The sequence below is a fragment of the Enterobacter sp. ECC-219 genome, from assembly GCF_043966805.1.
GTDB classification, from domain to species: Bacteria; Pseudomonadota; Gammaproteobacteria; order Enterobacterales; family Enterobacteriaceae; genus Enterobacter; species Enterobacter cloacae_N.
This window is the reverse complement of the sequence record NZ_CP143680.1, coordinates 3,428,733-3,544,075: the sequence shown is the minus strand read 5'-3', so window position 1 is coordinate 3,544,075 and position 115,343 is coordinate 3,428,733. Positions and strand designations below refer to the sequence as shown.

At 55.1% G+C, this 115,343-nt stretch carries 100 protein-coding genes, 2 tRNA genes, 1 other RNA gene, 6 pseudogenes and 1 other annotated feature (2 of these 110 cut by a window edge); of the genes and pseudogenes, 67 read left to right on the top strand and 42 right to left on the bottom strand.

Annotation, left to right across the window (positions count from 1 at the left end; genetic code table 11):
- From V1603_RS16825 to V1603_RS16760, 14 genes and pseudogenes are all read left to right on the top strand, one after another.
- Positions 1–440 carry the 3' portion of a type VI secretion system accessory protein TagJ gene (locus tag V1603_RS16825; RefSeq protein ID WP_395312991.1) on the top strand. It extends 373 nt beyond the left edge of the window, so only the last 440 of its 813 coding nucleotides appear in the window; its start codon lies beyond the left edge, outside the window; it ends in the stop codon at positions 438–440.
- Positions 433–996: a type VI secretion system baseplate subunit TssE gene (gene tssE, locus V1603_RS16820; protein ID WP_116339346.1), complete on the top strand. Its 564-nt coding sequence runs from the start codon at positions 433–435 to the stop codon at positions 994–996. Before V1603_RS16825 ends, tssE begins: the two co-directional genes overlap by 8 nt.
- A gap of 2 nt (positions 997–998) precedes the next feature.
- Positions 999–2,870 (top strand): type VI secretion system baseplate subunit TssF, encoded by a 1,872-nt coding sequence (gene tssF, locus V1603_RS16815; RefSeq protein ID WP_395312990.1) that lies wholly within the window; start codon positions 999–1,001, stop codon positions 2,868–2,870.
- A complete protein-coding gene (tssG, locus tag V1603_RS16810; RefSeq protein WP_116339350.1) occupies positions 2,867–3,910 on the top strand; it encodes a type VI secretion system baseplate subunit TssG in 1,044 nt (347 codons plus the stop codon). Before tssF ends, tssG begins: the two co-directional genes overlap by 4 nt.
- Positions 3,911–3,948: 38 nt before the next feature.
- A complete protein-coding gene (tssH, locus tag V1603_RS16805; protein WP_395312989.1) occupies positions 3,949–6,564 on the top strand; it encodes a type VI secretion system ATPase TssH in 2,616 nt (871 codons plus the stop codon).
- 24 nt (positions 6,565–6,588) lie between these two features.
- Positions 6,589–8,019, top strand: a complete 1,431-nt coding sequence (locus V1603_RS16800) for a serine/threonine protein kinase (RefSeq protein WP_395312988.1) — start codon at positions 6,589–6,591, stop codon at positions 8,017–8,019.
- 65 nt (positions 8,020–8,084) lie between these two features.
- Positions 8,085–10,670, top strand: coding sequence for a type VI secretion system Vgr family protein (locus V1603_RS16795; protein ID WP_395312987.1), 2,586 nt, complete (start codon positions 8,085–8,087; stop codon positions 10,668–10,670).
- Between the two features lies 1 nt (position 10,671).
- Positions 10,672–11,178, top strand: coding sequence for a hypothetical protein (locus V1603_RS16790; RefSeq protein WP_395312986.1), 507 nt, complete (start codon positions 10,672–10,674; stop codon positions 11,176–11,178).
- A gap of 94 nt (positions 11,179–11,272) precedes the next feature.
- Entirely contained in the window at positions 11,273–11,827 is a 555-nt protein-coding gene (locus tag V1603_RS16785; RefSeq protein WP_395312985.1) for a hypothetical protein, read from the top strand.
- Positions 11,828–11,830: 3 nt separating this feature from the next.
- Positions 11,831–12,907 (top strand): hypothetical protein, encoded by a 1,077-nt coding sequence (locus tag V1603_RS16780; RefSeq protein ID WP_395312984.1) that lies wholly within the window; start codon positions 11,831–11,833, stop codon positions 12,905–12,907.
- Positions 12,908–12,983: 76 nt separating this feature from the next.
- Positions 12,984–13,424, top strand: a complete 441-nt coding sequence (locus V1603_RS16775) for a DcrB-related protein (RefSeq protein ID WP_116339361.1) — start codon at positions 12,984–12,986, stop codon at positions 13,422–13,424.
- Positions 13,425–13,427: 3 nt separating this feature from the next.
- Positions 13,428–17,819, top strand: a complete 4,392-nt coding sequence (locus V1603_RS16770) for an RHS repeat-associated core domain-containing protein (RefSeq protein ID WP_395312983.1) — start codon at positions 13,428–13,430, stop codon at positions 17,817–17,819.
- Between the two features lie 8 nt (positions 17,820–17,827).
- Entirely contained in the window at positions 17,828–18,346 is a 519-nt protein-coding gene (locus V1603_RS16765) for a hypothetical protein (protein ID WP_395312982.1), read from the top strand.
- 391 nt (positions 18,347–18,737) lie between these two features.
- Positions 18,738–19,030, top strand: a pseudogene (locus V1603_RS16760) (YciI family protein).
- 53 nt (positions 19,031–19,083) lie between these two features.
- Here V1603_RS16760 and ychF read toward each other — a convergent pair.
- Together ychF and pth are read right to left on the bottom strand one after the other, a co-directional pair.
- On the bottom strand, positions 19,084–20,178 hold the full coding sequence (ychF, locus tag V1603_RS16755; RefSeq protein WP_010432886.1) for a redox-regulated ATPase YchF: 1,095 nt from the start codon (positions 20,176–20,178) through the stop codon (positions 19,084–19,086).
- 126 nt (positions 20,179–20,304) lie between these two features.
- Positions 20,305–20,889 (bottom strand): aminoacyl-tRNA hydrolase, encoded by a 585-nt coding sequence (pth, locus tag V1603_RS16750; RefSeq protein ID WP_047652242.1) that lies wholly within the window; start codon positions 20,887–20,889, stop codon positions 20,305–20,307.
- Between the two features lie 274 nt (positions 20,890–21,163).
- Here pth and ychH point away from each other — a divergent pair, with 274 nt between their 5' ends.
- Both ychH and V1603_RS16740 read left to right on the top strand, forming a co-directional pair.
- Positions 21,164–21,439 (top strand): stress-induced protein YchH, encoded by a 276-nt coding sequence (gene ychH / locus V1603_RS16745; protein WP_008499505.1) that lies wholly within the window; start codon positions 21,164–21,166, stop codon positions 21,437–21,439.
- Positions 21,440–21,559: 120 nt separating this feature from the next.
- Positions 21,560–22,618: a MerR family transcriptional regulator gene (locus tag V1603_RS16740; RefSeq protein ID WP_320721230.1), complete on the top strand. Its 1,059-nt coding sequence runs from the start codon at positions 21,560–21,562 to the stop codon at positions 22,616–22,618.
- Here the strand turns inward: V1603_RS16740 and dauA are convergent.
- The 4 genes from dauA to lolB form a co-directional block, all read right to left on the bottom strand.
- Positions 22,604–24,283: a C4-dicarboxylic acid transporter DauA gene (gene dauA / locus V1603_RS16735; RefSeq protein WP_116339368.1), complete on the bottom strand. Its 1,680-nt coding sequence runs from the start codon at positions 24,281–24,283 to the stop codon at positions 22,604–22,606. The genes V1603_RS16740 and dauA overlap by 15 nt on opposite strands.
- Positions 24,284–24,407: 124 nt before the next feature.
- Complete coding sequence (prs, locus tag V1603_RS16730; protein ID WP_003856663.1) at positions 24,408–25,355, bottom strand: ribose-phosphate diphosphokinase; 948 nt, start codon at positions 25,353–25,355, stop codon at positions 24,408–24,410.
- Positions 25,356–25,480: 125 nt separating this feature from the next.
- Entirely contained in the window at positions 25,481–26,350 is an 870-nt protein-coding gene (ispE, locus tag V1603_RS16725) for a 4-(cytidine 5'-diphospho)-2-C-methyl-D-erythritol kinase (protein WP_395312981.1), read from the bottom strand.
- On the bottom strand, positions 26,347–26,958 hold the full coding sequence (gene lolB, locus V1603_RS16720) for a lipoprotein insertase outer membrane protein LolB (RefSeq protein WP_028013462.1): 612 nt from the start codon (positions 26,956–26,958) through the stop codon (positions 26,347–26,349). The genes ispE and lolB overlap by 4 nt, the downstream gene beginning before the upstream one ends.
- A 201-nt stretch (positions 26,959–27,159) precedes the next feature.
- Here lolB and hemA point away from each other — a divergent pair, with 201 nt between their 5' ends.
- From hemA to kdsA, 6 genes and pseudogenes are all read left to right on the top strand, one after another.
- Positions 27,160–28,416, top strand: a complete 1,257-nt coding sequence (gene hemA / locus V1603_RS16715) for a glutamyl-tRNA reductase (protein ID WP_021240361.1) — start codon at positions 27,160–27,162, stop codon at positions 28,414–28,416.
- A gap of 41 nt (positions 28,417–28,457) precedes the next feature.
- Positions 28,458–29,540, top strand: coding sequence for a peptide chain release factor 1 (prfA, locus tag V1603_RS16710; RefSeq protein ID WP_021240360.1), 1,083 nt, complete (start codon positions 28,458–28,460; stop codon positions 29,538–29,540).
- Entirely contained in the window at positions 29,540–30,370 is an 831-nt protein-coding gene (gene prmC / locus V1603_RS16705; RefSeq protein WP_395312980.1) for a peptide chain release factor N(5)-glutamine methyltransferase, read from the top strand. The genes prfA and prmC overlap by 1 nt, the downstream gene beginning before the upstream one ends.
- Before the next feature lie 8 nt (positions 30,371–30,378).
- Positions 30,379–30,462: pseudogene (locus tag V1603_RS16700) on the top strand (siroheme synthase); the annotation flags it as partial.
- A 41-nt stretch (positions 30,463–30,503) separates the two neighbouring features.
- A complete protein-coding gene (gene sirB1, locus V1603_RS16695) occupies positions 30,504–31,313 on the top strand; it encodes an invasion regulator SirB1 (RefSeq protein WP_008499515.1) in 810 nt (269 codons plus the stop codon).
- A 36-nt stretch (positions 31,314–31,349) separates the two neighbouring features.
- Positions 31,350–32,204, top strand: a complete 855-nt coding sequence (kdsA, locus tag V1603_RS16690; RefSeq protein ID WP_116339376.1) for a 3-deoxy-8-phosphooctulonate synthase — start codon at positions 31,350–31,352, stop codon at positions 32,202–32,204.
- 114 nt (positions 32,205–32,318) lie between these two features.
- Here kdsA and chaA read toward each other — a convergent pair whose 3' ends face one another.
- Positions 32,319–33,419: a sodium-potassium/proton antiporter ChaA gene (chaA, locus tag V1603_RS16685; protein ID WP_039024239.1), complete on the bottom strand. Its 1,101-nt coding sequence runs from the start codon at positions 33,417–33,419 to the stop codon at positions 32,319–32,321.
- 268 nt (positions 33,420–33,687) lie between these two features.
- Between chaA and chaB the strand changes: the two genes are divergently transcribed.
- Positions 33,688–33,918: a putative cation transport regulator ChaB gene (chaB, locus tag V1603_RS16680; protein ID WP_014884191.1), complete on the top strand. Its 231-nt coding sequence runs from the start codon at positions 33,688–33,690 to the stop codon at positions 33,916–33,918.
- A 177-nt stretch (positions 33,919–34,095) separates the two neighbouring features.
- Entirely contained in the window at positions 34,096–34,791 is a 696-nt protein-coding gene (locus V1603_RS16675) for a gamma-glutamylcyclotransferase (RefSeq protein WP_028013457.1), read from the top strand.
- A gap of 29 nt (positions 34,792–34,820) precedes the next feature.
- Here V1603_RS16675 and V1603_RS16670 read toward each other — a convergent pair whose 3' ends face one another.
- The 3 genes from V1603_RS16670 to V1603_RS16660 all read right to left on the bottom strand — a co-directional run bounded on the left by V1603_RS16670 (position 34,821) and on the right by V1603_RS16660 (position 37,500).
- Entirely contained in the window at positions 34,821–35,060 is a 240-nt protein-coding gene (locus tag V1603_RS16670) for a DUF1883 domain-containing protein (protein WP_013096243.1), read from the bottom strand.
- Between the two features lie 195 nt (positions 35,061–35,255).
- Positions 35,256–37,040, bottom strand: coding sequence for a methyl-accepting chemotaxis protein (locus V1603_RS16665; protein WP_395312979.1), 1,785 nt, complete (start codon positions 37,038–37,040; stop codon positions 35,256–35,258).
- Positions 37,041–37,146: 106 nt separating this feature from the next.
- The gene (locus V1603_RS16660; protein WP_116339382.1) at positions 37,147–37,500 is read right to left on the bottom strand and encodes a DsrE/DsrF/TusD sulfur relay family protein; all 354 of its coding nucleotides are present in this window, start codon (positions 37,498–37,500) and stop codon (positions 37,147–37,149) included.
- A gap of 72 nt (positions 37,501–37,572) precedes the next feature.
- On the opposite strand from V1603_RS16660, the gene nasR reads away from it, so the two are divergent.
- From nasR to V1603_RS16625, 7 genes are all read left to right on the top strand, one after another.
- On the top strand, positions 37,573–38,757 hold the full coding sequence (nasR, locus tag V1603_RS16655) for a nitrate regulatory protein NasR (RefSeq protein ID WP_395312978.1): 1,185 nt from the start codon (positions 37,573–37,575) through the stop codon (positions 38,755–38,757).
- A gap of 227 nt (positions 38,758–38,984) precedes the next feature.
- The gene (locus V1603_RS16650) at positions 38,985–40,232 is read left to right on the top strand and encodes a CmpA/NrtA family ABC transporter substrate-binding protein (RefSeq protein WP_166711449.1); all 1,248 of its coding nucleotides are present in this window, start codon (positions 38,985–38,987) and stop codon (positions 40,230–40,232) included.
- Positions 40,233–40,234: 2 nt separating this feature from the next.
- Positions 40,235–41,113 (top strand): nitrate ABC transporter permease, encoded by an 879-nt coding sequence (ntrB, locus tag V1603_RS16645; protein ID WP_233003030.1) that lies wholly within the window; start codon positions 40,235–40,237, stop codon positions 41,111–41,113.
- A 9-nt stretch (positions 41,114–41,122) separates the two neighbouring features.
- Entirely contained in the window at positions 41,123–41,911 is a 789-nt protein-coding gene (locus V1603_RS16640) for an ABC transporter ATP-binding protein (RefSeq protein WP_015570359.1), read from the top strand.
- 13 nt (positions 41,912–41,924) lie between these two features.
- Positions 41,925–45,911 (top strand): nitrite reductase large subunit NirB, encoded by a 3,987-nt coding sequence (gene nirB, locus V1603_RS16635; RefSeq protein ID WP_395312977.1) that lies wholly within the window; start codon positions 41,925–41,927, stop codon positions 45,909–45,911.
- A complete protein-coding gene (locus tag V1603_RS16630) occupies positions 45,908–48,406 on the top strand; it encodes a molybdopterin-dependent oxidoreductase (protein ID WP_395312976.1) in 2,499 nt (832 codons plus the stop codon). The genes nirB and V1603_RS16630 overlap by 4 nt, the downstream gene beginning before the upstream one ends.
- 75 nt (positions 48,407–48,481) lie before the next feature.
- Complete coding sequence (locus V1603_RS16625; protein ID WP_395312975.1) at positions 48,482–49,888, top strand: YchO/YchP family invasin; 1,407 nt, start codon at positions 48,482–48,484, stop codon at positions 49,886–49,888.
- Positions 49,889–49,891: 3 nt separating this feature from the next.
- Here V1603_RS16625 and narL read toward each other — a convergent pair whose 3' ends face one another.
- Together narL and narX are read right to left on the bottom strand one after the other, a co-directional pair.
- On the bottom strand, positions 49,892–50,542 hold the full coding sequence (gene narL / locus V1603_RS16620; RefSeq protein ID WP_003856701.1) for a two-component system response regulator NarL: 651 nt from the start codon (positions 50,540–50,542) through the stop codon (positions 49,892–49,894).
- Positions 50,535–52,331, bottom strand: coding sequence for a nitrate/nitrite two-component system sensor histidine kinase NarX (gene narX / locus V1603_RS16615; protein ID WP_395312974.1), 1,797 nt, complete (start codon positions 52,329–52,331; stop codon positions 50,535–50,537). Before narX ends, narL begins: the two co-directional genes overlap by 8 nt.
- A gap of 309 nt (positions 52,332–52,640) precedes the next feature.
- Here narX and V1603_RS16610 point away from each other — a divergent pair, with 309 nt between their 5' ends.
- From V1603_RS16610 to narI, 5 genes are all read left to right on the top strand, one after another.
- Positions 52,641–54,038, top strand: a complete 1,398-nt coding sequence (locus V1603_RS16610) for a NarK family nitrate/nitrite MFS transporter (protein ID WP_395312973.1) — start codon at positions 52,641–52,643, stop codon at positions 54,036–54,038.
- A gap of 380 nt (positions 54,039–54,418) precedes the next feature.
- Positions 54,419–58,162 (top strand): nitrate reductase subunit alpha, encoded by a 3,744-nt coding sequence (locus V1603_RS16605; RefSeq protein ID WP_395312972.1) that lies wholly within the window; start codon positions 54,419–54,421, stop codon positions 58,160–58,162.
- Positions 58,159–59,694: a nitrate reductase subunit beta gene (narH, locus tag V1603_RS16600; RefSeq protein ID WP_151412510.1), complete on the top strand. Its 1,536-nt coding sequence runs from the start codon at positions 58,159–58,161 to the stop codon at positions 59,692–59,694. The genes V1603_RS16605 and narH overlap by 4 nt, the downstream gene beginning before the upstream one ends.
- Positions 59,691–60,401: a nitrate reductase molybdenum cofactor assembly chaperone gene (gene narJ / locus V1603_RS16595; RefSeq protein ID WP_395312971.1), complete on the top strand. Its 711-nt coding sequence runs from the start codon at positions 59,691–59,693 to the stop codon at positions 60,399–60,401. The genes narH and narJ overlap by 4 nt, the downstream gene beginning before the upstream one ends.
- Positions 60,401–61,078 (top strand): respiratory nitrate reductase subunit gamma, encoded by a 678-nt coding sequence (gene narI, locus V1603_RS16590; RefSeq protein ID WP_021240339.1) that lies wholly within the window; start codon positions 60,401–60,403, stop codon positions 61,076–61,078. Before narJ ends, narI begins: the two co-directional genes overlap by 1 nt.
- On the opposite strand, the gene V1603_RS16585 is transcribed toward narI, so the two are convergent.
- Entirely contained in the window at positions 61,075–61,971 is an 897-nt protein-coding gene (locus V1603_RS16585; protein ID WP_395313995.1) for a DMT family transporter, read from the bottom strand. The two genes, narI and V1603_RS16585, sit on opposite strands and share 4 nt — an antisense overlap.
- Before the next feature lie 108 nt (positions 61,972–62,079).
- Between V1603_RS16585 and V1603_RS16580 the strand changes: the two genes are divergently transcribed.
- Positions 62,080–62,523: an Lrp/AsnC family transcriptional regulator gene (locus tag V1603_RS16580; protein WP_028013440.1), complete on the top strand. Its 444-nt coding sequence runs from the start codon at positions 62,080–62,082 to the stop codon at positions 62,521–62,523.
- 94 nt (positions 62,524–62,617) lie between these two features.
- Here V1603_RS16580 and V1603_RS16575 read toward each other — a convergent pair.
- From V1603_RS16575 to V1603_RS16555, 5 genes are all read right to left on the bottom strand, one after another.
- Positions 62,618–62,737, bottom strand: a non-coding RNA gene (locus V1603_RS16575) — RtT sRNA.
- 45 nt (positions 62,738–62,782) lie between these two features.
- Positions 62,783–62,867, bottom strand: a tRNA-Tyr gene (locus V1603_RS16570).
- A 35-nt stretch (positions 62,868–62,902) separates the two neighbouring features.
- Positions 62,903–62,987: transfer RNA gene (locus V1603_RS16565), tRNA-Tyr, on the bottom strand.
- Positions 62,988–63,144: 157 nt separating this feature from the next.
- The gene (gene purU / locus V1603_RS16560; protein WP_003856715.1) at positions 63,145–63,987 is read right to left on the bottom strand and encodes a formyltetrahydrofolate deformylase; all 843 of its coding nucleotides are present in this window, start codon (positions 63,985–63,987) and stop codon (positions 63,145–63,147) included.
- A gap of 46 nt (positions 63,988–64,033) precedes the next feature.
- Entirely contained in the window at positions 64,034–64,492 is a 459-nt protein-coding gene (locus V1603_RS16555) for a YchJ family protein (RefSeq protein WP_395312970.1), read from the bottom strand.
- Between the two features lie 112 nt (positions 64,493–64,604).
- On the opposite strand from V1603_RS16555, the gene rssA reads away from it, so the two are divergent.
- From rssA to galU, 3 genes are all read left to right on the top strand, one after another.
- The gene (rssA, locus tag V1603_RS16550) at positions 64,605–65,507 is read left to right on the top strand and encodes a patatin-like phospholipase RssA (protein WP_233003023.1); all 903 of its coding nucleotides are present in this window, start codon (positions 64,605–64,607) and stop codon (positions 65,505–65,507) included.
- Between the two features lie 91 nt (positions 65,508–65,598).
- Positions 65,599–66,612, top strand: a complete 1,014-nt coding sequence (gene rssB / locus V1603_RS16545) for a two-component system response regulator RssB (protein ID WP_116339408.1) — start codon at positions 65,599–65,601, stop codon at positions 66,610–66,612.
- Between the two features lie 200 nt (positions 66,613–66,812).
- Positions 66,813–67,721, top strand: a complete 909-nt coding sequence (galU, locus tag V1603_RS16540) for a UTP--glucose-1-phosphate uridylyltransferase GalU (protein ID WP_028013435.1) — start codon at positions 66,813–66,815, stop codon at positions 67,719–67,721.
- 198 nt (positions 67,722–67,919) lie between these two features.
- On the opposite strand, the gene hns is transcribed toward galU, so the two are convergent.
- Positions 67,920–68,333, bottom strand: coding sequence for a histone-like nucleoid-structuring protein H-NS (hns, locus tag V1603_RS16535; RefSeq protein ID WP_008502781.1), 414 nt, complete (start codon positions 68,331–68,333; stop codon positions 67,920–67,922).
- Between the two features lie 548 nt (positions 68,334–68,881).
- On the opposite strand from hns, the gene tdk reads away from it, so the two are divergent.
- On the top strand, positions 68,882–69,496 hold the full coding sequence (gene tdk / locus V1603_RS16530) for a thymidine kinase (protein ID WP_028013433.1): 615 nt from the start codon (positions 68,882–68,884) through the stop codon (positions 69,494–69,496).
- 65 nt (positions 69,497–69,561) lie between these two features.
- Here tdk and adhE read toward each other — a convergent pair whose 3' ends face one another.
- The gene (gene adhE / locus V1603_RS16525) at positions 69,562–72,240 is read right to left on the bottom strand and encodes a bifunctional acetaldehyde-CoA/alcohol dehydrogenase (RefSeq protein ID WP_028013432.1); all 2,679 of its coding nucleotides are present in this window, start codon (positions 72,238–72,240) and stop codon (positions 69,562–69,564) included.
- Positions 72,241–72,718: 478 nt separating this feature from the next.
- Here adhE and V1603_RS16520 point away from each other — a divergent pair, with 478 nt between their 5' ends.
- From V1603_RS16520 to V1603_RS16490, 7 genes are all read left to right on the top strand, one after another.
- Entirely contained in the window at positions 72,719–73,366 is a 648-nt protein-coding gene (locus V1603_RS16520) for a YchE family NAAT transporter (RefSeq protein ID WP_116339409.1), read from the top strand.
- Positions 73,367–74,137: 771 nt separating this feature from the next.
- Positions 74,138–75,769, top strand: coding sequence for an oligopeptide ABC transporter substrate-binding protein OppA (oppA, locus tag V1603_RS16515; RefSeq protein ID WP_028013430.1), 1,632 nt, complete (start codon positions 74,138–74,140; stop codon positions 75,767–75,769).
- 83 nt (positions 75,770–75,852) lie between these two features.
- Positions 75,853–76,773, top strand: coding sequence for an oligopeptide ABC transporter permease OppB (oppB, locus tag V1603_RS16510; protein WP_028013429.1), 921 nt, complete (start codon positions 75,853–75,855; stop codon positions 76,771–76,773).
- A 14-nt stretch (positions 76,774–76,787) separates the two neighbouring features.
- The gene (oppC, locus tag V1603_RS16505) at positions 76,788–77,696 is read left to right on the top strand and encodes an oligopeptide ABC transporter permease OppC (protein WP_116339411.1); all 909 of its coding nucleotides are present in this window, start codon (positions 76,788–76,790) and stop codon (positions 77,694–77,696) included.
- A gap of 11 nt (positions 77,697–77,707) precedes the next feature.
- A complete protein-coding gene (locus V1603_RS16500) occupies positions 77,708–78,721 on the top strand; it encodes an ABC transporter ATP-binding protein (RefSeq protein WP_116339413.1) in 1,014 nt (337 codons plus the stop codon).
- A complete protein-coding gene (oppF, locus tag V1603_RS16495) occupies positions 78,718–79,722 on the top strand; it encodes a murein tripeptide/oligopeptide ABC transporter ATP-binding protein OppF (protein ID WP_395312969.1) in 1,005 nt (334 codons plus the stop codon). The genes V1603_RS16500 and oppF overlap by 4 nt, the downstream gene beginning before the upstream one ends.
- 14 nt (positions 79,723–79,736) lie before the next feature.
- The gene (locus V1603_RS16490; RefSeq protein ID WP_395312968.1) at positions 79,737–80,606 is read left to right on the top strand and encodes an ion transporter; all 870 of its coding nucleotides are present in this window, start codon (positions 79,737–79,739) and stop codon (positions 80,604–80,606) included.
- 31 nt (positions 80,607–80,637) lie between these two features.
- On the opposite strand, the gene V1603_RS16485 is transcribed toward V1603_RS16490, so the two are convergent.
- Together V1603_RS16485 and cls are read right to left on the bottom strand one after the other, a co-directional pair.
- Complete coding sequence (locus V1603_RS16485; RefSeq protein ID WP_006810881.1) at positions 80,638–80,967, bottom strand: HI1450 family dsDNA-mimic protein; 330 nt, start codon at positions 80,965–80,967, stop codon at positions 80,638–80,640.
- Positions 80,968–81,000: 33 nt separating this feature from the next.
- Positions 81,001–82,461: a cardiolipin synthase gene (cls, locus tag V1603_RS16480; protein ID WP_028013424.1), complete on the bottom strand. Its 1,461-nt coding sequence runs from the start codon at positions 82,459–82,461 to the stop codon at positions 81,001–81,003.
- A 144-nt stretch (positions 82,462–82,605) separates the two neighbouring features.
- Here cls and V1603_RS16475 point away from each other — a divergent pair, with 144 nt between their 5' ends.
- Together V1603_RS16475 and leuE are read left to right on the top strand one after the other, a co-directional pair.
- Positions 82,606–82,779 (top strand): YciY family protein, encoded by a 174-nt coding sequence (locus V1603_RS16475; RefSeq protein ID WP_086379783.1) that lies wholly within the window; start codon positions 82,606–82,608, stop codon positions 82,777–82,779.
- A 106-nt stretch (positions 82,780–82,885) separates the two neighbouring features.
- Positions 82,886–83,521, top strand: coding sequence for a leucine efflux protein LeuE (gene leuE / locus V1603_RS16470; protein WP_116339417.1), 636 nt, complete (start codon positions 82,886–82,888; stop codon positions 83,519–83,521).
- A 110-nt stretch (positions 83,522–83,631) separates the two neighbouring features.
- Here the strand turns inward: leuE and V1603_RS16465 are convergent.
- A pseudogene (locus V1603_RS16465) lies at positions 83,632–84,021 on the bottom strand (tyrosine-type recombinase/integrase); the annotation flags it as partial.
- Between V1603_RS16465 and V1603_RS16460 the strand changes: the two are divergent.
- The 3 genes and pseudogenes from V1603_RS16460 to V1603_RS16450 form a co-directional block, all read left to right on the top strand.
- A pseudogene (locus V1603_RS16460) lies at positions 84,014–85,769 on the top strand (replication endonuclease); the annotation flags it as partial. The pseudogenes V1603_RS16465 and V1603_RS16460 sit on opposite strands and share 8 nt — an antisense overlap.
- A gap of 60 nt (positions 85,770–85,829) precedes the next feature.
- Positions 85,830–87,671 carry a hypothetical protein gene (locus V1603_RS16455; RefSeq protein ID WP_395312967.1) on the top strand — a complete coding sequence of 614 codons (1,842 nt, stop codon included), beginning with the start codon at positions 85,830–85,832 and terminating at the stop codon, positions 87,669–87,671.
- Between the two features lie 6 nt (positions 87,672–87,677).
- A complete protein-coding gene (locus V1603_RS16450; protein WP_395312966.1) occupies positions 87,678–88,589 on the top strand; it encodes a DUF2971 domain-containing protein in 912 nt (303 codons plus the stop codon).
- 326 nt (positions 88,590–88,915) lie between these two features.
- Here the strand turns inward: V1603_RS16450 and V1603_RS16445 are convergent, their stop codons facing one another.
- Both V1603_RS16445 and V1603_RS16440 read right to left on the bottom strand, forming a co-directional pair.
- Positions 88,916–89,941, bottom strand: a complete 1,026-nt coding sequence (locus V1603_RS16445) for a phage portal protein (protein WP_395312965.1) — start codon at positions 89,939–89,941, stop codon at positions 88,916–88,918.
- Position 89,942: 1 nt separating this feature from the next.
- Positions 89,943–90,587, bottom strand: a pseudogene (locus V1603_RS16440) (oxidoreductase); the annotation flags it as partial.
- Here V1603_RS16440 and lysC point away from each other — a divergent pair.
- The 9 genes and pseudogenes from lysC to V1603_RS16395 all read left to right on the top strand — a co-directional run bounded on the left by lysC (position 90,550) and on the right by V1603_RS16395 (position 95,788).
- Complete coding sequence (gene lysC, locus V1603_RS16435) at positions 90,550–90,843, top strand: Rz1-like lysis system protein LysC (protein WP_395312964.1); 294 nt, start codon at positions 90,550–90,552, stop codon at positions 90,841–90,843. The pseudogene V1603_RS16440 and the gene lysC sit on opposite strands and share 38 nt — an antisense overlap.
- Positions 90,806–91,273 (top strand): phage tail protein, encoded by a 468-nt coding sequence (locus tag V1603_RS16430; RefSeq protein WP_395312963.1) that lies wholly within the window; start codon positions 90,806–90,808, stop codon positions 91,271–91,273. The genes lysC and V1603_RS16430 overlap by 38 nt, the downstream gene beginning before the upstream one ends.
- Positions 91,266–91,721: a phage virion morphogenesis protein gene (locus V1603_RS16425; protein WP_395312962.1), complete on the top strand. Its 456-nt coding sequence runs from the start codon at positions 91,266–91,268 to the stop codon at positions 91,719–91,721. Before V1603_RS16430 ends, V1603_RS16425 begins: the two co-directional genes overlap by 8 nt.
- 99 nt (positions 91,722–91,820) lie before the next feature.
- Complete coding sequence (locus V1603_RS16420; protein ID WP_346805857.1) at positions 91,821–92,396, top strand: hypothetical protein; 576 nt, start codon at positions 91,821–91,823, stop codon at positions 92,394–92,396.
- An 11-nt stretch (positions 92,397–92,407) separates the two neighbouring features.
- A complete protein-coding gene (locus V1603_RS16415; RefSeq protein ID WP_395312961.1) occupies positions 92,408–93,457 on the top strand; it encodes a DUF262 domain-containing protein in 1,050 nt (349 codons plus the stop codon).
- A gap of 429 nt (positions 93,458–93,886) precedes the next feature.
- Positions 93,887–94,528 (top strand): phage baseplate assembly protein V, encoded by a 642-nt coding sequence (locus V1603_RS16410; protein ID WP_395312960.1) that lies wholly within the window; start codon positions 93,887–93,889, stop codon positions 94,526–94,528.
- On the top strand, positions 94,525–94,875 hold the full coding sequence (locus V1603_RS16405; RefSeq protein WP_348582182.1) for a GPW/gp25 family protein: 351 nt from the start codon (positions 94,525–94,527) through the stop codon (positions 94,873–94,875). Before V1603_RS16410 ends, V1603_RS16405 begins: the two co-directional genes overlap by 4 nt.
- Positions 94,876–94,880: 5 nt before the next feature.
- Positions 94,881–95,420, top strand: a pseudogene (locus tag V1603_RS16400) (baseplate J/gp47 family protein); the annotation flags it as partial.
- A 146-nt stretch (positions 95,421–95,566) separates the two neighbouring features.
- Positions 95,567–95,788, top strand: a complete 222-nt coding sequence (locus V1603_RS16395; protein WP_395312959.1) for a DNA-binding transcriptional regulator — start codon at positions 95,567–95,569, stop codon at positions 95,786–95,788.
- Between the two features lie 78 nt (positions 95,789–95,866).
- On the opposite strand, the gene V1603_RS16390 is transcribed toward V1603_RS16395, so the two are convergent.
- Together V1603_RS16390 and V1603_RS16385 are read right to left on the bottom strand one after the other, a co-directional pair.
- Positions 95,867–96,817, bottom strand: a complete 951-nt coding sequence (locus V1603_RS16390; protein ID WP_395312958.1) for a hypothetical protein — start codon at positions 96,815–96,817, stop codon at positions 95,867–95,869.
- A 327-nt stretch (positions 96,818–97,144) separates the two neighbouring features.
- Positions 97,145–97,441: a YciI family protein gene (locus V1603_RS16385; protein ID WP_049006872.1), complete on the bottom strand. Its 297-nt coding sequence runs from the start codon at positions 97,439–97,441 to the stop codon at positions 97,145–97,147.
- 222 nt (positions 97,442–97,663) lie between these two features.
- Between V1603_RS16385 and tonB the strand changes: the two genes are divergently transcribed.
- Positions 97,664–98,386, top strand: a complete 723-nt coding sequence (tonB, locus tag V1603_RS16380; RefSeq protein ID WP_395313994.1) for a TonB system transport protein TonB — start codon at positions 97,664–97,666, stop codon at positions 98,384–98,386.
- Between the two features lie 38 nt (positions 98,387–98,424).
- Here tonB and yciA read toward each other — a convergent pair whose 3' ends face one another.
- From yciA to V1603_RS16360, 4 genes are all read right to left on the bottom strand, one after another.
- On the bottom strand, positions 98,425–98,820 hold the full coding sequence (yciA, locus tag V1603_RS16375) for an acyl-CoA thioester hydrolase YciA (RefSeq protein WP_028013420.1): 396 nt from the start codon (positions 98,818–98,820) through the stop codon (positions 98,425–98,427).
- Positions 98,821–98,924: 104 nt separating this feature from the next.
- Positions 98,925–99,464, bottom strand: coding sequence for a septation protein A (locus V1603_RS16370; RefSeq protein WP_061097985.1), 540 nt, complete (start codon positions 99,462–99,464; stop codon positions 98,925–98,927).
- Between the two features lie 56 nt (positions 99,465–99,520).
- A complete protein-coding gene (locus tag V1603_RS16365) occupies positions 99,521–100,264 on the bottom strand; it encodes a YciC family protein (RefSeq protein WP_023292236.1) in 744 nt (247 codons plus the stop codon).
- A gap of 25 nt (positions 100,265–100,289) precedes the next feature.
- Positions 100,290–100,694 carry a YkgJ family cysteine cluster protein gene (locus V1603_RS16360; RefSeq protein ID WP_061097987.1) on the bottom strand — a complete coding sequence of 135 codons (405 nt, stop codon included), beginning with the start codon at positions 100,692–100,694 and terminating at the stop codon, positions 100,290–100,292.
- Positions 100,695–100,976: 282 nt separating this feature from the next.
- Between V1603_RS16360 and ompW the strand changes: the two genes are divergently transcribed.
- Positions 100,977–101,609, top strand: coding sequence for an outer membrane protein OmpW (gene ompW, locus V1603_RS16355; protein WP_302218126.1), 633 nt, complete (start codon positions 100,977–100,979; stop codon positions 101,607–101,609).
- A 43-nt stretch (positions 101,610–101,652) separates the two neighbouring features.
- Here ompW and yedF read toward each other — a convergent pair whose 3' ends face one another.
- From yedF to trpL, 9 genes are all read right to left on the bottom strand, one after another.
- Positions 101,653–101,886 carry a sulfurtransferase-like selenium metabolism protein YedF gene (gene yedF, locus V1603_RS16350; RefSeq protein WP_003856774.1) on the bottom strand — a complete coding sequence of 78 codons (234 nt, stop codon included), beginning with the start codon at positions 101,884–101,886 and terminating at the stop codon, positions 101,653–101,655.
- Positions 101,883–103,094, bottom strand: coding sequence for a selenium metabolism membrane protein YedE/FdhT (yedE, locus tag V1603_RS16345; protein WP_116339474.1), 1,212 nt, complete (start codon positions 103,092–103,094; stop codon positions 101,883–101,885). Before yedE ends, yedF begins: the two co-directional genes overlap by 4 nt.
- A gap of 353 nt (positions 103,095–103,447) precedes the next feature.
- On the bottom strand, positions 103,448–104,581 hold the full coding sequence (locus V1603_RS16340) for an acyltransferase family protein (protein ID WP_395312957.1): 1,134 nt from the start codon (positions 104,579–104,581) through the stop codon (positions 103,448–103,450).
- Positions 104,582–104,889: 308 nt separating this feature from the next.
- Entirely contained in the window at positions 104,890–105,699 is an 810-nt protein-coding gene (trpA, locus tag V1603_RS16335; RefSeq protein ID WP_116339476.1) for a tryptophan synthase subunit alpha, read from the bottom strand.
- On the bottom strand, positions 105,699–106,892 hold the full coding sequence (trpB, locus tag V1603_RS16330) for a tryptophan synthase subunit beta (RefSeq protein WP_395312956.1): 1,194 nt from the start codon (positions 106,890–106,892) through the stop codon (positions 105,699–105,701). The genes trpA and trpB overlap by 1 nt, the downstream gene beginning before the upstream one ends.
- Before the next feature lie 10 nt (positions 106,893–106,902).
- Positions 106,903–108,261 (bottom strand): bifunctional indole-3-glycerol-phosphate synthase TrpC/phosphoribosylanthranilate isomerase TrpF, encoded by a 1,359-nt coding sequence (trpCF, locus tag V1603_RS16325; protein ID WP_166711426.1) that lies wholly within the window; start codon positions 108,259–108,261, stop codon positions 106,903–106,905.
- A gap of 3 nt (positions 108,262–108,264) precedes the next feature.
- Positions 108,265–109,860 carry a bifunctional anthranilate synthase glutamate amidotransferase component TrpG/anthranilate phosphoribosyltransferase TrpD gene (gene trpD, locus V1603_RS16320; protein ID WP_028013411.1) on the bottom strand — a complete coding sequence of 532 codons (1,596 nt, stop codon included), beginning with the start codon at positions 109,858–109,860 and terminating at the stop codon, positions 108,265–108,267.
- Positions 109,860–111,422 (bottom strand): anthranilate synthase component 1, encoded by a 1,563-nt coding sequence (locus V1603_RS16315; RefSeq protein ID WP_395312955.1) that lies wholly within the window; start codon positions 111,420–111,422, stop codon positions 109,860–109,862. The genes trpD and V1603_RS16315 overlap by 1 nt, the downstream gene beginning before the upstream one ends.
- Positions 111,423–111,447: 25 nt before the next feature.
- Positions 111,448–111,541, bottom strand: a sequence feature (Trp leader region).
- A complete protein-coding gene (gene trpL, locus V1603_RS16310; protein ID WP_116341108.1) occupies positions 111,518–111,562 on the bottom strand; it encodes a trp operon leader peptide in 45 nt (14 codons plus the stop codon). (Overlaps the previous feature by 24 nt.)
- Positions 111,563–111,689: 127 nt before the next feature.
- Between trpL and rnm the strand changes: the two genes are divergently transcribed.
- The 3 genes from rnm to rluB all read left to right on the top strand — a co-directional run bounded on the left by rnm (position 111,690) and on the right by rluB (position 114,172).
- The gene (gene rnm, locus V1603_RS16305) at positions 111,690–112,583 is read left to right on the top strand and encodes an RNase AM (RefSeq protein WP_205418011.1); all 894 of its coding nucleotides are present in this window, start codon (positions 111,690–111,692) and stop codon (positions 112,581–112,583) included.
- A complete protein-coding gene (locus tag V1603_RS16300) occupies positions 112,580–113,200 on the top strand; it encodes an L-threonylcarbamoyladenylate synthase (RefSeq protein WP_003856793.1) in 621 nt (206 codons plus the stop codon). The genes rnm and V1603_RS16300 overlap by 4 nt, the downstream gene beginning before the upstream one ends.
- 96 nt (positions 113,201–113,296) lie before the next feature.
- Positions 113,297–114,172, top strand: a complete 876-nt coding sequence (gene rluB / locus V1603_RS16295; RefSeq protein WP_028013408.1) for a 23S rRNA pseudouridine(2605) synthase RluB — start codon at positions 113,297–113,299, stop codon at positions 114,170–114,172.
- A gap of 38 nt (positions 114,173–114,210) precedes the next feature.
- On the opposite strand, the gene cobO is transcribed toward rluB, so the two are convergent.
- Entirely contained in the window at positions 114,211–114,801 is a 591-nt protein-coding gene (cobO, locus tag V1603_RS16290; protein WP_116339485.1) for a cob(I)yrinic acid a,c-diamide adenosyltransferase, read from the bottom strand.
- Positions 114,798–115,343, bottom strand: partial view of a YciK family oxidoreductase gene (locus tag V1603_RS16285; protein ID WP_395312954.1) — the 3' portion only. It continues 216 nt past the right edge of the window; the window shows 546 of its 762 coding nt (coding positions 217–762); the start codon falls outside the window, past its right edge; it ends in the stop codon at positions 114,798–114,800. Before V1603_RS16285 ends, cobO begins: the two co-directional genes overlap by 4 nt.

The window sequence follows — 115,343 nt, the reverse complement described above, 5'->3', positions numbered from 1 at the left end:
AGGCGCAGGCCACTGCCGGTCTCATCACCCTCGAAAATGAGGAGACGCAGGCGTTCGACTGGCTGATGGACGGCGATGCCCGGCTTGGCCCGGTGTGCGAAACCCTCGTGAACGGCCGTTATTTCTGGCTGCCGTTTAACGCTATCGCGGAGATCCGTTTCCAGGCCCCCGCCAGCGTGACCGACCTGGTCTGGCGTCATGCGCTGGTGCGCCTGACCGACGGTACGGAGCAGGTGTGCCAGATCCCGGCGCGTTACCCGTTTGCTGCCGAGGCTTCGGATGCGATCAAACTGGGACGCACTACTGAATGGCGGCCTCTCGACGAAGACGGCACCCTCTACGAAGGGATGGGCCAGAAAGCCTGGCTCAGCGAGCAAAGCGAAAGCCCGCTGCTGTCGTTAAACCTCGTGACGTTTGCGACGGATGGAGCCGATGAGTAATCCCGCTGGCGAAGGCGATCTGCTGCGCAGCGGCTGGCAGGCCCGCAGCAGGCAGGAGAAGGTGGGGGCGCGCGACAAAATGCAGCCCTCGCTGCTGGATCGTCTCACCGATAACGACCCGGAAAAAAAACGCGAACCGGCCAACAGCAATCTGATCACCCACGCCGCCCTGCGCCGCAACGTGCTGCGGGATCTGCAGTGGCTGTTTAACACCATCAACCACGATGCCTCCGGCGATTTGAGCGCCTTGCCGCACGTGAGCCGCTCGGTGATTAACTTTGGCGTCGCGCCGCTCGCCGGGAAAAGAATGTCGGATATCGAATGGCACGATATTCAGCGCAAGCTTACCGAGGCGATCATCAATTTTGAACCGCGCATTTTGCCGCAGGGGCTGCAGGTCCGCTGCGTGTCGGATACCTCCTCGCTGGATCTGCACAACGTGCTCTCCATCGAGATCAAAGGGCGTTTATGGTGCGTGCCGTACCCGCTGGAGTTTCTGTTTCGCACCGATGTCGATCTGGAAAACGGCCATTTTGAACTGAAAGACGCGGGGTAATCATGGAAAGTAAACTGCTCGAATACTACAACCGCGAACTGGCCTACATGCGCGAAATGGGGGCCGAGTTTGCCGAACGTTACCCAAAAGTCGCCGGACGGCTGGGCATGCGCGGCATCGACGTGGCGGATCCGTATACCGAGCGTCTGATGGAGGGCTTCGCCTTCCTGACCTCCCGCGTGCAGATGAAAATGGACGCGGAGTTTCCGCGCTTCTCCCAGCGTCTGCTGGAGATGATCGCGCCGAACTACCTCGCACCCACGCCGTCGATGGCGATCGCGGAGATTGAGCCCGACAGCAGCCGGGGCGACCTGAGCAAGGGCTTCATTGTGCCGCGCGGTACCATGATGGACAGCCTGGCGCTGAAAAAAACCGGCGTGACCTGCAGCTATACCACGGCGCACGAGGTCAACCTGCTGCCGCTGAAAATCGACAAGGTCGAGTTGGGCGGCGTGCCCGCCGATCTGCCGCTCGCGCAGCTGGGGTTGAGCCAGCGGGGGATCAACAGCGCCCTGCGGATCCGCATCGCCTGCGATGGCCCGCAAAACCTCGGGCACCTGGATTTCGACCGGCTGGAGTTTTTCCTGAGCGGCCCGGACATTGAGGCGCTGAAGCTGCTGGAGCTGGTCATGGAGCATCACGCCGGGATCGTCTGCCAGACGGTCAGCCCGCAGCCGCAGCGACAGCTGCTGGCGTCGGACGCGCTTCGCCAGGAGGGCTTTGAGTCTGACCAGGCGCTCCTTCCGGACGATCTGCGCAACTTTGACGGCTACCGTCTGCTGCAGGAGTATTTTGCGTTTCCGGCCCGCTTCCGCTTCATCAGCCTGAGCGGTCTGAGCACGCTGATCCAGCGCTGCGAGGGCGAAAAAGCCTTCGACATTTTTATTCTGCTGGATAAGTCGGATGAGCAGCTGGAGCGCGTGGTAGACGCCAGCCATCTGGCGCTGCACTGTACGCCGGTCATCAACCTGTTCCCGAAAGTGGCGGCCCGGCAGAAGCTGAATGAAGGGCAGCATGAATACCATCTGGTGGTCGATAACATCCGGCCGCTGGATTATGAAATTTACGCCGTAAATAAAATTTTTGGCAGCGCCGATGGTCAGCGCGACGACCAGACGTTTCGTCCATTCTGGAGCACCTGGAGCGGCGACGCGGGCAACTACGGGGCCTATTTTTCCCTGCGCCGGGAACAGCGCGTGCTCTCTGAACATGCCCTGCGCTACGGCACCCGTACCGGCTATATCGGTTCAGAGGTGTTTGTTTCGCTGGTGGACGAGCAGCATGCGCCGTGGCAGGAAAACCTGCGCTATATCTCTGCCGAGGTGCTCTGCACCAGCCGCGACCTGCCGCTGATGCTGCAGCAGGAGCTCGGGCAGTTCATTATGGCCGACTCCATGCCGGTGAAATCACTCACTCTGCGTAAAGGGCCGACGCCACCGCGTCCGGCGCTGGCTGAAGGGTTCAGCACCTGGCGGCTCATCAGCCAGCTGCAGATGAACTACCTCAGCCTGATGGACAGCGAGAATGAAGAGGGAGCAGCCGCACTGCGCCAGCTGTTAGGGCTGTACGCCAACCTGGCCGAGACGCCGGTGGCGCGTCAGGTAGAGGGCGTTCGCCACTGCGTGCTGGAGCCGGTTCACCGCCGCGTGCCTGAACCCGGCCCGGTCGTTTTCGCCCGTGGAATTGGCATCAGCCTGACCGTAGACGAGCGGGCGTTTTCCGGCGCCAGCCCGTGGCTTTTCGGCAGCGTGATGGAGCGCCTCTTTGCCCGTCTGGTCTCTATCAACAGCTTCACCGAGTTCACCCTGAAGAGCCAGCAGCGCGGCGAGATTGGCTACTGGGCGCCTCGCATGGGTAAAAGGGCGCTGGTATGAGTGACGCCGCTACTGCACCGCTGCGCGTACATCGCCTGACGAAGCTGCCGGATGCGTTCTGGCACGGGGTCCGTGAGGCGCCCTGGCGCTACGATCTGTTTCAGCTGTTAAGGCGCATTGATGCCCAGGGCGGCGAGCGCTACCCGCTGGGACGCGCGCCGCTGCCGAAGTTTGAGCCGCTGCGCATTGGCCAGCAACCGTCGATGAGCTTTGCGCCGTCGACGCTGGCTCAGGTCGGCCTGCGTGAGGAAAGCGGGATTCATGAAGTATCAATTTTAAGCTTCGGCCTGTTTGGCCCGAACGGTCCGCTGCCGGTCCATATGACCGAATACGCCCGCGAGCGTATTCATCATCATCAGGACACCAGCCTCAGCGCGTTTGCCGATCTGTTTCATCATCGTCTGGCGCTGCTGTTTTACCGCGCGTGGGCGGATGCGCAACCGGCTGTCTCTCTGGATCGCGCCGATAACAGGCGCTTTGAGGGCTACCTGGCGTCGCTGATTGGCATGGGGCAGCCGGGGCAGATGAACAAAGGCAGCCTGAGCTCTCATGCCCGCTTTACCCACGCCGGACACCTGACCCGTCACGGGCGGGATCCGGAGGGGCTGGAGAAGATCCTGCGCAGCTACTTTAAAGCGCCAGTCAAACTGGTCAGCAACGTGCCGCAGTGGATGCCGCTTTCCACGCGCGAGCAGGCGCAGCTGGGGGAAGGTCGCCGCATGCCGCGTATGGGTGAATCCGCCTTTCTTGGCGTGGCCGTCCGCGACGTGCAGCATAAGTTTCGCATTGAGATTGGCCCGCTGAGCGCGGAGGAGTACAACCGCTTTCTGCCGGGTGAAGCGTGGGTCACCGAGCTGCGCGACTGGGTGCGCCAGTACGCCGGGATTGAATTTGAATGGGAAACGCGGGTGATCCTGCGTGAAGACGCGGTGCAGGGCACCACGCTCGGCAGCAATGGGCGATTAGGCTATAACACCTGGCTGGGCCTGCAGCCGCAGCCTGTCCCGCGTGGCGATCTGGTGTATCGCGCAGAGCGGTAATCCTTCCGTATACCGAATCATTGTTAATGGAAACTAACATGTCAGAAATTAGCCGTGCCGTGCTTTTCGGCAAACTGGATACGCTGTTATTTACCTCTCTGGAAAGCGCGACTGCCTTCTGCAAGCTGCGCGGCAACCCCTACGTTGAGCTGGTGCACTGGCTGCATCAGCTGATGCAGCAGCAGGATGGCGATCTGCAGCAGGTCATCCGCCATTTTGCCCTTGATGAACAGCAGCTGGCGCGCGATATCGTGGCGGCGCTGGACGCTCTGCCGCGCGGCGCAAGTTCCGTTTCCGATCTCTCTGAACATATTGACAGCGCCGTGGAGCGCGCCTGGGTCTTCGGCTCGCTGAAGTTTGGCGTCAGCCGCATTCGCGGCGGCCATTTGCTGATCGGTATCCTCAAAACCTGGAATCTGGCCAACGTGCTGAAAAGCATCTCGGCGCAGTTCACCCGCCTTAACGTTGAGGTGCTGATTGAGCAGTTCGACGCCATCTGCGCCAACAGCAAAGAGACGCAGCAGGCCGCTGCCGCCGTCGACGCGCCCGCGGGTGCGGTCCCGGCGGCTCAGGGTACGCTGGCCCAGTACGGCCAGGACCTGACCGCCCGCGCACGCGACGGGAAGATTGACCCGGTTGTCGGGCGCGACGAGGAGATCCGCCAGATGGTCGATATCCTGATGCGTCGCCGCCAGAACAACCCGCTGCTGACCGGGGAAGCCGGGGTTGGGAAAACGGCGGTGGTGGAAGGGCTGGCGTTGCGTATCGCCGACGGCGACGTCCCGGAGCCGCTGCAAAATATTCAGCTGTGGCTGCTGGATATCGGCATGTTGCAGGCCGGCGCGGGCATGAAAGGCGAGTTTGAAGCCCGTCTGCAGGCGCTCATTAACGAAGTCCAGTCCAGCGCCACGCCGATCATTCTGTTTATCGATGAGATCCACACCCTGATTGGCGCAGGCGGCCAGCAGGGTACCGGCGATGCGGCGAACCTGCTGAAGCCAGCCCTGGCGCGCGGTCAGCTGCGCACCATCGGCGCCACCACCTGGGCGGAATACAAAAAGTACATCGAGAAAGACCCGGCGCTGACCCGTCGTTTCCAGACGGTTCAGGTTCACGAGCCGGACGAAGCGAAAGCCATTCTGATGCTGCGCAGCACCGTGTCGCCGCTGGAGACGCACCACCAGGTCCTGCTGCTCGACGAGGCGGTCAGCGCGGCGGTGAAGCTGTCCCACCGCTACATCCCGGCGCGTCAGTTACCGGATAAAGCCGTTGCGCTGCTCGACACCGCCTGCGCCCGCGTCGCGGTGAGCCAGAGCGCGCCGCCTGCGCAGCTGGAAGACTGCCTGCGCCACCTTGCTGCGCTTGACGTGGAAATTGAGATCGCAGAACGCGAAGCGCGCGTGGGGGCCGGTGATGCCGAGCGCGTCACGGCGTTACGCGCAGAACGCGACGCGTACGAAACAAAACGCGAAGCCCTGGCCCAGCGCTGGGAAGAAGAGCGCAGCCTGGTGCAGGAGATTATTCGCCTGCGCGCCGCGCTGTTCGCAGCGGGTGAGGAAGACACCGCTGAGCTGCACAGCCAGCTGGCGGAGCAGCAGCAGGCGCTGAACACCTTACAGGGAGACGAGCCACTGCTGTTTGCGGCGGTAGATGAAAACGTGGTCGCCGCGGTGGTCTCTGACTGGACCGGGATCCCGCTGGGTCGGATGGTGAAAAACGAGATCGACGCGGTACTCAACCTTGCCGACACGCTGAACCAGCGCGTTATCGGCCAGCGTCACGGGCTGGATCTCATTGCCCGCCGCGTGAAAACCTCGCGGGCGAAACTGGACGATCCGAACAAACCGGTGGGCGTATTTATGCTGTGCGGCCCGTCCGGCGTCGGGAAAACCGAAACCGCGCTGGCGCTGGCGGAGTCCCTGTACGGCGGCGAGCAGAACGTTATCACCATCAACATGAGCGAGTTCCAGGAAGCGCACACCGTTTCCACCTTAAAAGGTGCGCCTCCGGGGTACGTAGGGTATGGTGAAGGCGGCGTGTTAACCGAGGCCGTGCGCCGCCGCCCTTACAGCGTGGTGCTGCTGGATGAAATTGAAAAAGCGCACCCGGACGTCCATGAGATTTTCTTCCAGGTCTTCGACAAAGGCTGGATGGAAGACGGCGAGGGGCGCCACATTGATTTCCGCAACACCATCATTATTCTGACGTCCAACGTGGGCACCGAGCTGATTAGCGCCATGTGCGCCGATCCAGAGCTGATGCCTGAGCCGGACGCCTTGAGCGGCGCGCTGCGCCAGCCGCTGCTGGAGGTATTTCCGCCGGCGCTGCTGGGCCGTCTGCTGGTGGTGCCGTACTACCCGCTCAGCGACGAGATGCTCGGACAGATAGTTCGCCTGCAGCTCAAGCGCATTCAGCGTCGTCTGGAAGAGAATCACAGCATTATTTCTGAGTTTGACGACAGCGTGGTGGAACAGATTGTTCAGCGCTGCACCGAGGTGGAGTCCGGCGGTCGCATGGTGGATGCTATCCTGACTAACACCTTGCTGCCTCAGATGAGCCAGATCTTACTTACCGCCAGCCGCAGCGACGAGCAGTACCGACGTCTGCACGTCACCTGCGAGCAGGGCGAGTTTCACTGTCAGTTTGCCGCGTAATAATCATCAAGAGAACTGTAAAAGATGACGGATAATGATAACAATCGGACTGTCCCAAACGCGCTCCCGGTCGGGTACCGCTTCAACGAGTTTGAAATCAAAGAGGTGATCGGCGGCGGCGGTTTTGGCATTGTCTATCGCGCGTGGGATCACCAGCTCGAACGCACTATCGCTATCAAAGAATTTATGCCTGCCTCGCTCGCCGTGCGCGGCGACGACATGACCCTGGTGCTGCGCAGCGAGCGCTTTGGCAAAGCATTTTCCGCGGGCCTGAACAGCTTTATTCAGGAAGCGCGTCTGCTGGCGCGTTTTAACCACCCGAACCTGCTGCACGTCCTGCGTTTCTGGGTGCAAAACGACACGGCCTACATGGGGACGCTGTTTTACAGCGGCACCACGCTTTCACGCCTGCGCGAAGAAAAACCGGAGCTGATCAACGAGGCCTGGATCCGTCGCACGCTGCCGATGCTGTTCGGGGCGATCAAGACCATCCACGACGAAGGCTATCTGCACCGCGACATCTCGCTGGATAACATTCAGATCCAGGATAACGGCCTGCCGGTGCTGCTTGATTTCGGCTCCGCGCGCCGCACCATCGGTAACCTTTCCGACGAAACGGAAACCATGCTGCGCCCCGGCTTTGCGCCGATTGAGCAGTACACCGACGACAACGAAAGCGAGCAGGGCCCGTGGACGGATATTTACGCCCTCGGCGCGGTGCTGCGTACCCTGATTGCGGGTTCTCCGCCTCCGGTCAGCGTGGTGCGTTCCATTCAGGACACCTGCAAACCGCTGGTGGAAATCATGCCGCAGGGCTACTCCATCCCGCTGCTGCAGGCCATCGACCGCGCGCTGGCGCTGCACATGGAGGATCGTCCGCAGTCTATCGACGAATTTGCCGCGCTGATTGAGATGCCGGTCGCCGGAATTAACGATGTGCTGACCGCCAAAAAGACCGGCACCATGCTGGTTCCGGTTGAGGAAGAGAAGCCGGCATCGGCGCTTGACTGGCGGCGCTACAAGATCCCGGGCATGGTTGCCGCGGGCGTGCTGGTGGGCGTTGTCGCCGGAGCGATGTTGTTCAGCGGCGGTAATGATGCACCTGAGCAGGCTGCACAGGCACCGGCAGAGACGCGTCCGACTGAGACCGCCGCGAACACGCCTGACGTGAAGCCAGAAGCCGCGAAGGCTGGCGAGCAGACGACTGCGCCGGAGACAGCGCAACAAACGCCACCGCCTGTCGCGAGCCCTGTTGCGCTGGTCTATATCCGCATTCTCGACGGCGAAACCCTGAAAGTGAACGGCGAGCCAAAAGCGCTGCGTCCGGCGGCGAACGGCTATGCCTCGCTCAAGCTGCCAGCCGGTGAGGCGAAGATTGAACTGCAGGGCAACGGGAGAACGCGCAGCCAGACGCTGGATATCGGCAAGCCGGGCACCTGGCTGGTGAATCCGTAGTATTACGCTCAGTCAAAGATGCGAACCTCTTTTCTGAATCGCATAAGCTATATGGAATAAAGATTATGCTCAACCGAATTACCGTTCAGCTCCCGGTGGAGGGGCTTCTGTTCTGGAAACTGACGGGCCGCGAGGCGATGTCCGAGTCGTTCGCGCTGACGCTGACCGTGCTCGGCACGGACGCGCGCATCGACCGCAGCAAGCTGCTCGGCCAGCCGGTCACGGTGACCATCCCGACGCAGAGCCTGCTGACGTCCCGCTACGTTAACGGCAAGATTACCCGGGTGGCGGTCAGCGCCGTTGAACTGACGGGCACGCGCTATGCGGTGTACCAGCTGACGGTGGAGTCGGACCTGTGGCCGATGAAGCGCGACCGCAACCTGCGTATCTTCCAGGGGCAGACGGTGCCGCAGATTGTAAAAACCTTGCTGGGCGAGCATCAGGTTAACGTTGAGGATAAACTCACCGGCAGCTACCGGGTGTGGGACTACTGCGTGCAGTATCAGGAGTCGAGCCTGGACTTCATCAGCCGCCTGATGGAGCTGGAGGGGATTGCCTATCACTTCCGCCATGAGGCGGATAAACATACCCTGGTGCTCACCGACGCCGCCACGCAGCATCAGCCGTTCAGCGGCTATGAGGTCATTCCTTACCATCAGACGCCGTCCGGCGGCAGTACGGACGAAGAGGGCATCAGCCAGTGGGCGCTGGAGGACAGCGTGACGCCGGGGATTTACAGCCTCGACGACTATGACTTCCGCAAGCCGAACGCGTGGCTGTTCCAGGCCCAGCAGAACCCGGCGTCGCCGAAGCCGGGCAGCATCGACGTGTACGACTGGCCGGGTCGCTTTGTCGACAAAGGGCACGGGGAGTTCTATGCCCGTATCCGTCAGGAGCGCTGGCAGGTTGAGCACCAGCAGATTCAGGCCACCGCCACGGCGGCGGGGATAGCGCCGGGGCACACCTTCACGTTAACCAACGCGCCGTTTTTCAGCGACAACGGGGAGTATCTGGTGACGGCGGCGGGCTACCACTTCGAAGAGAACCGCTACGCCAGCGGCGAGGGGGAGACCATTCACCGCACCGATTTCACGGTCATCCCGTCGGCGGTGGTGTACCGTCCGGCGCAGTCCACGGCGTGGCCGCGCACCTACGGCCCGCAGACGGCGAAAGTGGTCGGTCCGAAGGGCGAGAGTATCTGGACGGACAAATACGGTCGCGTGAAGGTGAAGTTCCACTGGGACCGTCTGGCGAAAGGCGATGACACCAGCTCCTGCTGGGTGCGCGTGTCGAGCGCGTGGGCAGGCCAGGGCTACGGCGGGGTGCAGATCCCGCGCGTCGGCGACGAGGTGGTGGTGGACTTTATCAACGGCGACCCGGACCGTCCGATTATTACCGGGCGCGTGTATAACGACGCGAGCATGCCGCCGTGGGCGCTGCCGGCTGCGGCGACGCAGATGGGCTTTATGAGCCGCTCTAAGGGGGGCTCCGTGGACAACGCCAACGCCCTGCGCTTTGAGGATAAAGCGGGCGCAGAGCAGGTGTGGATCCAGGCCGAGCGCAACATGGACACAAGCGTTAAAAATGATGAAACGCACAGCGTCGGCGGGGCGCGCAGCCATTATGTGAAGAAAAATGAGCTGCATCGTGTGGAAGCGAACCAGACTCAGGCGGTGAAAGGCGGAACCGAGATCCTGACGGGGAAAGGCAAGCTGGATGCGGCGGTCGAGCAGTATGTTATTGCATCCGGGACGAAGCTGCGGCTGGTCTCAGGTGAGAGCGCTATTGAGCTGAACGCTAACGGCAAGATTAACCTGATTGGCAAAGAGTTTAACTTCTTCGTGGAAGGGGATGGTTATATCACCACGGGCGGTAAGCTGCATCTGAATACCTCTGGCACCAAACCGGGCACAACGGCGCCGGGGTCAGGGCATAAAGGGGATATTGATGCGGCGGTGCAGGCGAAGTTTGCGCCGCAAGAGAGCGCCAGTCGTCCTGCCCCCGCTGCGGCTCCAGCAGCAGGCCAATCGAAACCTGCTCCAGCTTCGGCGTCAACAACAGCCCCGCCTTTGAAAGGGAATTATGTTTATAAAAATAATCCGAATAGCTCAGACGTTATGCCTTTCAATGATGATGTTGTTAAACAAATCAACAAGTCACCGACCCTTCAAACTCAGCTAAAAGATTTGAAAGACAAGGGATGGGCGATTCAACCAGGAGCGGCTGGTGGGGGAAGTTATGCTGAGGCGGATAATAAATTGATCGTTATGGATCCTGAACACATGGAAGACACGGCCACGACGGTACAAACTTTAGCTCATGAAGCAGGACATGCCACATATCCTGTTGCTGCAGATTATTCGAGTAAAGAAAACTTCATTAACAGCCAGCTAATGGATGAAGGTGGTGCAACCTTGAATAATATCAAAATACAGCGTGAAATTCTGGGGAATGGCGGTATTGATATTGATATAGCAGGAAGCCCGGAAAATCTCAAAGCTTACAATGCAGCCTATGATAAAATGGTAAGTGGAGAGCTGTCGCGGGTTGACGCTGCAAAAGCTATAGGTAAAGTCTACGGTAAAGGCGAAATAGCTTCGGGTACGGATCTCAATTACAGCGATTATTACGGGGGGTTCTATGGTAAGTAGAATGACAAAAAATACCATCCTCTTTTTGCTCCCACTATTTTCAACTTTTTCTTACGCAGGACAAACAAACATGAACCAAGATTCTTTATGGCATATTGTTAAAGAACTCAAAACAGTCTGGGGAAAACAGACCGAGGATGTCAGTAAACTTTTCCATCAATCACTGGTCCAAAAAAATCCAGAAGTGAAAGACCGTTATACGTCAGCTCCATTCACATTATCTGATGGAACGCGTATCAGCGATTTAGATGTTCGTTTATGGGGAAACGGAGATAATAGCGTTTCACTTGTCTCGTTTGTAATCGAACAGCCTTGCATTACGCTCGAACAAGTCAAAACGCATTTCCCTGATGTTAAAATTTCTAACATTCCTCGTGGGAATACCGCAGGACAATCTGTTGGATACCGAACCGCTACTGATGAGAGAGGACTTGCATGGGCATTTAGTTTTCCGGTGATGAACCAGGAATGCCTAAATAGAGTGGTTATGTCGCGTTACGATCGTTAATAAGTGTTGTGTTTTCATGCCGGCACGGGTATTTCGCTGCCGGTTTGCTGCATCCGTGAAAAGCGTAATTTACATCAAGTCAGTGACGTTTAACGTGAAAAAACACACGCCCATATTTCTTAGTTTTTCCCTGATGTTAAGTTGTCTGAGTAGCAATGTGGTTTTGGCAGAGGCTATGCCGCCCGTTCTGACAAAACAGGATTTTTCCGTGGAGGTCAAAGACCAGTCCATCGCCCTGGGCGACAGATGGACTCCTGATATTGCCTGTAAAATTGAAATGCCAGTGGAAGGCAGTTTTACCGGTGAGGTTCCTTTTGACGGAATGAACTATAAATTCTTCCAGCATCAAAGGGCTGGGTTAGAAATATTCAGCTCCAATCTCTGGTGGGAAAAAGCGGAAAGAAGCGTTGATGATTATATCGTGTCTCAAATTACGCTGACTGACGAAGGCTTCGCAACGCCGCGTGGTATCCATGTGGGTTCAACGAGAGAGGAACTGAACAGCGCATACGGTACCGGTCAGGTCGACAATGATTCGGGGGAACAGTGGATTACCTACGAGTTGGGTAAAAAAGCGCTCTCGTTTGAGATGAAAGACGGCAACGTTTTGAAAATAAGCATGAATTACAACAATGGCTCTTCAGAGTAATTTATGACCAAGAAATATTTGGCAGTCGTCTTGTTCACCGCTTTATTGGCAGGCGTCGTTGAAACGTCATCGGCGCTTGAATTATCGCAATACAATAAGCTCAATACGGTTAGTCGCATCGTTAATGATAGCGAAGTGACAGACAATCTCAGGAAGACGCTGGGAAATCATTACCAGACCTATATTGATAACTTTGATGTCTTCGGGGAACCGCATACCACCCCAGGTGGCGGATTGTTTGTTGAAGGCTGGCTAAAGGATCTCTATCAGGAGAACGCGTCCGCGCTGGTCATTAATCCTGACGGCAAAATCTTTGCGGCCTGGGTGATTCCGGAGTCGGACGTTATTCATTACCAGTCTTCTGATAATAGCCCGGTTATTCATGCCGATATTCTGCAGTGGGCCGCCAGATTCAATGCGAAGCATTTTGCAACGAACAGCCAATCAGGCCTCGCGTTTGACGGAACTTGGGCCGGCGAATTCGAGAACGACTCAACGTTAACCCTGCGTTTAGCTGAATCAGGTAACCGTATCACAGGCTCCTATTGCTATATCTCCCAGAGAGGAAACCGCATAGATTGCCCGGAAGATGATGAGCAAAATCTTAGCGGTACGATCGTTGGCAATCGTGCCAGCGTTGAGTTCAACTCATCGTTTGGCGGCGTAGGCGGACGAGCTGTTCTGGAAATAAAAGGGAGTGCAATGGAATGGCGTTTAGTCACTCCTCCTCAAAAAGGAAATTATTATGCACCGCTGCGTTATACGTTACGTAAAGCCGCATCGTTTTATAGCGCTGAAACCAGAAAACTGGACACCGAAAAATTCGCTATTTCTCTTATAAACACGTGCGGTCATTTTGATAGCGAATGTGACGAGATGGTTTATCTCGGCGTGCGCAAAAGCGATAACAGTACCATCTCATTAAAGGGAAAAACGCTGCACGATCCAGCAGGTAAAATAATCGGTTCAACATACAAAAATGGCGAAGTCGCTTACACCGTGACGTACGCACCCGTGAAATTGGTTGTCAGCAAAGGCAACCATGTTTTAGTTGAACAGTCAGGCCAGTGGCTTAAATAACTATACAGCCAGCCAAAGGGCCAGCATGGATTGGCCTCTTTTGTTTCTCATCATATTAATCATCCCGAGTTCACTTATGAAATACACCCTTCAGGAAGGTTCGTTTTCCCTTTTTCCTGCTGCCTGGCAGGATAACAGCATGAACATTATTCGCGATGACGAAAGCGGGCTGTCCGTGGTGGTCAGCCGCGGCGTTATCCCGGACGGCAGCGACTACGAACAAGAGTTTCATCGCCAGTGGGACGTGCTGCGTCCTCAGATGGGTGAGATAGCCCAGAGCGAATTCCGGAACGTAAAAGCCGGTCCTGATGGAAAAATCAGCGGACTGGAAGTCGAGACCACCTTTGACCGTAACGGACAGCGCCTGTGGCAAAAACAGCTTGCCGTTCAGACGCCGGGCAAACCGGTATTGATGATTTTTACCCTCTCGGCATTAAGAACATTCACCGAAGAGGACGAGGTGCGCTGGAGCGCGCTTAAGCAGAGTCTGACGCTAAACGACAACCGGAATGTGTAAGGCATGAGCGATAACAACGCGGCTCGTAAGGGCGACGAGATTATTCACTCCAGCATTTTTGCTGACATCACCAGCATTGTGGCGGAAGGTGCCGCCTATGCGGTGATTGGCGCGGCGGTAGGGCTGGCGGCTACGGCTGCCGCGCCTCTACTCGGTGCGGGTGCTGCTGCCGCAGGCGTGGCGGCAATTGGATCCAGCTGTCTGTTAAGCGGGATTATCGGTGGCGTGCTGGCGAACGTGGCGGGTATTACCGACGATATCAGCAACGCCGCGGAAGGATTAGGCAATGCGCTTTTCCCTCCGTCACCTGCGGGTAAAATCACCACCGGTTCAAATAACGTTCTCACCAATGCTATCCCCGCCGCGCGCGCGGCAGGCACGCTGACGCCCGCCGATACCCCTTCCCCTGAGCCGCAGTCGCCGGGCAGCTTTGCCGATTACGCGGGCATGCTGCTTTCCGCCGCCGGACAGTTTGGCAGCGAAATGTGGCAGCCGAGCGTGGCTTCTGCCGCCGCGGGAACCTCGCCGCTGGAAGAAGATAAGGTGGCGTGTGAAAAGCACTCCGGGCCGCAGTACCTGGCGGAAGGCTCTAAAAGCGTCTTTATCAACGGGCAGCCCGCGGTGCGTGCGAAAGATCGCACCACCTGCGAAGGCACCGTTTCCGACGATGTCTCCCCGAACGTGATCATCGGCGGGGACACGCTCACGGTCCGCGATATCAAAAGCGGTAAAACGCCGGGCCTGGCGCTGGGGATGATTGCGCTCTCCCTGCTGCGCGGGCGCCCGGGCAAGATCCTCAAAAACATGCCCTGCGCGCTGGCAGCGGCCGGCGGTGGGATGCTGGCCGATATGGCGGTGAATGCCGTGTTCGGATCCTCGCACCCGGTTCACGCCGCCACCGGCGTGAAGGTGCTGAATGACGACGACGAACTCGATTTTTCCTTGCCGGGACGCTTCCCGCTGCGCTGGCAGCGCAGCTACAACAGCCTGACCACCCGAGAAGGGCTGTTCGGTCTGGGCTGGGCAACCACCTTTGACAGCTATCTGGCGCTGGAAGAAGACAACGCTACCTGGTTCGACGAAACCGGGCGCGAGTTGAGCTTCGGGCTGCCACCTGTCGACCGCGCGTTTTACAGCATCAGCGAAGGCATTATTATCCGCCGCAATGAGAGCGGCGACGTGGCGATTGCCGACGATGACGGCGCGGTGTGGCGTCTGTATAAACCAACCCGGGTGAATCCCTCCATACTGCGCCTGGCCTCCCTCAGCGATGAATACGGCAACGCGCTGCTGACGGAGTGGGACGAGCACGGCAGGCTGGTCGGCCTGCACGACGAGCCGCGGGCAATCGACGTCACCCTGCGCTATGAAGATGAACGATTCCCGCAGCGCGTTACCGCTGCCAGCCATTTCGACGGCAACCAGACCTGGCCGCTGATGCACTGGGGCTACGACGCGCGCGGCCAGCTGGCGAGCGCGACGGATGCCTCCGGCGTGGTGACGCGTGAATACCGCTATAACGACCACGGCCTGATGGTCTGGCACCGGATGCCGGGCGGTCTGGAGAGCGAATACCGCTGGAAAAAATTCGATCACTGGCGCGTGGTGGAAAACCGCACCAGCACCGGTGACGGCTGCCGCTTTAGCTATGATTTAGCAGCCGGGCTGACGACCGTCGAACACTACGACGGTCAGACGCGCCGCCACTACTGGAACGCGCAAAATCTGATTGTCCGCTACGTTGACGAGCGTGGTGAAAACTGGCGCTACGAGTGGGATGAGAACGAACTTCTGACGCGTCGCATCGATCCGCTCGGAAATGCCGTCACCTTCGTCTACGACGAAATGGGCAACCGGGTTCAGGAGATCGACGCCGACGGCAACACCCGCACCACCACCTGGCTGGAACACCGCGCGCTTCCTGCGGCCATTATTGAAGCCGACGGCAGCGCCACCCGGTTCTGGTACGACGAACACCACGGGCTGAAGCGCGTGGTGGATCCGATGGGGCAGACGACGCTGCTGCGACGGGATGAGTTTGGCCTGGTTGTAGAAGAGGTCGATGCCGCAGGCAACAGCCGCGATCAGGAGTACAACGAGGCCGGGCAGATCGTACGTTCGACGGACTGTTCCGGGCGTATTACCCGCTATCGCTATCACCCGCTGGGCTGGCTGGTGGCTGAGATTAGCGCCGATGGTGAAGAGACGCGTTACCGCTACGACGCCGCAGGGCGTCCGGTGCAGCTCGACCGACCGGAAGGCTGGACGGAGTCGCTCAAATGGAACGAACGTGGCCTGCCGGTGAAGCATGCTGGCGCCGACGGGAAAGAAAGTGAGTTCAGATACGATGAGGCCGGGCGCTTAACCGCCACCCGTAATACCCAGGGTGAAGAGGTCCGTCGCCGCTGGGACAGCCGCGGACGTCTGATTGCTCTTGAAAATGAAAACGGCGAAGCGTACCAGTTCCGCTGGGGCGCGGACTCTCTGCTGCTGGAAGAGGTGGGGCTTGATGGCGTGGCCTCGCAGTATCGCTATGACGCCTGCGGGCGCACGATAGCGCGCACGTTTGCCGCCGGCCATCCGGAGGCCATCACCCACGCCTTCGTCTGGAGCGCGAGCGGCCAGCTGGTCGCCCGCACCACGCCGGAAGGGAAGACCCGCTATCACTACACTCCGTCCGGGCTGTTAAGCCGGATTGGGCTGCACCCTGCGCTTTCAGCCGACGCGTGGACCACCGAGGCAGAGCAGGAGCTTGCCTTTGAGTATGACGCACTCGGTCGCGTCACCCGCGAAGCGGGCGAGCAAGGTGAGCTGGCGTGGGAGTATGATGCGCTGGGCAACCGCACCTCCGTCACGCTGCCCGATGGTCGCGAGCTGAAGCAGTTCTACTACGGCAGCGGGCATCTGCTCAGCATTGCTCTGGATAAGCTCTCGGTTTCCGATTTTACCCGCGACGAGCTTCACCGCGAGACCAGCCGCACCCAGGGGCTGCTGACCACCCGCAGCGAATACGACCGCCTGGGCCGACTGCATCGGCGGGACGTCTTTACCGGCAACGCCCAGCGCCCGTCGCCGCGCCGCTGGTCCCGCCGCTGGGATTATGACTACCGCAATAACCTGGTGCGGGAAGAGCGGGACGATAACCCGTTCAGCTGGTACCGCTGGCAGTACGACAGCGCCGGGCGTCTGCTTGTTCAGGACGGCACGCTGCCAGGCCAGGAACAATGGCGCTGGGATGCTGCCGGTAACCCGCTTGAAGGCTCTGCTGAGAAGGTCACGCACAACCGCCTGACGCAACTGAACGGCATTCGCTGGCGCTATGACATCCACGGCCGTACCGTGGAGAAGGATAACGGCCAGACCCGCTGGCACTACCGCTATGACGGCGAGCATCGCCTGACGGAGGTCATCAGCCAGCCAAGGGACCGCAACAGGCCGCAGACGCAGGTCAGCTTCCGCTACGATCCGCTCGGGCGACGCATCAGCAAAACGCGACGCCAGATGCTGGGCGGACAGCCAACCGGCAAGCCAGTCACCACCCGGTTTGTCTGGGAAGGATTTCGCCTGCTGCAGGAGGTGCACGGAGATGTGCCGCTCACCTACGTCTACAGCGATCAGGACAGCTATGACCCGCTGGCGCGTATTGACGGCGTTGATGCCCCGGAGATTTTCTGGTTCCACTGCCAGCCGAACGGCACGCCGGAGCGGATGACGGATATCGAAGGGCAGGTGCGCTGGGAAGGGGTGAACAGCGCCTGGGGCAAGCTGCTGCGGGAAAGCGAGACGCAGGTATCAGGATATTCTCAGAACCTGCGCATGCAGGGGCAATACCTGGACCGTGAGACAGGGCTGCACTACAATCTGTTCCGGTATTATGACCCGGACTGCGGAAGGTTTACGCAGCAGGACCCGATAGGGCTATATGGTGGGTTAAATCTTTACAGCTATGCTCCTAACCCATTAGGTTGGATAGATCCGCTGGGTCTATGTAAGAGAGGGGATCCCAATGCAACTGAGTCTATATTTAGGGTTCAAGGGGGAACGCCACCAAATGCAAGTCGGGTCAGAATCAAATTAGATTCTGCTAATAACCCAAAAATTCAGCGTGGAACCTTAAATATCAGTATTGGAGATAGCTCGCATGCTCAGCATTTCCTTGATATTAGAGGTGGTAATGCAGAAATTGTCTCCTTTAAAGTTCCTAAGTGGATGGCGGATTTCATAGAAGAAAGTGCAATACCTCAGGCCGGTTATCGTACTAATCCGTTAAATCAAGGTGGGTTAGCTCCTAAGCGTGTCGATCCGACAACGCCAGGTAGATCGTATGAATTACCATCAATATGGGCAGAATGGCTTGAAGAAGTAGCGATTCCAGGCTCGGGGAATGTAAAATAGGTTACTATATGAATGTTAATAAAGATGATGAACTCCTTGTAATAGTAAAGAACGAAGGAAGATTTTATTGGTTCGTTGCCTTTAAAGAAATGTGGGTTTTGGACAGAGTTAAATGGGTAGACGATTTTGTGAAAAACGGGGTAGAAATAAACCTACAGGATATCCATAAGGAAAGATATGACATACCAGTAGTAAATGAAAAAAACGCGCAGACATTCATTGATAACTTAATTAAAGATGGTTATTTACACGATAAGGATGATATAGCTGAGGCGTTTTACAATAGGCTTTCAGAAAAAACAACCTGGTGGGATATATATGATCTAATGCCGGATTTATTTATAGACTTTGAAAGTAAGCGACTATATTCTGAATATGTTGAGAGTATGCATTATCACAAATATGTTCCTGATGGTTGGTTCGGCGAACTTGTTGATTTCTGCAGTGATGGATCGTTACCTCAAGATGAAATGTTCTGGATAAAAAATGAAACAGATTATAGGAGCGTCGTGATCGCCAAAGGGTAAAAATATACTTTCGGCATGTCAATTTTAGACTATGTAATGTTAGATTCAACACGTTAATTAGTCCTTGTATTAAATGAACAAAAGCCGTTACCAGCCGTTTTGACAAACTTCAATGAACTCTGTGAAAAAGTATATTTGTCTGCACCTCCCCAAGGGACTTTTTTATTGCTTAAAACTCACTCTTCCAAGGGAAGTCGTCATTGTTTGTAGCTATGCGGTAAAAAACGGCTGGCATGATTGGTTTTTTCCTACGATGCATAACGTGTTGTCCCAATCCTGACCCGCGTATTAAGATTAAAATACACATAAACGTTATAACAATACCGGGGGGAAAAAGAGGAGCTGCATAAGCGGTTCCAACAAACGACTAAAAAAAACTGATAGGCAAAAGATGAGCACGGTTTACATTGTCATTATGACCTATATAAAACCATTCGAAGAAATCGATGCAGCGATACCTGCTCATGTTGAGTGGCTAAAAAAGTGTATGCAGAGGGGATTTTCCTGGCGTCCGGTAGACGGATCCCAAGAAACGGCGGTGTCATTCTCGCTAAGTGTGAGAGTCTTGCCTCTCTTGAGGAGCGCTTACGCGAGGATCCTTTTCAGAGGTTAAAGCTTGCGACTGTTGAGATCATTTCTTTTGAACCCAGCATGAAAACAGAACTATTGGAAAATGTGTTTTAACCCCGCAATAAAAAATCCACGCCAAAGCGTGGATTTTTTTCATTCAAAACCAATCAAACGTTAAACAGGAAGTTCATCACATCGCCATCTTTAACGATGTAATCTTTCCCTTCCGCACGCATCTTGCCTGCTTCTTTCGCGCCTTGCTCACCCTTGTAGGTGATAAAGTCTTCAAACGCGATAGTCTGCGCGCGAATAAAGCCTTTCTCAAAGTCGGTGTGGATCTTACCAGCCGCCTGAGGCGCAGTCGCACCTACAGGAATCGTCCACGCACGCACTTCTTTCACGCCAGCGGTGAAGTAGGTCTGCAGGTTCAGCAGCTCGTAGCCCGCGCGAATCACGCGGTTCAGGCCCGGCTCTTCGAGACCCAGCTCGGCCATGAACTCTTCACGGTCGGCGTCGTCCAGCTCGGCGATGTCGGATTCAACGGCAGCGCAAACCGCCACAACCACAGAACCTTCCGCCGCTGCGATTTCACGCACTTTGTCCAGGTACGGGTTGTTCTCAAAACCGTCTTCGTTAACGTTGGCAATGTACATGGTTGGCTTCAGGGTCAGGAAGCTCAGGTATTTGATCGCCGCCTTGTCTTCTTCAGTCAGGTTTTTCAGCGCGCGCAGCATGCCCGCGTTTTCCAGCTGTGGCAGACATTTTTCCAGCGCAGCCAGTTCCGCTTTCGCGTCCTTGTCGCCGCCTTTGGCTTTCTTCTGCACGCGGTGAATCGCGCGTTCGCAGGTGTCGAGGTCAGAGAGCGCCAGCTCGGTGTTGATAACGTCGATGTCGTCCGCCGGATCCACTTTGTTGTTAACGTGGATGATGTTGTCGTTCTCGAAGCAGCGCACTACGTGGCCGATCGCTTCGGTTTCACGAATGTTGGTCAGGAACTGGTTACCCAGACCTTCGCCTTTGGAGGCACCTTTTACCAGGCCCGCGATGTCCACGAACTCCATGGTGGTTGGCAGAATGCGCTGCGGCTTCACGATTTCCGCAAGCTGGTCCAGACGCGGGTCCGGCATTGGCACCACGCCGGTGTTCGGTTCGATGGTACAGAACGGGAAGTTCGCCGCTTCGATACCCGCTTTGGTAAGCGCGTTAAACAGGGTGGATTTGCCCACGTTTGGCAGACCGACGATACCGCATTTGAATCCCATTTCTAAATCACCTTAATATCTTGATAATCAATCCGTTAACGATAACCGATTGATGAAAAGTAAATAACTACGCCTATTATACACGTAACCCGCATGACGCGCGGTAAAAAAGCCGTATCGGGCGGATTATTGCGCTTTGAAAGCGTGTAAGCGGTTTGTCGCTTTCGTTAAGCCGTCTTTCAGCCAGATTTCGGTGCAGCGCGCCGCTTCGTCTACCGCTTCGTCAATCAGTTTCTGCTCAGAAACCGGGGGCTTACCGAGTACGAAACCGACAACTTTGTTTTTATCGCCCGGATGGCCGATTCCCACGCGCAAACGGTGGAAATTCGGGTTATTGCCCAGCTTGCTGATGATGTCTTTAAGACCGTTGTGGCCGCCGTGCCCGCCGCCCAGCTTGAATTTCGCCACGCCTGGGGGGAGATCCAGCTCATCGTGGGCGACCAGAATTTCATCCGGACTGATGCGATAAAACGTTGCCATGGCCGCCACGGCTTTGCCGCTCAGGTTCATAAAGGTGGTGGGCACCAGCAGGCGAACATCTGCGCCAGCAAGGTTGATACGTGAGGTATAGCCGAAGAATTTTGGTTCTTCACGCAGGGGAGCACGTAACCGTTCGGCCAGCAGATCGACGTACCATGCCCCGGCATTGTGGCGGGTGGCTGCATACTCTGCGCCCGGGTTGGCGAGGCCGACAATCAGTTTAATCGTCACGATTCAATTCCTAATGGGTTCCAGATCTGGCGCGTAGTTTACTGTCTGGCGCGCCGGTTGACAAAATTCTGCGATCGTAACAGCGAAATACAAATAATTACTTATCTGAACAATTAGAATTTCAAGCTGTTCAACATGTTATTTGTAAATTTTTGTCTGGGAGTTATCTGTAATTGTGATCATTCACGCAACTCATAAAAGGGGCGTTGTCTATACTTTACACACAAGGATTAGGGGCTTTTCCCCTGACAACCCAAAGTTCCGGAGGTGACACATGAAACGCAAAAACGCTTCGTTACTCGGTAACGTGCTGATGGGGTTGGGGCTCTTCGTGATGGTAGTCGGCGTGGGTTATTCCATTTTAAACCAGCTGCCGCAGCTTGATCTCCCGCAATACTTCGCGCATGGCGCGGTACTGAGTATCTTCCTCGGTGCGGTGTTGTGGCTTGCCGGGGCGCGCGTAAGCGGACATGAGGAAGTCTGCGATAAATACTGGTGGGTGCGCCATTACGATAAACGCTGCCGCCGTGACCAGCATAAGCACAGCTAGTGCCCGATACAGAATACCGAAACGACTCCATCTGGAGTCGTTTTTTTTGCATAGCATATTGACCCTCACGTAACGTAAGGCTCCAGAGTGGCGGCACTGGCAAAGAAAAAAGGAGCAGTTATGTTGATTCAGGTGGGCGAACTTGCGAAACGAGCCGGTATCACCGTGCGGACATTGCATCACTACGAGCAAACAGGGCTGCTGCTGCCTTCTGCCAGAAGCGCGGCAGGTTACCGGCTTTACAACCTGGCGGATGTGCAGCGACTGCACATGATCCAGGCGCTGGCAAAAGCGGGGCTGGAACTTGCTGAAATCAGGGACTTTCTGGAAAAGGAGTCGCTGTCGTTAACCGAGCTACTCGATGCGCAAATTACGCTGCTGGATGAACAGCTGCGCAGCATACACACGCTGCGCGACCGGCTGGTGGAGCTGCGTACCGGGCTTACCGATGATGCGACGCCGGATCTGGAATCCTGGCTACAGACTCTGGAGTTGATGAATATGTACGATCGCTGGTTTAGCAAAGAAGAGTTACAGCAGCTGCCGTTTGCGGTGCAGAAGGACGCGCTGTCGGCTATCTGGTCAGGGCTGGTGGCAGAGGCCAACGCGTTGCTGGAACAGGATATACCCGTTGCTGACACGCGGGCGATGGATCTGGCGACGCGCTGGATGGAACGCCTGGAGCAGGACACGGCGGGCAGGCCGGAGTTTCTCACCCGCCTGAACGAGATGCACAGCGTGGAGCCTCAAATGCGCGAGCAGACCGGCATCACGCCGGAGATGACCGATTACATCACGCGCGCGTTTGCGGAATCTAAGCTCAGCATATGGGAGAAATACCTCACTGCCGAAGAGATGGCCTTTACCCGGGCGCACTACTTTGACCGCATGATGGAGTGGCCACCGCTGGTGGCGAAGCTGCATCAGGCACAGCGGGAAAATCTCGATCCTGCTGCGGAGGAGGCGCAAAAGCTGGCGGAAAACTGGCTGATGTTATTCCAGTCGTACGCAGGGACGAACCCGGAGACCCAGCAAAAGTTTCGCGTTGCCATGCAGCAGGAACCGCATCTGATGAAAGGGACGTGGATGACGCCTGCCGTGCTTGCATGGCTCCAGCAGGCGATCGGGGTGATGATGCAGAGACGTTTCTCTGCATCGGGTAACTCACAGATCCGCTAAGGCGGCTTCCCGGTTAGGGTAGAAGGATAAGCGGCCAGGGATTGGCTGCACGCCCGCGCGCGCCATGGTGCGCAGGGGCTGGAATTCGAGGTTACTCACCCGCAGCTCGCAGCCTTCCGGCAGACGTTTCACAAAGCGCTGGAAGGCATCCAGGCCGCCGGCATCCAGCACCGGTACGGCATCCCATTTCAGCACCACAACCCGTTTGCCCATGATGCGGGACTCCAGATCGCTGAACAGACCTTCCGCCGCGGCGAAGAACAGCGGGCCAATCACGCGCAGCACCAGCACATCGTCAGGCACCTCTACGTTAACCGGGGAAAGGCGCGTCATCTGCGCGATGCGGCGCATAAACAGCAGGGAAGCGAGTACGATCCCGACGCTGATGGCGATAACCATATCAAACAGCACGGTCAGCGACATGCAGATCAGCATCACGATGATGTCGTCTTTCGGCGCGCGACGCAGCAGGTTAACCACCTTATGCGCCTCACTCATATTCCAGGCCACCATCAGCAGCAGGGCGGCCATGGCGGAAAGCGGCAGCCAGGAGAGCAGCGGGGCGAGGATCAGCAGGGCGAGGATCACCAGCACGGAGTGGATAACCGCCGAAACGGGGGAGGTCGCCCCCGCGCGCACGTTTGCCGCAGAACGGGCGATGGCTGCCGTTGCGGTAATACCGCCAAAGAACGGTGCGATGAGGTTGCCTAACCCCTGACCGACCAGTTCGCTGTTGGCTTTGTGTTTGGTACCGGTCATACCGTCGAGGACGACGGCGCAGAGCAGAGATTCAATCGCCCCCAGCATCGCCATGGAGAACGCGGCGGGTAGCAATGCGCGCAGAGAATCCCAGCTCAGTGTGAAAGTGGAGCCCGGCATGTCCCACGGCAACACCAGCTGAGGTAACAGTTGCGGAATGCCGCTACCCTGCGAGCCGTCCGCCAGGACATAGTGAAACTGCGAGCCGATAGTCGCGACATGGCCACCGAACATATTGACGATGGCCATCACCGCGCAGCCCAGCAGCAGCGCGGGCAGATGGCCCGGCAGGCGAATACCGAGGCGAGGCCAGACGATCAGCGTCCCGAGCGTCACAATCCCGATGGCGGCGTCGCCCAGGTTGGCGGTCGGCAGCGCCATAAACAGCGCCCCCACTTTTTGCAGGTAGTGCTCCGGTACGTGGGGCATCTGCAGGCCGAGGAAATCTTTGATCTGCATGGTTCCGATGGTGATCCCAATCCCCGAGGTGAACCCGAGCGTGACGGAAAGGGGGATGTACTCAATCAACCGACCAAAGCGGGCCAGGCCAAACAGAATTAAAAAAAGGCCGGACATCAGGGTGGCAACCAGCAGGCCCGCCAGACCAAACTGTTGCGAAACCGGGTAGAGGATCACAACGAAGGCGGCGGTCGGGCCGGAGACGCTGAAGCGCGAGCCGCCCGTCAGAGCAATAACGATCCCGGCAACGGCCGAGGTGTACAGACCATACTGCGGCGCAACGCCGCTGCCAATCGCCAGCGCCATCGCCAGCGGGATGGCAATAATGCCGACGGTGATCCCGGCAATCAGGTCACGGACAAAACGTGACGAGGTGTACTTTTCTTTCCAGCAGGCGTCGATGAGGGCGCGAAAGGGCAGAACATGTGAGGAGGCTACGTTTTTCACAATTATCTATCATCCGTATGCGCATCATCTGTCATGTGAATGGCAGGTGAAGGAGGCATTAATCATACAAATAAAACCCAGAGACAAAAAAACCCGCCGCAGCGGGTTTTTGGGCCGTGTTCGATTAGTGTTCGAACATTGCAGAGATGGATTCTTCGTTGCTGATACGACGAATCGCTTCGGCCAGCATCCCGGACAGGGTCAGGGTACGCACGTTTGGCAGTGCCTTGATCTCGTCGCTCAGTGGGATGGTATCGCATACCACAACTTCGTCAATGACGGAGTTGCGCAGGTTGTTCACCGCGTTACCGGAGAAGATCGGGTGAGTCGCGTAAGCAAATACGCGCTTGGCACCACGCTCTTTCAGCGCTTCGGCGGCTTTACAGAGCGTGCCGCCGGTATCGATCATGTCGTCAACCAGCACGCAGTCGCGGCCAGCAACGTCACCGATGATGTGCATCACCTGAGAAACGTTAGCGCGCGGACGGCGTTTGTCGATGATCGCCATGTCGGTATCGTTCAGCAGTTTAGCGATAGCACGGGCACGTACCACGCCGCCGATGTCCGGAGAAACCACGATTGGGTTGTCCAGGTTCAGCTGCAGCATGTCTTCCAGCAGGATTGGGCTGCCGAATACGTTATCAACCGGGACGTCGAAGAAGCCCTGGATCTGCTCTGCGTGCAGGTCAACGGTCAGTACGCGGTCAACGCCGACGCTGGACAGGAAGTCAGCGACAACTTTAGCGGTAATTGGCACACGCGCGGAACGGACGCGACGGTCCTGACGAGCATAGCCGAAGTAAGGGATTACAGCAGTGATACGGCCTGCTGAAGCGCGACGCAGGGCGTCGACCATAACAACCAGTTCCATCAGGTTGTCGTTCGTTGGAGCACAGGTGGACTGGATGATGAAAATATCACCACCGCGTACATTTTCGTTAATTTGTACGCTGACTTCGCCGTCGCTAAAGCGACCTACAGCGGCGTCGCCGAGGGAAGTGTACAGGCGGTTGGCAATACGTTGTGCTAGTTCCGGGGTGGCGTTACCAGCAAAAAGCTTCATATCAGGCACGAGAAGAACCTCAGGCATGCGTCCAGTGGTGGATAGCGTTCGCCGTAAACTGTGCGGGCCAGGCAAAGGCTATCCAGGCGGTGTATTAAAGAGCGCGATGCAACGTCTGGAACAGGGTGACGTTGTCACCGAAACTCAGTCTGCGCCAGAATTGCCTGCTGTAGCGGGGAAGTGTTCATCCCGCGCGCTACGAAACCATGCAGCCAATCCGGCGCTTGCTCAAGCACCTGACGAGCGGCGGATTCGGTGTCAAATTCAGCAAAGACACAGGCCCCTGTACCAGTCAGGCGCGACGGCGCGTATTCTAACAGCCAGGAAAGCACCGCATCAACCTCGCGAAAACGTTTTCTTGCGATATCCTCGCAATCGTTGCTGAATTCACAATTTAATAACGTTTCTATTGACCGTACCGGGGTATTTCTTTTCAGGTCAGGATCTTTAAAGATGACCGGGGTCGGAATGCTCACGCCGGGGTGGGCAACCAGATACCATTTTTCCGGAGGGTTGACCGGGGAGAGGATCTCGCCCACGCCCTCGGCAAAGGCCGCGTGACCGCGAACAAACACCGGGACATCTGCGCCCAGCGTTAAGCCCAAAGCAGCCAGTTCGTCCTTCGCCAGCCCGCAGCCCCAGAGGTGGTTCAGCGCAACCAGCACGGTGGCGGCGTTGGATGAGCCCCCGCCGAGACCGCCACCCATCGGCAGACGCTTATCGATGCGGATATCCGCACCGCTTCCCGCCGGCAGCCACCCCGACTCCGCGGCGGCGTTCATCAGCAAACGCGCGGCGCGCACGATCAGGTTGTCCTCATGCGCCACGCCGTCGACCGGCGTCAGCAGGCAAATCTGCCCATCCTGACGTGGTTCAATCGCAATCGTGTCGCCATAGTCAATAAACTGAAACAGCGTCTGCAGGGTGTGATACCCGTCAGCACGCTGGCCGGTGATGTATAAAAACAGGTTCAGCTTCGCCGGAGAAGGCCAGTGGGTCATCATTTAACGATCCAGTTGTCCATCTTCAGCTTGATGCGCTGGCTGCCCTGGGTCAGCTCCATGTTCGATGGCAGCGACGGTTTACTCTTGCTGTCATAGGCGCTGTACACCACTTTCCAGGTTTTGCCGTTCTGGGTGTAGTTGACCTGGCTCAGACGATACTGGTCGTCAAGCGTATAGTCGGTTGCTTCTCCCGGCAGGCCGAGGATCCACTGGCGCAGGCTGTTCAGCGGAATAGGCATCCCGGTCAGCTTGCCAATCATCTCTTCGGCATCGGTCGCGGTGTAGTGCTGGCCTTTGTTATCGGTGATCTGCGCTTCGCCCGGTTTGGCGATAAGCTCCAGCTCGGTGCTGCCCAGCGGGTTCAGCAGCAACAGGCGATAGTTGTCCTGCCCCGTTTGCTGCCAGAAGAAGCGGGCATAAACCTTTTGTTCGTCAGAGAGATAGGCGAAGGCGCCCCGCGTCTGGTACTGCTTCAAATTAAGGACGTCCTGCTGGTGCTGACGCCACTGCGGTGAATCAGGGCTTTTGCCCGGGCCTTTTGGTTGGGTGACAGTACAGGCGGTCAGAACCAGTGCCGCCAGCGGCAGCAGGCGAATCAGTCGGGTCATAATGAGGACAAATCCTTGAGATACGTTGCAGTTATAACTGTTAATGCTAGCGCCCCGCAGTGCTACCGTCTACGTTCAAATTATCTCAAAGCGTTGAGTAACCTATTACTCCGAAAGGAGGCGGTCTCTTTTATTGATCTCGCGCATCCTGTATGATGCGTCCTGCTAACCTTATTAACGCTGGTACTACTCCCGCTCAACATGACCCTATTAGCACTCGGCATCAACCACAAAACGGCCCCGGTTTCGCTGCGAGAACGCGTTACGTTTTCGCCGGATACGCTTGACCTGGCGCTGGACAGCCTGCTTGCACAGCCGATGGTGCAGGGTGGCGTGGTGCTCTCGACGTGCAACCGTACCGAGCTGTATTTAAGCGTGGAAGAGCAGGATAACCTGCACGACGCGCTGATCCGCTGGCTATGCGACTACCACAATCTTAACGAAGACGAACTGCGTAACAGCCTGTACTGGCATCAGGATAATGATGCGGTCAGCCATCTGATGCGCGTCGCCAGCGGGCTGGATTCGCTGGTGCTCGGTGAGCCGCAGATTCTGGGGCAGGTGAAAAAAGCGTTTGCGGATTCGCAAAAAGGGCATCTGAAGGCTAGCGAGCTGGAGCGCATGTTCCAGAAGTCCTTCTCCGTGGCGAAGCGTGTGCGAACCGAAACCGACATTGGTGCCAGTGCGGTTTCTGTTGCTTTCGCGGCCTGTACCCTTGCACGCCAAATCTTCGAATCCCTTTCCACCGTCACCGTGATGCTGGTAGGCGCGGGCGAAACCATCGAGCTTGTGGCGCGCCATCTGCGCGAGCATAAGGTGAAAAAGATGATTATCGCGAACCGAACCCGCGAACGTGCGCAGGTGCTGGCGGATGAAGTGGGTGCAGAGGTGGTTGCGCTGAGCGACATCGATGAACGCCTGAAGGAGGCGGACATTATTATCAGCTCTACCGCCAGCCCGCTGCCAATCATCGGTAAAGGGATGGTGGAGCGCGCGCTGAAGTCGCGTCGTAATCAGCCTATGCTGCTGGTGGATATCGCCGTTCCGCGCGATGTTGAGCCAGAAGTCGGCAAGCTGGCGAACGCCTACCTCTACAGCGTGGATGACCTGCAAAGCATCATTTCGCACAACCTCGCCCAGCGTAAAGCGGCGGCGGTGCAGGCGGAAACTATCGTTGAGCAGGAAACCAGCGAGTTTATGGCCTGGCTGCGCGCGCAAAGCGTCAGCGAGACCATCCGCGAGTACCGCGGGCAGGCGGAGCAGGTGCGTGATGACCTGACTGCCAAAGCGTTAGCGGCCCTGGAACAGGGCGGCGACGCGCAGGCGATTATGCAGGATCTGGCGTGGAAGCTGACCAACCGCCTGATCCATGCCCCAACCAAATCTCTTCAACAGGCTGCCCGTGACGGGGATGATGAACGCCTGACTATTCTGCGCAACAGCCTCGGGCTGGAATAGCGCCCTATACCCATTTTCTAAGACAAGGTGCACTTACGCCTATGAAGCCTTCTATCGTCGCTAAACTGGAAGCTCTGCACGAGCGCCATGAAGAAGTACAGGCGCTGCTCGGCGATGCCGGGACCATCGCGGACCAGGAACGTTTTCGCGCGCTTTCGCGTGAATATGCGCAGTTGAGTGATGTGTCTAAATGCTTTACCGACTGGCGACAGGTTCAGGAAGATATTGAAACCGCGCAGATGATGCTCGACGATCCTGAGATGCGCGAGATGGCGCAGGAAGAGCTGCAGGATGCAAAAGCGCGTTCTGAAGAGATGGAGCAGCAGCTTCAGGTGCTGCTGCTGCCGAAAGATCCGGACGACGAGCGTAACGCGTTTGTGGAAGTGCGCGCCGGTACCGGCGGTGACGAAGCGGCGCTGTTTGCCGGGGATCTGTTCCGCATGTACAGCCGCTACGCCGAATCGCGCCGCTGGCGCGTCGAGATCATGAGCGCCAACGAAGGCGAACACGGTGGCTACAAAGAGGTTATCGCCAAGATCAGCGGCGACGGCGTGTACGGCCGTCTGAAGTTTGAATCCGGCGGTCACCGCGTGCAGCGCGTGCCGGCCACGGAATCTCAGGGCCGCATTCACACCTCCGCCTGTACGGTGGCGGTGATGCCGGAGCTGCCGGAAGCGGAACTGCCGGACATCAACCCGGCGGATCTGCGCATCGACACCTTCCGTTCCTCCGGCGCGGGTGGACAACACGTTAACACCACCGATTCCGCCATCCGTATTACCCACCTGCCGACCGGCATCGTGGTGGAGTGCCAGGACGAACGTTCGCAGCACAAAAACAAAGCCAAAGCGTTGTCCGTGCTGGGTGCGCGCATCCACGCGGCTGAAATGGCGAAGCGTCAGCAGGCGGAAGCCTCTACGCGTCGTAACCTGCTGGGCAGCGGCGATCGCAGCGACCGTAACCGCACCTACAACTTCCCGCAGGGCCGCGTGACCGACCACCGCATCAACCTGACCCTGTACCGTCTGGACGAGGTGATGGAAGGGAAGCTGGATATGCTGATTGAGCCTATCGTGCAGGAATACCAGGCCGACCAGCTGGCGGCGCTGTCCGAGCAGGAATAATGGATTTTCAGCGCTGGTTACGCGAGGCGGCCGGTGAGCTTTCAGAAAGCGAAAGCCCGAAGCGTGATGCCGAAATTTTGCTTGAGCATGTGACGGGTAAAGCCCGCACGTACCTGCTGGCATTCGGTGAGACGCTGCTGACCGCTGAGCAGAAAGTACGGCTCGCCGCGCTGCTTGCCCGCCGTAAAACGGGCGAGCCGGTGGCGCACCTGGTCGGTGAGCGCGAGTTCTGGTCGCTACCGCTGTACGTCTCGGCGGCAACGCTGATCCCGCGTCCGGACACTGAATGTCTGGTGGAGCAGGCGCTGGCGCGTTTACCAACAGCTCCCTGCAGCATTCTCGATCTCGGGACGGGAACAGGTGCTATCGCGCTGGCGCTCGCCAGCGAGCGCCCCGATTGCGATGTGACGGCGGTAGATGTGATGCCCGACGCGGTGGCGCTGGCGCAGCGTAACGTGGAACGTCTCGCTCTCCGCAACGTGACGGTGCTGCAAAGCAGCTGGTTTGCCGCGCTGGAGAATCGCTCATTTGCGATGATTGTCAGCAATCCTCCTTACATCGACGAACATGACCCACACCTTGCGCAGGGCGATGTTCGCTTCGAACCGCTGACGGCGCTCGTTGCCGCCAACGCGGGATTAGCCGATCTTGATCACATTGTGACAATGTCACGGAAACATTTACTTCCTGGCGGCTGGCTGCTCGTGGAGCATGGCTGGACGCAGGGAGAAGCCGTGCGGTCACTGTTTACGCAAGCAGGCTACGTCGCAGTCGAAACCTGTCGCGACTACGGCGGCAACGAACGCCTGACGCTGGGGCAGTGGGCTTGAGTGCCGGGTATCTGCCATTTACTGATAAAGGCGTAAGGCTGACTGAAAGGCAGTTTGGCGTTATCATCTACATCGTTTTGAGTTTTATCGCGCCTGAGCGTCCTTGTTCGCTCAGTCGTTACTGGGGTAAGTCATGAAGTCCTTAGCCGATTTCGAATTTAATAAAGTGCCGCTTTGCGATGGCATGATCCTGATTTCGGAGATGATACGCGACGATTTTACGTCGCAGTACGTCTACGATGAGCTGGAGAATCTGGTCAGCCTGGCGCGTGAAGAGATCAATCAGGCGCGCCCGCAGGACTGGCAATTAGAGAAGCTTCTGGAACTTTTCTACGGCGAATGGGGTTTCTGCGACACGCGTGGCGTGTATCGCCTGTCTGACGCATTATGGCTGGACCAGGTCTTAAAAAATCGTCAGGGCAGCGCTGTTGCGCTGGGCTCTATTTTGCTGTGGGTTGCGCACCGGCTGGATATTCCGCTGGTGCCGGTCATTTTTCCGACGCAGATGATCCTGCGTGCGGAGTGGCTGGACGGTGAGATGTGGCTCATTAATCCGTTTAATGGCGACACGCTGGATGAGCATACGCTGGACGTCTGGCTGAAGGGCAACATCAGCCCGGTGGCCGAGCTCTTTAACGAAGATCTCGACGAAGCCGACAACGCCGAAGTCATCCGCAAGCTGCTGGATACGCTGAAGTCAGCGCTGATGGAAGAGCGTCAGATGGAGCTGGCCTTGCGTGCCAGCGAAGTGCTGCTGCAGTTTAATCCGGAAGATCCGTACGAGATACGCGACCGCGGGCTTATCTATGCCCAGCTCGACTGCGAGCACGTGGCGCTGAACGATCTGAGCTATTTCGTCGAGCAGTGCCCGGAAGATCCGATTAGCGAAATGATTCGCGCGCAGATCAACGCGATCTCGCACAAACAAATTACACTGCATTAATCTTAATTCCGATTCACACCTGAATAAGGCGATCCTATGAAACAAAAAGTGGTTAGCATTGGTGATATCAACGTGGCAAACGACCTGCCGTTCGTGCTGTTTGGCGGTATGAACGTGCTGGAATCCCGCGATCTCGCCATGCGTATCTGCGAGCACTACGTGACCGTGACCCAGAAGCTGGGCATTCCGTACGTGTTTAAAGCCTCTTTTGACAAAGCCAACCGCTCCTCCATCAACTCTTACCGCGGCCCGGGCCTGGAAGAGGGGATGAAAATTTTCCAGGAGCTGAAGCAGACGTTTGGCGTGAAAGTGATCACCGACGTGCATGAGTCCTGGCAGGCGCAGCCTGTGGCAGACGTGGTAGACGTGATTCAGCTTCCGGCGTTCCTGGCTCGCCAGACCGACCTGGTTGCCGCAATGGCGAAAACCGGTGCCGTGATCAACGTGAAAAAACCGCAGTTTGTGAGCCCAGGCCAGATGGGCAATATCGTTGATAAGTTTATCGAAGGCGGTAACGACAAAATTATTCTGTGCGATCGTGGCGCTAACTTCGGTTACGACAACCTGGTTGTGGACATGCTGGGCTTCAGCGTGATGAAAAACGTCTCTAACCAGTCCCCGGTGATCTTCGACGTGACCCACGCGCTGCAGTGCCGCGACCCGTTTGGCGCCGCGTCAGGCGGTCGTCGTGCCCAGGTGACCGAGCTGGCGCGTGCCGGTATGGCGACCGGCCTGGCGGGTCTGTTCATTGAAGCGCACCCGGATCCGGCAAATGCGAAATGCGATGGTCCTTCCGCGCTGCCGCTGGATAAGCTGGAGCCGTTCCTGAAGCAGATCAAAGCGATTGACGATCTGGTGAAGAGCTTCGACGAGCTGGATACCAGCAACTAATAAAAAACCCGCTTCGGCGGGTTTTTTTATGGGGCATATTGCCGGGTGGCGCTGCGCTTACCCGGCCTACAAAACCCGTAGGCCTTGCAAGCGAAGCGCCGCTGGGCAAAAAGGCTACGCAAAAATCGTCATCAAATACGCTACAAACAGCGCCATATGCGCTGCGCCGTTCAGCACATTGGTGCGGCCAGTGGAGAATGAAATCTGGCACAGCAGCAGCGAGGCCACCATCACAATCATCTCCGGCGCGCCCAGCGCAAACTGCAGCTCGTTACCCGTCATAAAGGCAATCAGCGTCACCACCGGTACGGTGAGGGAAATGGTCGCCAGCACGGAGCCGAAGAACAGGTTCATTGCGCGCTGCACCTGATTGTTCAGCACCGCCTTGAGCGCGCCCAGGCCCTCAGGGGACAGGATCAGCAGCGCCACCAGGAAACCGGTAAAGGCCACCGGGGCGTTAAGCTCGGTTAACAGCGTCTCCAGCGGGTTGGCGTTCATCTTGGTGACCGCGATAACCGCGATCAGATGCACGATCAGCCAAACCGTATGCCACGCGCTGCTGTGGGCCGACGGCTTACCGTGGTGCGGGTCATCATCGTCGCCGTCATCTTCATGCTCGTACACAAACAGGCTCTGGTGCGTTTTGGTTTGAATCAACAGGAACACGCCGTACATGGCGGCGGAAATCAGCGCGACCAGCAGTGCCTGACCGGTAGAAAAATTCGCGCCCGGCAGCGCCATCGGGAAGACCAGCACGATAATGGCCAGCGGGAAGAGGGCAATCAGATACTGTTTAATACCGAACAGGTTCATATACTGGGTCGCAAATTTGCGTCCGCCCAGCAGAAGAGAGAAGCCCACCAGGCCGCCCGTCACGATCATAATGATGGAGTAGAGCGTGTCGCGCATCAGCGTTGGGGCGGCATCGCCGGTCGCCATGAGCGCGGAAATCAGGCTGACTTCGAGAATAACGACAGAAAGGCTGAGAATTAACGAGCCGTACGGCTCGCCCAGACGGTGGGCCAGGACGTCCGCATGGCGAACGACGCTAAATGCGCTGGTTAAGATGCCGACCAGAGCAAGAATATTGATACCAACCACCACTGGCAGTGACTGACTGCTTCCCCAGAAGAGCAGCACAGCCAGTGCCAGAACCGGGAAAATGAGTGACGTCTCCTTGTGGCGGGTCTTTACCGCCTCGTGTGTTGCTGTCATGTGCTTCTCCATCAATGCAGGTGCTTGTAATTATAGATAGATTTTGAGGGCATTAAACTAACAGAAATCTGTTAAATACCCTTTATTTTTTACTTAATTTTACCCTTTGTCATGGTTTTCATGTTTGATGCCTGTAATAAGATATTTAATTTAAATAGTAATTAAATAACAATAGATTATGAATTTAGTTTAATCAGTATCTATTGCCGGGTGGCACCATGGCGTATCGTCGTCCACACTTACTCTTTAGCCAAAAGAGAGGTTAGTGATGCCATATAAAACGAAACGCGAATTACCCGATAACGTGAAAAACGTCCTGCCCGAACACGCCCAGGATATCTATAAAGAAGCATTTAACAGCGCATGGGATCAGTACAAAGATAAGGACGATCGGCGGGATGATGCCAGCCGGGAAGAGACGGCACACAAAGTCGCCTGGGCCGCAGTAAAACATGACTATGAGAAAGGAGACGATGATAAATGGCATAAAAAGAAATAGCCGTGAAATTATTCGCTGCCTTCATTTTGACTTTTCAGGCGGTTGAACTTCCGTTGTATTGCAACTGGTCCGCTAATTGCTTATCGTTATTTGACTGCTGGCAAAATGACCAGCACAGAATGTCGGGAAGGCGAATTACAGATGTCGCAAGGAAGCATGCAGTGGCGGAGGTGTAAAGTGTTAACGCGTGATTTCTTAATGAAGGCAGATTGTAAGACGGCATTTGGTGCTATTGAGGAATCGCTTCTCTGGTCAGCTGAACAACGTGCGGCGTCGCTCGCTGCCACGCTTGCCTGCCGCCCGGATGATGGCCCGGTATGGATTTTTGGCTACGGTTCACTGATGTGGAACCCGGCTCTCGAATTTGTTGAATCGGCAACGGGTACGTTGCCCGGCTGGCACCGCGCATTTTGCCTGCGCCTGACGGCCGGACGCGGCAGCGCCTGTCAGCCAGGGCGCATGCTTGCACTGAAAGAGGGCGGACGCACCACGGGCGTGGCGTATCGCCTGCCGGATGCCACGCTCGAAGAGGAGCTGACGCTGCTCTGGAAGCGCGAGATGATCACCGGCTGCTATATGCCGAGCTGGTGCAAGCTGGAGCTTGACGACGGACGCACCGTAAACGCGCTGGTGTTTATTATGGATCCGCGCCATCCGCTGTATGAGGCGGACACCCGCACGCAGGTGATTGCCCCGTTAATTGCCGCCGCCAGCGGGCCGCTCGGCACCAACGCGCAGTATCTCTTCTCCCTCGATCAGGAGCTGACCCGCCTCGGCATGCAGGACGATTGTCTGAATGAGCTGGTGGTAAAGGTGAAGGCGTTGCTGGAAGGGAACCCGCTCAACAGCACGCTGCGACCGGGTTTTGCCTGAGAATACGCCCGGCTCGCCGGGCGTTTAAATTACGCTGCCACGTAACTGACCGAATGTTCCAGCGACTGGCTGTGGCTGTCGATCAGAACATCCCACGTGCCGGTATACGGCACGGTTAGCCAGGCCTTATCATCCTGAACGGTCAGAATATCCGCCTGGGACTGCTTCTGTGCTTTCGCACTCATCAGATGAATACGACAGCGCTCTGAGCAACGCACCACCACCGTATCCCCGCCAAACAGTTTCAAACTTGTTTTCACCAGTGCCATTTATTTACCCCGTCGATTTTGCCCATCCCGAGCGTGATATTGTTCACAAAATACTCATTGCATAACACCAAAGAGGGAGGCGAGGGATGCTGATTTTGATCAAAAAATGGCATAACGTTTAAACAAAAATGACAAAATGCCTGAAAGCATTCAGCTGGCGCGGGTTTTACCCGGTAAACCCGCGCGGAAATAAAATTAAATGCGGAAATGACCGGCGGTTTCAGCAAGGTCGCCCGCCTGGCTTTGCAATGCGCTGGCGGCCGCGGCGGACTGCACCACCAGCTCGGCGTTCTGCTGCACCATCCGGTCGAGATGGGTTACCGCGTGGTTGATCTCGTGAATGCCTTTCATCTGTTCGCTGGTCGCAATAGATATTTCGCGCATGATGCCGGAGACGCTGCCGATGCTGGATCGGATCTCATCCATGCTTTCCCCGGCCAGATGCACGTAGCGCGAGCCGGTGGCCACGCTGTCTGTGGTAGAGTCGATAAGCGATTTGATCTCTTTCGCCGCCTGGGCGCTGCGGCTGGCGAGGTTCCGCACTTCGCCGGCCACCACAGCGAACCCGCGCCCCTGCTCACCGGCACGCGCCGCCTCGACGGAGGCGTTCAGTGCCAGAATGTTGGTCTGGAAGGCGATGCCGTCGATCACGCTGGTGATATCGCCAATTTTTGCAGAAGCCACTTCGATGGACTGCATGGTGCTGATGGCCTGCGAGACCACTTCACCGCCGAGCGCTGCGGCCGCAGAGGCCCGGCTTGCCTGGTCGTTGGCTTCTGCTGCCGATTCATTCGACTGGGTGACGGAGGCGGTTATCTCTTCCACGGCGCTGGCGGTTTCGCGAAGGCTGGACGCGGCCTGCTCGGTACGTCCGGAGAGATCCTGGTTGCCTGCCGCAATCTCCTGCGCGGCGTTTTTCACCGAGGCGCTGGCGTCGCGAAGCTGGACCATCACCACCGAGAGCTTATCGCTGAAGGCGTTAAACGCCTGTGCAATTTGCGCCACTTCGTCATCGCCGCTGTCCGGCAGGCGCTGGGAAAGATCGTTGGTGCCGTTGGCAATGCTGTGCATCGCGTCGCGAATGTCGGACAGGCGCTTAAGCAGGCGTGCAATCAGGACGTGAACAATAGCGCCGCTCAGGAGTGCCAGGATCACCAGCGAAATCGCCGACGCTTTCAGCAGGGAACGCATGCCGGAGGTGGCGTCGCTGCTATCGAGGGCGACCACCAGCAGCCAGTTCGTGCCCGGCACGGCTGAGGCGATAAAGGTTTTTTCCTCGTCATTCAGCGTTCCGTCGACCGGGTTACCACTTTTCAGCGCTGCAAGGTCGATGCCTTTGATCGTCTCGGCAAACGGCTTCAGCGTCAGGGCCGGCTCGTTGGCGGCAATCACCGTGCCGTCGGTGTTCAGGAGTAACCCGCTGCTGGCAGGCGTGGGGTGGATACCGCGCACGTTCGCCACCACGCTATCCATGGCGACATCGCCCGCCACCACCGCTTTCAGAGTGCCATTCTCTTTCACCGGCACGGCAAATGTCACCACCAGCTTCCCGGTCCCGGCATCAACGTAGGGCGCCGTCACAACCGGGCCGTCCGTGCTCACCACCTGCTGGTACCAGGGGCGTATGGTCGGGTCATAATCCGCCGGGACGCCCGCCGGGTCGGAGAATTTCGCCGTCTTGCTGGCGTAGCCCACGTAGACGTTGGTGAAGCCGCCAGCCTGGGCAAGCTGCTTAAATACCGGAACGGGATCGTCAGCCAGCGCGATGCTCTGCGCGGAGGCAATCACCGTCATTTTGCTTTTGACCCAGTCGGCAATCGCCATGTTGTGGCTGGCGCTGGTGCTGGTCAGAATATCGCGCTGGGACTGCTGGTTATCCTGGCGCGTCACCTGGAAGTTAATAACGGTATTGAGAAGAAGGGCGACGACAAGGCAGCCTGTCGTCGCGGCGATAATGCGTGCGCGAATGGATCTGAACATAAGTGAAATACCTGCTGTGTTGTTTCCATGCCTATCGGCAACCCCGCAGGTAAACTTGATGCTGAAACCGCGTCCATAAGAAAATAATATTTTTACGGGTTTATTATTAAAAAGTTAATACTTTATCCGCGGTCAGCGTCCATTCGGCCAGTTCCACCAGCGTACCGATTTCCACGCCATCGATCAGCGGCAGCCCGGTAATACCTCGCCCGTCGGTGCAGGTCTTGCACAGTTTCACCGGTACATTTTGCGCGGTCAGGATCTCCAGCATCTGCTGAATGTTATACCCCTCTGCCGGTTTCTGCCCCTTCAGCCCGGCAGTGACGGCGTCCGACATTAAAAAAAGCCGTAACGCCAGGTCGCTCTCTTTTTCGCGTAGCGCGATCGCCAGGCGCAGGCTGTTGAAAAGGGATTCGCTGCCGTAGGCCGCACCGTTGGCGACGATCACAATCTTCTGCATGTTGACTCCTGTTCTTTAAAAGGCACGAATATTGCTTAATTACCCGGAGTTTCGCTGTCCGGGAGAGTAAGCATGACATTAATGGCCGGCATTTCGCCAGGTGCAACCGAATGGCTCCAGCGCGCAAGGCGTATGCGCCGGGAGCAGCTCAGCAGGCTGGCGCAGCTGAACGTGCTGGTGCACGGCATTAGCCAACTGGTGCATATGCTCCAGTGCGAGCGCGGGGCGTCCAACGTCTGGCTCTGCTCACAGGGTAAGCTCTACGCGCCTGAATGCAAAGCCAGCCGGGCGCTGGTGGACGAAAACCTTGCTGCACTGAATGACATTCTTGGAAAGCACTCCGCCTTCCCGGGAAGCGCCGTTTGCGAACGTATCGGCAATGCGCTGCTCACGCTGGAGACGCTTCCCGCGCTGCGCGACGGTGTAAGTCGGCAAACGCTGACGGCTCCGCAGGCAATGGAGCACTACTCCCGTATGCTGCGCCACCTGCTCAGTATCGTGCCTCAGCTTAATGACAGCATTGACGACCCGCAAATCGCGGGCCGTTTCGTCGCGCTTTATAGCCTGATGCAGGGAAAAGAGCTGGCAGGACAGGAGCGGGCCCTGGGGGCGATTGGCTTTACGCAGGGCTTTTTCGACGATGTGACGCGCCAGCGACTGGTTGACCGCATTGACGGGCAGCAGGCCTGCTTTGAGATCTTTCTCTCCCACAGCCAGGCTGACGTGCAGACTACGTTCTCACTCAACTGCCAGCCCGATCGAGAAACGGAGCAACTCCGGCGCGTGGCCTGTACCCGACAGCCTGCCGCAGACAATGGCCATACCGCGCTCGCCTGGTTTGCGCTGCAAACGGCGCGGCTGGAGCATCTGCGCGCGCTGGAAGAGACGATCATCGCAGATCTGATGGTCGCGGTGGATGAGCGTATTCAGCGCGACGAGGCGTACCCGCTTCCAGGGGATGAAGAGGACGATCCGCTTGCTCACTACCCGGATAAACCGCTGCTGACCCTGGTTCGCCAGCAGGCGCGTGAAATAGAGCAGCTGTCCCGCCAGCTCGCGTCGCTGCGCGATACGCTTGAGGAGCGCAAAACCATTGATAAAGCCAAAAGCGTGCTGATGACCCATCAGCATATGAGTGAAGAGCAGGCCTGGACGACGCTGCGCAAAATGGCGATGGACAAGAACCAGCGCATGGTGGATATCGCCCGCGCGCTGCTTACGGTGAAGAGCGTGTGGCAGGTAACACCTAAGGTGTAGCTGCACAATCAGCGGGCATTTTATGCCTGATTGAGGTGCGTGGTCGCGCGCAAAACCCGGCTTCAGGCCCTGAAACAGAGTCTTCAGACCTGGCATTAGCTTTGCATTATTTAATTAACCATTTTTGACGGTGCGCCAACGGCGGTGCATCAGTCTTCGGGATAAAGGCGTCCAGCGGTGCTTCGGCACGGCGGGCGCTTTTTTTTGGCTTTTTTTCGGGAGCGGTTATGGCGGATTTGTCGAGACGGCGATTTTTGCAGGCCAGCATGCTGGCGAGTGGCGCAGTGCTGTTACCGGGTGTAATGCAGGCCGCCTGGGCGGCAGGCTCGGATAAACCGGAACAGGAGACGGTGCGCGTCGGGTTTATCCCGCTGACCGACTGCGCGCCGGTGGTTATCGCAGCCCTGAAAGGCTTTGATAAAAAATACGGTATCACCCTTGTTCCCACCAAAGAGGCGAGCTGGGCGGCGGTGCGCGACAAGCTGGTGGCGGGGGAACTTGATGCCGCACACATTCTTTACGGCCTGCTGTACGGCCTGGAACTGGGCATCGCCGGCAAACCGCAGCAGATGGCGAACCTGATGACCCTCAACCAGAACGGTCAGGCCATTACGCTCTCCAGCGATCTGGCAGAGAAGGGCGTTCGCGACCTCGATGGGCTGAAAACGCTGATCGGGCAGCAAGCGCCGGGAACCTATACCTTCGCGCACACCTTCCCGACCGGGACGCACGCCATGTGGCTCTACTACTGGCTGGCCAGCGCGGGTATTAATCCGTTTGAGGACGTGCGCACGGTCGTCGTGCCGCCGCCGCAGATGGTGATGAACATGCGCATTGGCAACATGGTGGGCTTCTGCGTCGGCGAGCCGTGGAACGCGCGGGCGATTAACGACCGCATCGGTTTTACCGCCGCCACGTCGCAGTCTATCTGGGCCGATCATCCGGAAAAAATCCTCGGTACGCGCCGTGACTGGGTGGAGAAAAATCCGCACACCGCGCGGGCGCTGGTGAGCGCGGTGCTGGAGGCCGCGCGCTGGATCGAGGCATCCCCGGAAAACAAACGCGAAACCGCGCAGATCCTCTCCCGCCGGGCGTGGCTCAACTGCAAAGAACAGTATCTTACCGGGCGCATGCTCGGCGAGTACGACAACGGCCTGGGCCAGCGCTGGCAGGACGCGCACCCGATCCGCTTCTTCAACGAGGGGGCCGTCAGCTACCCGTACCACTCCGACGGTATGTGGTTCTTAACCCAGTTCCGCCGCTGGGGCTTGCTCAAAGCCGCGCCGGACTATGCGGGCATCGCGCAGCGCATTAACCAGACTGCGGTCTGGCAGGATGCCGCCGCCGCGGTCGGCGGCATGTCCGCACCGTCATCACCGTACCGCAGCAGCACGCTGATGGACGGCACCGTCTGGAACGGCACCGATCCGGAAGGGTACGCCAGCCGTTTCGCCATTCACCGTAAAGGGGCCTGATTATGCCGCATCTGCAAAATACGAAACCACAACAGACGTCAGAGAGCGGGGAAGTGATTGTCCTGCCTCCGGTAGAGGTTCGCCGCCGTACGCCCGCATTTGCGCGCCGGATGAACGATTTTTTACAGCGCGTGATTCCGGCGCTGCTCGGTCTCGGGCTGCTGGTGGTGCTCTGGCAGCTGGCAGCGATAAACAGCAAAGGTTTCCCGACGCCGCTCAGCACGCTTGATTCCGCTATTACCCTTTTCGCCGATCCGTTTTATCGCGACGGGCCTAACGATATGGGCATTGGCTGGAACGTGCTTGCTTCACTGCAGCGCGTTGCCATCGGCTTTGGCCTGGCGGCGCTGGCGGGCATACCGCTGGGTTTTTTGATTGGTCGCTTCACCTTTTTCGCGCGCATGTTTAACCCGCTGATTGCGCTTCTGCGCCCGGTCAGCCCGCTGGCCTGGCTGCCCATCGGCCTGCTGCTGTTCCAGAAGGCGGAGCCCGCGTCGAGCTGGACCATTTTTATCTGCTCCATCTGGCCGATGGTCATCAACACCGCCGAAGGCGTGCGCCGCATTCCGCAGGATTACCTCAACGTCGCCCGCGTATTGCAGCTTTCCGAGTGGACCATTATGCGCCGCATTCTTTTTCCGGCGGTGCTGCCCGCTGTACTGACCGGGGTGCGCCTCTCCATCGGCATCGCCTGGCTGGTGATTGTCGCCGCCGAGATGCTCACCGGAGGCCTCGGCATCGGCTTCTGGATCTGGAACGAGTGGAACAACCTCAACGTCGAAAACATTCTCATCGCCATCGTCATCATTGGCGTGGTCGGGCTGCTGCTGGAGCAGGGGCTGATGCTGATCGCCCGTCGCTTTAGCTGGCAGGAAAAATAAGGAGCGAACATGAAACCATTAATTCAGGTCCAGGCCGTGAGCCAGCGTTTTTCCACCGCCAGCGGCGAGTTTCTGGCGCTGCAAAACGTCTCTTTTGATATCCACGAGGGCGAAACCGTCAGCCTGATCGGCCACTCCGGCTGCGGCAAATCGACGCTGCTGAATCTCATCGCCGGCATTACGCTGCCGACGGAAGGCGGGCTGATTTGCGACAACCGCGAAATCGCCGGGCCGGGGCCCGAGCGCGCGGTGGTTTTCCAGAACCATTCGCTGCTGCCGTGGCTGACCTGTTTCGACAACGTGGCGCTGGCGGTGGATCAGGTGTTCCGCCACACCATGAGCAAGGCCGAGCGCAAAGCGTGGATAGAGCACAACCTTGACCGCGTGCAGATGGGCCACGCGTTGCACAAGCGTCCGGGGGAGATCTCCGGCGGCATGAAGCAGCGCGTCGGCATTGCCCGCGCGCTGGCGATGAAGCCGAAAGTGCTGCTGATGGATGAGCCGTTCGGCGCGCTGGATGCGCTGACGCGCGCCCACCTGCAGGACTCGGTGATGCAGATCCAGCAGGCGCTGAACACCACCATCGTGCTCATTACCCACGATGTGGACGAGGCGGTGCTGCTTTCCGATCGCGTGCTGATGATGACCAACGGCCCGGCGGCCACCGTCGGGGAGATCCTCCGCGTAGACCTGCCGCGTCCGCGCAACCGGGTTCAGCTGGCGGACGATAGCCGCTATCACCACATGCGTCAGCAGATCCTTCATTTCCTCTACGAAAAACAGCCGAAAGCGGCGTAGCGAGGGGGCTTTGATGCGACTGGTCATTATCGGGAATGGCATGGCGGCAACCCGGCTGATTGCTTCGCTCACCGGGCGTGCTTCCGGTCGGTTCGCTATCACCGTCATCGGTGATGAGCCGGAGCATGCCTATAACCGTATCCAGCTTTCGCCGGTGCTGGGCGGTGAAAAAACGGCTGCGGGCATCGGCCTTCAGGATGACCGCTGGTACCGGGAGCGGGGCGTAACGGTGCTGCGCGGCGAAAAGGCGCTCGCTGTGGACCTGGACGCGCGGGAAGTGCAAACCACCGCCCGCACGCTGGGCTGGGATGCGCTGGTATTTGCTACCGGGTCAACGCCCTTTGTGCCGCCGATCCCTGGCGGTGATGCGCCGCATGTCTTCACGTTCCGTACCCTGGAAGATACCCGGGCCATTCAGGCGATCGCCGGTCCGGTGGTGGTGCTGGGGGGCGGCGTGCTCGGCGTAGAGACGGCGGCAGCGTTGGCGCGTTCAGGTGACAACGTCACGCTCGTTCATCGCGGTCCGTGGCTGATGGAGCAGCAGCTGGACCAGCAGGCGGGAATGCTGCTGGAAGAGGCGCTGGCGGCGCGGGGCGTTAGCTGTGAACTCGCCTCCGGTATCGCGGCGATTGACGGGAATAGCGTGACGCTGCTGAACGGACGCCGCGTCACCGCCGCGCGCGTGGTGCTGGCGACCGGTGTGCAGCCCAACGTCGCGCTGGCGCAGGCCAGCGGCATTCGCTGCGCGCGCGGCATCGTGGTGGATCACCAGATGCGGACTTCCAGGCCGAACGTCTACGCCATTGGCGAGTGCTGTGAGATTGACGGCCAGACGTTTGGCCTGGTCGCCCCCTGCCTGGCGCAGGCGGATATTCTCGCCGCGCGGCTGGCCGGGGACGTTACCGCGCCGTTTGCCCTGACCGACAACGGCATGCGCCTCAAGGTGACCGGCGTGGAGCTGTTCAGCCTCGGGCGTGCGGAAGCGCTGGAGAGCGATGTGGTCTGGAGTTCATGGGATCCGCTGACCCGTCACTATCGGCGTTTACTGATCCATTGGGGGGCGCTGGCTGGTGTGCTGCTGATGGGCGACTGCCGCAGCGCGGCAACATTTACCGATTTACTGGCAACGGCTGTGCCCGCCCACGCGGACTGGCTGTTCGATCGTTTCACTACGCAACCGCAGGTTGCAGGACAGAACGCTATGACAAAACCTACTCTGGTGGTGGTTGGGCACGGTATGGTCGGCCATCATTTCCTCGAAGACTGCGTTAACCGTAATCTGCATCAGCAGTATCAGATCGTTGTTTTTGGCGAGGAGCGCTATGCGGCCTACGATCGCGTGCATCTCTCGGAATATTTTGGCGGACGCAGCGCGGCGTCACTCTCGCTGGTGGAAGGGGATTTCTTTGCCAACAACGGCATTGAGCTGCGCCTGTCGCAGCAGATCGTCGCTGTCGACCGCGACGCGCGCGTGGTACGTACCGCCAGCGGGCATGAAACGCACTGGGATAAACTGGTGCTGGCGACCGGCTCATACCCGTTCGTCCCGCCCGTGCCGGGCAACGATCTGCCGGGCTGCTTTGTCTACCGCACCCTTGACGACCTGGACAACATTGCGGCCCACGCCGCGGGCTCGCGCCGCGGCGTGGTGATTGGCGGCGGCCTGCTCGGGCTGGAGGCGGCGAATGCCCTCAGGCAGCTCGGGCTGGAAACTCATGTGGTGGAGTTTGCGCCCAATCTGATGGCGGTCCAGCTCGACAACGACGGCGCGGCGATGCTGCGCAGGAAAATCGAGGCGCTGGGCGTCGGCGTACACACCAGTAAAGCCACCACGGAAATTGCCTCGACGGACGACGGGCTAACGCTGCGCTTTGCCGATGGCGAACTGCTGGAAACGGACATGGTGGTCTTCTCTGCCGGCATTCGTCCGCAGGACGCACTGGCGCGCAGCGGCGGGCTGGCTGTCGGCGAGCGCGGTGGGATCTGCATTGATGACGGCTGCCGGACCTCCGATCCGGACGTGCTGGCCATCGGCGAGTGCGCGCTGTGGGAAGGGAAAATCTTCGGCCTGGTGGCGCCGGGCTACCAGATGGCGCGCGTGGCCGCCGCCGCGCTCGCGGGCGAAGATAAAACCTTCACCGGGGCAGATATGAGCACTAAGCTCAAGCTGCTCGGCGTGGACGTGGCGTCCTTTGGCGATGCCCACGGGCGCACGCCGGGAGCGCTAAGCTACCAGTGGACGCACGGCCCGCAGCAAATCTACAAGAAAATTGTGGTCAGCCACGACGGCAAAACGCTGCTGGGCGGCGTGCTGGTGGGTGATGCCAGCGAATACGCCACGCTGGTGCAGATGATGCTTAACGGCATCAGCCTGCCGAAAGAGCCGGAAACACTGATTTTACCCGCGTTGTCAGGCAGCGCGCCGAAAGCGCTGGGCGTGGCGGCGCTGCCGGAAAGCGCGCAGATCTGTTCGTGTCATAACGTCAGTAAAGGCGATATCTGCCGGGCGGTGAGTACGGGCGCAGCGGATATCGGCGCCGTTAAGCAGTGCACCAAAGCGGCAACCGGCTGTGGCGGATGCAGCGCGCTGGTGAAGCAGGTGATGGAGTTCCAGCTTGCCGAGCAGGGCGTGGAGGTAAAAAAGGATATCTGCGAACACTTCCCGTACTCGCGTCAGGAGATTTACCACCTCGTGCGCGTCAACCATATCCACACCTTCGACCAGCTCATCAGCCGCTACGGTCAGGGCCACGGGTGCGAAATCTGTAAGCCGCTGGTGGGATCGGTGCTGGCCTCCTGCTGGAACGAGTACCTGCTGAAGCCGGCGCATCTGCCGCTGCAGGACACTAACGACCGCTACTTCGCCAACATCCAGAAAGACGGAACGTATTCCATCGTGCCGCGCATGCCCGCAGGGGAAGTGACGGCAGACGGGCTGATCGCTATCGGTCAGATTGCCAAACGCTACGGCCTGTACAGCAAAATCACCGGCGGGCAGCGTATCGATCTGTTTGGCGCCACTCTGGAACAGCTGCCGGAAATCTGGCAGGCGCTGGTGGAGGCCGGGTTTGAAACCGGGCACGCCTACGGGAAATCCCTGCGCACGGTGAAATCCTGCGTCGGGTCGACCTGGTGCCGCTACGGCGTGCAGGACTCCACCGGCCTCGCGGTCCGGCTGGAACACCGCTACAAGGGCCTGCGCGCGCCGCACAAAATCAAAATGGCGGTTTCCGGCTGCACCCGCGAATGCGCGGAGGCGCAGAGCAAAGACGTGGGGGTGATTGCCACGGACAAAGGCTGGAACCTTTATCTGTGTGGCAACGGCGGCATGAAGCCCCGCCATGCGGATCTCTTCGCCAGCGATCTGGACGACGAAACGCTGATCCGCACCGTCGACCGTTTCCTGATGTTTTATATTCGCACGGCGGATCGCCTGCAGCGCACCAGCACCTGGATGGACAACCTGGAGGGCGGCCTCGACTATCTGCGGGAGGTGATCCTCAACGACAGCCTCGGCATCGCCCACGAGCTGGAGCAGGAGATGGCCCGGGTAGTAGAGACGTACCAGTGCGAGTGGCAAACCACGCTCAACGATCCTGATCGCCTGGCGCTGTTCCGCACCGCGGTGAACCACGCACCGTCGGACGATAGCAAGCGCTGGCAGGAAATCTGCGGCATTGACGATATCCCGGAGCAGGCGGGCATCGGCGCGCGGCTTGGCCGAAAACCGATTGCGCTGTTCCGCTTTGGAACGTCCGTTTATGCCCTGGACGATCTGGAGCCGGGCAGCAGCGCGAACGTGCTTTCGCGCGGCATCCTTGGCGATGCGGCGGGCGAGCCGGTGGTAATTTCCCCGCTCTACAAGCAGCGCATTCGTCTGCGCGACGGCTGTCAGGTGGAGAACGGTGAACCCGCGGTGCGCGCCTGGCCGGTAAAAATTGAAAACGGCAAGGTGTGGGTCGGAAACGAAGAGCTGGTGATGCGTGCGGAGGCCTCATGACGGATACCCGGACAACGTGCCCCTACTGCGGGGTAGGCTGCGGCATGGTCGCCAGCGTGGAGGATGGCGCGGTCAGCGTTCGTGGGGATGAAACCCATCCTGCGAACTTTGGCCGCCTGTGCGTGAAAGGGGCAGCCCTGGGGGAGACGACGGGCTTGCAGGGGCGGCTTTTGCGCCCCGTTGTCGACGGACTTGAGGTTGACTGGGCGCAGGCGCTGAACGCGGCGGGGGAGCGGCTGCGGGAGATCGTCGACACATGGGGGCCGCAGGCGGTGGCGTTTTACGCCTCCGGCCAGCTGTTAACCGAGGATTACTATGCCGCCAACAAGCTGATGAAAGGGTTTATCGGCGCGGCGAACATTGATACCAACTCCCGGCTCTGCATGTCCTCGGCGGTGGTGGGCTACAAGCGTGCCTTCGGCGAAGACGTGGTGCCGTGCAGCTATGAGGATGTGGAAAACAGCGATCTGGTGGTGCTGGCTGGCTCGAACGCGGCCTGGACGCATCCGGTGCTCTATCAGCGCCTGGTGCAGGCAAAGCATAACAACCCGCAGATGAAGGTGGTGGTGATTGACCCGCGTAAAACCGCTACCTGCGATATTGCCGACCTGCATCTGGCGCTTAAGCCCGGCAGCGACGCCGGGCTGTTTGTGGGGTTGCTCAATCTGATTCAGGACACCGATGAGTGGCCGGTTGCCCGCGTGGCGGCGTTTTGCGACCTTCCTTCAGAGAAAGTGGGGACTTTTTATGACTGGTTTGTCACCGCGCCGCGGGCGATAACGCTCTACACCATGGGGATCAACCAGTCCACCAGCGGCAGCGACAAGTGCAGCGCCATCATTAACGTTCATCTTGCCAGCGGGAAATTTAACCGTCCGGGCTGCGGCCCGTTTTCGCTGACCGGACAGCCAAACGCCATGGGCGGTCGCGAAGTGGGCGGGCTGGCGAACCAGCTGGCGGCGCATATGAACTTCGAGCCGGACGATCTCTCTCGGGTGGCGCGTTTCTGGGGAACGGAACGGCTGGCGCAGACGCCGGGCCTGATGGCGGTGGAGCTGTTTGACGCCATCGCCCGCGGCGAGGTGAAGGCGGTGTGGATCATGGGCACCAACCCTGCCGTGTCGCTGCCGGACAGCCACGCGGTGTGTCAGGCGCTGGCAGTGTGCCCGCTGGTGATGGTTTCTGAAGTGATGAAAGATACCGACACCAGCCGGTTTGCCCATATCCGTTTTCCGGCGCTGGGCTGGGGGGAGAAGGACGGCACGGTGACCAATTCCGAGCGGCGCATTTCGCGCCAGCGCGCGTTTCTGCCCGCTCCGGGCGAAGCGAAGCCTGACTGGTGGATCGTGGCTCAGATTGCAAAACGGCTGGGCTACGGCGAGGCCTTTGCCTGGGATCATCCGCACGAGATTTTTTGCGAGCATGCGGCGCTGACGGCCTTTGAAAACGACGGCGCGCGGGCATTCAACCTGCATGAGCTGGCCGGGCTAACCCGTGAAGCGTGGGAGCGACTTGAACCTTATCAATGGCGAACGGGGGATTTCCCGCGCCGAAACCTGGTGCCGGTCGAGCCGCTGCCGCACGGCGCAACGACCACCGCGCTCTACCCTCTGATCCTTAACTCCGGGCGCATCCGCGACCAGTGGCACACCATGACCCGGACAGGATACGTACCCCGGCTGATGCAGCATATCGCGGAGCCGTTTGTTGAGGTCTGCACCGCAGACGCGATCCGATTTGCCCTGTGTGACGGCCAGCTGGCGCGCATCAATTCCCCGCGCGGTGTGATGGTTGCCAGAGTGCGAATCAACGACGGAATACGGGAAGGCGAAGCATTTGCCCCGATGCACTGGAACGCTGAGTTTGCCCGCCAGGGTAAGGTGAACGCGCTGGTGGAAGGGCGTTGCGACCCGGCTTCGGGCCAGCCGGAGAGTAAACAAACCGCCGTCAGAATCATGCCCTGGCAGCCCGGCTGGCAGGGGGAGCTCTATGCCCGGGAATGGCCGGAAATACCCTCTTCGGTTCACTGGTGGCGTAAACCCTCGCGAATGACGATAGCGGGTGATAAGCCGCTGCTCCCGTGGGTCATGGATTATGCCTGCGGGCGCGGCTGGCAGCTGCAGGTTGCGCAAACCGGGGAACGCAGCAGCGTGCTGGCCTGGCACGAAGGCCATCTGATGCTCGGCTTCTGGGAAGGCACCGCGTTGCCCGAGCTGGCGCACCCGGTGATTGACGCCGCATTTCAGTCGCCACCCTCGACGCCCGCAGAGCGGCATGCGCTGCTGAACGGGCAGGGCGCGGGGAAGAGTGCCGATCCGGGGCGCATCATCTGCAGCTGTTTCAGTGTGGGAGAAAACGCGATACGGGAAGCGATTGCCGGAGGGTGTGATTCCGTAACCATGCTGGGCGCGCGGTTACGCTGCGGAACGAACTGCGGTTCGTGCGTGCCTGAGCTCAAAACAATGTTTCAGGAAATTCCGGAAAATTCCCCTTAAAGCTGCAAATGGGGAGAAATCGCGTTAAGGTAACTGGTGTTCTTACGTAAGCACCGGGTAATTCTTACGACATTGATGACTGTTTCTCCCCCTTTCCGAACGCTTGTTTTACTCTCCCTTGTTACTGCCGGAGCCGTTCATGGTGCTCCGAATTCCTTTATCCAGCAGGCACAAAATCCCTTTGATAACAACGGGGACAGTCTGCCCGATCTCGGCATGGCGGCCCCAACCGGGGAAGGGGAAAAGCATCTGGCCGAAATGGCGAAAGCCTTTGGTGAAGCCAGTATGACCGACAACGGCCTGACAACGGGCGAGCAGGCGCGGCAGTTTGCCTTTGGTCAGGTGCGCGACGCGGTGAGCGGCGAGGTGAACCAGCAGATTGAATCCTGGCTGTCACCGTGGGGGAATGCCAGCGTCAATTTGCTCGTGGATAATGAGGGCAAATTCAACGGCAGTAGCGGGAGCTGGTTTATCCCCTGGAACGATAACAACCGTTATCTGAGCTGGAGCCAGCTCGGCCTGACGCAGCAGACGGATGGCCTGGTCAGTAACGCCGGAATCGGCCAGCGCTGGGTGGCCGGGAAATGGCTGCTGGGCTACAACACCTTTTACGACAACCTGCTGGATGAGAACCTGCAGCGTGCCGGGCTGGGTGCGGAGGTGTGGGGAGAAAATCTGCGGCTGTCGGCTAACTACTATCAGCCTTTTGCCAGCTGGCGCGACAGCTCTGACGTCCAGGAGCAGCGCATGGCGCGGGGATATGACGTTACCGCCAAAGCCTGGCTGCCGTGGTTTCATCACCTGAACACCAGCGTCAGCGTCGAGCAGTATTTTGGCGACAATGTCGACCTCTTCAACAGCGGAACTGGCTATCACAACCCGGTAGCGGTCAATCTCGGGCTTAACTATACCCCCGTGCCGCTGGTGACACTGACCGCCGCGCATAAGCAGGGCGAAAGCGGAGAGAGCCAGAATAACCTCGGGCTGAAGCTCAACTATCGCTTCGGCGTGCCGCTGGTTAAGCAACTCTCCGCCGGAGAGGTTGCGGCCACGCGATCCCTGCGCGGAAGCCGCTATGACTCGCCGGAGCGTAACAGCCTGCCGGTGATGGAGTTCCGCCAGCGAAAAACGCTCTCCGTCTGGCTGGCAACCCCGCCGTGGGACCTGAAGGGGGGCGAAACCGTTATGCTGAAGCTACAGGTGCGCAGCACCCACGGCATCCGCCAGATCCACTGGCAGGGTGATACCCAGGCCTTAAGCCTGACGTCCCCGGGGAAAAGTAACAGCACCGACGGCTGGAGCGTGATTATGCCGGCCTGGAATGACGGCGAGGGGGCGACAAACCGCTGGCATCTTTCGGCGGTGGTGGAAGATGAGAAGGGCCAGCGCGTCTCGTCCAATGAGATCACGCTTGCTGTGGTGCAGCCGCTGGCTGTATTACCTGACGACGACCCGCGCTGGAAGCTGCTGCCGGATGAGTAATGCTTAAAAAATGCGTTCCTGATGGACCCACACCGCGGCTTCAACGCGGGATTTTAGCTTCATTTTCTTCAGCATATGCTTCACGTGCACTTTGACCGTGCTTTCGGTGATATCCAGACGGCGGGCGATCATTTTGTTCGGCAGGCCCTGAGCGATCAGTTTAAGAATATCGCGTTCGCGCGGCGTTAACTGGCTGACGTCACGGTCAGACGTGGCGCGGTTCGCCCGCAGGCTGGCGGCCAGCACCGGCGTCAGGGCCTCGCTCAGCACCATCTCGCCTGCGGCCGCCTGTTGCAGCGCCTTCAGCAGGTCTTCCGGCTCCATATCCTTCAGCAGATAGCCATCCGCGCCGCGCTTCAGCGCCGTGACCACATCCTCTTCGTGGTTGGAGACGCTAAAGACCACCACGCGACCGGAAAGGGATTTCTCGCGCAGCTTGTCGAGCGTTTCCAGACCGTTCATGCCGGGCATATTGAGATCGAGCAGGATCAGATCGGGATCGAGGGATTCGGCAAGCTCAATGCCCTGTTCACCGTTACTGGCTTCGCCAACCACGGTAATATCGGGTGCCATGCTGACCAGCTGTTTTACGCCAGTACGCAGCATCGGATGGTCGTCAATCAACAGGATGGATGCCGGTTCCTGATTAGTCATGGGTTTCTCCTTGAGCAGTTGTAAGCGGTTTTTCGGGAATGAAGGTGACCACGACTTCCGTGCCCCCCGTCTCTCTCCGGCGAACCTGGCAATCACCGCGCAGGCTTTGGGCGCGGTCTCGCATAATGATTAAACCGTAGTGGTTAGTGCGTTCGGCGTTTTCCGGCACGCCGCGGCCGTTGTCGTAAACCGTCAACCTGACCTGGTTAGCGTGCTGGCTGACGGTGACCGTAACCGCCGTCGCTTCAGCGTGTTTAAGCACGTTGCTCAGCGCTTCGCGGGCGATCTGCAGCAGATGAATCGCCTGATGGGAAGGGACAAACCGCGGGGGGAGCTGGTAATCCAGCTTCACCGGGAAGCCCAGCCGGGCGCTAAATTCCTGACAGCTGGATTCCAGCGCCGGGCGCAGGCCCGGCTCGGTCAGCTGCAGGCGGAAGGTGGTCAGCAGCTCGCGCAGCTGTACCCAGGAGGTGTTCAGCTCGTTGCGGATCTGGCTCAGCAGCTGTTTATTGCTTTCCGGCATCTCCGCGTCCTGCATCTGCAGGCAGCTCACCTGCATTTTCATACAGGAGAGCGACTGGGCGATAGAATCGTGGAGCTCGCGGGCAATGGTCGCGCGCTCTTCCATGACGATCAGCTGCTGCTGCTTTTCCTGATGTCGGTCAAGCGCCAGCGTGGCCGTTAGCTGTTCAACCAACGTATCAACCAGCTGCTGCTGGTCGTGGCTCAGATGACGCCCGGCTGGCAGCGTTGCCAGCAGAATACCGTACTGGGTATGGCTGTCCGTCAGCCGCCACTTCAGGGTAGTGCCGCCAGTAGTCTGCAGCGGCAGGCCGCGCGGGCACAGGTGACAGCCTTTATCATCGCAGGACATGTCGGACTGACAGGTAAACTCCTGATGATTATCTTCATCTTCCACATCGTAAACCCGCAGCTCCAGGTCATGCAGCAGGGTCAGATTTTGCAAGCCGTTCAGCACCGGCGAAAGGCGTTCACATAGCGGCACCTGCATGTGCAGCCGACGGTTGGCCTGCCAAAGGAAGGAGAGGATTTCGTTTTTCTGCTCCAGCCCGGCCGTTTTTTCCTGCACGCGCTGCTCCAGCACCGCATAGCTTTCAGAGAGCTCCGCCGACATGGTGTTCAGTGCCTGGCCGAGCATGGCCATCTCGTTGCGACCGTTGATGTGCGTACGCTGGGTAAAATCTCTGTTCGTCACGGCGCGCGCCATCGCCAGCAGCTGTTTCCACGGATTCAGCAGCCGCGCCCGGAGCCAGATAATGGTGAAGATCAGCAGCAGGCCCATAAACAGCGCCATGGCACGGTGTACCATCACCACCCGATCGATGCGTAATTCGGTGGTTTGGTCGAAAGAGGAGACCAGCGCGTCAATGCGGGATACGAAACCCGCTACGTCCTGAGCAACGGTTTCGGCGCTGCGCGCCTGTTTCAGGCCGGGTTCCAGCTGGGTGTGCCAGTAGCCCTGCAGGGCTTTAAGCTGGGATTGCTGGCCGGCGCGGATGGCAGCGTTTTCCAGTTCAGGGCTGAAGGCCGTGCGCTCCATTTCATCAATCAAGGGCCGATCGCCCTGCGTCAGAGGAACCGACGCCAGCAGACGATAACTCTGCATGCGTAGCGAGCCTGCCTCGTTGATGGCATGTGCATTACCCTGTACTCCCTGTACCAGCCAGCCGGAAATCGCCATGCCGGTCACGCCAAGGGCGGTAGACAGCAAAACAATCAGGGCTAGCTGATTCACGAGAGTCAGCGGTGATAAACATCTTTTTAACATAGAGTTGCCGGGCTCCTGACGTGGCCTGCTTGCAGGAATGGCGTTATTCTGGTGCATACCCTGGAGTATACCCATACCAATAAAGGATTACCCCTAAATTGCCAACGGAGTATAGGCGAAGAAGCGGTGGTAGCAAGGAACCGTCAGTACAGTGAAAAACCACGTCTTTTTTACCGAATTATTCTACTCACTAAGGATAAGCCCTTTTTTTGCGCCGCAAATCCCCGAACTTTTCCTTTGATTTATATCAACTTACCGCCGCCCTAAAACCCTAATGTTTGCAGCATCATTCGAGAATCAGAGGTGTCTATGAGTCACTCATCCGCTCCCGAAAGGGAAAATGGTGCCGTTATTACAGACTGGCGTCCAGAGGATCCGGCGTTCTGGCAACAGCGCGGCCATCGTGTAGCAAGCCGGAATCTGTGGATTTCCGTTCCGTGTCTGCTTTTAGCGTTTTGCGTATGGATGTTGTTTAGCGCGGTCGCGGTAAACCTGCCGAAAGTTGGGTTTACGTTTACGACCGATCAGCTGTTTATGTTGACCGCATTGCCGTCGCTGTCTGGCGCGCTGCTGCGTGTTCCATACGCGTTTATGGTGCCGGTCTTCGGCGGCCGCCGCTGGACGGCGTTCAGTACGGGCATCATGATCGTCCCTTGCGTGTGGCTTGGCTTCGCGGTGCAGGATATCTCCACCCCGTTCAGCGTGTTCGTGATTATCTCCCTGCTGTGCGGTTTTGCGGGGGCTAACTTTGCCTCCAGCATGGCGAACATCAGCTTCTTCTTCCCGAAAGCGAAGCAGGGCGGCGCGCTGGGCATTAACGGCGGTCTGGGCAACATGGGCGTGAGCGTGATGCAGCTGATTGCGCCGCTGGCGATCTCTGTTTCTATTTTTGCCGCCTTCGGCGGCGGTGGCGTGGAGCAGGCGGACGGTTCTTCCCTCTACCTGCAGAACGCGGCCTGGATTTGGGTCCCGTTCCTGGTGGTCTTCACCCTGGCAGCCTGGTTCTTTATGAACGATCTGAGCGCGTCAAAGGCCTCTTTGAGCGAGCAGCTGCCGGTGCTGAAGCGTGGACACCTCTGGGTGATGGCGCTGCTGTATCTGGCTACCTTCGGTTCGTTTATCGGCTTCTCAGCGGGCTTTGCGATGCTGTCGAAAACCCAGTTCCCGGACGTGCAGATCCTGCAGTTCGCTTTCTTCGGCCCGTTCATTGGCGCACTGGCGCGCTCGCTGGGCGGTATGATCTCTGACCGTCTGGGCGGTACCCGCGTGACGCTGGTGAACTTTATTGTGATGGCGGTCTTCTGCGCGCTGCTGTTCCTGACGCTGCCTGCTGACGGGCAGGGCGGTAGCTTCATCGCCTTCTTCGCCGTGTTTATGGTGCTGTTCCTGACCGCCGGACTGGGGAGTGCTTCCACCTTCCAGATGATCTCCGTGATCTTCCGCAAGCTGACGATGGATCGCGTGAAAGCGCAGGGTGGAAGCGAAGAGCAGGCCATGCGTGAAGCGGCGACAGATACGGCTGCGGCGCTGGGCTTTATCTCTGCGATTGGCGCCATTGGCGGCTTCTTTATCCCGAAAGCGTTCGGTATCTCGCTGGACCTGACCGGCTCTCCGGCAGGCGCCATGAAAGTCTTCCTCGTCTTCTATATCGCCTGCGTTGTGATTACGTGGCTGGTATATGGCCGGAATACCAAGAAAAATAAGTAAGTGTGATTATCCGTTTGCGCGGCCTTCGGGCCGCGTTTTTTTGGTCGAATAATAGTTACAACATACTGAAAGCTTTTACAGCAGCCGCCTGCGGGTAACATTGTGATCGCCATCGCGTTGCAGGCTGGTCTACCCCTTAATACCTGAGATGTTAAATTTTGCCCGGGTTATTGTACGATGAATGAAAAATGTCTTTATAAATCATTTAGTTATTTATTTTAAAAATATACCGCTTTGGTGGTATTTAGTCTAACCCCTCCTTTTAAAGTCCCTCTTCGTCTTGATCGTTATCAATTCTCCTCCTCTTTCAGGGCGTTACCTTCGCTGCAAATCAGCAATGTCGATTTAGAGAGCCACAGGCTCCATACAGGAGATACCCGATGAGCAAATTTTTGGACCGGTTTCGCTACTTCAAACAGAAGGGTGAAACGTTTGCCGATGGGCACGGCCAGGTTCTGGATACCAACCGGGACTGGGAAGACGGTTACCGCCAGCGCTGGCAGCATGACAAAGTCGTCCGTTCTACCCACGGCGTAAACTGCACTGGCTCATGTAGCTGGAAGATTTTCGTTAAAAACGGTCTGGTGACCTGGGAAATGCAGCAGACCGACTATCCGCGCACCCGCCCGGATATGCCAAACCACGAACCGCGCGGCTGCCCGCGTGGCGCCAGCTACTCCTGGTATCTCTACAGCGCTAACCGTCTGAAATACCCTCTGATGCGTAAGCGCCTGATGAAAATGTGGCGTGAAGCGAAAGTGCAGCACAGCGATCCGGTGGATGCCTGGGCGTCCATCATTGAGGACGCCGACAAAGCGAAAAGCTTCAAGCAGGCTCGCGGTCGCGGTGGCTTCGTTCGCTCTTCCTGGAAAGAGGTGAACGAGCTGATTGCCGCCTCCAACGTCTACACCGTCAAAACCTACGGTCCTGACCGCGTGGCGGGCTTCTCGCCAATCCCGGCGATGTCGATGGTCTCTTACGCCTCCGGGGCTCGCTATCTGTCACTTATCGGCGGTACCTGCCTGAGCTTCTACGACTGGTACTGTGACCTGCCGCCTGCGTCTCCGCAAACCTGGGGCGAGCAGACCGATGTGCCGGAATCCGCGGACTGGTACAACTCAAGCTACATCATTGCCTGGGGCTCTAACGTACCGCAGACCCGTACCCCGGACGCGCACTTCTTTACCGAAGTTCGTTACAAAGGGACCAAAACCGTTGCGGTCACCCCGGACTACGCCGAAATCGCCAAGCTGTGCGACCTGTGGCTGGCGCCGAAACAGGGTACCGACGCCGCGATGGCGATGGCGATGGGCCACGTCATGCTGCGTGAATTCCATCTCGACAAGCCAAGCCAGTACTTTACCGACTACGTGCGTCGCTACACCGACATGCCGATGCTGGTGATGCTGGAAGAGCGTGAGGGCTACTATGCCGCGGGCCGCACGCTGCGCGCTGCCGATCTGGTGGATTCGCTGGGCCAGGAAAACAACCCTGAGTGGAAAACCGTTGCGTACAACAGCAACGGCGAGCTGGTAGTGCCAAACGGCTCTATTGGCTTCCGCTGGGGAGAGAAGGGCAAGTGGAATCTTGAGCAACGCAACGGCACCACCGGCGAAGAGACGGAGCTGCGTCTGAGCATGCTGGGCAGCCAGGACGAGATTGCCGAGGTCGGCTTCCCGTACTTTGGCGGTGAAGGTTCCGAGCACTTTAACAAGGTCGAACTGAAAAACGTTCTGATGCACAAGCTGCCGGTTAAGCGCCTGCAGCTGGCCGACGGCTCAACTGCACTCGTCACCACCGTTTATGACCTGACCATGGCGAACTACGGCCTGGAGCGCGGTCTGAACGATGAAAACTGCGCAACCGGCTATGACGACGTGAAGGCGTACACCCCGGCCTGGGCGGAGCAGATCACCGGCGTACCGCGCGCGCAGATCGTTCGTATTGCCCGCGAGTTTGCGGAAAACGCCGACAAGACCCACGGTCGCTCTATGATCATCGTCGGCGCCGGTCTGAACCACTGGTATCACCTCGATATGAACTATCGCGGTCTGATCAACATGCTGATCTTCTGCGGCTGCGTTGGTCAGAGCGGCGGCGGCTGGGCGCACTACGTGGGCCAGGAAAAACTGCGTCCGCAGACCGGCTGGCAGCCGCTGGCGTTTGCCCTCGACTGGCAGCGTCCGGCACGCCACATGAACAGCACCTCCTACTTCTATAACCACTCCAGCCAGTGGCGCTACGAAACGGTCACCGCGCAGGAACTGCTGTCGCCGATGGCGGATAAATCCCGCTACAGCGGCCACCTGATTGACTTCAACGTGCGCGCTGAGCGTATGGGCTGGCTGCCTTCTGCGCCGCAGCTGGGCACTAACCCGCTGCGCATTGCACAAGAGGCGAAGCAGGCGGGGATGTCGCCGGTGGACTACACCGTGAAATCATTGAAGGATGGCTCAATCCGCTTCGCGGCAGAACAGCCTGAAAACGGTAAAAACCATCCGCGTAACCTGTTCATCTGGCGCTCCAACCTGCTGGGCTCGTCCGGTAAAGGCCACGAGTACATGCTGAAATACCTGCTCGGTACCGAAAACGGTATTCAGGGGAAAGATCTCGGCAAGCAGGGCGGCGTGAAGCCGGAAGAGGTGGAGTGGAAAGATAACGGTCTGGACGGCAAGCTGGATCTGGTGGTGACCCTCGACTTCCGTCTGTCCAGCACCTGCCTGTACTCCGACATTGTGCTGCCAACTGCGACCTGGTACGAAAAAGACGATATGAATACCTCGGATATGCATCCGTTTATTCATCCGCTGTCTGCGGCCGTTGACCCGGCGTGGGAATCGAAAAGCGACTGGGATATCTACAAAGACATCGCGAAGAAATTCTCCGAAGTCTGCGTGGGGCACCTGGGCAAAGAGACCGACGTGGTGACGCTGCCAATCCAGCACGACTCCGCCGCCGAGCTGGCGCAGCCGCTGGACGTGAAGGACTGGAAAAAAGGCGAGTGCGACCTGATCCCGGGCGTGACCGCGCCGCACATTATTCCGGTTGAACGCGACTACCCGGCGACCTATGAGCGCTTTACCTCTATCGGCCCGCTGATGGAGAAAATCGGCAACGGCGGGAAAGGGATCGCCTGGAACACCCAGAGCGAAATGGACCTGCTGCGCAAGCTCAATTACACCAAAGCGGACGGCCCGGCGAAAGGCCAGCCAATGCTGAACACGGCGATTGATGCGGCAGAGATGATCCTGACCCTGGCCCCGGAAACCAACGGCCACGTGGCGGTGAAAGCCTGGGCGGCACTGAGCGAGTTCACCGGCCGCGACCATACGCATCTGGCGACGAATAGAGAGGAAGAGAAAATCCGCTTCCGCGATATTCAGGCGCAGCCGCGCAAGATTATCTCCAGCCCGACCTGGTCAGGTCTGGAAGATGAGCATGTGTCCTATAACGCGGGCTACACCAACGTTCACGAGCTTATCCCGTGGCGCACCCTGTCCGGCCGTCAGTCGCTGTATCAGGATCACCAGTGGATGCGCGACTTCGGCGAAAGCCTGCTGGTGTATCGTCCGCCAATCGACACCCGCTCCGTGAAAGCGGTGATGGGCGCGAAATCCAACGGTAACCCGGAGAAAGCGCTGAACTTCCTGACGCCGCACCAGAAGTGGGGTATCCACTCCACCTACAGCGACAACCTGCTGATGCTGACCCTTTCTCGCGGCGGTCCGATTGTCTGGATGAGCGAAACGGACGCCAAAGATCTGGGTATCGAAGATAACGACTGGATCGAAGTGTTCAACAGCAACGGTGCCCTGACGGCGCGTGCGGTGGTGAGCCAGCGCGTACCGGCCGGGATGACCATGATGTACCACGCGCAGGAGCGTATCGTTAACCTGCCGGGGTCCGAGATCACCGAGCAGCGCGGCGGTATTCACAACTCCGTGACGCGTATTACGCCAAAGCCGACCCACATGATCGGTGGCTATGCGCAGCTGGCCTACGGCTTTAACTACTACGGCACCGTAGGATCGAACCGCGATGAGTTCGTGGTGGTACGTAAGATGAAGAATATTAACTGGTTAGACGGCGAAGGTAATGACCAGGTACAGGAGAGCGTAAAATGAAAATTCGTTCACAAGTCGGCATGGTGCTGAATCTGGATAAATGCATCGGCTGTCATACCTGCTCGGTCACCTGTAAAAACGTCTGGACCAGCCGCGAAGGTATGGAGTACGCCTGGTTCAACAACGTGGAAAGCAAGCCGGGCACCGGCTTCCCGACCGACTGGGAAAACCAGGAGAAGTGGAAGGGCGGCTGGATCCGTAAAATCAACGGCAAGCTGCAGCCGCGCATGGGTAACCGCGCGATGCTGCTGGGTAAAATCTTCGCTAACCCGCACCTGCCGGGCATCGAGGATTACTACGAGCCGTTTGATTACGACTACCAGAACCTGCACAACGCGCCGGAAAGCAAACACCAGCCGATCGCCCGTCCCCGTTCGCTGATCACCGGGAAGCGCATGGACAAAATTACCAGCGGTCCAAACTGGGAAGAAATTCTGGGCGGCGAGTTCGAAAAACGCGCCAAAGACCAGAACTTCGAGAACATGCAGAAGGCGATGTACGGCCAGTTCGAAAATACCTTCATGATGTACCTGCCGCGCCTGTGCGAGCACTGCCTCAACCCGGCGTGCGTGGCGACCTGCCCAAGCGGCGCCATCTACAAGCGTGAAGAAGACGGCATCGTGCTGATCGACCAGGACAAGTGCCGCGGCTGGCGCATGTGCATCACCGGCTGCCCGTACAAAAAAATCTACTTCAACTGGAAGAGTGGTAAATCAGAGAAGTGCATCTTCTGCTACCCGCGTATCGAAGCCGGTATGCCGACCGTTTGCTCTGAGAGCTGCGTGGGCCGTATTCGCTACCTCGGCGTGCTGCTGTACGACGCGGACGCGATTGAAAATGCCGCGAGCACCGAGAACGAGAAAGATCTGTACCAGCGTCAGCTGGACGTGTTCCTCGATCCGAACGATCCGAAGGTGATTGAGCAGGCGCTGAAAGACGGCATTCCGCAGAGCGTCATCGACGCGGCGCAGCAGTCTCCGGTGTACAAAATGGCGATGGACTGGAAGCTGGCCCTGCCGCTGCACCCGGAATACCGCACCCTGCCGATGGTCTGGTACGTGCCGCCGCTGTCACCGATTCAGTCTGCCGCTGACGCGGGCGAACTGGGCAGCAACGGCATTCTGCCGGACGTGGAAAGCCTGCGTATCCCGGTTCAGTACCTGGCTAACCTGCTGACAGCAGGGGATACCCAGCCGGTACTGCTGGCGCTGAAACGTATGCTGGCGATGCGTCACTTCAAACGTGCGGAAACCGTTGACGGCGTTAACGATACTCGCGCGCTGGAAGAGGTGGGCCTGACTGAAGCGCAGGCGCAGGAGATGTACCGCTACCTCGCAATTGCCAACTACGAAGACCGTTTCGTGGTGCCGAGCAGCCACCGCGAGCTGGCCCGAGAGGCCTTCCCGGAGAAAAATGGCTGCGGCTTTACCTTCGGTGACGGTTGCCACGGGTCTGACAGCAAATTCAACCTGTTCAACAGCCGCCGCATCGACGCTATGGATGTGACCAGCAAAACGGAGCCGCACCAATGATTGAACTCGTCATTGTTTCGCGTCTGCTCGAGTACCCGGATGCTGCGCTTGCGCAGCATCAGCAGGAACTCTTTGATGCACTCGCGTCATCTGAAAACCTGGACAAAGAGGACGCCCAGCGGCTTGGCGTTTTCCTCCGCGATCTGCTGGCGCGCGATCTTCTGGATGCCCAGGCGGACTATAGCCAGCTGTTTGACCGCGGGCGCGCGACGTCGCTGCTGCTGTTTGAACATGTTCACGGGGAATCCCGCGACCGCGGTCAGGCGATGGTTGACCTGATGGCCCAGTACGAGCAGCACGGCCTGCAGCTCGACAGCCGCGAGCTGCCGGATCACTTGCCGCTGTACCTTGAGTATCTGGCACAGCTGCCGAAAGAAGAGGCGCTGGGCGGTCTGCAGGACATCGCGCCGATTCTGGCGCTGCTCGGCGCGCGTCTTCAGCAGCGCGAGAGCCGCTATGCGGTACTGTTCGACCTGCTGGTGAAGCTGGCTAACGCCTCTGTAGACAGTGAAAAAGTGGCGGAGAAAATCGCGGATGAAGCCCGCGACGATACCCCGCAGGCGCTGGATGCGGTCTGGGAAGAAGAGCAGGTGAAATTCTTTGCTGACCAGAACTGCGGGGAGTCTGAAATCTCGACTCACCAGCGTCGTTTTGCCGGCGCGGTTGCCCCGCAATATTTGAATATCTCTAACGGAGGACGGCACTAATGCACTTCCTGAATATGTTCTTCTTTGACATTTACCCGTATATCGCGGGCACCGTGTTCCTGGTGGGAAGCTGGCTGCGCTATGACTACGGCCAGTACACCTGGCGTGCTGCCTCCAGCCAGATGCTGGATCGTAAGGGGATGCACGTCGCGTCTAACCTGTTCCACATCGGGATCCTGGGGATTTTTGCCGGTCACTTCCTGGGGATGCTTACGCCGCACTGGATGTACGAAGCGTGGCTGCCAATTGAGGTGAAGCAGAAGATGGCGATGATCGCCGGCGGTGCCTGCGGCGTGATGACCCTGGTAGGTGGCCTGCTGCTGCTGAAGCGTCGTCTGTTCAGCCCGCGCGTGCGTGCGACCACTACCGCAGCGGACATCCTGATCCTCTCCCTGCTGATGGTGCAGTGCGCGCTGGGCCTGCTGACCATTCCGTTCTCGGCGCAGCATATGGACGGCAGCGAGATGATGAAGCTGGTGGGCTGGGCGCAGTCCGTGGTGACCTTCCACGGCGGAGCGTCTGAGCACCTGGACGGCGTGGCGTTTATCTTCCGCGTTCACCTGGTGCTGGGGATGACGCTGTTTGTGCTGTTCCCGTTCTCCCGCCTGGTGCACATCTGGAGCGCGCCGGTGGAGTACCTGACGCGCAAATACCAGATTGTGCGTGCCCGCCGCTAATTCAGCGTTTTGATACTCACCCCGCATTCGCGGGGTTTTTTTTCGCCCCAGCCCAGGTTGTTGCCCGCCGCAGCAAACAGGATCAACGCGCCGCCCGCCAGCTGCGTCAGGTTCAGCGAGTGTCCGAACACCAGATTATCGACAACAATCGCCACCACCGGATAGATAAACGACAGGGAACCGGTTATGGGGGTAGGCAGCTTCTGAATCGCGCTATACAGCAGCTGGTACATTATGCCGGTATGGACGATGCCGAGCGTAAGCAGGATCGGCCAGGGGAAATCACCGGAAAAAGTCGGCAGGCTGGCAAACGGCAGAAGCATCACGACGCCCGTCAGCACCTGAATAAAAGCAATATGCTGCGGTGCGATGGTTTTCAGTTTGCGCGCAATGATTGCCGTCAGCGCGTAGAAGAAGGCCGCGGCCATGGCCAGACCGATACCGGTGAGCCATTCAGTGCCGTGGGCACCGGTCAGTTCGCTGGAGAGCAGTATTACCACACCGCCAAAGGCGAGGAACAACCAGCCCCATTTCACCAGGCTGACGCGCTCGCCTAAAAACATCCCCATCAGGACCAGCATAAACGGCTGTGTGTTATAGACCACGGTAGAGAGGCCAATAGAGATGCGTTCATAGGCTGCGAAGAGCAGCAGCCAGTTCACTACTAAAGCCACACCGCCGAGAATCGCCAGCAGCAGCGTGGTGCGGGTAAGGGGACTAAAGGGCTTTTGACTTACCCGGATAAAAATAAAAAGCGCCATTGCCCCAATAAGGCAGCGCCAGAACACCACTTCCGTTACCGGCAGACCGCTGAGCAAAACAAACGCCCCGATAGAGCCGGAAATTAACATCGCCAGGCTCATTTGCCAGACGCCTTTATGGAAATCGCGCATCATCCACCTCCTGATTGAATGACGCTATTGTCGAAAAATGCTGTCGGGTTTTACAGGGGTGATATAAGGTTGAAAGTGTTAACTGCTTTTTAAAATTAGGTGAAACGAGTGGAATACCTTATTGATGATATCGACCGGCAAATTTTATCCTGCCTGGTTGAAGATGCGCGGATGTCTTTGAAGGTGCTCAGTGGCCGCATCGGTCTGACCTCACCCAGCACGGCAGAGCGTCTGAAGCGGCTGGAAGAGCGGGGCGTGATTCAGGGATATGGTGCGCGGGTGAATCTGGCCGCGCTGGGGTATACGCTGCAGGCGCTGGTGCGCGTGCGGCCTCTGCCGGGGCTGTTGCATAAGGTGGATAAATACATTCAGGCGATGCCGGAGTGTATTGAGAGCGACAAGGTGACCGGGGAAGACTGCTTTGTGATTAGGCTGGTGGTGCGATCGATAGAGCAACTGGATGCGCTGCTGGACGGGCTGGCGGAGCATGCCCAGTGTAATACGTCGATTGTGAAGAGTTCGCCGGTCAAGCGCCGGTTGCCGCCGATGTAGATTTCTGTTGCCGGGTGGCGGCTGCGCCTTACCCGGCCTGCGAAGGTTGATTCGTTTCGGTTTTGTTATGACGTTTGGATTTTATTGAAAGCGATGGTGGTGGGGGAAGGATTACTCGGCGCGTTGCGCCTCGCCCTTCGGGTCGTTGCCTGCGGCAAGGCTTTCTCGCTACGCTCGAATCGAAGCTTCTCATCCTTCCCCGTTATGGGAATACATGATGCGCAGTGCGAATAGAAAATTTAAGGTCATTTGGAAGTGATGGTGGTGGGGGAAGGATTCGAACCTTCGAAGTCGATGACGGCAGATTTACAGTCTGCTCCCTTTGGCCGCTCGGGAACCCCACCAGGGGTAATTCAAATTTTGAGGTCGTGCTGAGAGATGGTGGTGGGGGAAGGATTCGAACCTTCGAAGTCGATGACGGCAGATTTACAGTCTGCTCCCTTTGGCCGCTCGGGAACCCCACCACGGGGTAATGCTTTTAACTGGCCTGCTTCCTGCTGGAAGCGGGGCGCATCATATCAAATGAGACGCCCCTGTAAAGCATTCCTTTAGGGAAATGAAGTTGTTTGCCTGCTTTTTATCCGTAAAGGCGCAAAGCTAATCAATTCATTTTCCGAAAGATTAAAGAATGATGGTTCTGTTACCGTAGACAAAGACACGCTGCGCCAGCACCTGATACAGGGCACGACTCAACACGTTCTTCTCAACGTCACGTCCGGCACGCATCATATCTTCCGCGGTATAGGTGTGATCCACGTGAATCACGTCCTGCATGATGATTGGGCCTTCGTCCAGGTTGTCATTCACGTAGTGCGCGGTGGCGCCGATGATCTTCACGCCTCGCTCGTACGCCTGATGGTATGGGCGGGCGCCAATGAAGGCCGGGAGGAACGAGTGGTGGATGTTGATAATCTTGTTCGGGAAACGCGCCACGAAGGAAGGCGTCAGCACGCGCATATATTTCGCCAGCACCACGTAGTCTGGGTTATGCGCTTCAATGGCAGCAGCCATCAGGTTGTCGTGTTCTTCACGGGTATGGCCTTCATGGCTCACCAGCTCAAACGGAATATCAAAACGCTCAACCAGCGTGCGCAGGGTTTCGTGGTTACCGATAACAGCGGCGATTTCCACGTCCAGACCACCGTAATTGGCCTTCATCAATAGATCGCCCAGGCAGTGAGCCTCTTTTGTCACCAGAATCACAATGCGACGACGGCCCGCTGGATTCAGCTCACGCACGGAACCTTCCGGCAGCGCGCTGTCCAGATCGGCCAGCAGGGTGGTGTCGTTGAAAATGCCTTCCAGCTCGGTGCGCATGAAGAAGCGACCGGTACGGTGGTCAACGAACTCGTTGTTCTGCACGATATTCAGTTCATGCTTGTAGCAAATGTTGGTAATTCGTGCGATCAGCCCTTTTTGATCGGGACAGATAGTGCGCAGAACTTTACGTTGTAATGATTGCATCGCCGGGAAATCCTGTTTGTATTTGCGAAGTCTGGGTTGTCAGGCGTTACTGCCCGCAACACTTTTTGAATTTTTTTCCTGAACCACAAGGGCAGGGATCGTTACGACCAAACTGTGGGCGCGTACCGTCAATATAATACCATTGCCCGCTTTCCTTTAAGAACCGGGAACGCTCGATAATGGCGCCAGGCCTGGCGTTCTCGGTAAAACGGGCTACAAAGCTGACAAAGCCTTCGTCGTCGTGGCTGCCTGGTGACGATTCAAACACGGTAAGCCCAAGCCAGTGGGTGTTGGCGAACCCGGTTTCGATCTCCGGTCGGAAATCGGCGGCGTGGCAGGACGGGTGCCAGGTTTTTATCAGGTAGTCTGCGTCTTTGATCACAAAAGCAGTATACCGTGAACGCATGAGGTGTGACGGGTCCGGTGCAACCTGATTGCCAGAAAGATATCGCTGGCAACATAGGCTATACTCCAGAGCGCTACCACAAGGGCAGAGTTGAGACACGATTCTCTTCCTGGAAAAAAATAAGGGCGTAAAACGCTTCGGGTAGCACTATGTTAACTGAGCAGTTGCGTTGACGCTATGTCAGGAATCCAGGGGAAGTAAAACAGGGCTAATGAGAAAGGTTAAAATTGGACTGGCGCTGGGCTCAGGTGCAGCCCGCGGATGGTCTCATATCGGCGTGATTAATGCCTTAAACAAAATGGGTGTTGACGTTGATATCGTTGCAGGATGTTCAATAGGATCGCTGGTCGGCTCCGCTTACGCGTGCGGCAAACTCCCTGAACTCGAAACCTGGGTACGCTCCTTCAGTTACTGGGACGTGCTGCGTCTGATGGATCTCTCCTGGCAGCGCGGTGGGCTGCTGCGCGGTGAACGCGTCTTTAACCAGTTCCGCCGGGTGATGCCTCTCGAAGATTTTACTGACTGCCGGTTGCCTTTTGGCGCCGTCGCGACGAATCTCAGCACAGGCCGTGAACTCTGGCTGACCGAAGGGGATATTCACCTTGCGGTGCGTGCTTCATGCAGTATTCCAGGGCTTATGGCGCCCGTGCCTCATAACGGCTACTGGCTTGTCGATGGTGGCGTCGTGAACCCGGTTCCCATCTCTCTGACGCGTGCCATGGGGGCCGACATCGTCATCGCCGTGGATTTGCAGCACGATGCTCATCTGATGCAGCAAGACCTTATGCCGGTCAATCTCCAGAGCGAAAGTGCCGAAGTCGAAAAGCTTGCCTGGCATGAGCGCCTGCGCGGAAGAATCGGGCGTATGGCCGCACGGCGATCGGTTGCCGCGCCGACAGCCATGGAAATCATGACCACCTCAATTCAGGTTCTTGAAAATCGCCTCAAACGTAACCGTATGGCCGGCGATCCACCGGATATTCTTATTCAGCCTTACTGTCCGCAAATCTCTACCCTTGATTTCCATCGGGCTGAGGCCGCCATCGCAGCGGGCTCGCTAGCCGTCGAAAAGAAAATAGACGAGTTGCTGCCGTTTGTGCGAACAGCACGTTAAGCACCTTTTTTTGACTACTTCAGCAAAATCTGACAGGCGATAGTGCCGATAGCATGCCACTATTTAGTAACTGTCAGCCAGGGGAGGAACCATGACGCAGCCATTGGCCGGAAAACACATTTTGATTGTTGAAGACGAGCCCGTTTTCCGATCGCTACTGGATTCGTGGTTATCCTCGCTGGGAGCAAACACTTTACTGGCCGAAGATGGTGTCGACGCGCTGGAAAAAATGACCGGTATGACGCCCGATCTGATGATTTGCGACATCGCGATGCCGCGAATGAATGGGCTGAAACTGGTTGAACATCTGCGCAACGAGGGTGACCAGATGCCCATTCTGGTGATCTCCGCGACTGAGAATATGGCGGATATTGCCAAAGCATTACGTCTTGGCGTTCAGGATATTCTGCTTAAACCCGTCAAAGATCTGAGCCGGCTACGTGAAACGGTATTAGCGTGCCTTTATCCGAATATGTTTAATTCCCGTGTTGAGGAAGAGGAACGCCTTTTTCAGGACTGGGACGCGCTGGTGAGTAATCCGCCAGCGGCGGCGAAATTGCTGCAAGAGCTTCAGCCTCCCGTTCAGCAAACTATTTCCCACTGCCGCGTAAATTATCGCCAGCTGGTGGCGGCCGATCAGCCTGGGCTGGTGCTGGATATTGCACCTCTGTCTGATTCCGACCTCGCATTTTATTCTCTGGACGTAACCCGGGCAGGGGATAATGGCGTATTAGCTGCGTTGTTACTTCGTGCGCTCTTTAATGGATTATTGCAGGAACAGTTATCACATCAGGGACAACGGCTCCCTGAGTTAGGCAGTTTACTCAAACAGGTAAACCAGCTTTTTCGTCAGGCTAATTTACCCGGACAGTTCCCGCTGCTGGTTGGTTATTACCATAGCGGTTTAAAGAATCTTATCCTCGTTTCAGCAGGTCTCAACGCGTCATTGAATACCGGGGAGCACCATATTCAGGTGAGTAACGGTGTGCCGCTTGGAACACTGGGAACGGCGTATCTCAATCAAATTAGCCATCGCTGTTCTTCCTGGCAGTGCCAAATTTGGGGTGCCGGGGGAAGGCTACGCTTAATGTTGTCCACGGAATAAGCAATTGGATCTTAATTTTAAGATTGCTTTACCTGTGTTTTCTCGGGAGTGCTACTATCGCTGCCCAGATTCATGCGTATTTGTCCTAATTGATCGGCAACGCGTTCTTTTCAGACCCGGACTGCGGGGCGAGGCTGATATACTCAACGCGTTATTTATTGCATAAAAGTTCAAAACTTGAACAGCTCAGGAGAATTTGAATGGCTGCCCTAAATTCGAAAGTCAGAAAGGCCGTCATCCCGGTAGCGGGATTGGGGACCAGGATGTTACCAGCAACTAAGGCGATTCCTAAAGAGATGCTGCCTCTGGTTGATAAGCCATTAATCCAGTATGTCGTTAATGAGTGTATCGCGGCCGGCATCACTGAAATTGTGCTGGTTACGCATTCATCTAAAAACTCTATCGAAAACCACTTCGATACAAGTTTTGAACTCGAAGCCATGCTGGAAAAACGCGTTAAGCGTCAGCTGTTAGAAGAAGTTCAGTCTATTTGCCCTCCGCACGTTACCATCATGCAGGTCCGTCAGGGGCTGGCTAAAGGTCTGGGCCACGCGGTTATGTGTGCACACCCGGTTGTGGGTGATGAGCCTGTCGCGGTCATTCTGCCAGACGTTATTCTGGATGAATACGAATCCGATCTTTCCCAGGATAACCTGGCTGAGATGATCCATCGCTTCGACGAAACGGGCTGCAGCCAGATCATGGTTGAGCCTGTTGAAGATGTGACCGCTTACGGTGTGGTTGACTGCAAGGGTGTGAACCTTGAGCCAGGCGAAAGCGTGCCAATGGTTGGTGTCGTAGAGAAGCCTAAAGCCGACGTAGCGCCGTCTAATCTGGCGGTGGTGGGTCGCTATGTCCTGAGCGCTGAAATCTGGCCTCTGCTGGCGAAAACGCCTCCAGGAGCAGGGGATGAAATCCAGCTGACGGATGCCATTGATATGCTGATCGAGAAAGAGACCGTTGAGGCTTACCACATGAAAGGTAAGAGCCATGACTGCGGTAATAAGCTCGGTTATATGCAGGCGTTCGTTGAATATGGCATTCGCCATAATACGCTGGGTGAAGAATTTAAAGGCTGGCTCAAAGAGAGTATGGGTATTAAGAAATAACCCGGGCGTAAATCTCTGAAACCGGTGTGGCGCTGCCCACCGGTTTTTTTATGCCCATAAAACGCCATCACGAGCCTGTTTGTAAGCAAAACTAAATAGCCGAATAACGCTTTATGACGGAGTGTAAGAGGATGTTTGTGATAAATTGCGGGCAAAAAAAATCCCGCCAGAGGCGGGATTTTTCTGAATTCGGCGTGATTAATCCTTGATCAGGAAGTCATCCAGCTGTTTACCTTGCTCATCCATGGCTTTCTTGATTACAGCAGGAGTACGGCCCTGGCCGGTCCAGGTTTTAGTTTCGCCGTTCTCATCAACATAGCTATATTTAGCAGGACGGGCAGCGCGTTTTGCTTTGGTACCGGTTTTTGCAGCAGCCATGCTGTTCAGCAATTCATTTGGATCGATACCATCAGCAATCAGCATTTCACGATATTGCTGCAGTTTACGCGTACGTTCTTCGATTTCAGCAGCAGCAGCGCTTTCTTCTTCGCGACGTTCATTAACTACAACTTCTAATTTTTCCAGCATTTCTTCGAGCGTTTCAAGGGTACATTCTCTTGCCTGCGCACGAAGAGTACGGATGTTGTTCAGAATTTTAAGTGCTTCGCTCATTGTAGTAATCTCAAACTTATAATGGGGGGTGGTTTGTTGACCTAATAATAGAGCCATAAATTCAGATGTGCAATAGCCAGGAATGTAAGGAATTCAAAAAATACTAAATAAAGCCGCTATTATTAATTACGCTAACTTAAATTTCCTCTTCGACAGTCTCGCTTGTTATCACGATAACCTGCTTAACCCCGCCGCTTGCATCTTTTTTTTGTGACATTTACCGCAGGAATTATAGTTTCGGCGGATAAATATCAGCCTTTTGTATTAGTTCCAGGCTACGGCGCTAAGGCAGGAATAGTTAATAAATAGTGAATTTTAATGAACGCGGATTCCACTATAAAAAGAAGTGTTATGTTTGGCTAACCATATAACCTATTCATCAGCATGACCTCCATTACTCTCTGTTTTAACGGATTATTTTTGCGAAAAGAAGGTGTTTTACACCTTTCAGCACGGCATCGTTTGTGCGGCGTGTCGCTGATGACCAGACAAAATATGGTACAATGAATCATCGGGAATATTACACATTGATTAGGGTTTGACGGCCAATGGCACAACTTTATTTCTACTATTCGGCAATGAATGCCGGTAAATCCACCGCGCTGCTGCAATCCTCATACAATTACCAGGAACGAGGAATGCGTACCGTTGTTTATACTGCTGAAATCGACGATCGCTTCGGTGCAGGGAAGGTGAGTTCCAGAATAGGCCTCTCTTCGCCAGCCAGGCTTTTTAACCCGCAAACTGACCTGCTGGAGGATATCCGCGCTGCGCATGCGTCAGAGCCTATTCACTGCGTTCTGGTTGATGAAAGCCAGTTCCTGACGCGTGAACAGGTGCACGCGCTCTCTGAAGTGGTTGATGAGCTCGATATCCCCGTCCTGTGCTACGGGCTGCGTACAGACTTCCGCGGGGAACTGTTTGCCGGAAGCCAGTATCTGCTTGCCTGGTCAGATAAGCTGGTTGAACTGAAAACTATCTGCTTCTGCGGACGCAAGGCCAGCATGGTGCTTCGTCTCGACCAGGCCGGAAAACCTTATGCGGACGGTGAGCAGGTGGTGATTGGCGGCAATGAACGCTATGTGTCGGTCTGTCGTAAGCATTATAAGGAAGCATTGTCCGTAGGCTCGCTCACGGCGATCCAGCACGACAACAGAAAATAATATCTGCTGTTGTTCAGACATAAAAAAACCCGCCACGAAGGCGGGTTTTTTCATCAGGCTGTCAGTTAAGCGCTTTTCTTCGCTTTCTTGTCAGCTTTAATGACCGGAGCTTCTGTTTTCACAGCAGCAACGTCACCTTCCTTGAACTCACGACCGTAGTAGGTATCCAGCAGAATCTGTTTCAGCTCGGAGATCAGTGGGTAGCGCGGGTTAGCACCAGTACACTGGTCATCGAAGGCATCTTCAGACAGCTTGTCTACGTGAGCGAGGAAGTCAGCTTCCTGAACGCCTGCTTCACGGATAGATTTAGGAATACCCAGTTCAGCTTTCAGGCTTTCCAGCCATGCCAGCAGTTTCTCAATCTTCGCAGCAGTACGGTCGCCCGGTGCGCTCAGACCAAGGTGGTCAGCGATTTCAGCATAACGACGACGCGCTTGCGGACGGTCGTACTGGCTGAAAGCAGTCTGCTTGGTTGGGTTGTCGTTAGCGTTATAACGGATAACGTTGCTGATCAACAGGGCGTTCGCCAGACCGTGAGGAATGTGGAACTGTGAACCCAGCTTGTGCGCCATAGAGTGGCAAACACCCAGGAAGGCGTTCGCAAACGCGATACCGGCGATGGTTGCTGCACTGTGGACACGTTCACGTGCTACAGGGTTTTTAGAACCTTCGTTGTAGGACGCTGGCAGGTTTTCTTTCAGCAGTTTCAGAGCCTGCAGAGCCTGACCGTCAGAGAACTCAGACGCCAGTACAGAAACGTAGGCTTCCAGGGCGTGAGTGACCGCATCCAGACCACCGAATGCACACAGAGATTTCGGCATCTCCATAACCAGGTTGGCATCAACGATAGCCATATCTGGGGTCAGCGCGTAGTCAGCCAGTGGATATTTCTGACCTGTTGCGTCATCCGTTACCACCGCAAATGGTGTCACTTCTGAACCGGTACCGGAAGTGGTAGTGACGGCGATCATTTTCGCTTTCACGCCCATTTTCGGGAACTTGTAGATACGTTTACGGATGTCCATAAAGCGCAGCGCCAGTTCTTCGAAGTGGGTTTCCGGATGCTCGTACATAACCCACATGATTTTCGCGGCGTCCATTGGGGAACCACCACCCAGTGCGATAATCACATCTGGTTTGAATGAATTCGCCAGCTCAGCACCTTTGCGGACAACGCTCAGGGTCGGGTCAGCTTCAACTTCGAAGAACACTTCAGTTTCGACGCCAGCCGCTTTCAGTACAGAGGTGATCTGGTCAGCGTAGCCGTTGTTGAACAGGAAACGGTCAGTCACGATGAGCGCACGTTTGTGGCCATCAGTAATCACTTCATCCAGCGCGATTGGCAGAGAGCCACGGCGGAAGTAGATAGATTTCGGAAGTTTGTGCCACAACATGTTTTCAGCTCGCTTAGCAACGGTTTTCTTGTTGATCAGGTGTTTTGGACCAACGTTTTCAGAGATGGAGTTACCACCCCAGGAACCACAACCCAGAGTCAGGGAAGGTGCGAGTTTAAAGTTATACAGGTCGCCAATACCACCCTGAGAAGCAGGGGTGTTAATCAGGATACGGGCTGTTTTCATCATCTGACCGAAGTGGGCAACACGCTCTGGCTGGTTATCCTGGTCGGTGTACAGACATGAGGTATGACCGATACCGCCCATGGCAACCAGCTTCTCGGCTTTCTCTACCGCGTCTTCGAAATCTTTCGCACGGTACATAGCAAGCGTTGGAGACAGTTTTTCGTGAGCAAACGGCTCGCTTTCGTCGACAACTTTAACTTCACCGATCAGGATTTTGGTGGTTGCCGGAACGGTAAAGCCTGCGAGTTCAGCGATCTTATAGGCTGGCTGACCCACGATAGCGGCGTTGAGCGCGCCATTTTTCAGGATAATGTCCTGAACCGCTTTCAGCTCTTTACCCTGCAGCAGGTAGCCACCGTGGCTGGCGAAACGTTCGCGTACTGCGTCGTACACGGAATCGACAACAACAACAGACTGTTCAGATGCACAGATAACGCCGTTATCGAAGGTTTTAGACATCAGAACAGACGCAACAGCACGTTTGATGTCAGCGGTTTCATCGATAACAACTGGGGTGTTACCTGCACCCACACCGATAGCTGGTTTACCGGAGCTGTATGCTGCTTTAACCATGCCAGGACCACCGGTCGCCAGAATCAGGTTAATGTCCGGGTGATGCATCAGCGCGTTGGACAGCTCAACAGAAGGTTGGTCGATCCAGCCAATCAGATCTTTTGGTGCGCCAGCGGCAATTGCAGCCTGCAGAACGATGTCTGCTGCTTTATTTGTCGCGTCTTTCGCACGTGGATGTGGAGAGAAGATGATTGCGTTACGGGTCTTCAGGCTGATCAGTGATTTGAAGATAGCCGTTGAAGTTGGGTTAGTGGTTGGAACAATACCGCAAATGATACCGATAGGTTCGGCGATGGTGATAGTCCCGAAGGTGTCGTCTTCAGACAGAACGCCACAGGTTTTCTCATCTTTATAGGCGTTGTAGATATACTCAGAAGCAAAGTGGTTTTTGATCACTTTATCTTCAACGATACCCATGCCAGATTCGGCAACGGCCATTTTAGCGAGAGGGATTCGAGCATCTGCAGCAGCCAGAGCGGCCGCGCGGAAGATTTTATCAACCTGTTCTTGGGTGAAATTGGCATATTCACGCTGGGCTTTTTTAACGCGCTCGACGAGGGCGTTCAGTTCAGCGATATTAGTAACAGCCATAATGCTCTCCTGATAATGTTTAAACTCTTTTAGTAAACCAGCGCTCGATACGTCAGACAGTATAGACAGTGCCAATACGACTTGCGTTACATAAAGTAAAACAAAGGGTTACTTTATGCTCCAGTACACTAATTTACTAAAAGAGCCTTACCTTAGCATCATCCCTTTTTGTCAGGTGACCTCCCTGGGGGCGTAATCAAGATTACTCACTTCTGAGTACAGAAATCATGATCTGCATCAATTTTCCACTAAGCTGATACCTTTCAGCAGGGTTATTTAATGGATATATTTCCACTGTTAATTAATTAAGTAACTATTGGAAGTGGCGCTATCATTGTCTCAACATATGTTTAACATTCTGAAATGCTAACGTTTTGGCACAGATTTCTGGTGAAGTATGCTAATAAAAAGCGTATCTTCAGCGCGATTTTTCATGACAACGTACCAGTCCCGGGCATGCGCAAAAGCGGAGCAAAACGTGATCCAAACGCTCTTTGATTTTCCTACGTATTTCAAATTTTTTATTGGTTTGTTTGCCCTGGTCAACCCGGTGGGGATCATTCCTGTCTTCATTAGTATGACCAGTTACCAGACGGCGGCGGCCCGGAACAAAACCAATCTCACCGCTAACCTGTCTGTGGCGATCATTTTGCTCACCTCGCTTTTCCTGGGAGATGCCATTCTCCAGATCTTTGGCATCTCGATTGACTCCTTCCGCATTGCGGGCGGGATCCTGGTGGTGACCATTGCCATGTCCATGATCAGCGGTAAGCTGGGTGAGGATAAGCAGAACAAGCAGGAAAAGTCAGAAACCGCCATTCGCGAAAGTATCGGCGTGGTTCCGCTGGCGTTACCCCTGATGGCCGGGCCGGGTGCCATCAGTTCGACGATTGTCTGGGGCACGCGTTACCATAGTCTCATGCACCTGATTGGCTTTTCTGTCGCAATTGCCGTTTTCGCGCTCTGTTGCTGGGGTGTATTCCGCATGGCGCCGTGGCTGGTGCGCTTGCTGGGGCAGACGGGCATTAACGTTATTACGCGTATTATGGGGCTGCTGTTGATGGCACTCGGGATCGAGTTCATTGTAACGGGTATTAAAAGCATTTTCCCCGGCTTGTTGCATTGATATTTCATATGAAAGAACGGCGCTGCGGCGCCGATTTTTTTATGTAATTATCAGCAAATCATATAAATAAAGTTGAAATGCTCACATATCATAATAAATTCTACTAATAATGTTCATTGCTTGTATTTCATAGAGTTATGAATTCCCCTCCAGTCCACCTGCGCAGAAAATCTTCGAACGCTCTGTTATTTTACTCACACGATAGTCTGGGGCTTGCTGAGTGATAACCGAAATGATATTAGTAATTTCAACATTCATGTAGATGAATGTGCTAAATAATAACCAGTTGTTAAATTTTTGTACAAAATCACGCGACGATAGCGCAGCGACGCGCTTGTAGAGAAAGCTTTCTCTATCATTTTGAATATTATTGGTTTTTCTTAATGTTCAACGTCTGGCAGGGCCGCCACCAAAGATACGGCACTCACCGTAAAAGAGAATTGCTTAACAAATTTGCAAAATGTATTGGCGCGTGTTTACGCCATTTGATACTTTCCGGCCTAATATTTTGCAGCATAAAACAACCAGATGAGAATTATTTTCATATAGTCCTCTTCTCAGATATCCGGCACAGGTCTCAAACAGGGGAGGCCTGGCAAGAATCGACGCAAGACGGCCATACGAGCGGTCAGTAATAAAAAAGTCGGTGATAGCAAGAAGTAAAAAAAGAACCTGACAGCAGCAAAAAAAACTCCTGCGCTGTACAGGCCCCAACAGGGGATTAAACAGCTGGCGAAAGCCAGTAATTATAATGAGTGGAGTACCAACACAATGTCCATCATCACAAAAAAAAATCTGGTAGCGGCGGGGATTTTAACTGCGCTAATCGCGGGCAACGCTGCAATGGCTGCGGACGTTCCTGCAGGTGTTCAACTGGCGGAGAAACAGACGCTGGTTCGTAACAACGGTGCGGAAGTGCAGTCTCTCGACCCGCACAAAATTGAAGGCGTTCCTGAGTCGAACGTTAACCGCGACCTTTTCGAAGGCTTGCTGGTGACTGACGTAGACGGCCACCCGGCACCGGGTGTGGCAGAAAAGTGGGAAAACAAAGATTTCAAAGTCTGGACCTTCCATCTGCGTAAAGATGCCAAATGGTCCGACGGTACACCGGTTACCGCCGAAGATTTCGTGTATAGCTGGCAGCGTCTGGCGAATCCAAACACCGCTTCTCCGTATGCGAGCTATCTGCAGTATGGCCACATCGCCAATATCGATGACATCATCGCTGGTAAAAAGCCGGTCACCGACCTGGGCGTGAAGGCGATTGATGCTAATACCTTTGAAGTGACGTTGAGCGAACCTGTTCCGTACTTCTATAAGCTGCTGGTTCACCCGTCCGTATCGCCTGTACCAAAATCCGCTGTAGAAAAATTTGGTGAAAAATGGACACAGCCTGCCAATATCGTGACCAACGGTGCCTATAAGCTCAAAGACTGGGTGGTCAACGAACGTATGGTGCTGGAGCGTAACCCGCAGTACTGGGATAACGCTAAGACCGTTATTAATCAGGTCACCTACCTGCCAATCTCTTCCGAAGTGACCGACGTTAACCGCTACCGCAGCGGCGAAATCGACATGACCTATAACAACATGCCGATTGAACTGTTCCAGAAGCTGAAGAAAGAGATCCCGAAAGAAGTTCACGTCGATCCGTATCTGTGCACCTATTACTACGAAATCAACAACCAGAAAGCACCGTTCACCGACGTGCGCGTTCGTACTGCGCTGAAGCTGGCACTGGATCGCGATATTATCGTGAACAAAGTGAAAAACCAGGGCGATCTGCCAGCGTACAGCTACACACCTCCGTATACCGATGGGATGAAGCTGGTTGAGCCTGAGTGGTTCAAGTGGTCACAGGAAAAACGAAACGAAGAGGCGAAAAAACTGCTGGCTGAAGCAGGATACACCGCAGATAAACCGCTGACGTTTAACCTGCTGTACAACACATCAGATCTGCATAAGAAACTGGCGATTGCGGTCGCGTCTATCTGGAAGAAAAACCTGGGCGTGAACGTTAAGCTGGAAAACCAGGAGTGGAAAACCTTCCTCGATACGCGTCATCAGGGGACCTTCGACGTGGCGCGTGCGGGTTGGTGTGCGGACTATAACGAACCGACCTCATTCCTGAACACCATGCTCAGCGACAGTTCCAACAACACGGCGCACTATAAGAGCCCGGCGTTCGACAAGATCATCGCCGAAACGCTGAAAGTGTCTGACGATGCGCAGCGCGCAGAGCTGTACGCGAAATCAGAAGAGCAGCTCGATAAAGATTCTGCAATTGTACCGGTTTACTACTACGTTAACGCCCGTCTGGTGAAACCGTGGGTAGGGGGTTATACCGGTAAAGACCCGTTGGATAATATTTCCGTTAAGAATCTCTATATTATCAAGCATTAATGGCAATACGTGGGGCGAGCCTGGCTTGCCCCACTGTGTCTACTTTGTAACATTCATCAGGCACACGCCAGAAGGTACGGGCAATGTTGAAATTTATCCTGCGTCGCTGCTTAGAAGCGATACCAACGCTATTTATTCTAATTACGATTTCCTTCTTTATGATGCGTCTCGCGCCGGGAAGTCCATTTACCGGTGAACGCACGCTGCCGCCGGAAGTTATGGCGAACATCGAGGCGAAGTATCACTTAAACGATCCCATCACCACCCAATACTTCAACTATCTGAAGCAGCTGGCGCACGGTGATTTTGGACCGTCATTTAAATATAAAGACTATTCCGTTAACGACCTGGTGGCCTCCAGCTTCCCGGTGTCGGCAAAACTGGGTGCTGCAGCATTCATTCTGGCCGTCGTTCTCGGGGTCACCGCAGGCGTTATCGCCGCGCTCAGACAAAATACCAAATGGGATTATGCCGTAATGGGGGTGGCAATGACCGGGGTAGTGATACCCAGTTTCGTTGTCGCGCCATTGCTGGTGATGATATTTGCCATCACGCTGAAATGGCTGCCCGGGGGCGGCTGGAACGGCGGGGCATTGAAGTTCATGATTTTACCGATGGTGGCATTATCGCTGGCATACATCGCCAGTATTGCGCGTATCACCCGTGGTTCTATGATCGAAGTGCTGCACTCAAACTTCATCCGTACCGCACGCGCGAAAGGGCTGCCGATGCGCCGGATCATCTTCCGCCACGCGCTCAAGCCGGCGCTGCTGCCAGTGCTTTCCTATATGGGACCGGCATTCGTCGGCATCATTACGGGTTCAATGGTTATCGAAACGATCTATGGCCTGCCGGGCATTGGTCAGCTGTTCGTTAACGGGGCGCTTAACCGTGACTACTCGCTCGTTCTGAGCCTCACGATCCTTGTGGGCGCGCTGACCATTCTCTTTAACGCCGTTGTCGATGTGCTGTATGCCGTTATCGACCCGAAAATCCGTTACTAACGCTGGAGCACGCCATGATGTTGAGTAAGAAAAACAGCGAGGTGCTGGAAAACTTCAGTGAAAAACTGGAAGTAGAAGGTCGTAGCCTCTGGCAGGACGCGCGCCGTCGCTTTATGCACAACCGTGCCGCGGTCGCCAGCCTGGTGGTTCTGGTGATCATCGCGCTTTTTGTGACCCTGGCACCTATGCTGTCGCAATTTACCTATTTCGATACGGACTGGGGCATGATGTCCAGCGCGCCGGATATGGAGTCTGGCCACTATTTCGGTACCGATTCATCCGGCCGTGATTTGCTGGTGCGCGTGGCGATTGGTGGTCGTATTTCACTGATGGTCGGTATCGCTGCCGCGCTGGTGGCGGTGATTGTGGGGACGCTTTACGGCGCGCTCTCCGGCTACCTTGGCGGCAAAGTAGACTCAGTGATGATGCGTTTGCTGGAAATCCTGAACTCCTTCCCGTTTATGTTCTTCGTTATTTTGCTGGTGACCTTCTTTGGCCAGAACATCCTGTTGATCTTCGTGGCTATCGGGATGGTTTCCTGGCTGGATATGGCGCGTATCGTGCGCGGCCAGACGCTGAGCCTCAAACGCAAAGAGTTTATCGAAGCGGCGCAGGTAGGGGGCGTATCAACCAGTAATATCGTGGTTCGTCATATCGTGCCTAACGTGCTGGGCGTGGTGGTGGTCTATGCATCACTGCTGGTGCCAAGCATGATCCTGTTTGAATCCTTCCTCAGCTTCCTGGGGCTGGGTACGCAGGAGCCACTGAGCAGTTGGGGCGCGCTGCTGAGCGACGGCGCAAACTCGATGGAAGTTTCACCGTGGCTGTTGCTTTATCCGGCGGGTTTCCTGGTCGTCACCCTGTTTTGTTTTAACTTTATCGGCGATGGCCTGCGTGATGCCCTCGACCCGAAAGACCGTTAAGGAGCGCCGTCATGACAATAATTGAAACGGCCACCGCGCCTCAGGCGCAACAGCAGAACAACCTTCTGCTGGATGTGAAAGACCTCCGCGTGACCTTTAAAACGCCGGACGGGGATGTGACCGCAGTCAACGATCTCAACTTTAACCTGAGCAAAGGTGAAACGCTGGGGATCGTGGGGGAATCCGGTTCCGGAAAATCCCAGACCGCTTTTGCGCTGATGGGCCTGCTGGCCGCGAACGGCGTGATTGGCGGTTCGGCAAAATTCAACGGCCGTGAAATCCTCAACTTACCGGAGCACGAGCTGAACAAGCTTCGCGCCGAACAAATTTCAATGATTTTCCAGGATCCGATGACTTCGCTGAACCCGTATATGCGCGTCGGCGAGCAGCTTATGGAAGTCCTGATGCTGCACAAAGGCCTGGGCAAAGCGGAAGCCTTTGAGGAATCCGTGAAAATGCTGGATGCGGTGAAAATGCCGGAAGCGCGCAAGCGCATGCGCATGTTCCCGCACGAGTTTTCCGGCGGTATGCGTCAGCGCGTGATGATTGCGATGGCGCTGCTGTGTCGGCCGAAGCTGCTGATTGCCGATGAACCGACTACCGCGCTGGACGTGACCGTTCAGGCACAAATCATGACCCTGTTAAACGAGCTTAAGCGTGAGTTCAACACGGCGATTATTATGATCACCCACGATCTCGGTGTCGTGGCAGGTATCTGTGACAAAGTGCTGGTGATGTATGCCGGGCGCACCATGGAATACGGCAAAGCGCGTGACGTGTTCTATCAGCCTGCCCATCCTTACTCCATTGGCCTGCTGAACGCGGTGCCGCGTCTTGATGCGGAAGGGGAATCCCTGCTCACCATTCCTGGCAACCCGCCAAACCTGCTGCGTCTGCCGAAAGGCTGTCCATTCCAGCCGCGCTGCCCGCACGCAATGGAAATCTGCAACAGCGCGCCGCCGCTGGAAGAATTTGCCCCAGGCCGTCTGCGCGCCTGCTTTAAGCCGCAGGAGGAGCTGGTATGAACGCAGTAGATGAAAAACGCAACGTGCTTCTCGAAATCGCTGACCTCAAGGTGCATTTCGACATCAAAGACGGCAAACAGTGGTTCTGGCAGCCGCCGAAGACCCTGAAAGCGGTGGATGGCGTCACGCTGCGCCTGTACGAAGGGGAGACCCTGGGTGTGGTGGGAGAGTCTGGCTGCGGTAAATCCACCTTTGCGCGTGCGATTATCGGACTGGTGAAAGCCACCGGCGGCAAAGTAGCCTGGTTGGGTAAAGATCTGCTGGGCATGAAGCCCGACGAGTGGCGCGACGTGCGCAGCGATATCCAGATGATTTTCCAGGATCCGCTGGCGTCATTAAACCCGCGTATGACCATCGGTGAGATTATCGCCGAGCCGCTGCGCACCTATCATCCTAAGATGTCGCGTCAGGAAGTGCGCGACCGCGTGAAGGCGATGATGCTGAAAGTCGGCCTGTTGCCTAACCTCATCAACCGTTATCCGCACGAATTCTCCGGCGGCCAGTGCCAGCGTATTGGTATTGCCCGTGCGCTGATCCTCGAACCTAAGCTGATAATCTGTGATGAGCCGGTTTCCGCGCTGGATGTGTCTATTCAGGCGCAGGTGGTGAACCTGCTACAGAAGCTGCAACGCGAAATGGGGCTGTCGCTGATCTTTATCGCGCACGACCTGGCGGTGGTAAAACACATCTCAGACCGCGTGCTGGTGATGTATCTCGGCCATGCCGTGGAGTTAGGTACCTACGATGAGGTGTACCACAACCCGCTGCACCCTTACACCAGAGCGCTGATGTCGGCGGTGCCGATCCCCGACCCCGATCTGGAAAAGAATAAAACGATTCAGCTTCTGGAAGGGGAATTGCCGTCGCCAATTAACCCGCCGTCGGGCTGCGTGTTCCGCACGCGATGCCCGATGGCGGGGCCGGAATGTACGAAAACGCGACCGGTTCTGGAAGGCAGTTTCCGACATGCGGTTTCCTGCCTGAAAGTAGACCCGTTATAATCGTAAGGGCTGACATGATGTCAGCCCTTATTTTTTGCGAGGTTATCGTGTCGCGTTTATTCACCTCAGCCCGTCGTCGGCTCTATCATCTTTTATTCGATCCTGAAACGGTATCGGGACGCCGTTTTGAAGGTCTCTGCGCGCTCTTTGCGCTACTCAGCGTAGTGGTCATATTTATTGAATCGGGTGTTGGTACGCAGTATCACCTGACATTTGAGGAATGGCATGCGTTTGTCTGGCTGGAGCTGATCATCACCCTGGTTTTTACCGCTGAGTATATTTTGCGGGTAATTTGCTGGCCCAATCCGGCGAAATACGTCTTCAGCTTCTGGGGCTTTATTGATTTAGCCACTATCCTGCCGCTCTATGTGATGTGGTTGTGGCCGGAGATCAGCCTCAACTATGTTTTCGCCTGGCGAGCGATGCGTGTTATTCGGGTATTACGTATCCTGAAATTGCTGCGCTTTATGCCGTCGCTGCGGGTATTCTGGAGCGCGATCGTCAGCGCACGACACCAGCTTATTCTTTTCTATTCGTTTATTGCCATCGTCATGATTGTTTTCGGCGCGCTGATGTATTTGATAGAAGGGCCGAAATATGGCTTCGCGACGCTCAATGCGTCCGTCTACTGGGCGATAGTGACCGTCACGACCGTGGGGTATGGCGATATCACGCCCCATACGCCGCTGGGGCGGATAGTGGCATCCGTGCTGATTCTGATTGGGTACTCGGTTATTGCCATCCCGACGGGGCTTATCACCACGCACATGAGCAGCGCGTTTCAGAACCGTAAACAGCGGCGCAAATGTCCGAACTGCCACCAGGCCGATCATGAACACAGCGCGCGGTTTTGCAACCGTTGTGGAAGTGCGTTACCGGATTAATTAAAAAAGGCTGCCATCGCAGCCTTTTTTATTATTCGCGCCAGAGTATATGGCACAGCTTGTGGTCTTTCTCGCGACACAGCAGGACGCGGGCGAAGATGTCGTTAATTTCACCGCCGTCTTCGTCAGCCAGCCCAATTACCACTTCGGCAAAGAAGTCAGGATTCAGGTCGAAATCCACATGTTCGGCCCAGTCCTCTGAAGGGTCGAACAATTCGGCACCGCCGCGCTCTTCGAACTGCAGATTAAAGAGGATCACGTCTGCGGGATCGAGGTTATCAACCGCCAGTTCGAGAAAAATGTCATAGGCCTGCTCGAGCGTTTCGTCTTCGGTCAGGCGATTGTTCAGATCCATTTCCATGATGACTACCTGTTTAACATCGTTGGGCACGTTTTACAGCAACGGACTAAAGAAGTAAAACAGTCGTTCAGCTATTCGCTGCCATAGCGGACGTTTTACCCACAGCCTGGCATCCAGCAGCCGCGAGCGGGAGATATAGTCATCCTGAACCGCCGCCAGGTCACCGCCAAAGCCGGCGTCATCAATCACCAGGGTGATTTCAAAGTTTAGCCACAGGCTGCGCATATCAAGGTTAACCGTGCCCACCAAGCTTAACTCGCCGTCAACCAGCACGCTCTTGGTGTGCAATAGCCCGCCTTCAAACTGATAAATTTTCACCCCGGCAGCCAGCAGTTCGCTAAAGAAGGCACGGCTGGCCCAGCCCACCAGAAGGGAGTCATTTTTGCGCGGCAGAATGATACTCACATCGACACCGCGCTGCGCTGCGGTACAAATCGCGTGCAGCAGGTCATCGCTGGGGACAAAGTAGGGCGTCGTCATGATCAGATATTCACGCGCGGAGTAGGTTGCCGTCAGCAGCGCCTGATGAATCAAGTCCTCCGGGAAGCCTGGTCCGGAGGCGATGGTATGAATTGTATGGCCGCTGGCCTCTTCAAACGGCATGATATTGCCATCCGGCGGCGGCGGCAGGATACGCTTGCCGGTCTCTATCTCCCAGTCGCAGGAGTACACGATGCCCATCGAGGTGGCAATCGGCCCCTCCATTCGCGCCATCAGATCCACCCATTGCCCGACGCCGGAATCCTGTTTAAAGAAGCGCGGGTCAACCATGTTCATACTGCCTGTGTAGGCAATATAGTTATCGATCATGACCATTTTACGGTGCTGGCGAAGGTCCATCCGGCGCAGAAACACGCGCAGGAGATTCACCTTCAGTGCCTCAACCACCTCGATACCGGCATTACGCATCATGCCCGCCCAGGGGCTACGGAAAAATGCCACGCTGCCCGCGGAGTCCAGCATCAGACGGCAGTGGATCCCCCGGCGTGCGGCCGCCATCAGCGACTCAGCGACCTGGTCAGCCATGCCGCCGGGCTGCCAGATATAAAACACCATCTCAATATTATGGCGAGCCAGCTGAATATCGCGAATCAACGCCTGCATGACATCATCGGACGACGTCAGTAGCTGGAGCTGATTGCCCTTCACGCCGCCAATCCCCTGGCGGCGCTCGCAGAGCTTAAACAGCGAGGAGGCGACGCTACTGTTCTCCTCGGCAAAGATATGCTTGCAGGCTTTGAGATCGTTAAGCCATTTCGCGGTGGAAGGCCACATGGCACGCGCCCGCTCGGCCCGGCGTTTACCCAAATGAAGCTCACCGAAAGAGAGATAGGCAATAATTCCCACCAGTGGGAGGATATAAATGATCAGAAGCCAGGCCATGGCAGAGGGTACGGCTCTGCGCTTCATCAGGATGCGTAACGTCACACCCGCGATTAACAGCCAGTATCCCAGAATGACCAGCCAACTCACCACGGTGTAGAAGGTTGTCATAGTTAAAAAAATCCTTTTGAAAGCGTATTGTTATGAGTGTACGCATCAGGATTCATCTGGCAAATAAAAACGCCAGGTAAAAGCGCTGGTTTGCTGCCGGGTTGGGTTTATAATGGCGACTCTGTTTGAGAAAGAGTTGTAGACATGAAGCGCAGTAGAACAGAAGTAGGGCGCTGGCGCATGTTGCGACAGGTGAGTCGTCGTAAGGCTCGTTGGCTGGAGGCACAATCCCGCCGCAATATGCGTATCCACGCCATCAGAAAATGTGGATTGACCCGGCACCGCAATGCGTTGCTGTTCGCAGTCCAGGATATCTGAAACCCATGAGGGCACCGCAAGGTGCCCGCTGATTATATAGTGTCTGATTTTGCGAATATCGTTATTGCGGCGATATTCCGGTTATTTTTAGCAAAAGGAGGGAGAGGTGTTTGCGGAGTTTGGTGTACTGAATTTCTGGACGTATGTTGTTGGCGCATTTTTTATCGTGCTGGTTCCCGGGCCAAACACCCTGTTTGTGCTGAAAACCGGGATTGGTCACGGAGTGAAAAAAGGGTATCTTGCCGCGACCGGTGTGTTTATCGGTGATGCGGTATTGATGTTTCTGGCCTGGGCGGGTGTTGCGGCATTGATCCAGACGACCCCCGTACTCTTTAATATCGTGCGCTATCTTGGGGCCTTCTATCTGCTGTGGCTGGGGGGCAAAATGATCTGGTCGGTAATTACCCGTCAGAATAACGCTCCAGAGAGCGGAACCGAGCCGGCCAGCACGATCATGAAACGCTCCCTCGTCCTGAGCCTGACCAATCCAAAAGCGATTCTGTTCTACGTTTCGTTCTTTGTGCAGTTTATCGACGTGAATGCGCAAAATACCGGGACCTCTTTCCTGATCCTCGCCACCACGCTTGAGTTGATTAGCTTTATGTACATGAGCTTCCTGATCTTCTCCGGGGCGTTTGTCACGCGTTATCTGAAAACCAAAAAGAAGCTGGCAAAGTTGGGGAACGGGCTGATAGGGCTGCTGTTTGTCGGATTTGCGGCGCGGTTAGCGTCGCTGCATTGATGTGACAAAAGGCTCCTGAGGGAGCCTTTTTAATGTCTGGCGTAACTGGAAAGCCGCGCCAGACAAGACTTCACGTTTTACTACTAGCAGTCAAAAGCCATAAAAAGCGGCTAGGGTGTGGACACATTGTGGACACTCTGACCACCATTGGCACCCTTCAACGGGTTAAGCGAAATCGCGTCCTGCAGGTACTGAGGAGCGAAGTGCGCATAGACCATTGTCTGCGCAATTTTCGTATGACCTAAGATCCTCTGCAGTGTGATGATGTTGCCCCCGTTAATCATAAAGTGCGTCGCGAAAGAGTGTCGTAGCGCATGTGTTGCTTGTCCGGCCGGTAAATCGGGCTTAACCTCTTTGAGGGTTCGCCTGAAGTCAGCATAACTGGCCTCAGGAAACAGAAAACCTCGTGTTTTGCCGACTACGTAAGCCGCAACGTCATCAGAGATCGGGACCGTGCGCGGTGTGTTGGTTTTCGTCTTAACGAAAGACACCCGGTTATACGGGCAAGTGACCGGTGTTGCGCGCGCTTTCAACTTCCCCCCGATGTACTGGAAAAAATACCGTAAGGGTCAGATGACGATCCGCATGGCATTTTCCGCTATTTCACGACTGATAAAGGATGAGTGGTGGGTTAACCAGCTCAAGACACAGCGTATGCGCTGGCGCGAGGCGCTGCTTATTGCTGCCGGTGAGGTCAACAAAGACCGTTCACCCTACGCCAGCAAAATGGCGATCCGCGATGTTCACTCGCGCCGCCTGGCTAATCTCGAATATCTGAAATCCTGCGAGCTCGAAAACAAAGTCACGGGCGAGCGTATCGACCTCATTAGCAAGGTCATGGGGAGTATTTCAAATCCTGAGGTACGCCGCATGGAGCTGATGAATACTATCGCCGGGATTGAACGCTACGCGACCAGCGTTGGTGACGTGGGGATGTTTATCACGCTGACCACGCTATCACCCGACCCGTCAGGTTGGCAAAGGTGAAAGCAAAACTGTGCAGCTCAATCACGGCTGGAACGAAACAGCATTCACACCCAAAGACGGCCAGCGCTATCTATGCCGAATCTGGAGCCTGATGCGTATAGCTTTCAAAGATAACGATTTAGATGTTTACGGGATGCGCGTTGTCGAACCGCACCACGACGGCACGCCACATTGGCACATGATGCTGTTTTGCAAACCCGGTCAGCGCAAAGCCATTAACGAAATCATGCGTCGTTATGCCCTCAAAGAGGACGGACACGAAAAGGGCGCGGCAAAACAGCGCTTTGAGTCCCGTCATCTTAATCAGGGCGGCGCGGCGGGTTATATCGCTAAATACATTGCCAAAAATATCGACGGCTACGCACTCGACGGCCAGCTCGACCACGACACCGGCAAGCCTTTGAAAGATACGGCCGCAGCCGTCACCGCATGGGCGTCTACATGGCGCATCCCGCAGTTTAAACCGATTGGCCTCCCGACGATGGGCGCTTACCGCGAACTGCGCAAACTGCCGCGCGGAGTGAGTATCGCCAGCGAATTCGACGACAGGGTCGAGGCCGCGCGTGCTGCTGCAGATGCAGGCGAATTTGACCAGTACATCATCGCGCAGGGTGGGGCAAACATGCCGCGTGATGCTCAGGCCGTCAGGGTCGCCCGCAAGGTGACGGATGAGGTCAACGACTATGAGGAAGATATCGAGAGGATTGTCGGGATTTATGCCCCTCACCTCGGGGCTCAACGTGTCCATGTAACCCGTACAGCTGAATGGCGAATCGTGCCAAAGGTTTTGGCCGTTGAGCCTTTGACCTTAAAAAGCGGCTCTGCCGCGCCTCGGAGTCCTGTCAATAACTGTGGAAAGCTCTCCGGGGATGGCGATCCAGTTATGACCCCTACACCGTCTGAGCATGCCGCAGCGGTATTGAATCTCGTTGATGACGGAGTTATCGCCTGGGATGACCCTGAAGTCGTGACGGCACTCAGAGGTGTGTTAAAACACAACCCACCGCGACCAAATCGCCAGCAAAAAAACGGCGAGCCGTTAAAACCGCACCAGATAGCGCCATCGGCGCGAATGACGAAAGCTGAACGGGCGCAGATTCCGCGCATCCTCTTCGAACTGTCGCAGAAGGGCATCACACCGAAGAGATGGGAACTTCAGGCGCTGGCGCGTGGGGCTGCGCTCGTCTACGGTGGGGGACGGTTTAATTTGAGTGTCAATGATGAGTGGAAAGGATTTCCGACTGATTTCGGGAGTGCATAACCTACTGAGAAGAACTATTATATGTGGCAACGTATTTTTTGAGCTGCGCAAGGTTTGCTTATGGAAGATGATGTTTTTCATATAACAAATGATGATATAGATAATAGCAATTATTCATCTATATTAGCCACCCCAAATTATTTTTCTGCTTATGAAATGGAGTCCTATTTTCGTTCACTCTCCAAAGAATATAAAGATTCTGACGATGAATCCTCTTGGAAATTATGTTATTTTTTACACGCTATTTTTAGTTTTCGCTTTTCACACGCTGGTGACATAATTGGTTTTGAACCTAAGCTATTACTTTATAGCCGAAGAGGTAGTCGACCTTCTGATTTCGATAGTGAATATAAAAGTATACTTTCTCATATAAAAAATAAGACAGATAATCCCTTTGTTATCTCGCGGGTGTGTGATGTCTTATGGCTTAATAATCGCAGGGATGCAGATACAGGTCATAAAGCTGTTTGCGCGTATGCTCAAATTATCAATAAAGTTTGCGATGAGTTGACTGTTGACTACCGTGCGATTGATTCAAGTCTGTTTGACATTATTGATACCCTTGAGCGAGGTCTGGCTTTAGCTTCCATGCTCAGCGGAAAGAAGAAAGGTTTTGATAACCCTATTATTGATTCCGCAAGGCGACTCTATGATATTCTATTTGAAAAACAGCTTTTTAATGGATTCTTAAGACTTTCGGGATTGCTATATAAATATAGTATAATAGATGCCGTATCTCTAGCTAATAATGGAATGGTGATGGCTGACATCCATTACCATAGTGCGTATTTTGAGGCTGTTAAAAAATTACTATCATTTTCCGCTGAGCTTTTTTTACGTAAAAATTTAAATGAGCAACACAAAGAATGCCTAATAAAATGTGCTGAGTTGACATTGATCCAATATGATAAAGCTGATTCGGCTATGAATAAAGTTCATTGGTTGCGGACTGCTCTAGGAGAGTATAGAAGTATTGGAGGTATGGGGGATAAAATTTCATATATAAGGTCAAGGTTAGAGATTGAGAGAGAATTAATAAATGATGAGATGTATGTTTTTTCATCTCCGCTAGATCTGAGTGATGTCGTTAAGCAAGTTAAAGAAGATTATCTTGATTTGAAACTATCTGAAATATATAAAAGAATGCTTATAAGATTTAGTGTTCCTGATATAGGTGATCTTAAAGAAAAAGCTAAGCGCGATGCTAAAGAATATGCTTTCCTTAGCATGGTGGGTTCTGATGTTCTTGATGAAAAGGGGCGCTTGGTTGCGTACAGAAAACCTATTTCATCGTCAGATGAAATTTCTTACGAACAAGCTTGTGCTAATTACTTGAGAGGTTGTCAAATTGATCATCAAATATATATTGGAGGTGAGTTTGAAGTTATACGTACAGATATTATGAATAAGTTTTCATTGAATGAGAATTCATTCGATGTAATAACCTTTCAAAGTCTTTTTGTGCCTCCTGGTCACGCGGAAATTTTCTCTCTCGGATTTTATAGGTTGTGGCAAGGGGATTATATGTCTGCTTGTTATTTGTTAATTCCCCAACTTGAAAACTCAGTGCGTTGGGTACTAGAATCAAATAAAAAAGAAACAACAAAAATTGATACTCAGCTTTTTGAAGAGGCTACAAGCCTATCTCAGATTCTCTCTAATAATAGAAGCTATATGGAAGATGTTTTTGGTCCAAGGATAGTCTTGTTAATCGATTTGCTCTTCAATATGAAAGGTGGCCCATCATACAGACATGACCTGGCACATGGCCGAATGTCAATAAATCATTGTTATTCTCCATCCGCTGTTTATGCATGTTGCTTTATATTCTATCTAACTTGCTTGCCATTATTTAGTAATTGGGACAATTTAGTCTCTCCACATTTCGACTCACAAGGATAGTTAGCCATGTCCGATTCTTTAGGTACATTGCCTTCTTCTCTTCTTTCTGCGGGGGTTGGATTAGATACTCATGCATTTCGTTATAGGCCTGATGTGACAAGAGTTGAAGATGGTACTGCAAGAAATTACTCTTTAGAGGAAATATCTGAATCTGTTATTTGGCATGCCGCAATTAGCAGTCTCAATGATCCATTTGAGGTTTATGCTAAAAGTAATAGAAATGAATTGGGTGAGTTGAGTGAAGGCGAGTGGTTTACACTCTGGATTAAATGTTTTGCTAAAAATAGTCCACTATGTGATCACATACATGTGGTGAGTACGGATTTTTTGCATAATTTATATTCGGATAATATTTTAGAAGAAAAGTTATTCATGCTTGAACGGTTTAGAGCCTATGATTTCTTTGGTGATTTCATAAAGGATTTCAGGAGTATAGTTGCGATAGCTTCGTTTACTACAAAACCCGATAGTCGGTTGATGTGGGGCTATTACTGTCAAGGAATGAAAGGGTTTTGTATTATATATAATCGTAACCGACTTCTTAAGTCTCGCATAAGGCTTGATGAAGTGGAATATGGGAGCGATGGGATTGAAATAAATTCAATGGATCATGCCTATTCTTATAGGAAAGTAAGGGATGATGAACTTTTATTTAGGATCCCAAAGTATAAGCACAAAGAGTGGTGCCATGAAAATGAATTAAGAAGTCTATGTCAATTAGAGGGAGATGATATTGGTTTCGGCAGGGCACTACAGCTAGAAGATTGTTGCATTGATGGGGTTATCGTTGGGAGTGAGGTCGCACCCGCTACAAAGTCTAAGCTTGAGGAACTTTCAAAAAAATTTAATTTCGTTCTATTTCATGCGGAAGCAAACCTTGAAAAATTCGGAGTGGATATTTCTGAGTATTTAAAATAGGTGGTGCTCTTCACTTGGCATGCGTGACATGCATTTTTTTGCATGTGTAAAGTTCTCCTTTTAATGGCTTGTGAATGTAGTGCTGGCTTGAGTCTAGATTAATCATGCAACTGCATTAAAACCGACCCCTTAAGCGCGCAGGCGAGGCGGGGATAGCACTGCGCGCCGGACGTGGTGACAGGATTTATTTTACGCGTCTGTGCGCGTCGTGGTGGTGCGCTGTTGGATGTGGTCGGCTAATGAGGTGTTGGCGCGGTTGCGTCGCGTGTGCACCGTCTGACATGCTTTGAGGGGATGCCGCCCGAAGGCGGCAATTTGGGCGGGAGTTAGTCGGTCTCGATGCTGTAATCCTTAAAGCGGATCACCTCCATTCCTAACCAATCGTTAATCTCTTTAAACCGCTCCTGCAGCGGCGTCAGCTCGTTACGCACAAATACCCGCGCCACCTTCTCAATATCCCCCATCGAGCCGATATTTTCAGGCTTGCCGCCCATGAGCTGGAACGGTACGCGGTGCGCATCGAGCAGGTCAGCGGCGCTCACCTTCTTAATGTTAAAAAAATCATCCTTCGTGGCGACTTCACTCAGCGGCACGATCTTAATGCCATCCGGTTTCCCGTTCGGAGCGTAGAAAAACAGGTTTTTGAAATTCCCGAGTCCCTTTGAGTCACGCATCGCGGGGCGCAGCGCCTCAACGTCGGTGCTGCTCTGCGCCGCGTCGGTCACGTACATGATGTAACCCGCATGCGCGCCGTTCTGGTAATACTTGCGACGAAACAGCGTGGCGGATTCATTCAGCCAGGCGGAGTTAAGCGCGCTCAGGCATTCCGACATCCCATAGAGCTCCTGATTGATATCAGGCTCAAGTAGGTGAAACACCGAACCGGGGGCGAACTGGTGCGGATTGGTAAAGCTCGAAGCGTACCAGTAAACGCCATCCTCAACACCACGGCGGGTGTATTTGGCCGGGGATGTTTCCAGTTTAAAGAGCTGGCCGGTCACGCTCATGCGCTTTTCGAGATAGCCGTTGGCAAACACCAGATAATCAAGCACAAGGCGGCTGAAGTCCTGACTGGACAGCAACGGGTGCGGGATAAAGGTGCTGGTCAGAATGTTGCGCTTGACGTAAATCGGGGAGCTGTGATGTACGGCGGCGCGCAGGCTTTTTGCCAGTCCCGAGAAGTTGACCGGCGGCTCGTACCATTTACCGTTGTTGATACATTCGACATAGTCGAGGATGTCGCGGCGATCCAGAACGGGTGACGGCTCACCAAAGGTGAACGCCTCCATTTTCTGTGGCGTGCTGGCGGTCATGCTGGTCTGTTTGTGCTGTTTCTTTTGGCGTTTTTTCATCTTAGTTAATATCCAGAATTGAACTTGATTGCATACCGCTACCGGCGGAAAGCGGCTCGTTTAACAGCGCGTGCATGGTTGCCCACGCGATATCCGCGTGGCTGGCTTCTTCACTGCGGCTGGCTTCGGAGGTGGCGCTGCGGCCACTGATGGTCATGGTTTTGCAGATAGCCATAAATGACTGCGTGATATCGGTTGCCCCGGCGTCGTATTCCAGACACCCGCGGCGAATGGTGTCTTTTGCTTTCAGCACCATTGCGGTTTTCATTTCCGGCGTGTAGCGGATGGCGCGCGCCGCCGGGAAGAATGAGCGCACGAGCTGGTAAACGCCCTGGCCGATGCCGGTCGCATCGATGCCGATATAGTCGACGGTGTATTTCTCGGTCAGCGCCCGGATGGCCTCGGCCTGCGCGGCAAAGTCCATGCCTTTCCACTGATGACGCTCAAGGATGCGGAACTTGCCACCCGCAACCAGCGGCGGAGCCAGTACCGCACATCCGGCGCTGTCGCCGGTGTGTGACGGGTCATAGCCAATCCAGACCGGTCGCCAGTTAAACGGACGGTCGGCGAACGGTTCGAAGTCCTCCCATTCTTCCATCGCATCGACCATGCAGCGCTGCAGCTCCTCGAACGGGAATATAGCGCTGAACTGCCTGATGTTGTGCGCAGGCTGCTCACCCGCGCCGGTTGCGCCTCCGCCGGTCATTGTTTACAGCGCCTGCCCGAAGGTGAGCTATTGCCCGATACCGGGAAGCGACCCGGCCACTAATGGCGACCTGAGCGCCGATATTCGCAGGCTTGAGCACGCGCTCGCCGCCTGCGCGCTGCAGGTTGAAGCCGTCAAAGACTGTCAGGATAAACTCGATGAAGAAAACACGCAGCCTCCGCGAAGCGCTGATTAAAGCCGTTCCGCAGCTTGAAACAAACCCCGAAATGATGCGCATCTTTGCCGATGAGGGGAATATCGATGCGCGTCTCGCGGCCACGCTGTCACACGAAAAGATTTACACCCTGAATGTGATCGTGTGTGACTTTGTGGGCGACCCTGACCTGATTTTCGTGCCGGTGGCCGCATGGCTCAGGGAAAACCAGCCGGATATCTGCACGCTCGATGACGGCCGCAAAAAGGGCTACCGTTTCCAGATGGATTTGAACGACGGGGACAGCGTCGATATCAGCATCAGCCTGCAGCTCACCGAGCGAATCCTCATCAAAGAGGAAAACGGCGCGTTGCACGTAAGCTATGCCCCTGAGCCGCCGCTGCCGGAGAAGGTGACGAGTCCGACCGAGCTGTATATCAATGGCGAACTGGTGAGTAAGTGGGATGAGTGAGTTTAAACCCTTTGACGACAAGTTGGCCGGGCTGATTGGCGCGCTGTCACCGGCGGGACGGCGAAAGCTTGCCGCAGAGGTGGCGAAAGAACTGCGCAAAGCACAACAGCAACGCATCAAACAGCAAAACGCACCCGATGGCACGCCGTATTTGGCGAGGAAACGCCAGCCACTCAGGGCAAAGAAAGGCCGCATAAAAAGGGCGATGTTTCAGAAGCTACGCACTAGTCGCTATATGAAAGCCAGTGGCCGCGGTGATGTTGCCATAGTGGAGTTTACCGGGAAGGTGCAACGCATCGCACAGATTCGCCAGTACGGGCTTAAAGACCGACCAAACCAACACGCTCAGGACGTGCAATATCCTGAGCGACGATTAGCCGGGTTTAGCCAAGCAGATAAAGAACTAGTATGTAAATTTACTTTGAAGCATATTAATACTATGGCCTGAGTCTTCCCAATATCTTTGTTGTCAAATGAGTAGTTAAAAGATATTCTGAGTTTACATAGATATCAACTCGTGGTTCCTGTTCATAAGGTGCATTGGACAATGTTAGAGGAATTTAAGGAAAAATTGCTATCCGACGATATTCGCGATGTTTATCAACGATATCTTTTGGGTCATGATATTTGGTATTTTCGAGAAAAAAAAGGGTCTGCGGATTTTGCTCAAGATTATGATGATTTTAAATTGTACATGTCTAAAAAACTTGGGATACATGTAAACAATATTGCAATAGTTGGCAGTGCGAAAATGGGATTTAGCTTAAGCCCCAGTAAGAATTATCGAGTTTTCAATGACGATTCAGATATAGATATTGTTATAGTATCCGAGGGTATCTTTAAGGCATCCTGGATGGCGTTTATTGAATTGCATTCAAAGAACTATATGCCTTCATATGCTCCTGTAGCAAAGAATATATTCAAGGGTTTTGTGTCTTTAAAAGAGTTGGATATTAGGGTGGATTTTTTTGACGTTTGGTCAAGAAAAGTTGAGCCATTAAAGAAAGATATTCAAACTATTTTTGGGATACCCAATGAAATCACTTACAGAATTTATGATTCGTGGGAGTCAGTTGAGCGTTATCATATAGCTGGGTTGAGTAGCCTAAAAGATGGATTATAAGGAATGTTGTTATGAGAGCTATTGATTTAATTAGGGTGGAATCAAAGGACATTAAGTGGTTAACAGATAATTTAAAATCTGGAATTATTACAGTCGATAATTCATATCAAAGGAAATATATTTGGCAGTTAAAAGATCAAGTTGCGTTGATAGAAACTATATTGCTTGGGTTCCCAATACCTGAAATATATTTATGGGCGAACGATACTGATCCTGATACGGGTGATACGAAATATTCAATAGTTGATGGACAGCAAAGATTGACTACAATTCAAAGGTATTTAAATGATGAGTTCAAGTTAAATAAGGTCAGTTTGGACAATAAAGAATCTGATTATAGTGGAAAGTTATTTTCAGAACTATCGGTAGAAAACAAACGTGAGTTTTGGCGATACCAGTTCTCCTCGAGATTTATCAATGAAACATTACAATATGAGGAAATTGCTAAATTATTTTTGCGTTTAAATAGGACTAGTACAACCCTCAACCCGCAAGAACTTCGTAATGCTGAGTTTAATGGCGAGTTTCTAAAATTAGCTGAAAACATTTCGCAGCATGAGTTTTGGTCTAAGTACAATATTTTTTCACCATCCGATATTCGTCGCATGCAGGATATTCAATATATTAGTACTTTGCTAATCTTCTTGCGCATGGGTATTGAACAAGATAATACGCAGAAAACAATCAATCGAGTGTATGATCAGTATAATGAAAACTATCCGGAAGCAAGCGATGATAAGAATGTTTTTAATGAAGTGTTAGGTACTATTTCTAATCTTATTGATGGTCAGTCAGCATTGAAATCAGTTGTTAGGAAAAGAGGTCATTTTTATTTCATATTCGTTCTGGCTTATTATTTCTTGCAACTTAGTAAAGTGAAAAAAGTTGATATGGAATCTGTTGGGGTAAAGCTTGTTAACTTTTTCGATATATATGAATCAAGTGACCCTAGTAATTCTAATAATCTTGTTGAGGAATATAGGGATTTAAGTCAGGAAGGGTCAAAGAAAACTCATAATAGGCAGCGTAGATTTGAAATCTTGAAGGAGTTTTGCTCCTAAGGAAGTTGATGGTAGGGGGTAATGATAGCCCCCTTTGAGTTATTCGCTGTAATGAATTGAAGCTGTGTTTCAGTATTTATTTCGATTGAGGGTGGTGTCAGTTTCATACCTTGACTGATTCTGTTGTTTATCATTGGGTATTATATTTTGGTGTTTCTCATGTCGAGGTTTGGAAGGTATTGTAGGCACGTCGCGTTGAAGGTTTTTATATATTAATTGAAATGAGTTGAATAAAAACCACTTCATTTTTGCAGGCGTTCTTCATCACTGAGCCAGCAATTGTGTCAGGGCTTTTCTGTTAAATATACTTAAACTGAAATATTGTGAGTTGAACACTGAACATAGATGAACAAATCGCTATTTGTTGTTTCATCAATCACAAAACCCCGTACCATTGCCGCTGGCCTCGCCCGGCGGCAAAATTTCCCCATGAATAATCTAAATTCTCTGCAGGAAATCGTACGCGCGATCCGCAACCTTATCGGCACCGGCATCGTGACCGACGTCGACCACGACGAGGGGCTTTGTCGTGTCCAGACCGGCGGCATGGAAACTACCTGGCTGAACTGGCTAACCTGCCGCGCCGGTCGCTCGCGCGTATGGTGGGCTCCATCCGTTGGCGAGCAGGTGCTTTTGCTGGCGATCGGCGGCGAGCTCGATACGGCATTTGCGCTGCCCGGCATTTTCTCAGATGACCATCCCGCGCCGTCTGTCTCCCCTGATGCGCTTCATGTTTCCTTTCCTGACGGGGCGGTTATTGAGTACGAGCCCGAAAACGGCGCGCTCACCGTGTCAGGTATCAAAACCGCAGACGTCACCGCGTCTGAGTCCATTACGGCCACCGTGCCGGTGGTGCTGGTGAAAGCGTCGAGCCGCATCACGCTCGATACGCCGGAGGTGGTGTGCTCCAACAATCTGACGACCGGCACGCTCGAAGTGAAGAACGGCGGGAAGATGAGCGGGAACATTGAGCACACTGGCGGGACACTGAAATCAAACGGCGTGCAGGTGGATAACCACGCGCACGGCAACGTACAGAGCGGCGGAAGCTGGACTAAGGGGACGCAATGACGGTGCGTTATCTGGGAATGAACAGCCGGACCGGCCTCAGTATCTCTGAGGTTGAGCACATCCGGCAAAGCGTGCGCGACATTCTGGTCACGCCGGTTGGGTCGCGCGTCATGCGCCGTGAATACGGCTCGCTCCTGTCGCAGATGATTGACCAACCGCAGACCCCGGCGCTGCGCCTGCAGATTATGGCCGCGTGCTATTCCGCGATCCAGAAGTGGGAGCCCCGCGTAAATCTCTCGACCATTACCTTTGAACGGTCGGAGACCGACGGCGGGCTGTATGTCGATATCACAGGCACCCGCTCCACTGGCGGCCAGCCTTTTTCACTCACCATTCCACTGAGTTAAACGCTATGGCAATTGTTGACCTTAACCAGCTCGCCGCGCCTGACGTCGTGGAAGAACTGGACTTTGAAACCATCCTGAGCGAGCGAAAGGCGACGCTCGTCTCGCTGTACCCGGAAGACCAGCAGTACGCCATCGCGCGCACGCTGTCGCTTGAGTCCGAGCCGCTGGTGAAGCTGCTGCAGGAAAACACCTACCGGGAAGTTATCTGGCGACAGCGCGTCAACGAGGCCTCGCGTGCGGTCATGCTGGCCTACGCCACCGGCACAGACCTCGACCAGATAGGCGGAAATTACAACGTCCAGCGCCTTGTCATCACCCCTGCAGACGACACGACGTTACCGCCGACGCCTGCCGTGATGGAGTCGGACACCGACTACCGTCTGCGCATTCAGCAGGCCTTTGAAGGGCTGAGTACCGCAGGCTCTACCGGCTCCTATCAGTTTCACGGTCGCAGCGCTGACGGGCGGGTCGCTGATATTTCGGTCATCAGTCCCGCGCCTGCGTGTGTCACGGTCACGGTGCTGTCACGCGAAAATAACGGGATACACGACGGGCTTAGAGCTTGAGGTTAAGGTTTCGGAAGTGGAGTACGAAAGCGAAGAGTTAAGGTAGTGATGTATTTTTAACTGTTTGTTTTATAAGGGTAAAATTAGTAAAGTTAGTGCATCGGAAATTAAATGAGGTGCTCGCCATGTTTCACTGTCCAAAATGTCATCACGCCGCCCATGCGCGTACAAGTCGATATTTCTCTGATACCACAAAGAAGCGGTATCATCAGTGTACAAATATCAACTGCAGCTGCACCTTTGTCACGACCGAAACCCTTTCGCGTTTTATTGTTTCACCGGGTGAGGTGGTGCCAGCGCCGCCGCATCCGACAACGTCAGGGCAGCAGCAGATGAACTGGATGTAAGAAATATGGACCTGCAAAACAGGGTTCATATTTCTTATAATCAAAAAATTTTAATGAGAGACTAAATATTAGCACGAATCATTTTAATTTACTTGAATAGGTATTTGTTGATATCTCAAAAAAATCTGTGACTTTTATTATGTCACATAGGGTAATCAGCGCATCCAGAGAATCAATTAAACGTTCTTTCTTTATGCGCACACCACCATGATGGCTGCATGCATTTAAAACTTCTTGTGCTAGCGTTATCCTTCTCTCATCTTCTGGTGACAAATCGAGTAGTCGGAGAACGGGAGTAAGGTTTCCAAGCATTTGGTCTTGATATGGTTTGTCAAAACTGATGCCAGATCTAATGTTTATAAGCATTAAGATATATTCAAAGTACCTTCGGGCTGTATTTCCTTTTTCTTGAAGTAAGTCTCGGTCATATTCATAAATTTCCTCTATTGCATTTTTCAAAATATCGAATTTATTTTTGGCTAAATTCAAATTTATGCTATGCATGATATGTTCAGAAGTGTGATTGCTGGTAGGTACACCCGCAAGAGGTCTTGTCATGATGCAAGTTGTATAGCAATTAATGTTGGGTATCTGAATAAAGTCTTCACCTGAACGAGTCAGACGTCGCACTTCAGTCATATATTCTCCAAATGTCGAGATGCTAAATGATCTTGAGCCGGGAGAATATAGGCGATTTAAAGTTTTCGTGTCTTGATAAAAGGCCTTAACAAGAACAAAAAACATTTCTTTATAGTGTATTACAATAATAGATTCGACGGATGCATGATATAGCCAACCATCACGCCATTTCATCTCAATCTGTCTATTCGTATCGTTAAATTGTAGATCGATAATTCGATCCCAACAGCCTCTATCAATAAAGTCAACGATATTACTTCCATATCCGTCGTAATTGTTAGCAATAATGTGATTTATTGTGCTTTTAATAACATTCCAGTCGTATATTTCCTCATCATAGCGATTATTTATAATATCACTAGTATGAGTCAAGAAATCAGCATAGATCATATGGTTTTCCACAAAGGGTTACAATGACGTTAGTTCTTATAAAACGTAGTTTACTCAGTCTGCAAACTATCGAGAAGAGCAATTTATTTGTATTTTATTTCTTATTGCGACTGCCTAAAAGCATAATACAAAGTATATGTTTTTAGAGTACTAGGCATTAAACCTTTATAACTAAAAGCTATATATGCTAATTAACCGAAGTCAAAGCCCCGCATTTGCGGGGCTTTGAGTATCGATGAGGTCGATATGTGGACGTCATATGAAATAAATCCTTTTATTTCATTAAGTTGAAAGGTTCCAAAAAGCTCCTCCCGGAGCCTTTTTACATCAGAACACTTTCTTATATGGCCGCACCGTCACTTTCGCATACACACCCGCCGCAACGTATGGGTCTGCGTCAGCCCAGGCCTGCGCCGCTTCCTGAGACTCAAACTCCGCAATGACCGTGGAGCCAGAAAAACCGGCGGCTCCAGGGTCATTGCTGTCAACAGCAGGCATTGGACCTGCGGTCAACAAACGGCCTTCGTCCTGGAGCAGCTGCAGGCGAGCCAGATGGGCAGGGCGAACCGAGAGACGTTTTTCGAGGGAATCAGCGACATCTTCAGAGTAGATCACGTAAAGCACGGTGAAGCTCCTTAAGCGTAATAAAGTGTCAGTTACGTTATGTGAAAGGGCAATTAACTGCAATGTAAAGATAAAAGCAACGTTAATCCCCCGATCTGAGTGCCCCTTTTTTGACCACTCCAGCGCTTAAATTGCGCCAGAACAAAGTGTCTTATTGAATATGATTGCTATTTGCATTTAAAATCGGAGTTCGGTTTTTTAACGTTGATGATTATGACTTCGATGACCCTTGATTTACCTCGCCGCTTTCCCTGGCCGACGCTGCTGTCCGTCGTGATTCACGGTGCCGTCGTGGCGGGTTTGCTCTACACTTCGGTTCATCAGGTTATTGAAATGCCCGCACCCGCCCAGCCGATCTCGGTGACCATGGTCTCGCCAGAGGATCTCGAACCGCCGCAGGTTGCGCCGCCCCCGCCACAGCCTGTTGCTGAGCCTGAGCCGGAACCCGAGCCTGTCCCGGAACCACCGAAGGAAGCACCGGTGGTGATCCATAAACCTGAACCAAAGCCAAAACCTAAGCCGAAGCCAAAGCCGGTTAAGAAGGTTGAAGAGCGTCCAAAACGTGAAGAACGCCCGGTTGAACCACGCGCGACCCAGCCGGTCGAGAATACGGCGCCTTCGCGTCCGGTTATGAATAACAGCGCGCCGGCCGCGAAGCCGACGGTTGCCGCACCGGCAGGTCCACGTGCGTTGAGCCGTAATCAGCCTCAGTACCCGGCGCGAGCTCAGGCCTTACGCATTGAAGGCCGCGTACGGGTGAAATTTGACGTCACTGCGGATGGCCGCGTTGATAACGTGGAAATCCTGTCTGCTCAACCTTCAAATATGTTCGAGCGCGAAGTGAAATCGGCGATGCGCAGATGGCGCTACGAACCCGGTAAACCGGGTAGTGGACTGATCGTGAACATTGTTTTCCGCCTGAATGGCGGGGCGCAGATGGAATAAGAAAAGCCTCCGGAAGGAGGCTTTTTTTTGCCTGTCGTTCAGGCTGGCGGAAGCTGACGAGGTTTACCCTCGCTATCGACAGCTACATAAATAAACAGCGCTTCAGTTGCTTTATAACGCTGCCCAATCGGTTCAGAAGAGACTTTCTTCACCCAGACTTCAATGTTGATGGAGATGGAGGTATTGCCGCGTTTTACGCAACGGGCGTAACAGCAAACCACATCACCTACCGCAACCGGGCGCAGGAAGGTCATTCCATCCACCCGCACGGTCACCACGCGCCCATGAGCAATCTCTTTTGCCAGAATTGCGCCGCCCATATCCATCTGCGACATCAGCCAGCCGCCAAAAATATCGCCATTGGCATTGGTGTCAGCGGGCATTGCCAGTGTGCGTAAAACCAGTTCGCCCTGAGGGGCGTTATTTGTTGTCATTGTTTTAACTCATAACGGAAGACTTCAGGCGGGATGCTACTATGATTTCACAGCGGAGAGAATAGACCAGAACGCCTGTCGAACACGTTCTGGTCAGTCAACAATCAGTGCTTATCGTCCTGCGGCATGTGGCGATAAATATAAACGCCGCTTAGCAGGGTGAAAATCAGCGTCAGGGCCGTCAGGCCGAAGACCTTAAAGTTGACCCAAATGTTTTGCGGCAGCCAGAAGGCAATATAGATATTGGCAAGACCGCAAAGGATAAAGAACACCGCCCAGGCGATATTCAGGCGAGACCAGACCTCCTGAGGCAGCGTCAGCTCTTTGCCGAGCATGCGCTGAATCAGAGGCTTTTTCATCACCCACTGGCTGATCAGTAAGGCACCCGCAAACAGCGCATAGATCACCGTAACTTTCCACTTAATGAATTCATCATTGTGGAAGAAAAGGGTTAGTCCACCGAATACGGCGACCAGGACGAACGTCACCAGCGCCATTTTTTCAACTTTACGGTAGCGCACCCAGCTGTAGATCAGCACAACCGCAGTCGCAATAATCAGCGCCGTGGTCGCAGCATAAATGTCATACAGCTTATAAAATGCGAAAAAGACAACCAGCGGTAAAAAATCAAGAAACTGCTTCATTCTGTGATTCCATCTTCTCTGTTGAGCCGGGAAAGATCATCCTCCCGGCATCAGGATTACTGACGAATTAACATATACAGGCGGAACAGATAGACCAGCAGTACCGCTGAAATCAGGTTGCTCAGCGTATTCGCGACCACCGCGCCAACATTCGGGGTTAATACCGCAAAATTGGGTGCAAACAGGAGCAGGAGCGTTTTTGCCAGCAGCCAGCCGATCACGGCGGGCGCTACCAGACGCATGTTCGCCCATGCCAGCCTGATGCTGCTGCGCATCGCGGTAAAAATCCCCATTTTATCCTGCACGACCATCACGGGAGCAAAAGCAAGCACGATAGCGAGTAACACACCCGGCACCACGACCAGCATAATCCCCATCTGCACCAGCATGGTGGTTAAAAAGATCAGGATAAACAGCTTAGGTAAGACCGGCGCGCTGGCTCCAATCGCCCGTAAGGCGCTGACCCGGTGGCCCGCCGACACCAGCTGAATCATCAGCAGAACGCCACCTGCCAGAATCGCATTACCAATGAGCCCGGAGAAAGTCGATGCGGCAGAAGCCCGCAGCAGAATCTGTTGCTGCTCCGGCGTCATGTTTTGCACCAGTTCAAACAGCCCCACGCTTCCTGCCAGATGGTCGCCCTGGCTCAGGCTGGCAATCTGTTCTTCACTCGGTGAGAACGCATGACCCAGCACCACAGTGATAAAGGCGCAAAGCAACGCGATCAGTAAAAAGGTAATGAACTGATTGCGGAAAAAATTTCCCGTGTCACGGTAGACAGACTTCGCCGTGATAGACATGCACTCTCCTTGAGTATTGCAGGTGTTAATTAGCCGGCAATTGTACACCGGATGCACCTGCTGTGGCAGCATCAAGGCTTGTATGGAAAAGCATATCTTTGTAAAGCGGCGGTAATCCAAAGCGTGCCCGGGCACGATTACAGGCTTCATTGACCTGCCCATCTTCGCCGGACATGGCAAATTCCCGGCACGGGCTGGGGCGATCTTCATAGATAGCGCACCGGGTAGAGATGCCCGGCTCCCCCTGTAAGGCCGCGCAGCGGCTCTGCTTTTGGTTTGTGCCGCGCATACACCGCAGAAAAGGAGTGACTGGCTCAGTGAGATGAACCGGAACGGTACCGCCGCCATCGCTGGCTTCGGCCCAGTAGAAAGAGACTCGAAAATACGCACAACAGGCTCCGCACGTCATGCACGGGTTAACTTCACTCATGGCACACCTGCAAAAGAAGAACGCATCAAATCAACTTGTGAGAACGATAAATTATCCAGCCGCCAGAGGAAGAGCAAGAGGGAGAAAAGAGAAAATTTTGTAACTGTGAAATGCTAAAAATTGACATAGAAACAACTTATTGCTTTTCAGGGCGCCACAAAAAATTAACCCAGATCAATGAATGTTAACTTACTGGTTTTAATGTGATCTGTGGCAGATCACTTATTACTCTTTTGTGAGTATATTCTCATCCGCGATTAAAACCACAACGATGGAGCGGATATGAAAAAATTAGCGGTGGCAGCCCTTGTATTAAGCAGTCTCTCTGGCGGCGCGTACGCGCATGAAGCAGGCGAATTCTTTATTCGTGCCGGTTCGGCCACGGTTCGCCCAACTGAAGGTTCGGATAACGTGCTGGGGATGGGCGGTTTTAACGTCAGTAACAACACCCAGTTGGGGTTAACGTTCACCTATATGGCGACGGATAACGTTGGCGTTGAGCTTCTGGCGGCAACGCCGTTCCGTCACCGGGTCGGTCTTGGGGCAACCGGTGATATCGCCACGGTTCACCATTTGCCGCCAACGCTGATGGCGCAATGGTACTTTGGCGATGCCAACAGCAAGGTGCGCCCGTATATTGGCGCAGGTGTCAACTACACCACCTTCTTCGATGAGAAATTCAACGATACCGGGAAAGAGGCAGGTCTCTCCGATCTCAGCCTGAAAGACTCGTGGGGCATGGCGGGGCAGGTTGGTCTGGACTATCTGATTAACCGCGACTGGCTTATCAACGCCTCGGTCTGGTACATGGACATTGATACGGACGTGCGCTTCAAGGCGGGCGGTGAGCAGCAAAGCATCAATACGCGTCTGGATCCGTGGGTGTTTATGTTCTCTGCGGGTTATCGTTTCTAATTCAGGCTGTTCGATGCGCCCCCGAAGGGGCGCATTTCGTATATTACTTCTGAATCAAATAGCGAATGGTTGGCCCGTCCTGCTGGATATCCAGCACCGTATAACCGTGGTTTTTCGCATCCAGCGGAATGTTGTTGATGGACTGCGGACAATCGCTGACCACCTCCAGAATTTCACCTTTTTTGAGCTGCGGTAGCGCCTCAAGCGTGGCAACCGCCGGATACGGGCAGGGTTCACCGACCATATCCAGTCGATAATCGGGGACGATCTCTTTCATGCAGCGTTCTCCTGCGTTTCAGTTTTAACGGTGGCGCGGCGGAAGAAACGTTTCTCCTGCGCAACAACCAGTAAAAAAGCGACCAGCAGCAGGGCATAGGTGACCAGCAGACCGCCAAGGGGACCGAAGGTGCTCAGCAGGTTGACCTTGTCCCAGTTCGTTGCAAGTACCGGAGAGACGTCGTCCCAGTAGTACGCCAGAATGGTTGAGCCGATGACGTTACCCAGCCCGACCCACCAGTAGTGCACCTGTCCCTCTACCGCGCGATACATCCAGCCGGTTTCACACCCGCCCGCCAGCACAATCCCGAAGCCAAACAACAGGCCGCCAATCACCGCGTTTGGGCCAGCCCACATGATTTTCGGTTCCACGCCTAACTGAACGTAGCTGAAGATGCCGATGGCGCTCACCGCCATACCGGCAATGATTGCCTTCGCCATCATCGTCCGTCCGGTGATCCACATATCGCGAAACGCGGAGGTAAAGCAGATCTGCGCGCGTTCGATCAGCAGGCCAAAGCCGACGCCGAACAACATCGCCAGGCCAAGCTTCGGCTGATTCATCGCCGTGCAAATGGCCCACGCGATCATGGCAAAAAAGACCAGCATACCCAGGCGGAAACGACGCTTTGCCTGGTCCGGCTTCTGGGTTAGCGGGGACGCCGCGCTGACTTTTGTTATTTTCACCGGGATGCGGAACAGCGGCAGCAGGGTGAATTTTGCCCCAAAGTAAGAGCCGATTGCCGTGGCGACAGCAAAAAACCAGGCATGAAGCGAGAACTGCGGAATCCCCGTAAAGAAAGCGGCCAGGTTGCAGCCCATCGCCAGGCGGGCACCAAACCCGGCAATTATACCCCCTGCTACCGCCTGCAGAATGCGAATACGGCTTTTGGGCATGCGCAGCTTAACGTTGTTTGCCCACAGCGCTGCGGCGAAGCAGCCGCCAAACATGCCGACAATCATCATCCCGTCGATGCGGGTAAGCGGTGTGCCTTCCAGGTGAATCAGTTTGAAGTAACCCCACTCTTCGGTATGCACGCCTGCAAGTTGCAGCAGCTGACCACCCCAGCGGGTGAACTCGCCGGTGACGGCCCAGAAGGTGCCGGTAATGCCGAAATAATAAGTAGAGAGAATGCCTGCCGCGATGACGGCCGGAACTGGTGACCAGAACTTAACCAGGTAAGTCTGCTTGAAGTATTGCCATGACATGAATAAGCCTCTGAACTCAGAAGGTGTTAGTGAATTAAGCGGACTGAAATATATATCTTTTTCTAAATATCTAAAAGTTCTCAACAGAGATTTTCCAATTACTTACACCTTTTATGACCTCCGTCATCAAAACTTGCAACACACTGTAAACCGTATATTCTCACCATTTACTTTCAAGCTTGCTCCAGAAGATAACCGTTGGATGGAGTGGTGTAACAAAGTGAGTCTACCACCTGAGAGGGGGGGCTTAAATCTCAGGGATTAGAAACACCTGCCATGGTATATCATAAAAATAAAACCAATGAGTTATATAATAATGATTTTAACTTCCGGCGCCTGCGCGCCGGAGATGATTATTTCTCGTATACTTTCTTTATGCTACTGATGCTCATTTTCTTTATGAAAGGTCTTTCAATAAAGTGGTAAGTAATGGAAGAGAGAAGGCATATTGCCACGTAGCATAAGACTAAGATCACAAAAGTATGAACATTTAACTCTGGTTCATTGTTTGTTTTGAAGTGAAGGATTAAAGGGAATAAAATTAACCCTTGCGTCAAATATAAACTGTAGCTTATTGCACCAAGGCGAATGGCTGCTTTGGTAATTAAAAAGCCAAAAAGATTCGCGCCTGAAACTACAGAAAAGAATATCGCAAAGAGGAATAGTTTCTCGGAAGGACCGTAAAGTGTTGGTTGCGTTAACAGGGTTATAAAAATCGTGCAAATCAAAGCAGCATTGGCCAGTTTTTTTGTTATGACTATTCTGTCTTTGATTTCCCGGCATAACATTCCGGTGAAAAAATAAGACCACAAAGATGAATCGTTCGTAAAGCCGGGAAGAAAATATACGGAGAAGGCAAAAAGAAAAATGGTTAATTCAAAGGAGCATTTTTTGAACATATATAACAACGGAAGAGAAAAATAGAAAATCCATTCCCAGCGCAGTGTCCACGTCACCCCAGCCAGAGCCATAAAAGGATACTGGAAAGTAGTGACCGGCGGTTTGTCATTCCAGAGCCCTAAATCAAACCAGGAAAGCGCGTTGTTTATTACACTAAGAGAAAATTCATTTCGTTCGGTTAATAAGAAAAGTAAACATAGAGCCGCTATGGAGCAAAATACGGATAGCGGTGCAATTCTGTAAAGGCGTTTTTTATATAATTCAATCCAATCCACTTCATTTGCTTTTCTGATTTTCCCCCAAAACAAAAAAGCTGTAATCATAAAAAACAAAGCAACCCCGTATCGCCCAAAATAGAGCAACAAGTCTGATGTCGGAGCCCAATTGCCTTTTTTAATAAATGTATAAGCACAATCCATATGATGAAATATGACAAATGAGGCAAGGACGTATCTCATACCATCTATACTGTTTGACCTTGTCGGTTCAGTATCTTCATCTATAAATTTGAATAGCGGTAGGCTAAAAATCACAATTGCCAAGGCTAAGCATGTGAAAACTAAGAAAATTGAAAAGTATAAATCCATCTTCAAACCTTACGGATATTTGTATAGAAATAATTGGAAGGCTTTACCTGAGCCGGAGGCCATTCTAGCATTGCTTCTTATTATCGTCGAGATGATGTATCTCATTTAATTCCCTGAAAATTGGTTGATTTCTTTACCCCGCGGCACCGCATGACGCTATGTCGTCAGCTTCTTTTTGTCTAATCTGTTGAAAAGTGCAATTCAGTATTTATGTTCCGTTTATTTCAATGGAGTGGAACGCTGTAAAATCAAAAGGAAGTGTAAAAAAGAGGGTAACCGTCTGGCAGAGATGCCAGACGGTGGAGGGATTATGCTTTCCGCGTCGCTGCTTTCATTGCGGTCACGAACGCTTTCAATTCGTTCAGCATCTGCTCGGGCTTGTCCACGTTCTTCTCGATGATCTTCACTATCGCGGAGCCGGAGATGGCGCCAGCCGCTTTCGCCTCAATTGCCGCAGTGACCTGATCCGGAGAGGAAATCCCGAAGCCCTGCAGCGGAGGCGCGGCATGGTATTCGGCCAGCTTCTCCACCAGATGATGCAGCGGCAGTGCTGCTTTATTCTCGGCACCGGTCACGCCTGCGCGGGAGAGCAGGTAGGTATACCCGCGTCCGTAAGAGGCAATCTGGCGCAGCAGTTCGTCATCGGCGTTTGGTGGGCAGATGAAAATCGGGGCGACATTATGACGCATTGCCGCCTGGCGGAACGGCGCAGACTCTTCAACGGGCACGTCTGCTACCAGCACCGAGTCAACACCCACGCGCGCGCACTCGGCGTAGAACTCGTCAACACCACGGTTAAACACCAGGTTGGCGTACATCAGCAGGCCAATCGGAATGGTCGGGTGCTTCTGGCGGATCGCCGCCAGCATCTCAAAACACTGGGTTGGGGTTACGCCTGCGGCAAACGCGCGCAGGGTGGCGTTCTGGATGGTCGGGCCATCCGCCAGCGGATCGGAGAACGGAATGCCCAGCTCCAGCGCGTCGGCACCGGCTTCGATCAGGGCGTCGATAATCTTCAGAGACTGCTCCGGGCCAGGGTCGCCCAGGGTAACGAAGGGAACGAACGCGCCTTCCTGGCGGGATTTCAGTTCAGCAAATGCATTATCGTAGCGTTCCATCAGATTTCCCCTCGTGCTTTCAGAATATCGTGAACGGTGAAAATATCTTTGTCACCGCGACCGGAAAGGTTAACGACCAGCAGCTGCTCTTTTTCCGGGTTCTCTTTCATCATTTTCAGCGCGTGCGCCAGCGCGTGTGAAGACTCAAGTGCCGGGATGATACCTTCGCTGCGGCACAGCGTTTTGAAGGCTTCCAGCGCTTCATCATCGGTAATGGAGACATAATCCGCGCGCCCCGTGCTGTTCAGAAACGCGTGCTGTGGCCCAACGGACGGGAAATCCAGTCCGGCAGAAATCGAGTAAGACTCTTCAATCTGCCCTTCATCGGTCTGCATCATCGGGGCTTTCATGCCGAAGTAAATCCCCACGCGGCCATGCTTCAGCGGCGCGCCGTGCTCGCCGGTTTCAATCCCGTGACCGGCAGGCTCGACGCCAATCAGCCCTACGCGGGTTTCGTCGATAAAATCGGCAAACATGCCGATGGCGTTAGATCCGCCGCCGACGCAGGCAATCACCGCATCCGGCAGACGACCCTCTTTTTCAAGGATTTGCGCTTTGGTTTCTTCACCGATCATGCGCTGGAATTCGCGCACGATGGTCGGGAACGGGTGCGGGCCCGCCGCGGTACCGAGCATATAGTGCGCGGTTTCGTAGCTGCCTGACCAGTCGCGCAGCGCTTCGTTACAGGCATCTTTCAGCGTCGCGGAGCCGCTGTGCACCGGGATCACTTCCGCACCCATCAGGCGCATACGGAACACGTTCGGCGACTGACGCTCAACGTCTTTCGCACCCATGTAGATGCGGCACTTCAGGCCGAGCAGGGCGCTGGCGAGCGCAGAAGCCACGCCGTGCTGTCCCGCGCCGGTTTCGGCGATGATTTCGGTTTTACCCATACGCTTTGCGAGCAGCGCCTGGCCCAGCACCTGGTTAGTTTTATGCGCGCCGCCGTGCAGCAGGTCTTCACGCTTAAGATACAGCGTGGTTTTGGTGCCTTCGGTCAGGTTGCGGCATTTGGTCAGCGCGGTTGGACGGCCGGCATAGTTTTTCAGCAGGTCGGTAAACTCCTCCTGAAACGCCGGATCTTTCTGCGCGCTCACGAACGCTTCTTCCAGCTGGCGCAGCGCGGGCATCAGGATTTGCGGAACGTACATCCCGCCGAACTCACCAAAATACGGGTTAAGTAATGTCGTCATCTTCTCTTCCTTAATATGCACGCAGAGTTTTAAACACCGAGGCCAGCTTGCTGGCATCTTTTATACCCGGTTGCGACTCTACGCCTGAATTGAAATCGAGGCCTGCACAGCCGGTTTTCGCGGCTTCCACACAGTTATCCGGACTTAGTCCGCCCGCCAGCAGGACGTTGTCCAGCTTTTCGCCGTTCAGCAGCGACCAGTCAAAACGCTGTCCGGTGCCGCCCTGGCCGTTATCGAGCACGTATTTGTCAACGTGGTTAAGATTACGTGCGGGCAGGGTGCTGCCCACGCTTTGTGCTTTCCAGATCTGAACCTGCGGTGCCAGCGCATCGCGCAGGGCATTGATATACGCCTGATCTTCTTCGCCATGGAGCTGAACGGCACTCAGGGATAACGTCGCGGCTTTTGCCACAACGTCCGCGATATCCGCATTGCGGAATACGCCAACATAGCTCAGCGGGGCCGCTGCGATTACCTTGCGGGCCTGTTCCTCATTGACTGTGCGAGGTGAGGCGTCAACGAAGATCAAACCGCCATAGATTGCCCCAGCCTCATACGCGGCCAGTGCATCCTGTTCACGGGTTAAGCCGCAGACTTTGTTTTCACCCAGCAGCACGCGACGCACCGCCGCGTTGAGATCGTCATGCTCCATCATGGCGGAGCCAATCAGGAAACCGTTGGCGAAGTGGCTCAGCTCGCGCACCTGGGCGTAGCTGTTAATGCCGGATTCGCTGATCACCGTGACGCCAGAACCCAGACGCGGAGCCAGCTGGCGCGTGCGGTTCAGGTCAATCGACAGGTCGCGAAGGTCGCGGTTGTTGATGCCGACCACTTTGGCTTCCAGCGCAATGGCGCGCTCAAGCTCTTCTTCGTTACTCACTTCGGTCAGCACGCCCATTTTCAGGCTGTGCGCCACGGCAGCAAGCTGGCGATACTGTTCGTCGTCCAGTACCGAGAGCATCAGAAGGCAGGCATCGGCCTGGTAGAATCGCGCCAGCCAGATCTGATACGGGTCGATAATAAAGTCTTTGCACAGGATCGGCTGCGGCGCGATGCCGCTGACGATCGGCAGAAAATCGAAGCTGCCCTGGAAATATTTCTCATCCGTCAGCACGGAGATAGCCGACGCATGATGCTTATAAATACCGGCGATACGCGCCGGGTCAAAATCGTCACGAATAACGCCTTTTGAGGGAGACGCCTTTTTGCACTCCAGAATAAAGGCGGTGCGTGCACCCTGCAGGGCGTCATAGAAACGACGGCTGCTTGGGACGACGTCATTCTGGAAACTGGCAAGCGGCTGCTCTGCTTTGCGGGCTTCCACCCAGATGGCCTTATCGGCAACGATTTTCGCTAAAACGGTCTGCATTCTTTACCCTCTTGCCGCAAGTGCGGTAACGCGATCGTAAGCTGCACCGGAGCGCAGTACATCCAGAACTTTTTGAGCATTGGCCTTCAGGTCTTCCTCACCGTGCAAACGCATCAGCATGGCGACGTTGGCAGCCACGGCGGCCTCATGAGCGGCCTCACCTTTACCTTGTAGTAAGCGCGTCAGAATGTCACGGTTTTCTTCCGGCGTACCGCCTGCCAGCGCTTCCTGATGGTACGGCGTTAAGCCGAAATCAGACGCTTCAAGCTGATAGCTGAGCACTTCGCCATCGTTAAGCTCGGCCACCAGCGTCGGTGCATGCAGCGAAACTTCATCCATTCCGCCGCTGTGCACCACGGCGGCGCGTTTGTAACCCAGCACGCGCAGCGTTTCGGCAATCGGCAGGACCAGCTCAGGGCTGTAAACGCCAATTAATGCCAGTGGCGGATGGGCCGGGTTGATCAGCGGGCCGAGCACGTTAAACAGCGTGCGGGTTTTAAGCTGCTGGCGAACCGGCATGGCGTGGCGGAAACCGGTGTGATATTTCGGCGCAAACAGGAAGCAAACGCCCAGATCGTCCAGCGCTTCGCGTGAACGCTCGGCATTCATCTCCAGGTTGATGCCAAAAGCGGCCAGCAGATCGGACGAGCCTGAACGGCTGGAGACGCTGCGGTTACCGTGTTTCGCTACCTTCAAACCACACGCCGCCGCCACGAACGCGCTGGCGGTGGAGATGTTAATACTGTTGCTGCCGTCACCACCGGTTCCGACGATATCGGCAAACTGATAGTCAGGGCGCGGGAACGGGGCGGCATTTTCCAGCAGGGCAGTGGCCGCGCCGGCGATCTCCTGCGGGCTTTCGCCGCGCACCTTCATGCTGACCAGCGCTGCCGCCAGTTGTTCAGGCTTCAGCTCACCGCGCACCACGGCGGAGAAGAGCTGGTGGCTCTCTTGCTGGCTCAGGGTCTGCGCCTGATACAGTTTTTCCAGAATCGGCTGCAGGGTGTTGGTCTGCTCCAGCTTCTGTAACGCCCAGTCAAGGGTCTGCTCCAGCAAGCGTGCGCCATTGGAGGTCAAAATAGATTCCGGGTGGAACTGCATCCCGCAGACGCGATCCGCATCGTGGCGTACCGCCATCACCATCCCTTCGAACGAGGCGTTGATGGTCAGCCCGGCCGGAATGTTGCTGCCGACCAGCGAATGGTAGCGCGCGACCGGGAGCGGATTCGGCAGCCCGGCAAACATTGCCTGGCCGTCATGTTCAATGCTGGAGGCTTTACCGTGCAGGATCTCGCCCGCCTGGCCAACGTAGCCGCCGTAGGCTTCCACGATCGCCTGGTGACCCAGGCAGATACCGATAATTGGCAGCTTGCCGCGCATGCGGGTCAGCAGCTCGGGCATACAGCCCGCTTCGCTCGGCGCACCCGGCCCCGGGGAGAGCATCAGCACCGGGTTTTGCATGGTCGCCAGACGGTCAATCAGGGTCTGAGCCGGAACGTGGTTACGGTAGATAACGACGTTGTGGCCATTTGCACGCAGCTGATCTGCCAGGTTATAGGTAAAGGAGTCGATATTATCGAGCAGCAGAATGTCAGCCATCAGAAAATCTCCTGTGCGTGGTGTGCGGTAGCGATGGCGCGCAATACCGCGCGCGCTTTACTGCGGGTTTCGTCAGCTTCAGACTGCGGAACAGAGTCGAGAACAATCCCGGCGCCGGCCTGAACGGTAGCAATACCGTCCTCTACATAGGCGGAACGGATCACGATGCAGGTATCGAGGTCGCCGTGGGCGGTGAAGTAACCCACCGCGCCGCCGTAGCTCCCGCGACGACGTCCTTCCGCTTCGGCAATAAGCTGCATGGCACGCACCTTCGGCGCGCCGCTCAGGGTGCCCATGTTCATACAGGCGCGGTAGGCGTGCAGCACGTCGAGGTCGCTGCGCAGCTCACCCACCACGCGGGAGACCAGGTGCATCACGAAGGAGTAGCGGTCGACTTTGGTCAGGTCCGCCACGTAGCGGCTGCCCGGCGTGCAAATACGCGCCAGGTCGTTACGCGCCAGGTCAACCAGCATCAGGTGCTCGGAGAGCTCCTTATGGTCGGTACGCATTTCCAGTTCGATGCGACTGTCCAGATCGCGGTCCAGCGAGCCATCGGCGCGACGGCCGCGCGGACGTGTGCCTGCAATCGGGTAGATCTCAATCTGGCGGCTGGTGGCGTCATATTTCAGCGAGCTTTCCGGCGAGGCGCCGAACAGCGTGAAATCGTTGTCCTGCATAAAGAACATGTACGGGCTCGGGTTGCTCTTCTTCAGCACGTCGTAAGCCGCAAGCGGCGACGGGCAGGGCAGAGAGAAACGGCGGGAAGGCACCACCTGGAAAATCTCTCCGGCGCGAATCGCCTTTTGCATCTGGCGAACCACGGCACCGTATTGATCGTCGGTCTGGTTAACCTCACAGGTCATCTTCTCGACGCGCTGCACCGGTAGCGCAGGCGGCGCTTCCGTCATTTGCTGCTGCAGTTGGGCAATGCGGTGCTCCAGACGATTTTTCTCAGCGCCAGAAGGCGTGAACAGGCTGGCCTGAATGCGGGTGTATTGTTTCTGATGGTCGATCACCATCAGGGTTTCGGCCAGGTAGAAACAGTAGTCCGGGCAGCGGTTGCCCTGCTCGGTTTCCGGCAAATCTTCAAAACCGGCAACCAGGTCGTAAGCAAACAGCCCGCCGAAGAACATGGCTTCACGCTCATCTTCCGGCACGGTCACCAGATTTTGCAGCAGTCGGAAGGCATCGAATACGGACAGCGAGCAGAGGCGCGCGTCTTCGTCCAGCAGCTGGCTTACCGGCGGGAAATGCAAAATTCGCAGGTCAGGGTGATGTTCATTGTCGATGCCCGCAGGCAGAGCCTCATCTAACAGCGGCAGCAGCGATGCGCCATTGTCAGAAAGCGCCTTAATGGTGACGGTGTCACCTAATGCGGTAATGCGCAGCGCGCTGTCGACCAGCAGCAGGCTTTTCAGATCGTCCTTGCTGTCGATATCCGCAGACTCCAGCAGCAGCGTCGCCGGACGCGCGCCGCACACCTGATGAAACAGCGCGGTCGGGTTGTGACGATAGGCCGCCTCGCAGGTCAACAGTTCAAGATGGGGTTTGGCTGTTTGCATGTTGTTGTTCTCATTTATTCTGTTCAAAAAAAAGCCCGCTGGTTAGCGGGCGGGTATCTGTTTGCATTTCGCAGACGCGTGACACTGCCCGAATATCAGGTAGTGCGCCACCAACCGTGCAGAGTGAAATGTGCCGTCATTTTCAGATACCTTTATCGTGTGAACTTGCGTACTAGTTAACTAGTTCGGTGGCGTGTTGTCAACCCTTGATTTCAGAATTTCACGTTAAGTCGGTATCATGGCGGTTTCGGATGTCTCCAACCTGATATGGGAAGTGCTTTGAGCAATACCACCTACGCGATTATTTATGATTTACACAGCCATACTCAGGCTTCTGATGGCCTGCTGACACCCGAAGCCCTGGTTCATCGCGCGGTTGAAATGCGTGTCGGCACGCTGGCGATAACCGATCACGACACCACCGACGCCATTCCGGCAGCGCGCGCCGAGATTGCCCGCAGCGGGCTGGCGCTGAATCTGGTCCCCGGCGTCGAGATATCGACCGTCTGGGAAAACCATGAGATTCATATCGTTGGCCTGAACATTGATATAGAACATCCGGCACTTCTTGCCTTTTTGCAAGAACAAAAAACGCGTCGCAACCAGCGCGCGGAGATGATCGGCGAGCGCCTGGAAAAGGCGCATATTCCGGGGGCGCTGGAAGGAGCGCGAAAGCTGGCGAACGGCGGGGCGGTCACCCGCGGACATTTCGCCCGTTTTCTGGTTCAAGTGGGTAAAGCGACGACCATGGCGGACGTCTTTAAAAAGTATCTGGCGCGCGGGAAAACCGGATACGTTCCGCCACAGTGGTGTACAATAAAACAAGCTATTGATGTGATTCATCATTCTGGCGGTAAGGCCGTGCTGGCCCATCCGGGACGGTATAATCTTTCTGCTAAATGGCTGAAAAGACTGCTGGCGCACTTTGCCGAATGCGGTGGCGAGGCGATGGAAGTCGCCCAGTGTCAGCAGGCGCCCAACGAGCGCGCGCAGCTCGCGACTTACGCCCGCCAGTTTGGCCTGCTTGGGTCACAGGGCTCTGATTTCCATCAGCCCTGCGCGTGGATCGAACTCGGGCGCAAGCTCTGGCTACCCGCTGGCGTTGAGCCGGTCTGGCAGCTCTGGGAGCAGCCGCAGCAAATTGAAGAGAGGGAAGTATGAGTCAGTTTTTCTATATCCATCCGGATAACCCGCAGCCACGTCTGATTAACCAGGCCGTGGAGATCGTCCGCAAAGGGGGCGTGATAGTCTACCCAACCGATTCTGGCTACGCGCTGGGCTGCAAAATTGAAGATAAAGGGGCGATGGAGCGTATCTGTCGCATCCGTCAGTTGCCGGACGGCCATAACTTTACTCTGATGTGCCGCGATCTCTCTGAGCTGTCGACCTATGCTTATGTGGATAACGTGGCGTTTCGCCTGATTAAGAACAACACGCCGGGGAACTACACCTTCATCCTGAAAGGGACGAAAGAGGTGCCGCGCCGTCTGTTGCAGGAGAAGCGTAAAACCATCGGGATGCGCGTGCCGTCGAACCCGATTGCCCAGGCGCTGCTGGAGACCCTCGGCGAACCGATGCTCTCAACCTCGCTGATGCTGCCGGGAAGCGAGTTTACCGAGTCCGATCCGGAAGAGATCAAAGATCGCCTGGAGAAAGTGGTGGAGCTGATTATTCACGGCGGTTATCTCGGCCAGCAGCCGACCACCGTTGTGGATCTCACTGAAGATGCGCCGGAAGTGATTCGTGAAGGCGTGGGTGATGTTAAGCCTTTCTTGTAGAGGTGTAAGCAGATATACTACGCGGCCATCAAAGCAGGGCTCGGCCCTGTTTTGACCTGATTCGACGCCTGTGAAGGCGACACCTGAGGAAGCTCAATGAGCGAGAAGTTACAGAAAGTGCTGGCGCGCGCCGGCCACGGTTCACGCCGTGAAATCGAAGCCATTATTGAAGCGGGCCGCGTGAGTGTGGACGGTAAAATCGCCACGCTGGGTGACCGCGTTGAAATCGTACCGGGGCTGAAGATCCGCATCGACGGCCATCTTATCTCCGTAAAAGAGTCCGCAGAACAAATCTGCCGCGTGCTGGCGTACTACAAGCCGGAAGGCGAGCTGTGTACCCGCAACGATCCGGAAGGTCGTCCGACGGTGTTTGACCGTCTGCCAAAACTGCGCGGCGCTCGCTGGATTGCCGTAGGTCGTCTGGACGTGAACACTTGCGGTCTGCTGCTGTTTACCACCGATGGTGAACTGGCAAACCGTTTGATGCACCCAAGCCGCGAAGTGGAACGTGAATACGCGGTGCGCGTGTTTGGCCAGGTTGATGAGAATAAACTGCGCGATCTGTCGCGCGGCGTGCAGCTGGAAGATGGGCCTGCGGCGTTCAAAACCATCAAATTTACCGGTGGTGAAGGGATTAACCAGTGGTACAACGTCACCCTGACCGAGGGACGTAACCGCGAGGTGCGTCGTCTGTGGGAAGCGGTTGGCGTGCAGGTGAGCCGCCTGATCCGCGTTCGCTACGGCGACATTCTGCTGCCGAAAGGCCTGCCGCGCGGGGGGTATACCGAGCTGGATCTTACTCAGACTAACTACCTGCGCGAGCTGGTTGGCCTGACTCCGGAAACCACCTCTAAAGTGGCGGTGGAGAAAGATCGTCGTCGAATGAAGGCGAATCAGATCCGTCGTGCGGTGAAACGACACAGCCAGGTGAACAGCAATCGTCGCTCTGGCAGCCGGAATAACAACGGTTGATTTAAAAAAAGCCCGGTGAACGTACCGGGCTTTTTTCTTTAGTAATCAATGCCAATTTGTGCTTTGATGCCTGCATCAAACGCATGCTTGACCGGACGCAGCTCGCTCACGGTATCTGCCAGCTCCAGAATCTCCCGATGACACCCGCGACCTGTCACGATAACAGTCTGATGCGCAGGTCGGTTCTTCAGTGCATCCAGTACGTCCTCCAGCGGCAGGTAGTCGTAGGCGACCATATAGGTGATCTCATCCAGCAGCACCATATTTAACGCCGGGTCAGCCAGCATTCTTTTGGCGTGCTCCCAGACGGCAAGGCAGGCTGCGGTATCGGTTTCCCGGTTCTGCGTATCCCACGTAAACCCGGTCGCCATCACCTGAAACTCAACGCCGTGAGGTTCAAGCAAATTACGCTCACCGTTGGGCCATTCCCCTTTGATAAACTGGATGACCCCCACTTTTTGCCCGTGGCCGACGGCGCGGGTAGCGGTGCCAAACGCGGCAGTGGTTTTGCCTTTGCCGTTACCGGTAAAAACGATGACGATCCCACGCTCGTCTTGGGCTGCCGCGACGCGGGCGTCAACCTGTTCCTTCAGGCGCTGCTGGCGCTGCTGATGACGCTCTTCGCTCATTGCGAAATCCCCGGTTTGCGGCCCGGCTGTGCATCAAAGGTCATTCCGGTTTTGCGGCGGCTGTCGTCACCCATCAGCCAGAGATAGAGCGGCATTATGTCTGCCGGGGTTTTCAGCTTCAGCGGATCTTCTGTCGGGAACGCGCTGGCACGCATGCTGGTGCGCGTACCGCCCGGGTTAATGCAGTTTACGCGCAGATGGCGGTTCTGATACTCCTCCGCCAGCACCTGCATCATGCCCTCGGTCGCGAATTTTGAGACAGCATAAGCCCCCCAGTTTGCGCGTCCCTCTCTGCCTACGCTGGAAGAGGTGAAGACCAGAGACCCGGACTCGGATTTGAGTAATAAAGGAAGCAAGGCCTGCGTGAGGAAAAAGGTGCCGTTGACGTTAACCTGCATGACCTGCTGCCAGATATCCGGATCCTGTTCATACATCGGACGCACTTCGCCTAACAAACCGGCATTATGCAGCACGCCGTCCAGACGTGGGTAGTGGGTACTGATACGGCGGGCAAGTTCCTGGCACTCCGCTGGCGTGCATGT

Excerpts from the sequence above, each read along its gene's own strand:
- tssE (WP_116339346.1), top strand. The coding sequence starts at position 433 with ATGAGTAATCCCGCTGGCGAAGGCGATCTGCTGCGCAGCGGCTGGCAG.
- tssF (WP_395312990.1), top strand. The coding sequence starts at position 999 with ATGGAAAGTAAACTGCTCGAATACTACAACCGCGAACTGGCCTACATG.
- tssG (WP_116339350.1), top strand. The coding sequence starts at position 2,867 with ATGAGTGACGCCGCTACTGCACCGCTGCGCGTACATCGCCTGACGAAG.
- tssH (WP_395312989.1), top strand. The coding sequence starts at position 3,949 with ATGTCAGAAATTAGCCGTGCCGTGCTTTTCGGCAAACTGGATACGCTG.
- V1603_RS16800 (WP_395312988.1), top strand. The coding sequence starts at position 6,589 with ATGACGGATAATGATAACAATCGGACTGTCCCAAACGCGCTCCCGGTC.
- V1603_RS16795 (WP_395312987.1), top strand. The coding sequence starts at position 8,085 with ATGCTCAACCGAATTACCGTTCAGCTCCCGGTGGAGGGGCTTCTGTTC.
- V1603_RS16790 (WP_395312986.1), top strand. The coding sequence starts at position 10,672 with ATGACAAAAAATACCATCCTCTTTTTGCTCCCACTATTTTCAACTTTT.
- V1603_RS16780 (WP_395312984.1), top strand. The coding sequence starts at position 11,831 with ATGACCAAGAAATATTTGGCAGTCGTCTTGTTCACCGCTTTATTGGCA.
- V1603_RS16775 (WP_116339361.1), top strand. The coding sequence starts at position 12,984 with ATGAAATACACCCTTCAGGAAGGTTCGTTTTCCCTTTTTCCTGCTGCC.
- V1603_RS16770 (WP_395312983.1), top strand. The coding sequence starts at position 13,428 with ATGAGCGATAACAACGCGGCTCGTAAGGGCGACGAGATTATTCACTCC.
- V1603_RS16765 (WP_395312982.1), top strand. The coding sequence starts at position 17,828 with ATGAATGTTAATAAAGATGATGAACTCCTTGTAATAGTAAAGAACGAA.
- ychF (WP_010432886.1), bottom strand. The coding sequence starts at position 20,178 with ATGGGATTCAAATGCGGTATCGTCGGTCTGCCAAACGTGGGCAAATCC.
- ychH (WP_008499505.1), top strand. The coding sequence starts at position 21,164 with ATGAAACGCAAAAACGCTTCGTTACTCGGTAACGTGCTGATGGGGTTG.
- V1603_RS16740 (WP_320721230.1), top strand. The coding sequence starts at position 21,560 with ATGTTGATTCAGGTGGGCGAACTTGCGAAACGAGCCGGTATCACCGTG.
- ispE (WP_395312981.1), bottom strand. The coding sequence starts at position 26,350 with ATGATGACCCACTGGCCTTCTCCGGCGAAGCTGAACCTGTTTTTATAC.
- lolB (WP_028013462.1), bottom strand. The coding sequence starts at position 26,958 with ATGACCCGACTGATTCGCCTGCTGCCGCTGGCGGCACTGGTTCTGACC.
- hemA (WP_021240361.1), top strand. The coding sequence starts at position 27,160 with ATGACCCTATTAGCACTCGGCATCAACCACAAAACGGCCCCGGTTTCG.
- prfA (WP_021240360.1), top strand. The coding sequence starts at position 28,458 with ATGAAGCCTTCTATCGTCGCTAAACTGGAAGCTCTGCACGAGCGCCAT.
- prmC (WP_395312980.1), top strand. The coding sequence starts at position 29,540 with ATGGATTTTCAGCGCTGGTTACGCGAGGCGGCCGGTGAGCTTTCAGAA.
- sirB1 (WP_008499515.1), top strand. The coding sequence starts at position 30,504 with ATGAAGTCCTTAGCCGATTTCGAATTTAATAAAGTGCCGCTTTGCGAT.
- kdsA (WP_116339376.1), top strand. The coding sequence starts at position 31,350 with ATGAAACAAAAAGTGGTTAGCATTGGTGATATCAACGTGGCAAACGAC.
- chaA (WP_039024239.1), bottom strand. The coding sequence starts at position 33,419 with ATGACAGCAACACACGAGGCGGTAAAGACCCGCCACAAGGAGACGTCA.
- chaB (WP_014884191.1), top strand. The coding sequence starts at position 33,688 with ATGCCATATAAAACGAAACGCGAATTACCCGATAACGTGAAAAACGTC.
- V1603_RS16670 (WP_013096243.1), bottom strand. The coding sequence starts at position 35,060 with ATGGCACTGGTGAAAACAAGTTTGAAACTGTTTGGCGGGGATACGGTG.
- V1603_RS16665 (WP_395312979.1), bottom strand. The coding sequence starts at position 37,040 with ATGTTCAGATCCATTCGCGCACGCATTATCGCCGCGACGACAGGCTGC.
- V1603_RS16660 (WP_116339382.1), bottom strand. The coding sequence starts at position 37,500 with ATGCAGAAGATTGTGATCGTCGCCAACGGTGCGGCCTACGGCAGCGAA.
- nasR (WP_395312978.1), top strand. The coding sequence starts at position 37,573 with ATGACATTAATGGCCGGCATTTCGCCAGGTGCAACCGAATGGCTCCAG.
- V1603_RS16650 (WP_166711449.1), top strand. The coding sequence starts at position 38,985 with ATGGCGGATTTGTCGAGACGGCGATTTTTGCAGGCCAGCATGCTGGCG.
- ntrB (WP_233003030.1), top strand. The coding sequence starts at position 40,235 with ATGCCGCATCTGCAAAATACGAAACCACAACAGACGTCAGAGAGCGGG.
- V1603_RS16640 (WP_015570359.1), top strand. The coding sequence starts at position 41,123 with ATGAAACCATTAATTCAGGTCCAGGCCGTGAGCCAGCGTTTTTCCACC.
- nirB (WP_395312977.1), top strand. The coding sequence starts at position 41,925 with ATGCGACTGGTCATTATCGGGAATGGCATGGCGGCAACCCGGCTGATT.
- V1603_RS16630 (WP_395312976.1), top strand. The coding sequence starts at position 45,908 with ATGACGGATACCCGGACAACGTGCCCCTACTGCGGGGTAGGCTGCGGC.
- V1603_RS16625 (WP_395312975.1), top strand. The coding sequence starts at position 48,482 with ATGACTGTTTCTCCCCCTTTCCGAACGCTTGTTTTACTCTCCCTTGTT.
- narL (WP_003856701.1), bottom strand. The coding sequence starts at position 50,542 with ATGACTAATCAGGAACCGGCATCCATCCTGTTGATTGACGACCATCCG.
- narX (WP_395312974.1), bottom strand. The coding sequence starts at position 52,331 with ATGTTAAAAAGATGTTTATCACCGCTGACTCTCGTGAATCAGCTAGCC.
- V1603_RS16610 (WP_395312973.1), top strand. The coding sequence starts at position 52,641 with ATGAGTCACTCATCCGCTCCCGAAAGGGAAAATGGTGCCGTTATTACA.
- V1603_RS16605 (WP_395312972.1), top strand. The coding sequence starts at position 54,419 with ATGAGCAAATTTTTGGACCGGTTTCGCTACTTCAAACAGAAGGGTGAA.
- narH (WP_151412510.1), top strand. The coding sequence starts at position 58,159 with ATGAAAATTCGTTCACAAGTCGGCATGGTGCTGAATCTGGATAAATGC.
- narJ (WP_395312971.1), top strand. The coding sequence starts at position 59,691 with ATGATTGAACTCGTCATTGTTTCGCGTCTGCTCGAGTACCCGGATGCT.
- narI (WP_021240339.1), top strand. The coding sequence starts at position 60,401 with ATGCACTTCCTGAATATGTTCTTCTTTGACATTTACCCGTATATCGCG.
- V1603_RS16585 (WP_395313995.1), bottom strand. The coding sequence starts at position 61,971 with ATGCGCGATTTCCATAAAGGCGTCTGGCAAATGAGCCTGGCGATGTTA.
- purU (WP_003856715.1), bottom strand. The coding sequence starts at position 63,987 with ATGCAATCATTACAACGTAAAGTTCTGCGCACTATCTGTCCCGATCAA.
- rssA (WP_233003023.1), top strand. The coding sequence starts at position 64,605 with ATGAGAAAGGTTAAAATTGGACTGGCGCTGGGCTCAGGTGCAGCCCGC.
- rssB (WP_116339408.1), top strand. The coding sequence starts at position 65,599 with ATGACGCAGCCATTGGCCGGAAAACACATTTTGATTGTTGAAGACGAG.
- galU (WP_028013435.1), top strand. The coding sequence starts at position 66,813 with ATGGCTGCCCTAAATTCGAAAGTCAGAAAGGCCGTCATCCCGGTAGCG.
- hns (WP_008502781.1), bottom strand. The coding sequence starts at position 68,333 with ATGAGCGAAGCACTTAAAATTCTGAACAACATCCGTACTCTTCGTGCG.
- tdk (WP_028013433.1), top strand. The coding sequence starts at position 68,882 with ATGGCACAACTTTATTTCTACTATTCGGCAATGAATGCCGGTAAATCC.
- adhE (WP_028013432.1), bottom strand. The coding sequence starts at position 72,240 with ATGGCTGTTACTAATATCGCTGAACTGAACGCCCTCGTCGAGCGCGTT.
- oppA (WP_028013430.1), top strand. The coding sequence starts at position 74,138 with ATGTCCATCATCACAAAAAAAAATCTGGTAGCGGCGGGGATTTTAACT.
- oppB (WP_028013429.1), top strand. The coding sequence starts at position 75,853 with ATGTTGAAATTTATCCTGCGTCGCTGCTTAGAAGCGATACCAACGCTA.
- oppC (WP_116339411.1), top strand. The coding sequence starts at position 76,788 with ATGATGTTGAGTAAGAAAAACAGCGAGGTGCTGGAAAACTTCAGTGAA.
- V1603_RS16500 (WP_116339413.1), top strand. The coding sequence starts at position 77,708 with ATGACAATAATTGAAACGGCCACCGCGCCTCAGGCGCAACAGCAGAAC.
- oppF (WP_395312969.1), top strand. The coding sequence starts at position 78,718 with ATGAACGCAGTAGATGAAAAACGCAACGTGCTTCTCGAAATCGCTGAC.
- V1603_RS16490 (WP_395312968.1), top strand. The coding sequence starts at position 79,737 with ATGATGTCAGCCCTTATTTTTTGCGAGGTTATCGTGTCGCGTTTATTC.
- V1603_RS16485 (WP_006810881.1), bottom strand. The coding sequence starts at position 80,967 with ATGGAAATGGATCTGAACAATCGCCTGACCGAAGACGAAACGCTCGAG.
- cls (WP_028013424.1), bottom strand. The coding sequence starts at position 82,461 with ATGACAACCTTCTACACCGTGGTGAGTTGGCTGGTCATTCTGGGATAC.
- V1603_RS16475 (WP_086379783.1), top strand. The coding sequence starts at position 82,606 with ATGAAGCGCAGTAGAACAGAAGTAGGGCGCTGGCGCATGTTGCGACAG.
- V1603_RS16455 (WP_395312967.1), top strand. The coding sequence starts at position 85,830 with ATGGAAGATGATGTTTTTCATATAACAAATGATGATATAGATAATAGC.
- V1603_RS16450 (WP_395312966.1), top strand. The coding sequence starts at position 87,678 with ATGTCCGATTCTTTAGGTACATTGCCTTCTTCTCTTCTTTCTGCGGGG.
- V1603_RS16445 (WP_395312965.1), bottom strand. The coding sequence starts at position 89,941 with ATGAAAAAACGCCAAAAGAAACAGCACAAACAGACCAGCATGACCGCC.
- lysC (WP_395312964.1), top strand. The coding sequence starts at position 90,550 with ATGCAGCGCTGCAGCTCCTCGAACGGGAATATAGCGCTGAACTGCCTG.
- V1603_RS16430 (WP_395312963.1), top strand. The coding sequence starts at position 90,806 with ATGAAGAAAACACGCAGCCTCCGCGAAGCGCTGATTAAAGCCGTTCCG.
- V1603_RS16425 (WP_395312962.1), top strand. The coding sequence starts at position 91,266 with ATGAGTGAGTTTAAACCCTTTGACGACAAGTTGGCCGGGCTGATTGGC.
- V1603_RS16420 (WP_346805857.1), top strand. The coding sequence starts at position 91,821 with ATGTTAGAGGAATTTAAGGAAAAATTGCTATCCGACGATATTCGCGAT.
- V1603_RS16415 (WP_395312961.1), top strand. The coding sequence starts at position 92,408 with ATGAGAGCTATTGATTTAATTAGGGTGGAATCAAAGGACATTAAGTGG.
- V1603_RS16410 (WP_395312960.1), top strand. The coding sequence starts at position 93,887 with ATGAATAATCTAAATTCTCTGCAGGAAATCGTACGCGCGATCCGCAAC.
- V1603_RS16405 (WP_348582182.1), top strand. The coding sequence starts at position 94,525 with ATGACGGTGCGTTATCTGGGAATGAACAGCCGGACCGGCCTCAGTATC.
- V1603_RS16395 (WP_395312959.1), top strand. The coding sequence starts at position 95,567 with ATGTTTCACTGTCCAAAATGTCATCACGCCGCCCATGCGCGTACAAGT.
- V1603_RS16390 (WP_395312958.1), bottom strand. The coding sequence starts at position 96,817 with ATGATCTATGCTGATTTCTTGACTCATACTAGTGATATTATAAATAAT.
- tonB (WP_395313994.1), top strand. The coding sequence starts at position 97,664 with ATGACCCTTGATTTACCTCGCCGCTTTCCCTGGCCGACGCTGCTGTCC.
- yciA (WP_028013420.1), bottom strand. The coding sequence starts at position 98,820 with ATGACAACAAATAACGCCCCTCAGGGCGAACTGGTTTTACGCACACTG.
- V1603_RS16370 (WP_061097985.1), bottom strand. The coding sequence starts at position 99,464 with ATGAAGCAGTTTCTTGATTTTTTACCGCTGGTTGTCTTTTTCGCATTT.
- V1603_RS16365 (WP_023292236.1), bottom strand. The coding sequence starts at position 100,264 with ATGTCTATCACGGCGAAGTCTGTCTACCGTGACACGGGAAATTTTTTC.
- V1603_RS16360 (WP_061097987.1), bottom strand. The coding sequence starts at position 100,694 with ATGAGTGAAGTTAACCCGTGCATGACGTGCGGAGCCTGTTGTGCGTAT.
- ompW (WP_302218126.1), top strand. The coding sequence starts at position 100,977 with ATGAAAAAATTAGCGGTGGCAGCCCTTGTATTAAGCAGTCTCTCTGGC.
- yedF (WP_003856774.1), bottom strand. The coding sequence starts at position 101,886 with ATGAAAGAGATCGTCCCCGATTATCGACTGGATATGGTCGGTGAACCC.
- yedE (WP_116339474.1), bottom strand. The coding sequence starts at position 103,094 with ATGTCATGGCAATACTTCAAGCAGACTTACCTGGTTAAGTTCTGGTCA.
- V1603_RS16340 (WP_395312957.1), bottom strand. The coding sequence starts at position 104,581 with ATGGATTTATACTTTTCAATTTTCTTAGTTTTCACATGCTTAGCCTTG.
- trpA (WP_116339476.1), bottom strand. The coding sequence starts at position 105,699 with ATGGAACGCTACGATAATGCATTTGCTGAACTGAAATCCCGCCAGGAA.
- trpB (WP_395312956.1), bottom strand. The coding sequence starts at position 106,892 with ATGACGACATTACTTAACCCGTATTTTGGTGAGTTCGGCGGGATGTAC.
- trpCF (WP_166711426.1), bottom strand. The coding sequence starts at position 108,261 with ATGCAGACCGTTTTAGCGAAAATCGTTGCCGATAAGGCCATCTGGGTG.
- trpD (WP_028013411.1), bottom strand. The coding sequence starts at position 109,860 with ATGGCTGACATTCTGCTGCTCGATAATATCGACTCCTTTACCTATAAC.
- V1603_RS16315 (WP_395312955.1), bottom strand. The coding sequence starts at position 111,422 with ATGCAAACAGCCAAACCCCATCTTGAACTGTTGACCTGCGAGGCGGCC.
- rnm (WP_205418011.1), top strand. The coding sequence starts at position 111,690 with ATGGGAAGTGCTTTGAGCAATACCACCTACGCGATTATTTATGATTTA.
- V1603_RS16300 (WP_003856793.1), top strand. The coding sequence starts at position 112,580 with ATGAGTCAGTTTTTCTATATCCATCCGGATAACCCGCAGCCACGTCTG.
- rluB (WP_028013408.1), top strand. The coding sequence starts at position 113,297 with ATGAGCGAGAAGTTACAGAAAGTGCTGGCGCGCGCCGGCCACGGTTCA.
- cobO (WP_116339485.1), bottom strand. The coding sequence starts at position 114,801 with ATGAGCGAAGAGCGTCATCAGCAGCGCCAGCAGCGCCTGAAGGAACAG.